Here is an 86578-nt window from a genome sequence, read left to right as displayed (position 1 = left end):
GCCGGAAACTGGGCACGCCCCCGGACCCGGCCGCCGCACGTCCCGAGCAGCAGCGGCCCGAGATGGAGCGCTGCGAAACCCGGCTCAGCCCTCGCCGACGCCCAGCTTCTGAAGGATCAGTTCCTTGACGCGGGCCGCGTCGGCCTGGCCGCGGGTGGCCTTCATGACGGCGCCGACCAGGGCGCCGGCCGCGGCGACCTTGCCGCCGCGGATCTTGTCCGCGACGGCCGGGTTGCCGGCGATGGCCTCGTCGACGGCGGCGGTCAGCGCGCCCTCGTCGGAGACGACCTTCAGACCGCGCTTGTCGACCACCTCGTCCGGGGTGCCCTCGCCGGCGAGGACTCCCTCGATCACCTGGCGGGCCAGCTTGTCGTTCAAGTCTCCCTTCGCGACCAGCTCGGTCACCCGGGCGACCTGCTGCGGAGTGATCGCCAGCTCGTCCAGGGCCTTGCCGGACTCGTTGGCGCTGCGCGCCAGCTCGCCCATCCACCACTTGCGGGCGGAAGCGGCGTCGGCACCGGCGTCGATGGTGGCGACGATCGGGTCCAGGGCGCCGGCGTTGAGGATGGCCTGCATGTCGGTGGCCGAGATGCCCCAGTCCGCCAGGAGGCGGGTGCGGCGGGCCAGCGGCAGCTCGGGCAGCGCCGCGCGGATCTCCTCGACCCACTCGCGCGCGGGGGCCACCGGCACCAGGTCGGGCTCGGGGAAGTACCGGTAGTCCTCGGCCTCCTCCTTGACCCGGCCCGAGGTCGTGGAGCCCGTGTCCTCGTGGAAGTGGCGGGTCTCCTGGACGATGGTGCCGCCACCGGACAGAACGGCCGCGTGCCGCTGGATCTCGAAGCGGACCGCGCGCTCCACGGACCGCAGCGAGTTGACGTTCTTGGTCTCCGAGCGGGTGCCGAACTTGTCGGAGCCCTTCGGCATCAGCGACAGGTTCACGTCGCAGCGCATCTGGCCCATCTCCATGCGGGCCTGGGAGACGCCGAGGGAACGGATGACCTCGCGCAGCTCACGCACGTACGCCTTGGCCACCTCGGGAGCGCGGTCGCCCGCGCCGACGATCGGCTTGGTGACGATCTCGATGAGCGGGATGCCCGCGCGGTTGTAGTCGAGGAGGGAGTGCTGCGCGCCGTGGATACGGCCGGTGGCGCCGCCGACGTGCGTCGACTTGCCGGTGTCCTCCTCCATGTGGGCGCGCTCGATCTCCACGCGGAAGACCTCGCCGTCCTCCAGCTGCACGTCGAGGTAGCCGTTGAAGGCGATCGGCTCGTCGTACTGGGAGGTCTGGAAGTTCTTCGGCATGTCCGGATAGAAGTAGTTCTTCCGGGCGAAGCGGCACCACTCGGCGATCTCGCAGTTCAACGCGAGACCGATCTTGATCGCGGACTCGACGCCGGTTCTGTTCATGACCGGGAGCGCGCCGGGCAGGCCGAGGCAGGTGGGGCAGGTCTGGCTGTTCGGATCGGCGCCGAGCGCGGTCGAACAGCCGCAGAACATCTTGGTCTTGGTGCCGAGTTCGACATGGACCTCGAGGCCCATGACGGGGTCGTACGACGCCAGCGCGTCCTCGTACGACACCAGGTCGGTCATGGTGGTCACGGTGAAACTTCCCTCTCAGCCCAGCAGGACGTCATCGTCGCCCAGCCGCTTCAGCTCGCGGTAGAGGATGGCGAGGCCGGTGACGACGCCGGCGGCGGTCACCACGGCGTCGATCAGCCTCAGCGTGTCGCTCTCGACGCGGGCCTTCTTGATCTGCTTGGCGACACCGATCGCGCCGAACGCGGTGGTGGCCATGGACAGGTACGTACCGGACTTGGACTTCTTGAAGCCCTTGGCCTTCGACAACTTGCTCACAGCGACGGTGCCTCCTCCAGGAGCGGGTGCCCCCACTTTTCCACGAAGGCGGCCTCGACAGCGGCTCCCACCTTGTACAGGCGGTCGTCCTTCATCACCGGGGCGATGATCTGCAGGCCCACCGGGAGGTTGTCCTCCGGGGCGAGACCGCACGGCAGGGACATGGCCGCGTTGCCCGCCAGGTTGGTCGGGATGGTGCACAGGTCCGCGAGATACATCGCCATCGGGTCGTCGGCACGCTCGCCGATCGCGAAGGCGGTGGTCGGGGTGGTCGGTGAGACGATCACGTCGACCTGCTCGAACGCCTTGTCGAAGTCCCGCTTGATGAGGGTGCGGACCTTCTGGGCGCTGCCGTAGTACGCGTCGTAGTAGCCGGAGCTGAGCGCGTAGGTGCCGAGCATGATGCGGCGCTTGACCTCGGGGCCGAAGCCCGCCTCACGGGTGAGGGAGGTGACCTCCTCCGCCGAGTGGCTGCCGTCGTCGCCGGTGCGCAGGCCGTAGCGCAGGCCGTCGAACCGGGCCAGGTTGGAGGAGCACTCGGAGGGCGCGATCAGGTAGTACGCCGACAGCGCCAGGTCGAAGGACGGGCAGTCCAGCTCGACGATCTCGGCGCCCAGTTCCTTGAGCAGCTCGACGGACTCGTCGAACCGCTGGACGACGCCGGCCTGGTAGCCCTCGCCGCGGAACTGCTTGACCACGCCGACGCGCATGCCCGCCACGCTGCCGTTGCGGGCGGCCTCGACGACCGGCGGGACCGGTTCGTCGATGGAGGTGGAGTCCATCGGGTCGTGTCCGGCGATCACCTCGTGCAGCAGCGCCGCGTCCAGGACCGTACGGGCACAGGGGCCGCCCTGGTCCAGGGAGGAGGAGAACGCCACCATGCCGTAGCGGGAGACCGCGCCGTAGGTCGGCTTCACGCCGACCGTGCCGGTCACGGCCGCCGGCTGGCGGATGGAACCGCCGGTGTCGGTGCCGATGGCGAGCGGGGCCTGGTAGGAGGCGAGGGCCGCGCTCGACCCGCCGCCGGAGCCACCGGGAATCTTGGTGAGGTCCCAGGGGTTGCCGGTGGGACCGAAGGCGCTGTTCTCCGTCGACGACCCCATGGCGAACTCGTCCATGTTGGTCTTGCCGAGGATCACCACGTCGGCGGCCTTCAGCCGCTTGGTGAGGGTCGCGTCGTACGGCGGGATCCAGCCCTCGAGGATCTTGGAGCCGACGGTGGTGGGCACGCCCTCGGTGGTGAAGATGTCCTTGAGCGCGAGCGGCACGCCGGCCAGCGGGCCGAGCTTCTCCCCGCGCGCCCGCTTCTCGTCGACGGCGCGGGCCTGGGCGAGGGCGCCCTCGCGGTCCACGTGCAGGAAGGCGTGCACCTTCTCGTCGACGGCCTCGATCCGGGCCAGGTGGGCCTCGGTGACCTCGACGGCCGTGAGCTCACCGGAGGCGATCTTCTCGGCGGTCTCGGCGGCGGTGAGCCGGATGATGCTGTTGATGTCCGTCATGGCTGTCACTCCTCACCCAGGATCTGCGGCACCTTGAAACGCTGCTGCTCCTGGGCCGGGGCGCCGGACAGCGCCTGCTCGGGGGTGAGCGACGGACGGACCTCGTCCGCGCGCATGACGTTGGTCAGCGGCAGCGGATGGGAGGTCGGCGGTACGTCTTGGTCGGCGACCTCACTGACGCGGGCCACCGCGCCGATGATGTCGTCCAGCTGTCCCGCGAAGTGGTCGAGCTCTTCGGGCTTCAGCTCCAGACGCGCCAGCCGGGCGAGGTGGGCGACCTCCTCGCGCGTGATGCCAGGCATGCAGCGTTCCTCTGGGGTGAGTGTGTGTGGTTTGGGCCGGGGCCTGTCGTCACGTCCCCGTCGTCCGCCCGAAGGCAGGCGGGAATGTGACGACAGGTCCCAATCCTATGGGGCGGGGGCCCTCGGCCGTGAAACGGTTTGCCGCGGGGGGTGGCGGAGGTGGCTCAGCCGCGCCGTGCGTCCCAGGCCGCGCTCTTCAGGAAGTGGTTGTCGTAGAGGTCCTGCACTTCGAGGATGCTTTCCGGGGTCACCTCGCCGAGCCGGATGCGCTGCAGGTGACGGAAGTACTCGAAGCGCTCGACGCCCGGGGTGATGACGATCAGCAGGTCGGCGGTGCTGCCGGGGGCGGCGGCGAAGGCGTGCGGGCGGTCCGGCGGGACGATGATCAGGTCACCGCGCCCGGCGGTGACGACGTCGTCCCCGGAGAGGACCTCGGCCTCGCCGTCGAGGAAGTAGAACATCTCGGCCGAGTTGTGGTGGACATGCGGCCGGGCCCCGTCGGCGCCCTCCCCGAGCGTGACGCGCACGGTGGACAGCGCGCCACCACTGGCGCTGCTGTCGGCCAGCAGCGCGACGGCGACCGGGTCGTCTCCGACCACCTCGGCCTCCCCGTCGCGCACCAGCACGGTCTCGTCGAACTTCGGCACGAACAGCGACATGGCGTGTCCCCCTTGTGGTGGGGCCGGACCGGGAAGAGCAGTCCGGCACTGATCAGTACAACGACCGCGGTGGCGAAGTCGATCCCCGAAGCCGCGGCTCTCGTCCCTCGGCGCGGCTCAGGAAGGGCGGCAGCGTGTCGCCGCCCGGGCCGGCCGGGACGCCGTGGCCGACCGCGGCGGGGCAGGACGGGGCGTGCTGGGCCGCGGCGTGACGGGGCCCGGCCGTGGCGGGGCAGGGCCGGCCCCGGAGCCGGTGGCCGAGGAACAGGGCCCGCACGGTCGAGGGCCCGGCCGGCGCGCGGGCCGGACAGCCGTCCTCAGCAGGCGCCGGCCGGCGGGCGGGTCACTCGTCGGAGGCTGCCGCGGGCAGGGCGGCGCGCGGGCGCTGCCAGCCGCGCGAACCGCGCGCCCGCAGCCACGCCGTGGTCTCCCCGGCCGGCATCGCCGCCGCGACCAGCCAGCCCTGCACGGCGTCGCAACCCAGGTCGCGCAACCGCTCCCAGGTCTCGTCGTCCTCGACTCCCTCCGCCACGACGAGCAGCCCCAGCGAGTGCGCCAGATCCACCGTGCACCGCACGATCTCCGCGTCCTCGGCGTCCACCGCCAGCCGGGCCACGAACGAACGGTCGATCTTCAGCTCGCTCACCGGCAGCCTGCGCAGGTGCACCAGCGAGGAGTAGCCGGTGCCGAAGTCGTCCAGCGACATCTTCACGCCGTGCGCGGTCAGGCCGGCCAGCGTGTCGGCGGCCCGCTGGGGGTCCTCAAGCAGCACGTGCTCGGTGATCTCCAGTTGCAGCGCCCCCGCCGGGACACCGTGCCGGGCCAGCCGGGCGGCGACCGAGCCGGCGAAGCCGGGGGTGTGCACGTCACGGGGGGAGACATTGACCGCGACCGGCACGAAGAGGCCCTCGGAGCGCCACTTCGCGACCTGCCCGAGCGCGGTCTCCAGCACGTACTCGGTCAGATGGGGCATCAGCCCCGAGGACTCGGCGATCGCTATGAACTCGTCCGGAGGGACCTTGCCGCGCTCCGGGTGCACCCAGCGCACCAGCGCCTCCAGGCCGGCGACATGGCCGTCGAAGCGGACCTTGGGCTGGTAGTGCAGCTGGACCTCGTGGGCGTCCAGGGCCCGGCGCAGATCGCCGAGCAGCCCGAGCCGGTCGGGCGTGTTGGAGTCCCGCTTGGACTCGTAGACCTCCACGCCCGTACGGTCCCGCTTGGCCTGGTACATCGCCACATCCGCGCGGCGCAGCATGCCCTCGGCGTCCAGCGCGTGGTCCGGGAAGACGGCGACACCGGCGCTGGCCTCCAGGACGAGGGTGAGCCCGTCCAGGTCGAGCGGTGAGCTGAGGGTGGTGACCAGTGCGCGTGCGACGCGGGTCGCGGACGTCGTGGAGTCGGCCACGGGCAGTAATACGGCGAACTCGTCCCCGCCGAGCCGCGCGGCCTCCGCCCCGCGCGGCAGCGCCTGCCGCAGCCGATCGGCTATCTGCAGCAGCAGCCGGTCACCGGCGAGATGACCGAGCGTGTCATTGACCGAGCGGAAACGGTCGAGGTCGATCAGCATCAGGGCGGCCCGGGCGCCGATGCGTTCGGCGTCGTCGAGAGCGGTCCAGATGCGCTCCAGAAGCCACTGCCGGTTGGGCAGCCCGGTCAGCCGGTCGCGCAACTGCTCCTCGGCCCGGGCGCGGGCTATCCACAGGGTGGAGTCCAGGGCGATGAGCGGGATGGAGAACAGCGGCAGCAGCACGGGTTCGGCGACGGCGACGACGCAGACCAGCGGGGCGATGCCGAGCAGGGCGACGGCGACCAGGCCCTGTCTGACCAGGGCAGTACGGGTGATGGTGGGCAACCCCTCGGGCGGGGCGTGCAGGTACCACAGCAGGACGCGGGTGACCGCGAGGTAGACGGCGGCGGCCAGCACCACCTCGGGCACGGTGTACGGGGTCCAGGCGCTCGCGTCCCAGGGCCGCTCGACGGTCGGGACTCGGCCGCAGCCGCCCAGCACGAGCGCGGCCGTGGCGATGCCGAGGATGTCCACCGCGCCGTTCAGCACGCCGGACCGGAAACGGTGGCTCCTGGCCACGCCGACCAGCACGACGACGGCCAGGCTCACCAGGCCGGCGGGCACCCAGCCGTAGAGCAGCAGCACGGCCAGGGTGAGGGCGGTGCCGGAGCCGGTCCCGCCCCACCAGCGGGAGCGGCCGAGCATCACCAGATGGCCGACGATGATTCCGGTGAGCACGGCCAGCGACCAGCCGGCCGTGCCGGACGGGAAAAGCGCGTGGCCGTCGGCGAACGCGCCGTAGAAGCCGGCGCCGAGGACCAGTGCGCCCAGCGCGACGACCACGGCGGGCAGGGCCGGCCGGAGCCGGTGCCATACGGAGGCCGCGCCCCGCACGGAAGGCGGTTGCCCTCCCGGCTGCGCGGACAGGCGGATCGTCGCCGCCGAGCCGTGCCCGGCCGCGCGTGCGGCGGGGACCGCGCGCCCCTGATACGTGCGGGCGCCCGAACGCTCCCCCGTCCGCCCCAGGCTCACGCGCCATGCGCCGGTCATCCGGCGCAGCCGTGAGTGCGGGGCGGCGCTCTCGGTCGGTTCCATTCCCGTCCCTCTCACAGCCGGCGGTGCCCGCGCCGCGCGGTCCGATGCCCGGCGCTCCCGGGCCGCACCGCGCTGGAAAACCCTTCCACGTACTCGTCGAGGAGCACGGGGGTGCCCCGGCCGCAGCTGGGCACGGCGGGCGCACCCCTCAACAGTAGGCCGCAGAAGGCTTCCACGGGCAGCGGTCGTCGACGGTTGCCCGAATGCGCCCCGGCCACCCGTATGCATCTGGTATGCGCGAAACGCGTGCCCTTCAACCGCTACTCACCGGTCGGGAGGGCGACTTCGGCCGCCGCGTCCGGTCCCTGCTCCAACAGGACGCGGAAACCGTCCTCGTTCAGAACCGGCACCTTCAACTGCATCGCTTTGTCGTACTTCGACCCGGGGTTGTCGCCCACGACCACGAAGGACGTCTTCTTCGACACCGAACCGGTCACCTTGGCGCCCCGGCTCTGCAACGCCTCCTTCGCGCCGTCCCGGGTGAACTGCTCCAGGGTTCCGGTGACCACGACCGTCAGGCCCTCGAGCGGGCGCGGGCCCTCCTCCTCGCCGGTGCCCTGCTCCTCCAGCGGAACTCCGGCGGCCTTCCACTTGCGCACGATCTCGCGGTGCCAGTCCTCGGCGAACCACTCCTTGAGGGCGGCGGCGATGATCGGGCCGACGCCGTCGGTGCGCGCCAGCTCCTCCTCGCTCGCCTGCTCGATGCGGTCGATGGAGCGGAACTCGCGCGCCAGCGCCTGCGCCGCCACCGGTCCGACATGGCGGATGGAGAGGCCGTTCAGGAACCGGGCCAGCGGGCGCTCCTTGGCCGCCTCGATGTTCCGCAACAGGGCCAGGGTGTTCTTCTTCGGCTCGCCCTTCTGGTTGCCGAAGACCGTGACGACCTTCTCCTCGCCCGTCTTCGGGTCCCGCTTGGGCAGACCGCTGTCCGGGTCGAGGACGTAGGCCTTGATGGGCAGCAGCTTCTCCACCGTGAGGTCGAACAGGTCGCCCTCGTCGACCAGCGGCGGCTCGGCCGGCTCCAGCGGGCGGGTGAGCGCGGCGGCGGCCACCTCGCCGAAGTGCTCGATGTCCAGGCACTCCCGGCCCGCGAGGTAGGAGAGCCGCTCCCGCAACTGGGCCGGGCAGGCACGGGCGTTGGGGCAGCGGAGGTCGACGTCGCCCTCCTTCATGGGCCGCAGCGGCGTGCCGCACTCGGGGCACTCGGACGGCATCACGAACTCCCGTTCGCTGCCGTCCCGCAGGTCGACGACCGGGCCGAGGATCTCCGGGATGACGTCACCGGCCTTGCGCAGCACCACGGTATCGCCGATGAGCACACCCTTGGCCTTGACGACCTCCTGGTTGTGCAGGGTGGCGAACTCCACCTCGGATCCTGCCACGGTGACCGGTTCCACCTGCGCGTACGGAGTGACGCGGCCGGTGCGCCCGACGCCGACCTTGATGTCGATCAGCTTGGTGTTGACCTCTTCCGGCGCGTACTTGTACGCGATCGCCCAGCGGGGCGCGCGCGCCGTCGAACCGAGCCGGCCCTGGAGGCGGATCTCGTCGACCTTGACGACCACGCCGTCGATCTCGTGCTCCACCGAGTGCCGGTTCTCGCCGTAGTACGCGATGAACTCGCGGATTCCCGCGAGGTCGTCGACCACCCTGTTGTGCGGGGAGGTGGGCAGGCCCCAGGTCTTCAGCAGGTCGTAGGCCTGGGAGAGCCGGGTGAGCCCCTGGTAGCCCTCCAGGGCGCCGATGCCGTGGACGACCATGTGCAGGGGGCGGGTGGCGGTGACGCGCGGGTCCTTCTGGCGCAGCGAACCGGCGGCCGCGTTGCGCGGGTTGGCGAAGGGCTTGTCACCGGCCTCGACCAGACGGCGGTTGAGCTCCTCGAACTTCTCCATCGGGAAGAAGACCTCGCCGCGGATCTCCACGAGGTCCGGGACGTCGTCGCCCTTCAGCCGGTCGGGGATCTCCGCGATCGTCCGGACGTTGGGAGTGATGTCCTCACCGATGCGGCCGTCGCCGCGGGTGGCCGCGCGCGTGAGGCGGCCGTGCTCGTAGGTGAGGTTGACGGCGAGGCCGTCGACCTTCAGCTCGCACAGGAAGTGGTAGTCCTGGGCGCCCAGTTCCCTGGCGATACGGTCCGTCCAGGCGGCGAGATCGTCGTCGTTGAAGGTGTTGTCGAGCGAGAGCATCCGCTGGCGGTGCTCCACCGCCGTGAACTCCGTCGCGTACGAACCGGCGACCTTCTGGGTCGGCGAGTCGGGCGTGCGCAGCTCCGGGTGGCGTGCCTCCAGCTCCTCCAGGGAGCGCAGCAACTGGTCGAACTCGGCGTCGCTGATGACGGGGGCGTCCTTGACGTAGTACCGGAAGCGGTGCTCCTCGACCTGTTCCGCGAGCCGGGCGTGCTGCTCCCGTGCCTCGGCGGGCACCGCTGTCTCCGCTTGCTGCTTGTCGCCGGCCACCGTGTTGTCCTCCCGTTACTCAGGGTTGTCCGCGAGGGATCTCGCCGCCCGGACGCAGTGGGCGAGCGCCCGGCGCGCGTACGCGGGGGAAGCGCCCGCGAGTCCGCACGCCGGGGTGACCGTGACCGCGTCCGGGACGAGCCCCGGTCGCAGCCCCAGCCTGCGCCACAGCGTTCTGACACCCATGACGCTACCGGCAGGGTCTGACAACGGGCCCTCCGTGGTCGGCACCACACCGGCGAAGAGCCGGGTGCCGGCCTCCACGGCCTCCCCGATCGCCTCGTCGTCACGCTCGGTGAGCAGCGAGAAGTCGAAGGAGACCGCCGCGGCGCCCGCCCGCCGCAGCAGCGCGAAGGGGACGTCGGGGGCGCAGGAGTGGACCACCGCGGGTCCTTCCGGGTGCGCGCCGAGCACGTCGCGCAGCGTGGCCTCGACGATCTGCCGGTCCACGGCCCGGTGGGTCCGGTAGCCGCTGGCGGTGCGCACCCGGCCGCGCAGCACGGCGGTCAGGGACGGCTCGTCGAGCTGGAGCACCAGCCTCGCACCCGGCACCCGCCGCCCGACCTCGGCCAGGTGCAGCCTGAGCCCCTCGGCGAGCGAAGCGGCGAGGTCCCGGCAGGCGCCGGGGTCGGAGAGGCATGCCTCTCCGTTCCTCAGTTCGAGGCCGGCGGCGAGTGTCCAGGGACCGACGGCCTGCACCTTCAGCGGCCCCTCGTACCCCTGGGTGAACTCCTCCAGGGCGTCGAGGTCCTCCCCCAGCCAGGACCGGGCCCGCTTGGTGTCCCGTCCGGGCCGGTCGCCGATCCGCCACCCGCTGGGCTCCACGCGCGCGTACAGCTCGACGAGCATCCCGGCCGTCCGGCCGATCATGTCGGCGCCGGGCCCCCGGGCGGGCAGCTCGGGCAGGAAGGGGAAGTCCTCGAAGGTGCCGGTGACCATCTTGGCGGCCTCACGGGCGTCCCCACCGGGCAGCGACCCGACCCCGGTGGCGGCACCGAACCTGAACTGGCTGTTCTCGCTCACCGGAGCAGCCTACGGAACACTTCGGCCGAGGAGTGTGCCGCGGTCGCAGGACCGGGCGTTCCGGCCCCCGGACCGGCACCCCGGTCCCCGGAACCGGCGCCCGGCCGCGGGTCAGCCTCCCGGCCGCACCGTCAGGTCGTTGACCTCCGCGTCCCTCGGCAGGTCGAGGGCCATCAGGACGGCCGTGGCGATGGACTCCGGGTCGATCCACCGGGACGGGTCGTACTCCTTGCCCTCCTGGCGGTGCACCTTGGCCTGCATGGGGCTGGCGGTGCGGCCCGGGTAGACGGAGGTGACCCGGACGCCGTTCGCGTGCTCCTCCTGCCGCAGGGCGTCGGCCAGCGCCTTCAGGCCGTGCTTGGACGCGGCGTACGCCGCCCAGTCGGCGTTGGCGCTCAGGCCCGCGCCCGAGTTCACGAACACCACGTGACCACGCGCGGCACGCAGCTGGGGCAGGAAGTGACGGGTCAGCTCCGCCGGGGCGATCAGGTTGACGTCGAGCTGGTGACGCCAGGACTTGGGGGTCAGCTCGCCGACCGGGCCGAGGTCGACGACGCCCGCGATATGCAGCAGGGAGTCGACCCGGTCGGGAAGCGACTGGTGCGAGAAGGCCCAGCTCAGCCTGTCCGGTTCGGCCAGGTCGCCGACCAGGGTCCGCGCCCCGGGGAGCTCGGCCGCCAGCTCCTTGGCCCGGCCCGCGTCGCGCGCGTGCAGCACGAGGTCGTCCCCGCGCGCGTGCAGACGGCGCGCCACGGCCGCGCCGATGCCGGAGCCGGCCCCGGTGATCACATGAGTAGCCATGCCGCCATGCTCGCACCCCCGGCTCAGCGGCCGGCCACCGACTCCTCCAGGTAGGCGAGCGCGCCCGCGGGCTCGTCGGCGAAGAACACCAGCTCGCTCAGCGGCCGCGGCAGGAAACCCTCGTCCTCCATGCGGCGGAACTGCTCGCGCAGGCCGTCGTAGAAGCCGGCCGTGTTCAGCAGCACCACGGGCTTGTCGGTGCGGCCGTGCTTCTTCAGCTCCAGGATCTCGGTGGCCTCGTCGAGCGTCCCGGTGCCGCCCACCATGATCACTACCGCGTCGGCCTTCTCCAGGAGCAGCTTCTTGCGCTCGGCGAGGTCGCCCGCGATGACCATCTCGTCGGCGCCGGGGCGCGCCTTGTTCGCAAGGAAGTCCACCGACACGCCGATGAGCCGGCCGCCCGCCTCCTGCACGCCGTCCGCGACCACCTTCATCAGTCCGCTGTCGGACCCGCCCCACACCAGGCTGTGGCCGCCCTTGCCGAGCAGCCGGGCGAAGTCCCGCGCGGGACGGGTGTAGCGGTCGTCGAGGTCGGCGGCGGAGAGGAAGACGCAGATGTTCATGCGTCAACCGTACGCGGCCCTGAAATGTGCTCAGCGCACGGGAAAGCGGGCGCGGTGCACGGGAAGAGGTGCGCCCCGCACGGGAAGAAGCCGGGGGCCGGGGGCGCTGTACCGATATGACCCAAGGACACACGATCACCATCGAGCAGGGCACCCAGCGCGTACGCGTCGTGCACGACGGCCAGGTCCTCGCGGAGAGCGACCGGCCGCTGCTGCTGCGCGAGACCGGCTGTGCCGTGCGCTACTACATCCCCGCCGAGGACGTGCGCCTCGACCTGCTGACCCCGTCCGAGACGCACACCTACTGCCCCTTCAAGGGCACGGCGTCGTACTGGTCGGCGCCGGGCGCCGAGGACCTGGTGTGGTCCTACCCCGAGCCGAAACCGGACGTCGCCGAGATCAAGGACCACCTCTGCTTCTACGACGTCGAGGTGTTTTGACCCGACAAGCGTGCCCCCGCCGTGGCAGTCTTCACAGCCATGGACAAGAAGACCATCTCGCGTGACGGCACCTCGATCGCCTACCAGCGCACCGGTCGGGGGCCGGTGGTCGTCCTCGTCAGCGGGGCGATGTCCACCGGCGCCACGGTCGCACCGCTGGCGGCGGCGCTCGCGGACCGTTTCAGCACCGTCGTGTACGACCGCCGGGGCCGCGGCGAGAGCGGGGACACGGCGCCCTACGCGGTGGAGCGCGAGGTGGAGGACCTCGCGGCCGTGCTGGACGCGGTGGGCGGCGAGGCGGCGCTGTACGGCATCTCCTCGGGCGGCGCGCTGGTGCTGCGGGCGGCGGCGAGCGGACTGCCGGTCAGCAGGGTGGCCGTGTACGAGCCGCCGTTCGAGGTGCGCGAGGACGACGGACGGGAGCACGCCGAGTACTCCGGCGCCCTGGCCGCCGCGCTCGCCGAGGGCCGGCGCGGTGACGCGGTGGAGCTGTTCCTTCGTGTCACCGGGCTGGCCGAGCAGATGATCGTGAGCGCCCGTCAGTCCCCCATGTGGCCGGGTCTGGAGGCCATCGCGCCGACCCTGGCCTACGACGACGCCGTGATGGGCGACGGAACAGTGCCGCGCGAGATGCTGGCCTCGATCACCGTGCCGGTCCTGGCCGCCGCGGGCGACGCCAGTCCGGACCGGATGCGCGAGGCGGCCCGGCAGGTGGCGCTGGCCGCGTCCCAGGGGACGTACCGCCTGCTCAAGGGGCAGACCCACGCGGTGGAACCGGAGGTTCTGGCGCCGGTGCTCGCGGAGTTCTACGGCGCGTAGGCACCGGTACGGCCCTCACGCGGCTCCGCGGCCACCGGCGCCGTCGGCTCTCACGCCACTCCGGCCGTCGCCCGCACCGTGGAGGCGATGGTCGCCGAGCCCACCACACGCGTGCCGTCGTAGAGGACGATCGCCTGGCCGGGGGCGACGCCGCGGACCGGCTCGGTGAAGGTCACGCGCAGCTCGCCGTCGACCGGCTCCGCCGTCACCTCGGTCTCGCCGCCGTGGGCGCGCAGCTGGGCGGTGTAGGTGCCGGGGCCCGTGGGGGCGGTGCCGCACCAGCGGGGCTTGATCGCCGTCAGTGCGCTCACGTCCAGCGCCGAGGCCGGGCCGACCGTCACGGTGTTGGTGACCGGGGAGATGTCCAGGACGTAGCGGGGCTTGCCGTCGGGGGCCGGGGTGCCGATGCGCAGGCCCTTGCGCTGGCCGATGGTGAAGCCGTACGCGCCCCCGTGGGTGCCCACCTTGGCGCCGGACTCGTCGACGATGTCGCCCTCGGCCCTGCCGAGCCGCCGGGCGAGGAAGCCCTGGGTGTCGCCGTCGGCGATGAAGCAGATGTCGTGCGAGTCGGGCTTCTTGGCGACCGCGAGCCCCCGGCGCTCGGCCTCGGCGCGGATCTCCTCCTTGGTGGTGACCGTGTCGCCGAGCGGGAACATCGCGTGCGCCAGCTGCTTGTCGTCCAGCACGCCGAGGACGTACGACTGGTCCTTGGCCATGTCGGAGGCGCGGTGCAGCTCGCGGGAGCCGTCCTCGCGCACGATCACCTTGGCGTAATGGCCGGTGCACACCGCGTCGAAGCCCAGGGCCAGCGCCTTGTCCAGGAGCGCGGCGAACTTGATCTTCTCGTTGCAGCGCAGGCACGGGTTGGGGGTGCGGCCGGCCTCGTACTCGGCGACGAAGTCCTCCACGACGTCCTCGCGGAAGCGGTCGGCGAGGTCCCAGACGTAGAACGGGATGCCGATGACGTCGGCGGCGCGGCGGGCGTCGCGCGAGTCCTCGATGGTGCAACAGCCCCGCGCGCCCGTGCGGAAGGACTGCGGGTTCGCGGAGAGCGCGAGGTGGACGCCGGTGACGTCGTGGCCGGCTTCGGCGGCACGGGCGGCGGCGACGGCGGAGTCGACCCCGCCCGACATGGCGGCGAGGACGCGGAGGGGGCGGGAGCGCTGCGGGGTCTCAGTCATAGCCCTTTCAGGGTACGGGTGTGCGGGAACCGGGGCCGCCGGATATCCGTTGGAGAGCGCGTGGGGGCGAGGAACGGTGACAAGGACAAGCAGCCGGGACGTCGGGCGCTGCTCCTCGGCGGGGCCGTGGCGGTGGTCGCGGGCGGGGCCGCGGTGGAGCGCAAGGGGCTGGCCCACCTGTGGTGGGGGCTGCCGGGCACCCAGCGTCCGCGGGTGGCGGGCGCGGTGGACTTCGGGGGCGCGCGGTGGCTGGCGGCCTCCCCGTCGAACTACCGGCGGGCGGACCGCCCGGACGACTACACGATCGACCGCGTCGTGGTCCATGTCACCCAGGGCGGCTACACGAGCGCGGTGAGGGCGTTCCAGGACCCGGGGCACCGGGCCGCCGCGCACTACATCGTCCGCGCGAGCGGGCAGGTCACCCAGATGATCCGCGAGCTGGACGTGGCGTTCCACGCCGGCAACCGCGCCTACAACGAGCGCAGCGTGGGCATCGAGCACGAGGGATTCGTCGAGCGGGCGTCGTCCTTCACCGACGCGATGTACGCCGCCTCGGCCCGGCTGACGGCGCGGATCTGCGGACGGTACGGCATACCCGTCGACCGCGAGCACATCGTCGGCCATGCCGAGGTGCCGGGCGCCGACCACACCGATCCCGGGCCGCACTGGGACTGGGACCGGTACATACGGCTGGTGCGCCGGGCCAGGGCGTGATCCGGGCTCCGGGCCCTACGTCAGACCTGCCGCCCGGGCCCGCTCCACCGCCGGGCCGATGGCCTTGGCGACCGCCTCGACGTCGGCCTCGGTGGACGTGTGGCCGAGGGAGAAGCGGAGGGTGCCGCGGGCCAGGTCCGGGTCGGCGCCGGCGGCCAGCAGCACATGGCTGGGCTGGGCGACGCCCGCCGTGCAGGCCGAGCCGGTCGAGCACTCGATGCCCTGGGCGTCCAGCAGGAGCAGCAGGGAGTCGCCCTCGCAGCCCGGGAAGGTGAAGTGGGCGTTGGCCGGAAGACGCCCCTCGGGGGCCGGATCGCCGCCGAGGATCGCGTCCGGGACGGCCGTGCGGACGACGGTGATCAGTTGGTCCCGCAGGGCGCCGACCTCGCGGGCGAACCACTCGCGCTGCTCGGCGGCGAGCCGGCCGGCCACCGCGAAGGAGGCGATCGCGGGCACGTCGAGGGTGCCGGAGCGGACATGGCGCTCCTGGCCGCCGCCGTGCAGGACGGGTACGGGGTTGTGCTCGCGGCCGAGGATCAGCGCGCCGATCCCGTACGGCCCCCCGATCTTGTGGCCGGAGACCGTCATCGCGGCCAGCCCGGAGTCGGCGAAGTCGACGGGGACCTGACCGAAGGCCTGCACGGCGTCGGAGTGCAGGGGCACGCCGAACTCGGCGGCCGTCTCGGCCAGTTCGCGCACCGGGAGCAGCGTCCCGATCTCGTTGTTCGCCCACATGACGGTGGCGAGGGCCACGTCGTCGGGGTTGCGGGCGATCGCCTCGCGCAAGGCTTCGGGGTGGACGCGGCCGTAGAAGTCGACCGGCAGGTACTCGACGGTGGCGCCCTCGTGTTCGCCGAGCCAGTGGACGGCGTCGAGGACGGCGTGGTGCTCGACGGGACTGGCGAGGACGCGGGTGCGGGCCGGGTCGGCGGCGCGGCGTGACCAGTACAGGCCCTTGACGGCGAGGTTGTCGGCCTCCGTGCCGCCGGAGGTGAAGACCACCTCGCTGGGACGGGCGCCGAGGGATTCGGCGAGGGTTTCGCGGGCCTCCTCGACCGTGCGGCGGGCCCGGCGGCCGGATGCGTGGAGGGAGGAGGCGTTGCCGGTGACGCCCAGCGCGGCGGTCAGTGCCTCTGCCGCCTCCGGGAGCATGGGGGTGGTCGCGGCGTGGTCGAGGTAAGCCATGGTGTGCCTGATTCTACGGGCGCTCGCGGGTGGCCCGGGATCAGGTGCGCGGCGGCCCGCGAATGCGTGCCGCGGCTCCACCCGGACCGGGTCGGCGGGGCGCCGTCACTCGGCGGGTGCGCCGGCCCTCCCCCTTGCCCGAACGGCTTGGGAGGGCCCCCGTCGCCTCGTGGGACGACTGCCCGCGGCGCCCCTGCGAGGTCAGAAGCTCCAGGACACCGTGTGGTCCAACTGCATGAGGGTGACGAGGACGATCAGGTCGGCGATGCCCAGGGAGAGTCCGAGGAGGGCCCGGCCGCGGCGGGCGGTGCCGCGCCAGAGGGCCACTGCCGCGAGGGTGATGGCGATGGGACCGAGGAAGAGGTTGAGGACGAGAAGGCCCAGCAGGCCGAGGATGAAGGACGCGACGGCCATGCCGTCGGCGTCGCGCAGGGCGGTGCGGCGCGTGGCCGGTGCGGTGAGTTGCATGGCGATGGCTCCCGAGGGAAGTGGTGGGCGCGTGGTCAGTGGGACGTGCCGCGGCGGCGGGCGTGGCGCTCGCGGAGCGCGAAGATGCCGAGCCAGACGGCGATCACGACGGCGGCGGCCACGGTGAAGCCGAGCGGCGCGTGGGCCACGGTGCCCAGGGCCACGCCGAGCAGCAGCAGTGCGGCGACGAGGAACAGCATGGGATCGGATCCCCCTCCGGCGTTCTCTCGTGAGCGCTTACGAGTAACAGTTGTTCACTGACTACGAAGTCTAGCGCGCTGCACCGCTTTGAAATTCCGGAGAACAGTTGTTAACTGCATGGCATGAGTCACACTCTCGGTGTTCGCCAGGCCCAGAAGCAGAAGACCCGGAGGGCCCTCCTGGACGCGGCGCTCGGCCTGCTGGAGGAGCAGAGCCTGAGCAGCCTGGGCCTGCGCGAGGTCACGCGCGCCGTCGGTGTGGCCCCGACCGCCTTCTACCGGCACTTCCGCTCCACGGCGGACCTCGGCGTGGCCCTGGTGGAGGAGGCTCTGGGCAGCCTGCACCCGATGATCCGGACGACGGTGTCCCCGGCGGACGACAGCGAGGAACGCATCGTGCGGGCCGTCGAACTGATCTCCGGTCACGTGAGGGCGTATCCCACCCATGTCCGGTTCATCGCCCGGGAGCGGCACGGCGGCGTGCAGCCGGTACGGGAGGCGATCCGGGAGCAACTGGCGTGCTTCGCCCGCGAGGTGAAGGACGAGCTGGCCAAGGACCCGCAGTCCGCGGGCTGGAGCGAGGACGACCTGCTCATGCTCGCCCACCTCTACGTCGACCAGATGCTGATCACCGCCTCGCTCTTCCTGGAGGCCCTGGACGCCACGCCGGAGGAGCGCGAGCGCGTCACCCGGCTCGCCACCCGGCAGCTGCGGCTGATCAGCGTGGGCCGCCGGCACTGGCTGGACTGACCGTTCCCGTCTCGTACAGCTCCGCGACGGCGGCGACCGCCGCCCGCAGCTCCTCACGTGCCTCGGGCGGCGAGAGCACCTCCACCCGGTCCGAGAAACCGAGCAATTGGCGCACCGCGCGCGGGACGCCGTACGACATCCGGGCGGTGACCCATTCGCTCGCGCCGTCGTCGTCGGGCGGGGCGGCCAGCGCCGAGCCGTGCAGGCGCAGGAACATGTCCAGGTGCGCGCGGCGCACCCGAACGGTGACGTCGATCCCGCCGGGACGCTCCTCCACCTGGCGGCGCAGCACCTCCCAGGCGTCGGCGAGTTCCACGCCCGGCCGGCGCCGTACGGGATCGTCCAGGAGCCGGGCGGAGCGCACCCGGTCGGCCCTGAACAGCTGTGGCCTGCCCCGCCGGTCGGCGACCAGGTACCAGACACCCGCCTTGGAGACCAGGCCGTAGGGATCGACGGTGTAGGTGCGCGGCTCACGCTCGCCGCTGTGCCGGTAGCGCAGCCTCAGACGCCGGTCGGCGAACACCGCGTCCTTCAGGACGTCCAGGTCGACGGTCTGCCGCGGGCCGCTCTTCCAGCGGGTGGCGTCCACCAGGATCCGGCGGCTGGTCACCTCGGCGGCGGGCCGGTGCGGGGCCGGCAGCGCCGCCATCACCTTGCGCAGGGCCGAGCCGAGCGCCGCGTCCAGCCCGAGCGCGGCGTGCGCGCCCTGCGCGGCGAGGATGAACAGCGCGCGGGACTCGTCGGCGGTCAGGCCCGTGACGTCGGTGCGGAATCCGGCGAGCAGTTCGATGCCGCCGTGCCGGCCGCGCTCCGCGTAGACCGGGACGCCGGAGGCCGACAGGGCCTCGATGTCGCGGTAGATGGTGCGCACCGAGACGTCCAGCCGGTCGGCGAGCTCGTGCGCGGGCACCCGGCCCCGGGTCTGGAGGAGCAGCAGGATCGACAGCAGGCGGTCGGCTTTCACGCCCCCACCCTCTCGTCGTGGCGGGCGCCGATCAAATGCTGACGGAAACTGTCAGGTTATCCGGGCACCCTGGGCCGCGCACCGACCGACGGACGCACCGAGGAGACCCATGAACGCCATCGACCCCCGGCCGAACGGCACCGACCCCCGCCCGCTGTACACCCGCGCCACCGAACAGGCCGCCGCCGTCGTCAAGACCGTCCGGCCCGAGCAGCTCACCGCCCCCACGCCCTGCGCCGAGTTCGACGTACGGCGCCTGCTCAGCCACATCGTGGGCGGCACCGTGCGCATCGCGGTGGTCGGTGAGGGCGGGGACGGGCTCTCGATGAGCTCGTTCGCCGAGGGCGTCCTGGACGACGGCTGGCCGGCGGCCTACGACGAGGCACGCGCCCGTGCCCTGAAGGCGTGGGCGAGCGACGAGCGCATGAGCACGACGGTGCGGGTGCCCTGGGGCGAGGTGCCCGGCCACGCGGCACTCTCCGGTTACGTCATGGAGATCGTGACGCACACCTGGGATCTCGCCGAGGCCCTCGGCCACCCGCTCGCACTCGACCCGGAACTGGCCGAGTTCGCGCTCGCCACCGCCCGCCGGGCGCTGCCCGACGAGCGGCCTCGGGGTGGCCAGACGCCGTTCGGCACCCGCCGCGAGGCCGAGGACGGAGCCGGTGTCTACGAGCAGTTGGCAGCCTGGCTGGGGCGCACACCGCTCGACCGGGCCTGACGCACGCGGCTCCGCCGCTCCCGGCGGGGCCGCTCAGCCGAGCCCGGCGGGGCCGCTCAGCCGAGCCCGGCGGGGCCGCTCAGCCGAGCCCGGCGGGGCCGCTCAGGCGAGCCTGACGCGCGTCGTTCAGCCGAGCCTGACGCGGGCCAGCTGCCGGGACTGCGCCACCAGCCGGTCGGCGCTGTCCCAGACCTCGGCGTCCTCCTCCAGGAAGCCGCCGGTGAGATTGCGCGTGGTGATGGAGACGCGCAGCGGGCCCGGCGCCGGGCGGCAGCGGACGTGCACGGTCAGCTCGACCGTCGGGACCCAGCCCGTCAGGCCGATCTCGAACGCTGTCGGCGGCAGCGCGTCCACGGCGAGCAGCAGGGAGAGCGGGTCGGCGTCCCGGCCGTCGGCGAGCCCGAACCAGGCGCGCATCTCGCCCTTGCCGGACGGCGAGCCGAGCGCCCAGCCGAGGGTGGCCGGGTCCAGCTTGAGCATCAGGCGGTCGGTGATGGCCGAGCTGCCGGGGACGGGGGCCGGCCCGTCCTGCGGGCCGAAGCACTGTTCCATCGGCGGGATGGCGGGCGGCTTCGCCGTGGTGCGCACGTCGTCGGGGAGGGCGCCCAGGTCGCCGTAGGAGGCCAGGACGCGGATGCGCTCCACCTCGCGGCCGTCCGCGTCGTACTGGAGAAGGGAGGCCTGGCCGGTGGAGAGGGTGCGGCCGGTGCGGACCACGTCCGTGCGCACGACGGCGGGTCCGGGCCGGGAAGCCGTCAGATAGTGCGCCGTGATGCTGAACGGGTCCTGGTGCGGCAGGGCGTCCGCGAGGGCGCGACCGAGGACGGCCAGCAGATAGCCGCCGTTGACGGCGTTGATGATGGTCCAGCCGGCCGAGAGGTCGATGTCGTAGACGCCCGGGGCGCGGCGGGTCACCGCGGTGTCCCGGTCGAACTCACTGTCGTCGATCGTGGCCCGCGCGGCCGGGGCGGAAGCTGCTTCTGGCATGGATGAACGGTACAACAGGAAATTACTAAGCGGTAGCTTTTGACCTGCGCGGAGACGGCCCTCGGGGACCCGGCGAACTCCGCTACTCCTCCCGGACGGTCGAGCGCCGGTTCCAGGCCCGCGGAGCTCGCCAGTGGTACCGCATGGCGAGCAGGCGGAGCACGAAGGCGGTGACGACGGCCAGCCCGGTGGTGAGCGGGGTCAGCGCGTCGTAGTGGATGCACAGCACCACCATGGTGGCGCCGACGATCGCCGGGACCGCGTACAGGTCGCGGTCCCAGCGCAGCAGCGAGGGCACCTCGTTGGCGAGCACGTCCCGCAGCACACCGCCGCCCACGGCGGTGGCCATGCCCAGGGTCGCCGAAGAGGTGAGGCTCAGCCCGTAGTCGTACGCCTTGGTGGTCCCCGAGACGCAGAACAGGCCGAGGCCGGCCGCGTCGAAGACCAGGACCGCCGACTGGATGCGCTCCACGTGCGGGTGCAGGTAGAACACCACGACCGTGGCGAACAGCGGGGTGAGGAAGTACCCGAGGTCGGTGAAGGCGGCCGGGGGTACGGCCCCGATCACGACGTCGCGGAACAGACCTCCACCCAGCGCGGTGACCTCGGCGAGCACGGCGATGCCGAAGACGTCGAAGTTCTTGCGGACGGCCAGCAGTGCGCCGGAGATGGCGAAGACGAAGATGCCGACCAGGTCGAGTGTGTGCTGGACGGAGGGGCTGAACAGTGGTTGAAGCACCCCGACATTCTTACCCAGGGAGCGGGGTGGGCCTTGTAATGCAAGGACAGCCAGGCTCACAGGATGGCATTGCCGGTCGTGTGGAGCCCTTTCCCAGGTAGCCGCGGTGGTGACGGCCGCCGGACGTGCCGAACGGGAGAGTGCGACGAGTCGCCCCCTCGCGCGTGCGTCGGTCAGTGGATCGCACGGCCGGGGCGGACTCTGCACTCACCCGTTCGGTCATGTGCATGGCCTTGTCAGGCCATCGTGGGTCAGGCGTCGGACGACTCCTGGCGGTCGCTCTCGCCGGCACTGTCGCCGCTCGGGGCGCCAGAGGCATCCGCCTCGGCCTCGGGCGCATCCGTCTCGGCGTCGGCCTCGGAGGCCGCCGTCTCGGCGTCGGCCTCCGAACCGGCCTCCTCGTCCGCCTCCGCTTCCGAGCCGGTCCCGGACTCCGGCTCCGGGTCCGGCTCCGGAGCCGTCTCCGCTTCCACGTCCGTGTCCGTGTCCGTGTCCGCCGAAGCCTCGGCCGGCTCCTTCGTGCCGTCGGAGGGCGGCGTGTCGGATTCGGAGTGCGCGGCGGTGATCTCGTCGGCCACCGCCGCCACCGCCGCCGAGGTCGCCGCCGACTTGGCCAGCGCCTCCTCGGAGATCAGTTCCGAGGCCGCCTTCGCCGCCGAGAGCAGCACGGTGTCCTGGGGGGCCTGGTCGGCGAAGTTCTCCGGGTGGTGGCAGGCGACCCGTTGCCCGGGCTTGAGCTCCAGGAGCTGCGGCTCGGTCGTCCTGCAGATCTCCGTCGCCTTCCAGCAGCGGGTGTGGAACCGGCAGCCGCTCGGCGGGGCGATCGGCGACGGCACGTCACCGCGCAGCAGGATGCGCTCGCTCTTCACGCCCCGGCGCTTCGGGTCCGGAACCGGCACCGCCGACATCAGCGCCTTGGTGTACGGGTGCATCGGCGCCTCGTACAGCGAGGTGCGGTCGGCGAGCTCGACGATCTTGCCGAGGTACATCACCGCGATCCGGTCCGAGACGTGCCGGACGACCGACAGGTCGTGCGCGATGATCACGTACGTCAGGCCGAGCTCCTGCTGGAGGTCGTCCATGAGGTTCACGACCTGCGCCTGGATCGACACGTCCAGCGCGGAGACCGGCTCGTCGGCCACCACCAGCTTCGGCTTCAGCGCGAGCGCGCGGGCGATGCCGATGCGCTGGCGCTGACCGCCGGAGAACTCGTGCGGGTAGCGGTTGTAGTGCTCGGGGCTGAGACCGACCAGCTCCAGCAGCCGCTGGACCTCCTTCTTCACGCCGCCCTCGGGCTCCACGCCCTGCAGCCGGAAGGGCGCGGAGACGATCGAGCCGATGGTGTGGCGGGGGTTCAGGGAGCCGTACGGATCCTGGAAGATCATCTGGATGTCGCGGCGCAGCGGGCGCATCTGCCCGGTCTTCAGCCGGGTGATGTCCCGCCCGTCGAAGGTGATCCGGCCGCCGGTCGGGTCCTGGAGCCGGGTGACGACCCGGCCCATGGTCGACTTGCCGCAGCCCGACTCCCCGACGACGCCCAGGGTCTCGCCCCTGCGCACCTCGAAGTCGATGCCGTCGACCGCCTTCACCGCGCCGACCTGGCGCTGGAGAAGGCCCTTCTTGATCGGGAAGTGCTTGGTCAGGCCCTCGACCTTGAGCAGCACGTCCGTCTCCGCCGAGCCCTCGGAAGCCGAAGCCTGCTGAGGGATCACGGCCTCGTCCGTCTTCTTGGTCTCACTCACAGCTTCGGCACAATCTCTTCGGTCCAGATCCGCTCACGGTCCTCGACCGGGAGGTGGCAGGCGGTCCAGTGCCCGGTGCTCACCTGCTCCAGCTCGGGGCGGACCGTGCGAGTGACGTTCCCCTTGGGGATGTCCGCGTACGGGCAGCGCGGGTGGAAGGCACAGCCCGAGGGGACGTTGATGAGGCTCGGCGGCTGGCCCTTGACCGGGATGAGCCGTTCGGAGGTCTCGCGGTCGATGCGGGGCATCGAGCCGAGCAGGCCCCAGGTGTAGGGGTGCTGGGGCTGATCGAAGACCTCGTCGGCCGGGCCGCGCTCCACGCACCGGCCGCCGTACATCACCAGGACGTCGTCGGCGATCTCGGCGACCACGCCGAGATCGTGGGTGATCATGATGACCGCGGAGCCGAACTCCTTCTGCAGGTCGCGGATCAGGTCGAGGATCTGTGCCTGGACCGTGACGTCGAGGGCGGTCGTCGGCTCGTCCGCGATGAGCAGCTCGGGGTTGTTCACCAGCGCCATGGCGATCATGGCGCGCTGGCGCATGCCGCCGGAGAACTCGTGCGGGTAGCCGTCGACGCGCTTGGCCGGCTCCGGGATGCCCACGCGGTCGAGCATCTCGATGGCCCGCTTGCGGGCGACCTTCTTGCTGACGTCGTGGTGCACCCGGTACGCCTCGACGATCTGGTCGCCGACCTTGTAGTACGGGTGCATCGCGGACAGCGGGTCCTGGAAGATCATCGCCATCTCGCGGCCGCGCAGCCTGCGCACGTCGTCCGGGGCGGCGGAGACCAGTTCCCTGCCGTCCAGCCAGATCTCACCGGACATCCGCACGTTCTTGCCGCGCGCTCCCAGGCGGTGCAGGCCCATGATGGCCAGCGAGGTCACCGACTTGCCTGACCCGGACTCGCCGACGATGGCGAGGGTCTTGCCCTTCTCCAGCGAGAAGCTGAGCCCGTCGACGGACTTGACCAGGCCGTCGTCGGTGGGAAAGTGCACCTTCAGGTCGCGGACCTCGAGGAAGGCTTCGGGCGCCTTCGCCGTGGAGGTCGGTTCTCCGACGGCGGCACCGGTCTTGGACAGTTCGGTCACGAGAGCCTCACCCGCGGGTCGGCGGCCGCGTAGAGCAGGTCCACCAGGAGATTTGCGATCACGACGAAGAAGGCGGTGAGCAGGGTCACGCCCAGGATGGGGGGCAGGTCGTTGTCATCGATGGCCTGCACGGCGTACTGACCGACGCCGGGCAGCGAGAACACGGTCTCCGTGATCACCGCGCCACCGAGCAGGAGACCGATGTCCAGGCCGAAGACCGTGATGATCGGCGTGAGCGCGGCCCGCAGTCCGTGCCGCACCACGACCTTGCGCTCCCGCAGGCCCTTGGCGCGGGCCGTGCGGATGTAGTCCTCGTTCATCGTCTCCAGCATGCCGGAGCGGGTGAGCCGCGCGTAGATGGCGGAGTACAGCAGCGCCAGCGAACACCACGCGGGGAAGAGGGTGTTGGCCCACTGTTCGGGATTCTGGGTGAACGGGATGTATTCGCGGCCGAAGATCGGCCACTTGAAGACGAAGAGCAGGATGGCCAGGTTGCCGGTGAAGAACATGGGCAGCGAGACACCGGCGAGCGCGATGCCCATGAAGGTGCGGTCGAAGAACGAGCGCGGCTTCAGCGCGGAGATCACACCGACGGTCACGCCCGAGACGAGCCACAGGACCGCGGCACCGGAGGCCAGCGAGAGGGTCACCGGCATGCGGGAGGTCAGCTGCGGCCAGACGGCCTGGTGGGTCTTGAAGGAGTAGCCGAAGCACGGCGCGTCGCAGTGCGCCGTGGTGGGGCCCAGGTTGTAGGTGGCGCCGGCCACGATCCCCTTGATGAAGTGCCAGTACTGGAGGTAAAGGGGCTGATCCAGACCGAGGTTGTGCTTGACCGCGAGGATGTCGGCCTTCGACGGGCTCTTGCCGAGGTACTGCGTCGCCAGCTGGTCGGCCGTCTGGCCGGCCAGCCGTGGCAGCAGGAAGAAGATGGCGAAGGTGACCGCGGAGACGACCAGCAGCAGGATCACTGCCGCCAACGTCCTGCGGAGGATGTACGAGATCACGGGGGCCGGCGCCGGTGCCCGCGGGCCGCGAAGCCCGCGGGCACCAATGCCTTCACCTGCCTTCCAGGGCTGCTACTTGGTGCCGATGTTCAGGTAGTCGTACTGACCGCTCCAGGCAGCGGAGGACACCAGGTTGGTGGCCTTGGGCCGGGCCAGCAGGACCTTGAAGTAGGCCAGCGGGACGATCACGGCGTCGTCCATGGCCTGCTTGTCGATCTGCGCGTACATCGTGTTGCGCGCGGCCATGTCCGGAGTCGCGATCGCCTTGCCCAGCAGGTCGTTGACGGCCTTGTTGTCGTACTGCGACAGGTTGGTGTTACCCGACTGGCTGATCGCGTGGCCGTTCATGATCTGCTGCAGGAAGCCGTAGCCGGACGGCCAGTCGGCGCCCCACTGCATCATCATCAGGCCGACGTTGTTCTTGTTGATGAACTTCGGCACACCGGCGTAGTCGGTGAAGTACTTGCCCGACGGGTACTGCTTGAGGCTGGCGTTGATGCCGGCCTTCTTCAGGGAGGCGATGATCGCCGTGGCGGCGTCGATCTCCTGCGGACGGTCCGAACGGGCCGTGATGGTCGTGTTGATCGACGACTTGCCGCAGGCCTTCAGCTGCTCCTTGGCCTTGGCGACGTCACCCTTGTTGCCCGGGGTCGCGTACGCGTCCGCCTTCTCGTAGCCGGGAATGTCCGGCGGGAGGACGGTGGAGGCGATGTCGCCGCGGATCGGGCCGCCCTCGGCGGTCTGCACCGAGACCTTGTCGACCGCGTACTCCACGGCCTTGCGGCAGGCGACGTTGTCGAACGGCTTCACCTTGGTGTTGATCGCCATGTAGACGAGCCGGCCACCGTAGGTGTTGTCCGTGTTGGCCTTCTTGGCGGCGTCGTTGAGCACCTGGGCCTGGGTCGAGGCCTGGACGCCCGTACCGGCCAGCTCGATCGCGGTGCCGGCCAGGACGTCCTTGTCGATCGTCTCCGGGTTGACCTTCAGCTTGACGACGATCTTCTCCGGGAGCTGCTTGCGCAGCGGGTCCGTCTTCGGGTCCCAGTTCTCGTTGCGCACGAGGACGGCCTGCTTGCCCTCCTCGTAGCTCTGGAACTTGTACGAGCCCGAGGAGACGATCTGCTTGACGTAGTCGACGCCCTTGTCCTTGGACTGGGGCACCGGCGCCGTCTGCGGGGCCGCGACCAGGTAGTCGAACTCCTGGAAGGCCTGCTTCAGGTGGAAGACGATGGTCGTGTCGTCCGGCGTCTCGATGGAGGACAGGCCCTCGGCGCTCTTGTCCTTGTAGGGGCCCTTGTACTTGTCGCCGCCCGCCAGGAACTGCTGGAAGTAGTTGGGGCCGAGCGAGAGCACGTCACGCGCGAAGTTGGACCGCTCGACGGCGTACTTGACGTCCTTCGAGGTGATCGGCGTGCCGTCCTCGTACTTCAGGCCCGCACGCAGCTTGTACGTCCAGGTCTTGCCGCCGTCGCTGGAGACGCCCTTGCTCGCCGCGAGGTCCGGGACGAGGGTGTTGCCCTGCTGGCCGGGGCCGGGCTTGAACGTCATCAGGGGGCGGGCCCACAGCCGGCTGAGGTTGTACATGTACGCGTAGTACGTGTTGCCGGGGTCGAAGGAGTCCGGGACGTCGGACAGTTCGTAGGTGAGCGTCCCGCCCTTCTTCGAGGAGGCGTTCACGACGCCCTTGGTCGCGGCGTTGGCCCCGGCCGATTTGCCTCCGTTGTCGCCATTCGAGTTGTCATCGGCCTTGCTGCAGCCTGCGAGCAACAGGCTGGCACTTCCGATGGCCGCGATCGCGGCCAGCGCTGACCTTCGCATGATGGGCGGGTTCCCCTCCATTGTCGGAAACTTGTTGGGCTCTCGGAAGCAGGCGTCAGCGGCTGCGCGGGTCGAGAGCATCGCGGAGACCGTCACCGAGCAGGTTGAACGCCAGGACGGTCACGAAGATGGCCAGGCCAGGCACGATCATGTACGCGGGATCGACCTGGTAGAAGGTCACCGCTTCTCGGAGCATGCCGCCCCAGGAGGCCTGCGGGGGCTGGATGCCGACGCCGAGGAAGCTCAGGGATGCCTCGAAGAGGATGTTGGTCGGGATCAGCAGCGTCGCGTAGACGATGATCGGGCCGACCAGGTTCGGCAGCAACTCGCGGAACAGGATGTACGGGCCCTTGGCGCCCATCCCCCGAGAGGCGTCCACGAACTCGCGCTCGCGCAGGGCGAGCGTCTGGCCCCGGACGATCCGGCCGAGATAGGGCCAGTTGAAGAAGCCGATGACGAAGATGAGCACGCTCAGGTGCAGCGGCAGACCGTTGAGTCCGAACGCACCGCCCTGGAGGGTGGCGGAGATGCAGATGGCGAAGAGCAGCAGCGGGAAGGCGAGGAACGTGTCCATCAGGCGGCTGATGATCGTGTCGACCCGGCCGCCGTAGTAGCCCGCGACGACGCCCATGATCGCGCCGATCACGTTGGACAGGAGGGTGGCGCCGAAGGCGATGGCCAGCGACACCCAGGATCCCTCCAGGATGCGGGTGGCGATGTCACGGCCGAACTTCGGGTCCACACCCAGCGGGTGATCGAGGCTCATTCCGCCCCAACCACCCTTGGGCAGCGAGGTGTTCGGGTCGATCAGGTCCTGGTGGAAGGCGTTGGGATCGAGGCCGAACAGGGCCTGCAGGGGGCGCGAGATGATGGCCAGGACGATCAGCAGGATCACGATGACGCCGCCGGCGACGGCGACCTTGTCCCTCTTGAACCGGGTCCAGGCGATCTGCCCCAGAGAACGACCCTCGATCTGCCCCTTCCCGGCACCCTGAAGAACAGCCTCCGGCTGCACCTCGGTTGCCGCCCCGGTGGTCTCGATCGGTGCGGTCACGGTGAGCGACCCCTCTCGCCGGTGGTGACCGGCTGCGCCTGCCGCGGATTGCGGCTTTGTCGACTTGCCATCGATCACGAGGTCGCCGACCTCGCGTCTGAGTCGCGAGTCTTCAGCGTCGTCGCGATCACCCGCCAGGTCTGACGGAGAAAGTATGCGCAAACGTGATGCAGTCCAGGGGATTCCGTTATCCGAACACGGGGTAACGCCCCCCGGACACGGAGCAGTTGGGACACAACGGAGATTCCATGCGGATCGGCGGCAATCGCCGCCAATCTACGCGCGGAGAAGTGCTTTCATCGTGAACCTTCTGCGGAGATGACGGAAAACGGTTGCGGCGAGGCGCGTCGGTCAGTATCCGCCCCCGGCCGGCGGGTAGCCGTAGCCCCCGCCCGCCGGGTTCTGGACCGGGGCGGCGTGGGCCTCGCGGTCGTAGAACGGGCGGGTGGTGGCCCGCAGCCACATCGCCACCGGGTCGAACTCGTCGGACATCGCCACGGTCGACACCGGCAGCCCGTCGGGGACCGCGACGACGGACTGCCGCATCATCGCCCGCACCGAGTCGACGGCGGACGGGGAGGTGTCGTACACGTCCAGGCCGATCGCGAGGTACGGCGCCCCGAGCGCGGGCTGCACCCAGGCGCGGCGCAGCGAGCGGACCGCCGGGGTGCGGTGGGCGTTCTGCGTCAGCAGCGCGTAGAAGTGCGGGATCTCGATGGCCGGTTCGGACAGCCTCAGCGGTCCGGCGGGCTGGCGGTCCAGGCCGGTGGCGATGCGGCGCAGATCCAGCCAGGGGATGCCGACGCCGCCGCCCGGGGCGTGCGGGTTCAGCCACAGGCCGTAGTGGTCGGGGTAGAGGACACGGGCGGCGTCGAGCGCGTCCACCACCTCGTACGACCGGTTCCAGCCGCTGGCGGACAGCTCCTGGGCGGAGGTGACACAGGGGGCGTAGCCGTGGCCGTCGACCTCCATGTGGCCGTACTGGGCGTCGGGGGAACCGGCCTGGCCGTGCCAGAGCAGCATCCAGACCTGGCCGGAGGTCGGGGTCGCGAGGGCGCGCAGCAGCGCCTCGTAGGCGTCGTGGCGTCCGGGCGTCACCTGGCGCAGTGTCTGCTCCACGTGCCCGGCCGCGGCCGTGCCGCTCGCGCTCACTTTTTACCGCCCCTTCGTACAAGCAACGTTTCGACCGAGCCGTGGCTCCAGCTTAGAGCCCGTCCGCGGGCTCGGTGCGTGGTGTCGTCGCGCGGGTGCGGGGAAGACCGTGGCCCGTCGCTCCCCCGCGGGGGGAGCCGGATCGCGCCACGGTCCCGCGCCGCTGACAGGTCTTCAGTGGCCGTACTGGTAGAACGGCCGGACCTTTTCCTTCAGCCAGCCCGCCACCGGGTCGTCCGTCACGTCCAGCAGGACCAGGTTGACGGGCCACCGGACGGGGACCTTGGCGAGGGCGCGGCCCAGGGCCTCCAGGGGGCGGGCGCGCAGGTCGTCGTCCCACTGGGAGAGCTCGACGCCTATGAACATCACCGGGTCGGCCGTCTCTATCGCGGCCAGGCAGCGGCGGGCCGCGAGGACCACGCCCGTGCCGGCGAACTCGTCGGAGGCGGCGGCCAGGAAGTCCACCGGGTCGTCCTGCCAGTCGGGTTCGAACAGCCGGACGCGGCCACCTCCCGGACCGTCCAGTTCGGTGCGCCCGGCGCGGCAGAGTTCGGCCACGGCCGGCGGGGGCAGCGGGATGCCGACCACGCCCTCCGGGTTCAGCGCGATGCCGACCTGCGGGGGCAGTCCGCGCGCGAACTCGACGGCGGGTGCGATGGCGTACGGCATGTGGGCGCCGGCGACCTGGCGGAACTGCTCCTCGGAGCTGAACACCGGAACGTAGGCCTGGCCGTCGATCTCCAGGGTGGGCAGATCGAGCGGACCGCTGTGCGGGCCACCGCCGCCGGGCAGGGGGACCCACAGGAAGCTGCGGCCCAGCACCTCGACGATCCGGCCGCCGGCCGAGGGGATGCCGATGGAGGCGGAGAGCACTTCCTCCAGCTCGTTGCCGGGCCAGCCGCCGTGCGGCTGGGGATGCGCCTGTGCCGGATAGTCGGCCGGGTAGCCCCCGGAGAAGTCCGCCGGAATGTCCATTCGCCTACCACCTGCTGGAAACCGCTGTTGTGACCGAAAGGCTATCGGGTGCCGGTGCGGGGCGGACCGGTGAAGCCGATCCGGCGCAGCGCGGCCGCCGCCTCGCGGTCCAGCAGGACCGCCGAGCCGCAGCCTCGCGGCAGCTCGCCCCGCTCCACCGCGCGCAGCAGGCGCGCCGTGGCCCTGCGGTGGCGCAGGAAGGCGTAGCGGGAGACACCGCGGCCGCGCCGGCGCATGCCGTCCGCCGCGGCCTCGGGGGTGACGTCCAGCAGGATCAGGTGGAGCGTGCCGCCGCGGCGGCGGGCGGCGCGGGCCAGCCAGCCGCGGACCCAGCTCTGCGTGCCGCAGTCGTGGACCACGACTCCCTCGCCGGAGCGCAGCGCGCGGCGCAGCGCGGCGTAGTGGGCGAGGCGGACCAGCGGACGGTAGAGCGCGTAGGGCAGGCGGGATGCGAGGCGGGCGTCCCAGCGGTCGCGGGTGTCCTGGGAGTCGATCCCCGGGCCGCGCACCGCCCGCCGCATCAGGGTCGACTTGCCGCTGCCGGGCAGGCCGGTGACCACGGCCAGGTCGTTCGGGCCGAAGAAGAGCGCGTGCGGGCCGCGGCCGGCGCGCTCGCGCAGGTCGCGCACCACGGGGACGGGCCGCCGGCCGCCGTGTTCGCGGGCCCGCGCGAGCGGCCCCCGGGCTCCGGGGCGGCCGGGCAGGTCGAGGGCGCGACTCGTGGCGTACGCCGGCGTGGTCCTGTTCAGCGTCATCGTCCTCCCCTTCGAGCGTAAAGAGAAGGTAATGCCCGGCGTCCCGCGATTTCATGCGCGTTCTGCCACGGGTCGGTCACAGACGCGGCCTGACGTGATCCGGCCCGGCGTGCAATGATGTCCGCGCCAACTGCATACAGGCCGTTTGAATCCGCGCGGGAGAGTTCCCAGCAGCCGTCTCGCTGGGGCGCCGAAGGAGCAAGTCCCTCCCTTGAATCTCTCAGGCACCGTTACCGCGCGGGCGAGGCACATCTGAAAAGCGGGCCGCTGCCGCAGCGGCTCCACCCAAGGTGCAAGCCATGACCGTCCGTCCTACGGCGGTCATGGCGAACCTCTCAGGTTCCGATGACAGATGGGGAGGACACCGATCCGTCCTCGCCCTTCCCCGCGCCGGGCCACGCTCGCGCGGGGGGATCCCCACAGCCTGGGAGACACGCCCGATGAGCAGTTCCGCACCCCGTCCGCTCCGTCATACCGCGCTCGACGCGGTGCACCGCGCGCTCGGTGCGACGATGACCGACTTCGCCGGCTGGGACATGCCGCTGCGCTACGGCTCCGAGCGCGACGAGCACATCGCCGTGCGTACCCGGGCCGGGCTCTTCGACCTCTCCCACATGGGTGAGATCACCGTCACCGGCCCGCAGGCGGCCGCCCTGCTGAACCACGCGCTGGTCGGCAACATCGCCTCCGTCGGCGTGGGCCGGGCCAGGTACACCATGATCTGCCGGGAGGACGGCGGCATCCTGGACGACCTGATCGTCTACCGGCTGGCCGAGGCCGAGTACATGGTCGTCGCCAACGCCTCCAACGCCCAGGTCGTGCTGGACGCGCTCAGCGAGCGGGCGGCCGGTTTCGACGCCGAGGTCCGCGACGACCGGGACAACTACGCGCTGATCGCCGTGCAGGGCCCGGAGTCCCCCGCGATCCTCGCCTCCCTCACCGACGCCGACCTGGACGGCCTGAAGTACTACGCCGGCCTGCCCGGCACGGTCGCCGGGGTGCCGGCGCTGATCGCGCGCACCGGCTACACCGGCGAGGACGGCTTCGAGCTGTTCGTGGCGCCGGCCGACGCCGAGAAGCTGTGGCAGGCGCTGACCGACGCCGGAGCGGACGCCGGGCTGGTGCCGTGCGGGCTGTCCTGCCGCGACACGCTGCGCCTGGAGGCGGGCATGCCGCTGTACGGGAACGAGCTGACGACCGAACTGACCCCGTTCGACGCCGGACTCGGCCGGGTGGTCAAGTTCGACAAGGAGGGTGACTTCGTGGGCCGCGAGGCACTGCTGGCCGCCGCCGAGCGCGCCGCCTCCCAGCCGCCCCGGGTGCTCGTCGGCCTGGTCGCCGAGGGCCGTCGCGTCCCGCGCGCCGGGTACCCCGTCGTCGCGGGCGGCGAGGTGATCGGCCAGGTCACCTCCGGTGCCCCCTCCCCCACCCTGGGCAAGCCGATCGCCATGGCGTACGTCGACGCCGCGCACGCCGCGCCGGGCACGCCGGGCGCCGGCGTGGACATCCGGGGCAGGCACGAGCCGTACGAGGTCGTGGCGCTGCCCTTCTACAAGCGGCAGAAGTAGGACCGGCCCGGCAGGGTGGGTCCCGGACGCCGTGTGCCGGTGTGTCGCGCCCGTACGTGCGACGGCCGGCACATCAACCTGCTCACCAGAGCTTTCAGCAGTCCCTCAGTCACCAGCAGTCCCCCGCGTACAGGAGAATTCAGGCCATGAGCAACCCCCAGCAGCTGCGCTACAGCAAGGAGCACGAGTGGCTGTCGCCCGCCGAGGACGGCGTCGCGACGGTCGGCATCACGGAGTTCGCGGCCAACGCGCTCGGCGATGTCGTCTACGCCGACCTGCCGGAGGTCGGCACCACGGTGACCGCGGGCGAGACCTGCGGGGAGCTGGAGTCGACCAAGTCGGTCTCCGACCTGTACTCCCCGGTCAGCGGTGAGGTCACCGAGGTCAACGAGGACGTGGTGAACGACCCGTCGCTGGTGAACTCCGCGCCCTTCGAGGGCGGCTGGCTGTTCAAGGTGCGTGTCGCGGAGGAGCCGGCCGACCTGCTCTCCGCCGACGAGTACGCCGCCGAGACCGCCGGCTGAGGAGCGGACACACGCACATGACTGTTCTGAACACCCCCCTGCACGAGCTCGACCCGGAGGTGGCCGCCGCCGTCGACGCCGAGCTGCACCGCCAGCAGTCCACGCTGGAGATGATCGCCTCGGAGAACTTCGCCCCGGTCGCCGTCATGGAGGCCCAGGGCTCGGTCCTCACCAACAAGTACGCCGAGGGCTACCCGGGCCGCCGCTACTACGGCGGCTGCGAGCACGTCGACGTGGTCGAGCAGATCGCCATCGACCGCATCAGGGCCCTGTTCGGCGCCGAGCACGCCAATGTGCAACCGCACTCCGGCGCCCAGGCGAACGCGGCCGCGATGTTCGCGCTGCTCCAGCCCGGTGACACGATCATGGGTCTGAACCTCGCGCACGGCGGGCACCTGACCCACGGCATGAAGATCAACTTCTCCGGCAAGCTCTACGACGTCGTCGCCTACCACGTGGGCGAGGACGGCCTGGTCGACATGGCCGAGGTGGAACGGCTGGCGAAGGAGTCCCGGCCGAAGCTGATCGTGGCCGGCTGGTCGGCCTACCCGCGGCAGCTGGACTTCGCCGCCTTCCGCCGGATCGCGGACGAGGTCGGCGCGTATCTGATGGTCGACATGGCGCACTTCGCCGGTCTGGTCGCGGCGGGCCTGCACCCCAACCCGGTGCCGCACGCCCATGTCGTCACCACCACGACCCACAAGACGCTGGGCGGCCCGCGCGGCGGTGTGATCCTGTCCACCGCCGAGCTGGCCAAGAAGATCAACTCCGCCGTCTTCCCCGGTCAGCAGGGCGGTCCGCTGGAGCACGTGATCGCCGCCAAGGCGGTGGCCTTCAAGGTCGCGGCGAGCGACGACTTCAAGGAGCGCCAGCGTCGTACCCTGGAGGGCGCCCGCATCCTGGCCGAGCGCCTGGTGCGGGACGACGCCCGGGCGGCCGGTGTGGACGTGCTGACCGGCGGCACCGACGTGCACCTGGTCCTGGTGGACCTGCGCGACTCGGAGCTGGACGGCCGGCAGGCCGAGGACCGCCTCCACGAGGTCGGGATCACGGTCAACCGCAACGCGGTGCCGAACGACCCCCGCCCGCCCATGGTCACCTCGGGTCTCAGGATCGGCACTCCGGCCCTGGCGACCCGCGGCTTCACGGCCGAGGACTTCGCCGAGGTCGCCGACGTGATCGCCGAGGCGCTGAAGCCGTCCTACGACGCCGATGCGCTGGGGGCCCGGGTGAAGGCCCTGGCCGACAAGCACCCGCTGTACCCGGGTCTGAACAAGTGACTCGCCGGTGGGGCACCCGTGAGGGTGCCCCACCACCCCCCGTCTGAGCGTTTCTGCTGTCTTGAGGAGTGACCGTGGCCATCTCGGTCTTCGACCTGTTCTCGATCGGCATCGGCCCGTCCAGCTCCCACACGGTCGGCCCGATGCGCGCGGCGCGGATGTTCGCGCGCCGGCTGCGCAACGAAGGCGTGCTGGCCTCCGTCGGTTCCGTGCGCTGCGCGCTGTACGGCTCGCTCGGCGCCACCGGGCACGGCCACGGCACCCCCAAGGCGGTCCTGCTCGGCCTGGAGGGCGCCTCGCCGCGTACGGTGGACGTGGAGGGGGCCGACGAACGGGTGGCGGAGATCAAGGCGGCCGGCCGCCTCAGGCTCCTCGGCGAGCACGAGATCGCCTTCTCCTTCGACGACGACCTGATCCTGCACCGGCGCAAGGCCCTGCCGTACCACGCCAACGGCATGACGATCCAGGCGTACGACAGCGCCGGGGCGGAGCTGCTGTCGAAGACGTACTACTCGGTGGGCGGCGGCTTCGTCGTGGACGAGGACGCGGTCGGCGCGGACCGCATCAAGCTGGACGACACCGTGCTGAAGTACCCCTTCCGCACCGGCGACGAGCTGCTGCGCCTCACCCGGGAGACGGGCCTGTCGATCTCCTCCCTCATGCTGGAGAACGAGCGGGCCTGGCGCACCGAGGAGGAGATCCGTGCGGGCCTGCTGGAGATCTGGCGGGTGATGCGCGAGTGCGTGCGGCGCGGCATGACCCGGGAGGGCATCCTGCCCGGCGGTCTGAAGGTGCGGCGCAGGGCCGCAGTCTCGGCCCGCCAGCTGCGCGCCGAGGGCGACCCGCTGGCGCACGCCATGGAGTGGATCACCTTGTACGCGATGGCGGTCAACGAGGAGAACGCGGCCGGTGGCCGGGTGGTGACGGCCCCCACCAACGGCGCGGCCGGCATCATCCCCGCCGTCCTGCACTACTACATCGACTTCATCCCGGGCGCCGACGAGGAGGGCGTGGTCCGTTTCCTGCTCGCCGCCGGCGCGATCGGCATGCTGTTCAAGGAGAACGCCTCCATCTCCGGCGCGGAGGTCGGCTGCCAGGGCGAGGTCGGCTCGGCCTGCTCCATGGCCGCCGGCGCGCTGGCGGAGGTGATGGGCGGCACGCCCGAGCAGGTGGAGAACGCCGCCGAGATCGGCATGGAGCACAACCTCGGCCTGACCTGCGACCCGGTCGGCGGCCTGGTCCAGATCCCCTGCATCGAGCGCAACGGCATGGCCGCCGTGAAGGCCGTCACCGCCGCCCGCATGGCCCTGCGCGGCGACGGCTCCCACAAGGTGTCCCTCGACAAGGTCATCAAGACCATGAAGGACACCGGCGCCGACATGTCGGTCAAGTACAAGGAGACCGCCCGCGGCGGACTCGCGGTGAACATCATCGAGTGCTGAGCGACGAGGCTTCGGCCCGCACGTCCGTCTCGTACGGCGGTGCCGGGCCGTCCCCCGTCCCGTTCACCGCCCCGCCGACCAGGGCCGGGTCCGACGGCGTCCCCGGCCGGGCGGCTTGCAGCCGGACAGCATGTCCGTGATGACGGCGTCCCAGTCCACGGCGTCCGTCTCCGCCTCGGCCGGCACGATCCGGTAGGTGGCCTCCAGCCACACCTCGACCTCCGACGCCGGCAGGTCGAACGCCATCCTCTCGCCCTTCCACGCGAGCCGGAACCTGATGGTGTCCCCCGCGCCGGAAGCCGGGGGGCACACCTGGACCTCCCCCACGCCGCTCTTCCGGTAGAAGCCTCGGCGGAGCAGTTCGCGACCGACGTACCAGGTCACCGTCCGCCGACGCCGCAGGCGCCAGGTGCCGACCCGCCTGCGGCGCAGGTCGAAGGAGACGGACACGAGCATGGGCAGGCTCGGGTCGAAGCGGAACTCCGCCCGCAACGGCCGTCGGGAAACCTCACGCAGCACCGGCCGGACGGCCACGGAGAGCGGGGGCAACGCGGGGTGCGAGGATACGCCGGCCACCACAGGGATCCCTCTCTGCTACCGGAACACTAGCTCTGAAGCCGTTCGGCGGCTTCGGGCACCCGGTCACCGGCCACCGGCTCGCCGGCGCGCGGGTTCCCGCGCGAGACGAACGCCTCCCGGGGCCGCTGCACCGAGGCCAGCGAGACGATGTCCCGTCCGTACAGAGCGGCGGTGAGCCAGACGGCGAGCACCCGGACCTTGCGTTCCCAGGTCGGAATCGCGAGCACGTGGTAGCCGCGGTGCATGAGCCAGGCGGGGAAGCCCTTGACGACCAGGCGCCGGTACTGGAAGACACCGTGGCCCAGGCCCAGGGTCGCCACGGCTCCCAGGCTGTGGTGCACATAGTTCCTGGCGGGTCGCCCCCGCAGCGTCGCCAGGATGTTCTTCGCCAGGCGCTTGCCCTGCCGCACCGCGTGCTGGGCATTGGGCACCGTATGGACCCCGGGGCGGTCCGCCGCGAGATCGGGTACGGCCGCGTCGTCGCCGGCGGCCCACACGTCCGCCACCGGGGCGGTCTCCGTACCGGCACGCAGGTCCGCCCGCACGACCAGCAGCCCGCGTTCGTCGACGGGCAGGTCGGTGTGGTTGTGCACGACGGGATTCGCCGCATTGCCCGCGGTCCACACGAGCAGGCCCGAGTCGAACTCCTCGCCGTCCGACAGCACCACGTGGCCCTGTTCCGCGGAGAGGAGCTGGGTGTTCAGGTGCACGTGCGCCCCGCGCCGCTCCAGTTCCCGGACCACCCATCTGCCGGGCCCGTCGCTGACCTCGGGCAGAATCCGGCCGCGTGCCTCGATCAGATGGAACCGCAGCTCTTCCGCACCGAGTTCGGGGTAGTGCCTGAGCGACGCGGTGGCGAAGGAGAGCAGTTCGCCGAAGCCCTCCACACCGGAGAAGCCGCCACCCACGAACGTGACGGTGAGGAGCTTGCGGCGCTCGGGGCCGTGCGGGAGCGCCGCCGCACAGTCGAACGAGGTGAGCAGCCGGTCTCGGATGGCGACGGCCTCCTCCACGTGCTTCAGGCCGAACGCCTCTTCGCTGAGTCCCGGTACAGGGAAGGTACGCGTCACCGCGCCCGCGGTGACCACCAGGATGTCGTAGTGGAGCTCGCGGTCCGGCCCGCTCTCCGGCCGTACGGTGACCGTGCGGTCCGCGTTGCGGATGTTCGTCACCGTGCCGGTGATCAGTCGGGTGCGGTGCAGGTGCCTGCGGTGCGAGACCGCCGCGTGCCGCGCCTCGATCGAGCCCGCCAGGACCTCCGGCAGGAACGGCTGATACGTCATGTAGGGCCTGGGATCGACGACGGTGACCCGAGCCTCGCCGGGCCGCAGCTTCTTCTCCAGACCCCACGCGGTGTAGAAGCCCGCGTAGCCGCCGCCCACTATCAGGATCTCTCGCACAATGCCCTCTGTTCTCTCGGCCTCACCTCTCAAGACAGAGCAGCTTCGTCCGTTGTGACACCCGGGGTTCGCGGTCCCGGCCACGGAGGACCGTCCGGGGCAGCTGGCACACCTGTGGGGGCCGGCCGGTCCTAGGTGTCGCGGCCGGCGGCGCCGGCCGCGCCCCGGTTGCGCACAGCGCTTCCTCAACGTCCGCGTCGCGGACAGGGCCGCCGTCCAAGCCGACGCGGTCGCCAAGGGGGCTCGCTTCCTCACCGAACCCGTCGACCGCAGGTGCGGAACTGCGCTGTTACGTCTGCGATCCGGACGGCTACCTCATCGAGGTGGGCCGGTCCACCGGCCTGCTGCACGGTCTCCACGCCGATGGACCCGTTCCCTCTTCCTGACCGCCCGCCGCCGGCTGCCCGGTCCGTGTCCGGGCGAGCCCGTCGGGGCCGGTCGGGGCCGGGGACGCGGCGCGGCCCGTCGCCGATGGTCGTGCCCTGTCACATCCGCCCCCGGGGCCCGGTCACATCGTGGAAGAACCGTGATTCGGCGTTCCCACGGCTCCCCCCGGCGGGGCCGCCCCCTGGGGACCGTGGATGTCCTCATCGCAGGAGGTGTCAGATGGACTGGCGTGACCTGGCGCTCTGCCGACGCGAAGACCCTGATCTCTTCTTCCCGCTGGGCAACGTCACCAGTGGACCGGCGCTGATACAGATCGACGAGGCGAAGGAGGTCTGCCGTCGTTGCCCCGTGACCGAGCGGTGCCTGGCGTGGGCCATGAACAGCGAGCCGGTGGAGGGCATCTGGGGCGGCACGACCGAAGCGGAACGCCGGGCCATGCGGCTCCGTACGATCCGCGGGTCCCGAGCCTCCGAGCCGCGCCAGACGCGGCCGCGTGAACGCCGCGACAGGCGGAGCCGCCGTGACGCCGCCCGCTGACGGCGTACCGCCGGGAGACGCTGTGCGGGAGGTGCGGGTGGCGCGATGACCGGAGCACGCTGATCCGTCACCACCGACCTGCCATGCGGCCGGCGTCCTGCCCATGCTCTGCGGTGTTCTTCGGACCGCCACGTCACATCGGTGCGAATTCGGCGGTCATGAGAACAGATGGCCGGTGAAAGTCAGGCGAGACAGTCACGACAGGGCGGCGGGGGCGGAGAGAGACTGGCGTACTGGGCCGATGTCCCCCCGGGCACCCGGGGTTCGGCCGGGGCCGCCTACCGCAGGTCTTTCCCGGACCACTGGTCCTTCACGGTCGCCGCGGTGCGGACGGGTCGGCGAGCCGCAGTCGAGCGGGCGGCGGATGCGGCAGAGTCCGACCGGCCCGGCCGCAGAGCCCGTCGAGGACCAGTTCCAGGTAACGCCGCCATGCCTGCGGCTCGGAGTCCAGCAGGGGGACCGCTGTCTGATGGATTCCGCCGAGCAGCAGCACGATGTCCGTCCCCGTGACGTCCTCGCGGACGGCACCCTGCTGCTGCGCCCGGGCCGTGAGATCCTCCACGATGACGGAGAGGCGGTCGATCGCGTCCCGCACCGACGCGTGCTGCAGCGAGGGCCGGCCGATCACCTCGCAGAACGCGCGGTCCCTGGCCAGCAGTTCGACTCCGGTGGTCATGAACTCGCGCAGCGCCGCACCGGCGTCCTCGGCTTCCAGCAGGCCGGTGGCCGTGGCGATGAGCTGGTCGAGCAGTTGCTGCATGATCGCCGCGAGCAGGTCGTCCTTCGTGGCGAAGTGCCGGAACACGGTGCCTTTGGCGACTCCGGCGCGCTGCGCGATCTCGTTCATCGACACGTCCACCCCGCACTCGGCGAACGCCTCTGTCGCCGCCGCGAGCAGGAGGCGCCGATTACGGATCATGTCGGCTCGCGAGCCGGGAACGACTGTGTTCTTCGCCATGCCACCTCTCTCCGCGTGAAGCCTAACACCGAACATGACCAATCAGTCATGTTCGGTGTCGGCCTTCGGCGCCGTGATCGGCCGGCCGCGTTCGACGGCGGGCGCTTCCTCGGCCGAGACGAGAGGCCCGGGTCAGCTCTGGACCCCGCCCAACGGGAGCAACTGATGGCGGCTGCCGGGCGCTGTCCCGTTCACCGTCTCCTGACGAAGGACATGCGGATCGTCACGGTGCCCACTCTGCTCGCCGAGCCGGACACGGCCGGCGACGCGTCGCTTCTGCGATGACGCGGGTGTGCGGCTGACGGACCCCTGGCGTCCTCCGTCAGCCGCACACCCGCGTATCTCGTTCGGATCGTGCCGGGCTCGCCGTGCCCGACACCGCTCGCCGACCCGGACCGCCGGCCGGTGGGCCGGCAGCCCGGGTGTGGCCCTGGATATCGTGCCGGGGCTCAGGCCGGGCGCGGGGCGCGGCGATCCTTGCGCCGGGCCAACTCGGCCTCGTCCACCAACGTGGTCATCGGCTTGCCCGGCTCGCACAGCATGGTGACCGTGAACCGGAGCGGGACGTCGTCACGGTTGTTGCCGTCCTGGTGGTGGATGACGTCGCCACCCGGCTCCCAGAACGCCTCACCGGCACGGACGACCCGCTCGGGCTCCCCTTCCAGCTCCATCCGCATCTCGCCCTCGACCACGACGCCGAAGGCGGGTCCGGGGTGCCGGTGCGGCGGCGCGCCCCGGTCTCCGGGCGGGTACTCGATCATCATCGTCATCACGTGGAAGCCCTCGGGTACGAACGAGGGCCGCACTTCCTGAAGCAGGGTCAGGGACCCGATGCCGACATGTCCAAGTCCCCGCTCCCTACTTCCGCGTCGACCGGCCGAGCCAGTCGCCGTAGGTGATGGTGCCGAGCCGCGCTCCCTCACCCGGCACCAGCGACCGCTCGCCGAGCACACTGCCGGAGTAGGGCGCCGCCGGATCGGTGACGACCTCGCGGGAGTCGCCCCAGGCGCCCAGCGCCTTGCGGAAGAACTCGTCCATCCGGTACTGCGTCGGTCCCGCGATCTCGATCCGGCCGTTCAGCGGTGAACCCACTGCCGTCCTGCCGACCGCCTGGGCCACGTCGTCGCCCGCGATGGGCTGGAACAGCACCGGCGGGATGCGCACTGTGCCGTCGACGGTGGCCGCGTCGGCGATGCCGGGGGCGAACTCGAAGAACTGCGTCGAGTGCACCAGCGAGAAGGGGATGCCCGACTTCTGGATCAGCTTCTCCTGGGCGACCTTCGCCGCGAAGTACCCGTTCTCGGGCATCCGTTCGGTACCCACGATCGACACCGCGACATGGTGGCCCACGCCCGCCGTCCCCTCCGCCGCCAGCAGGTTGCCGGTGGAGGTCCGGAAGAACGTCATGGCGGTCTCGCGATCGAACGACGGCGAGTTCGACACGTCGATCACCACCTGGGCATCCTTCAGCACCTCGGGCAGGCCTTCGCCGGTCAGCGTGTCGACACCGGTGCCCGGCGAGGCGGCGACGGCCTGATGGCCGTGCTCACCCAGTTTCTTCACCAGCTTCGACCCGATGAGCCCGGTGCCGCCTATGACCACGACCTTCATCCGTCACTCCCTTGTCCGTCCTTCTTCCGGAGCGCTCGTCCGCGCCGTCAGCACATAGGACAGGGCTGTCCGCCGACTTGTGACAGTTGCGGCGCATTTCGGTCGGTCCCCGCACCGCACGGGCAGGGCCACACCGGTCACGTCACGGGCACCGGAGCACCCTTCCCGGCCGCCGGTGTGTCCCCGGCTCACATGACCTGGTCGGTCGGTCGCACCAGGATCTCGTTGACCGCGACGTGCTCGGGCTGGCTGACCGCGTAGACGACCGCGGCGGCGATGTCCTCGGGTTGGAGCGTGCGCATCGTCTCGGCCAGGGCCTTGAACGCCGCTTCGCCGGCCGGGTTGTGGGTGGCGAGTTCGGTCGCGACCATGCCGGGCTCGACGACGACGACGCGTACGCCCTGTGCGGTGACCTCCTGCCGCAGCGTCTCCGAGAAGGCGTTGATGCCGAACTTCGTGGCCGCGTACACGGCGCTCGTGGGCGCGGTCATCCGCCCCGCGGTCGAAGAGACCTGCACCACCGCGCCCTTGGCCCGCAGCAGATGGGGCAGCGCCGAGTGGACCATGTACATCGAGCCGAGCAGATTCGTCTCGATCATGCGCGTCCACTGGGTGGTGTCCGCGCCGAGGATCGGGCCGTTGAGCATGAGGCCCGCGTTGTTGACCAGGATGTCGAGCGAGCCGAAACGCTCGGCGGTCGCCGCGACCGCCTCGCTCACCGACTGGCCGTCGGTGACGTCCAGTTCGAGCGGCAGGATCTCGCCGGCCGCCTCCTCCGCCAGTGCCTTCAGCCGGTCGGTCCGCCGAGCCCCGGCCGCGACCAGGGCCCCCGCCTCGGACAGGGCGAGCGCGGTGGCCCGGCCGATTCCCGAGGACGCTCCGGTGACCAGGACGACCTTGCCTTCCAGGGTGTTGCTCACGATGTCCCTCCCGGGGAACGCGTTGTCGAAAGCGCGGGCCGCCGGACCAGGTGAGGCGGTCGACGACCGGCGGGAAATAAGATGACCGCTGGGTCACCTTGACCCTAGCACGTAACATGACTGATGGGTCATCTTGTGTGCCGCCGCTGAATCGGCTCCTCCGGCCGAAGGCGACGAGCAGGAGCCGCCCCTGTCCCCGGGACCGGCTGCGGTAGGCGCGCCGGCTCCTTGTCACGTATCGCCGGTCCCGCCGGTCGACCGTGCGTATCCGCGATGCGCACAGGGAGGTCACCGTGGAATCCCCGGTGGCTGCCTGGCGCGAGGCCACGGCGTTCTCCGACGCGGGGCGCGCCGCACTCAGAAGGAGGGGGCGGCTGCCGGTCAGTGCGGCATGACCAGCGTGATCACCGTTCCCAGGGCCATCGAGCCGTCCCAGAAGTGTCCGTAAGGCCGCGCCGGCGGGAGAGCGTCCGGGACCTCTGGCCCGGTGGTCAGCGTTGGCAGGTCGCGCGTCAGCGAGCGCAACGCGCGGGTGAGCAGGCACAGCGCCAGTGCCGCGGTGACCGGTGAGCCGGTGGACGGCTCCTTCAGGGCCATCGCGTGATGCATGTCGTGCGGGACACGGAGCATCCAGACCATCGCGGCCATGTCGAGTGCGTGGGGCAGCCGCCGCGCCGCCGCGACGAGGTGGGACTCCCCCGCACGGCACACGGGCGTGAGCACGAACCACGCGGCGGCAGCGGTGAAGAACACGCTCCGGGCCGTCCGCGGCAACGACGGCCCCCAGGGCATCGCCGCCATGGCCGCGGCCATGGCGGCGTGCAGGACGTGGTCGACGCGACCGTGCCGGGCCGGGGTCGCCGGCACCAGTGCGCGCCGTGCCTCGTAGAGTGCCGCCCCCACGAACAGCGTGGTCAGCAGGGCGTGCACGGTGTCAGGGGCACTCATCGGTCGTGTCCCGGTTCGCGGCGACAGCGCACCGCGGGCGTCAGTCGGTGGGGCGCGGGGCGCGCAGGTGTGCGCGCTGCTTCAGCTCCTCCTCGGGGACGAGTTCGAGCATGGGCTGTCCCGGCGCGCACATCATGGTCACGACGAACCGGGTCCGCGCGTCGGAGAGGGCGTTGCCGTCCTGGTAGTGGATCACGTCTCCGCCCGGCTCCCAGAACGTGCCGCCGGCCTCCACCACCCGCTCGGGTTCGCCCTCCAGCTCGAAGCGGACCGCGCCCTCGACGACGTACCCGAAGGCGGGACCGGAATGCCGGTGCGGCGGGGTCCCCGGGTCGCCCGGCTCCCAGTCCACCTGGATCGTCATCGCCGAGGCGCCGTCCGGGATCGTCAACGGCGCCGCGTCCTGCAGCATCCGCGCCGCGGTCATCCAGCTCTCCGACGCCGCCCGGTCGCCGGTCGCGTGGTCGTGTCCTGCCTGGTTCTCCGACACGTGCGTGCCCCTTCCGTGGATCGTCAGGTCATGTGCGGGCGGCGCACCGTCCACGGGTGCCCGACGGCCGCGCCATGACTGCTCGCCACGGTTGACCGGGCGCCGTGCGGATCTGTGACGCGTACGGCGCTCAGCGGACCCGTGCGCCGCAGCGGTGTCACAGCAGCGGCCCCTGCCCTGTCGTACGTGCTGTGAGCGGCCTGTGCCGCCGTCACCGAGGCATCAGCGGGGTCACCGGCCCCCGAGGGGAAGAGACCCGAATGAGAGTCGTCGTCGCAGGGGCCACCGGCCTGATCGGTTCCAGGACCGTCGCCAGGCTCCGGGACCACGGTGTGGACGTCGTGCCCGTCTCGCGCCGCGAGGGTGTCGATGTCGTCACGGGGCAGGGGCCGGAGCGGGCCCTGCGGGAGGCCGACGTGATCGTGGACGTCACCGACGCGCCCTCCCGTGCCGCGTCGACGAGCGTGCCGTTCTTCGACGCGTCGACCGGCAACCTGCTGGCGGCGGCCGCCGCGGGCGCCGAGCACTACATCGCACTGTCCATCGTGGGAGCCGACCGGGTGAAGGGCGGCTACTTCCGGGCCAAGGCGGTCCAGGAGGAACGGGCCCGGCGCTCGCCGATCCCGCATTCCCTCGTGCGGGCCACGCCGTTCTTCGAGACGGTCGAGGCGCTGTCCCGCTCGTCGGCGCACGAGGACGGCGTGCAGGTGCCGCCCGTGCTGACCCGCCCGGTGTCGACGGACGACGTGGCGGCCCGACTCGCGCACACCGCCGTCGGGTTGCCGCTGTTCGGCATCCGCGAGGTAGCCGGCCGCGAGGAGTACCGGCTCGACGGTGTCGCCGCCCGGTTGCAGGCCGCCCGGGGCGACCGGCGGGGTGTGGTCGCCGACGCACACGCCCCGTTCTTCGGCGCCCCGGTCGGGGAGCGGTCGCTGCTACCCGGCACGGAGGCCCACCTGGGGCACGAGACGTTCGCGCAGTGGCTCGCACGGCGCTGATCCTCGCACCCCGGCCCGGCTCCCGCCCGGCGCCCCCGCGCATCACCCGCCGTCCGGTGCCGGAGCGCGTCTCCCGTGCCGGAGCCGGCCCCTTTCCACCCCACGCCGTAACAGGAAGAGTGACATGAACGACCCGGACCGGCCCACCGATTCCCCCTGGACGAGTGAACTCGACCAGCTGCCCGACCGTGACGCCGAGGAGACCGCCGAATGGCGGGCCTCCCTCGAAGCCGTCGTCCGCACCGCCGGACCGGACCGGGCCGCGTATCTCCTGCGGCGTGTCCACGAGTACGCGACGAGAGCCGGCCTGTCCGTGCCCGCCCTGCTGACCTCCGACAGCATCAACACCGTCCCGGCGTCCGCCCAGCCCGACTTCCCCGGCGATCTCGCGATGGAGGCCCGGATCACCGCCGTGAACCGGTGGAACGCGGCCGCGATGGTGACCCGGGGATCCCGCCTGGGCCTGGGTGGTCACATCTCCACCTACGCCTCGGCGGCCTGGCTCTACGAGGTGGGGTTCCAGCACTTCTTCCGGGGCAAGGGCATCGACGGCTCCGGCGACCAGCTGTACGTGCAGGGACATGCCTCACCCGGCATCTACGCCCGGGTGTTCCTCGAGGGGCGACTGGACGAGCGGCAGCTGGACGGCTTCCGGCGCGAGGCCGGTGGCCACGGACTGCCGTCCTATCCGCACCCCAGACGGCTGCCGTGGCTGTGGGAGTTCCCCACGGTGTCCATGGGGCTCGGCCCGCTCGCCGCCATCTACCAGGCCAGGTTCAACCGCTATCTCCACGACCGCGGCATCAAGGACACGTCGGCGTGCCGGGTGTGGGCGTTCCTCGGCGACGGGGAGATGGACGAACCCGAGTCGACCGCCGCGCTGTCGCTCGCCGCCCGTGAGGGTCTCGACAACCTCACCTTCGTCGTCAACTGCAATCTGCAGCGCCTGGACGGCCCCGTACGCTCCAACTCGCAGATCGTCCCGGAGCTGGAGGGCCGCTTCCGCGGGGCGGGCTGGAACGTGGTGAAGTCCCTGTGGGGCGAGGCCTGGGACCCCGTTCTGCGCCTGGACACCGACGGCTCTCTCGTCCGGCGCCTCGGTGAGGTGCCCGACGCCCAGATGCAGACGTACGCCGCCCGGGACGCCGCCTACATACGCGAGAACTTCTTCACCGGAGAGACCCTGTCCGGCATCGCGGCGCGGCTGAGCGACGCCCAGCTCGTCGAGCTGTTCAGCGTCTCGCGCGGAGGCCACGAGCCGCTCAAGGTGTACGCCGCCTATCGCGCCGCGACCGAGCACCGCGGGCAGCCGAGCGTCGTCCTGGCCCAGACGATCAAGGGTCACACCCTGGGCCGCGGCTTCGAGTCGCGCAATGCCAACCACCAGATGAAGAAGCTCACCATGGACCAGTTCCGCCGGATGCGCGACGTGCTGGAGCTGCCGATCCCGGACAGTGCGCTCAGCGGCGACCTGGTCCCCTACTGGCACCCCGGCGAGAAGTCACCGGAGGTGCAGTACCTGCGCGACCGGCGCGCCGCCCTCGGCGGCCCCGCCCCCGCCCGCACCGTCGTCCCCAGACCGTTGAAGCAGCCGCCGGCCCGCCCCTTCGAAGCCTTGCACAAGGGCTTCGGCAAGCAGGAGGTCGCCACCACCATGGCGCTGGTGCGGCTGGTCAAGGACCTGATGCGGGACAAGGAGACCGGGCAGCGCTGGGTGCCGATCGTCCCTGACGAGGCCCGCACCTTCGGCCTGGAGTCACTCTTCCCGACAGCCGGCATCTACGCCCCGCAAGGGCAGACCTACGAGCCGGTGGACGCGGACCAGCTGCTCTACTACCGGGAGGCCAAGAACGGCCAGTTGATCGACGAGGGCATCACCGAGGCCGGTTCCATGGCCGAGTTCACCGCCGCGGCGACCTCGTACGCCACCCACGGCGAACCCATGATCCCCTTCTACATCTTCTACGCGATGTTCGGATTCCAGCGCACCGGAGACCAGTTCTGGGCGCTCGCCGACCAGATGGGACGCGGATTCGTCATCGGGGCGACGGCCGGGCGCACGACGATGACCGGCGAAGGACTCCAGCACGCCGACGGGCACTCCCACCTGCTGGCCTCCACCAACCCGGCGGCGGTGAGCTACGACCCGGCCTTCGCGTACGAGATCGCGGTGATCGTCAGAGAAGGGCTGCGCCGGATGTACGGCGAGCGGCCCGAGGACGTCTTCTACTACCTGACGGTCTACAACGAGCCCAAACGCCAGCCCGCCATGCCGTCGGACGGCACGGTGGAGGAGGGCATCCTGCGGGGCCTGTACCGGTTCCGGCCGGGCGAGGGATCCGGGCCGCGGATCCAGCTGCTCGCCTCGGGCACGGCGATCCACTGGGCCCTCGAGGCGCAGGATCTCCTCGCCGCTCACTGGGGCGTGCGCGCCGACGTGTGGTCGGTGACCTCATGGACGGAACTGCGCCGCGACGGCCTGGACACCGACCGCGCCCGGTTGCGCGGTGAGGAACGCGTCCCCTACGTCACCCGTGCGCTGGCCGGGGCGCAGGGGCCGGTCCTGGCCGTCAGCGACTGGATGCGGCAGGTCCCCGACCAGATCAGCCAGTGGGTCGAGCAGGACTACTCGTCGCTGGGAACGGACGGATTCGGCCTGTCGGACACCCGGGACGCGGTGCGCCGCTACTTCCGTGTGGACGCCGAGTCCATCGCCGTCGCGGCACTGGACCGGCTCGGCAGGGCCGGGGACATCGACCCCGCGACCGTCACCAAGGCCCGTGACCGCTACGGCTGGAAGGGCTGATCGCGTCCGTGGCCACGGTCACACCCGCGGACATCGCACGAGTACACGGGGCGCGACGGCTGGGCCCCGCGCAGAGACAAGGAGCAACCACCACCATGGCCGTTTCCGTTCCCCTGCCCGCTCTGGGCGAGAGCGTCACCGAAGGCACCGTCACACACTGGCTCAAGAACGTGGGCGACACCGTCGAGGCGGACGAACCCCTGCTGGAGATCGCCACCGACAAGGTCGACACCGAGATTCCTTCTCCTGCCGCAGGCGTCCTCCTCAGGATCACGGTGGCCGAGGACGAGACCGTGGAGGTCGGAGCCGAACTCGCCGTCATCGGCGCCCCGGAGGAAGCTCCGGGGCCGGGAGGCGAGAGCACCCCGGCGCCTGACCAGGCTCCCCCGCCCAGCCGCCGCCCGTCGGTTCCCGCCGCCGGGGCCGAGCCGGCACCGCCCGCCGCCGGGGCCGAGCCGGCACCGCCCGCCCCCGAGCCCGTGGCGGCACCGCCCGCGCCGGTGGCCCCGGCGCCCGTCGCACCTCCCCCGGCCCCCGAACCCCCCATGGCACCGGCGCCGGCCACGGTCGCTCCACAGACCGCCGCGCAGTCCGCGTCGTTGCGTGGACGGACGGTCGCTCTGCCGCGCATCCGCAAGGTCATCGGCGACAACATGATGAAGGCACTGCACGAGCAGGCCCAGCTCACCACCTTCGTCGAGGCCGACGTGACCCGGCTGATGCGGCTGCGCACCCGGGCCAAGGACGACTTCGCGGCGCGCACCGGCGTCAGCCTGTCCCCCATGCCGTTCTTCGTCAAAGCCGCCGCTCAGGCACTCAAGGCCCATCCCGTCGTCAACGCGCGGCTCGACAGGGACGCGGGGACCATCACCTACTTCGACACCGAGAACATCGGTATCGCGGTGGACACCGACAAGGGTCTGATGACCCCGGTCATCAAGGACGCGGGCGACCTGAACATCGCGGGCATCGCACGCGCGACCGCGGAACTCGCCGGCAGGGCCCGCACCGGCGGGCTGACCCCGGACGACGTGTCGGGCGCCACCTTCACGCTCTCCAACACCGGTTCCCGCGGCATCCTGTTCGACACGGTCATCGTGCCGCCCGACCAGACGGCCATACTGGGTGTCGGCGCCGTGGTGAGGCGCCTGACCGTGGTGGAGACGGACGGCGCGGCCGCGATCGGCATCCGCGACATGGTGTTCCTGTCGCTGTCGTACGACCACCGTCTGATGGACGGCGCCGATGCCGCCCGCTATCTGGGCACCGTCAAGGCGCTTCTGGAGTCCGAGGCCCTCGGCGCGGAGCTCGTGCCGTCCACGGAGTCCTGAGAGGCTCCGAACCCCCGGTCGCCGCACGGCGTCCGGGGGTTCGCGATCATCGAAGCCGGATGCGGCTCCTCGGTCGGACTCGCGGGGAACACCGTTTCGTGCCGGCGCAACTGCACGGGTGACATCACCGTGTCGCTGAAGTGATGAAGTGATGAGTTGCGGCAGTTTGTCGGTAGGGACCCTCCCCTTCACCGATGGCAAGAAAGGGCTGCCGTGAAACGGTTCGGCGTCTATGCAACGCTGCCTTTTGTCGCCGCCGTGGCGCTGACGGGCGCAACAGCGGGCCAGGCCTCCGCGGGAGACAACAGCGACCCGGATTCCCCCCCGGGGCCGGCCATTGTTGTCAACAACTACTACAACACCATCAACAACAAGGGTGACGGCAACGTCTTCAATCGAGGGGACGGAAACACCAACAGCGTTCAGGTCGGGAACAAACTGAGCGGCACAGGGAACACCCTGGGCGGCACACAGGGTGGTACCAACAATACCCAGGGCGGCACACAGGGCGGCGGCACCAACAACACCCAGGGCGGCACCACCAGCGGCACAGGCAACACCCAGGGCGGCACGGTGGGTGGCAAGCACAACAACCAGGGCGGCACACAGAGCGGTACCAACAACACCCAGGGCGGTGCGCAGAACGGCACCAACAACACCCAGGGCGGCACACAGGCCGGTACCGACAACACTCAGGGCGGCACACAGGCCGGTTCTGACAACACCCAGGGCGGCACCAACGACCCCCAGGGCGGCACCGACGACACCCAGGCCGCCGCACAGGGAACCACCGAGGATCGGGCCGCGCGTATCGGCATGGGACCGGCTCTTTCCCCAGCCGCGGTGACGTTCCCGGCGGTCGATGCCGCGATGCTCAACCTCCCGCGGCAGGATCGTTCGGCGCTCACCCCCTTCCTGTACCTGCCCATCAAGTACGCGACGGACCTCTGGCGGATGTGACGCGCAGGGCGCGGGGGTCCGGCCGTGGGGGCCGGGCCGCCGCGATCGGGCGGCCGTGCGGGATCGGGACCATGGGCCCGCACCCGTCGTGAGCCTGCCGCGGTCGGCGTTCCGGATCCCCCATTTGGGTCATCCGGGGGTGCCGCGTCCCATGGAAGCACCGAAGGTGGGATCCGGCGGCACGAGCGCCGCCGACCGCTTGTCCCACAGCGTCACGTGGCCGGCGGGCCTGGCCCCACCTGAGCTGGAGCCTCTCATGAGCCGATCCGTGATACCCATGGCCGTCATCTGCGACTGGCCACTGCTCCAGCTCGGCGTCGACCAGGCGATCAGAACTCACCCGGACCTGAGGATCAGGCACCTCGCCGGCACCGTCGAGGACCTGGCGTGCGATTCCGACGAGGTGAAGATCGTCCTTCTGATCAACCTGCAGAACAATGACCAGGAGACGTCCCACCAGGTGGCCCGGTTGCACCGGCAGGGCCACGCCGTCATCGTCCTGTCGACCTCCAAGGGTCAGTCGGACGCCGTTCTGTGCATCAAGGCCGGCGCGCGCGGATATCTGAGCCGGAAAACCGACGACGCGGAACTGGTGACGGCCATTCGCGCCGTAGCGTCCGGCAAGGATTATTTCGGCGCCAGCCTGGCGGGCAGAAGCATACCCGCGCCCCCTCCTCACCTGACCGGCCGCGAGAGGCAGATCCTGCATCTCGTGGCCGGCGGTGCCACGGACCGGGAAATCGCCAGGCAGCTGAACATCACCGAGAACACGGTCCATACGCATCTGGAACGACTGCGCAGGAAAAGCGGCTCACGCCGTCGGGCCGACCTCACCCGGCTGGCCCTGGAGTACGGGATATTCGTCAGCGACTCCACGGAGTGATCAGCCGCCGGACGGGCCTGCGTCCGGGCGAATGTCGTCCAGGCCGTTCACAACGGTCACGGGGGGCGGGTTCGCGGGCGTGGGCACCTGGATGAGGATGGGCACGTAGACGATCTCGCCGTGCCGGTACTCCGCCTTCGCCGAGACCCGGTAGCACACGGGTTGCCCCGGGTTCTGGGCCGTCGCGTAGCACCGAAGCACCGACTGCCCCTGCGCAGGGGCACCCGTGTCGCTCGCCTGCGCGCCCCCTGCGCCGGCCGCGACGCACACGGACACGAGGACCGCGAGGCCGGCGCCCCGCAGCCCTGCGCGTGAGCGAGTGCGGCACCTCGCGGAGGTTGCGCCCGCGAGGTGCCGCGTCGCCTTGTGGAGGCGCTTCATCGCTCAGCCCTGGGTTCCACCCTGGGTGTTACCGCCGCCGCCACCACCCTGCGTCCCGCCCTGGGTGTTACCGCCGCCACCACCCTGCGTGCCGCCCTGGGTGTTACCGCCGCCACCACCCTGCGTGCCGCCCTGGGTGTTGCCGCCGCCGCCACCCTGCGTGCCGCCCTGGGTGTTGCCGCCGCCGCCACCACCCTGCGTGCCGCCCTGGGTGTTGCCGCCGCCGCCGCCACCCTGGGTCCCGCCCTGGGTGTTACCGCCGCCACCACCCTGGGTCCCGCCCTGGGTGTTGCCGCCGCCGCCGCCACCCTGCGTGCCGCCCTGGGTGTTACCGCCGCCGCCACCACCCTGCGTGCCGCCCTGGGTGTTACCGCCGCCGCCACCACCCTGGGTCCCGCCCTGGGTGTTACCGCCGCCGCCACCACCCTGCGTGCCGCCCTGGGTGTTGCCGCCACCACCACCCTGGGTCCCGCCCTGGGTGTTGCCGCCGCCGCCACCCTGCGTGCCGCCCTGGGTGTTACCGCCGCCGCCGCCACCCTGCGTGCCGCCCTGGGTGTTGCCGCCGCCACCACCCTGCGTGCCGCCCTGGGTGTTACCGCCGCCGCCACCACCCTGCGTGCCGCCCTGGGTGTTACCGCCGCCACCACCCTGCGTGCCGCCCTGGGTGTTACCGCCGCCACCACCCTGCGTGCCGCCCTGGGTGTTACCGCCACCGCCACCCTGCGTGCCGCCCTGGGTGTTACCGCCGCCACCACCCTGCGTGCCGCCCTGGGTGTTACCGCCGCCACCGCCACCCTGCGTGCCGCCCTGGGTGTTACCGCCGCCACCACCCTGCGTCCCGCCCTGGGTGTTACCGCGACCGCTACCCTGGGTCCCGCCCTGGGTGTTACCGCGACCGCTACCCTGGGTACCGCCCTGGGTGTTTCCGGGCCTATTGCAATTCTTCTGGTGCTTCGGGCACGGCCTCGGCGCTTCCGGAAGCAGGCTCTCCGCCTGCGATGTACCCTTGCCGACGTGCTCCTGCGCAGGTGCCGCTGAGGCGGAAGTCCCGACGCCGAAGACTCCTCCGCCCACCATGGCTGCCGAGGCTATTGCTGTCGCTATCTGCCGCTTCCGACTGATCCGCATGGGCCGTGCTCCTCTTTCTTCCGTGTAAGACGTGGATCCCGTATCCGGCGATATCGCACAGAGCATCCGGGAACCACGTCGCCTTGGAGACCTGCGTCTCAACCGCTGACCTGGCCCGTCCCGCCTGAGTCAGCCCGCGGGACACGTCCGAGAAGTTCACTCCATGCACCGGACGGTCACCCCGTTGGTGAGGTCCGCCGATTGAGGGCCACACCGTCGCCCCTCGAAGACATGGATGACTCAGAGGTGGCGCAATTCCCATGCTGTTCTCGCACTTGAGCCCAGTCAACTCAAGCAGCGCACGTCAAGCGGTTATGACCTCGGCGCTGTCATCAGAATTGACCACACATGGCCGGGCGGAAGTCGGAAATCGTGGAATTCGGCGCCGCTGTATCCGGTAAGGAAGCAGGCACCGCTGCTGAATTGAAGCATAAAGTAGTGGCACGCCTGTCACCGGAATCGGTGACAGGCGACAGACGGACAGCGGCCGGCCGCTGACGAAGACGGGTGTCACGGACACCGGGACGCGGGCAGGTCACTGGTGGGGGCGCCGGCGACTGATAACCGACCATGGGCTGATGTTCGAAGGATTCGGAAGGATCCGCCGCCGGGGAGACGGGGCAGAAGACTACCGACAACTCCTCCCCCCACGGCACCTTGAGGGAGTCCCATGCTGCACGGCATCGACGTGAGCGCCTACCAGTCCGCCACGTACGACACGCACGGCCTCTCGTTCGTCTTCATCAAGGCGACGGAGGGTCGTTCGTACGTCAACTCACGGCTGAACGCCCAGACCAAACACGGTCGCGACGCCGGTCTGGTGGTCGGCTTCTACCACTTCCTGTGGCCCGGCAACATCACGGCCCAGGCCGAGTACTTCGTGTCCCACGCCCCCGAGAAGTCCGGCGACATCCTCGCCGTCGACTGGGAGACCACGGGCGAGGGCACCCACGCCTCCAACTCGGAGAAGGACCACTTCATCCGCAAGGTGAAGGAACTGCGCCCGCACAACCGGGTCGTGCTGTACGCGAACCGCAACTTCTGGCTGAACATCGACACCACGTCCTATGCGGGCGACGGCCTGTGGATCGCCGACTACGTCAGCGCCGGTCACCCCCGCATCAAGGCCAAGTGGCGCTTCCACCAGTACACCAGCGACCCGCACGACAAGAACGTGGCGAACTTCTCCACCGCGGCCGCCCTGCGGGAGTGGGCCAGGCCGTGACGGCCGGCCCACTCCCTGGGCCGGTGCCGGACTACCGGCCCCGGAAGTCGGCCGGGCGTTCCGGGCTCGCCTCCGCCAGGGCCTTGGTCACGGCGTCGGCGCCGGCCCGCAGGCCGTAGACCGGGGTGCCGGGCTGCTGGCGCCAGGAGTCGTCGATGCCGCCGGCGTCCACGGTGTCGAAGCCGATCTCGTCGATCAGCGCGCGGACCCTCGCCTTGGCCGCCTCGTCGTCGCCCGCCACCGGGAGGGCCATGCGGTCGGGGTCACCGGCCGGCCGGGGGCGCTCGAGGAGGTCCTGCGCGTACGTGCCGTTGAACGCCTTGATCACGGGGTGGCCGAGGTGCCGTTCGGTCCAGCGGCTCTCGGTGAGGCCTTCATCCTCGATGGCGGCGATCCTGCCGTCCCGCTCCCGCGGGTAGTAGTTGCCGGTGTCGATGACCGCCACGCCCTCGGCGGCCTCGTCGAACAGGCCGGACGGCAGGTCGGGGACGGCCTTCAGGGGGACGGTGACCACGACGACCTCGGCGCCGCGTGCGGCCTCCTCCACGCGCACCGGGGTCGCGCCGGTCTCCTCGGCCAGCGCGGTCAGGGTGTGCGGACCGCGGGAGTTGGCCACGGAGACGTCGTGTCCGGCGGCCGTGAACCGCCGGGTGAGATTGCCGCCGATGTTGCCCGCGCCGATGATGCCGATCTTCATCTCTGCTCGCCTCGCTCTTCCGGAATCCCGGAGCTCGGTTGGTGTCCTTGCACAGGCCTTGCAGGCCAGGTGCAACCTCCGGACGGCGGGGGCTATTCCGGGCGTACGGCGAACGGTGTACGAGCGCCCGGGCGAGGAACGGGCGGGGACCGGCGCATGACGAAGGGCGCCCGCCGCCGAGCGGTGGGCGCCCCTGACGTCCGCGCCGGACGCGTCACTTGCTCAGGTAGGTCCAGAACTCGTCGAACGACAGCACCTTGTCGCCGTTCAGGTCGCGGGTCCTGATGATCGCCTCCGCCACCGTGTCGGTGACGTTCCAGTCGCCCCCCTGGGCCAGGGCGGACTTGAACTCGGCGGCGGTGATGAAACCGTCACCGTCCGCATCGATCCGCTGGAACTGCTTGCGTGCTTCCTCGATGTCGGCCACCGATCCGCCCCTCTTGTCGTACCTGAGTGTCGTGCTGTCGCAGGTCAGACTAGCCGCCCGTGCGGACCTGGAGCGCAGCGGCCACCCAGGAGAACTCGTCGGCGTAGGAGTGCACGGGCGTCCCCTTCAGGATCCCCAGCAGTTCCCGGTAACGGGCGAGCCTGACGTTGTGGGTCGCCCTGACGCGTTCCAGGACCGCCTCCGGGTCGGCGTCCCCGAACAGGTCGTGCAGCACCTGGTCGGCCTCCGGGGCCTCGGGGGCGATCCCGCGCTCGCGCGCCTCCCCGACCAGCTCGACCAGCCTCCGGGCGAACCACCGGGACGCCCCGGCGGGTGTGTCGGCGCCGCGGTCGGAGTGATTGAGCTCCGCCGCCCTGCGCATCTGCGCCCGGAACTCCGGGTCCTGCACCAGCTCGGCCAGCTCCACCCAGGCGTCGACCTGCTCCGGCGTCGGGTCCTCCGGCAGGTTCACCGCGGTGTTCCGCATCCTGTCGTGGATGTCCGGGTCCACGGTGTCGAGCCCGTGGAACATCTCCTCCACGAACTCCTCCATGATCCGCCTGCGCTCGGCCGCCGACAGCCGTGCCAGTTTGTTCATCAGGGTCGTCTCCTCCACACTCGATCCGCGACGCGCCACGCTCGACAGCACCGCGCGGGTCACCTTCAGCGACCGGATCTGCGCGTCCAGCGCCGCCACGTGCGCGGCGGCGACCTCCGCGACCGTCCGCTCCCCGGCCAGCACCCGGCGCACGTCGTCCAGGCCGAGGCCCAGCTCGCGCAGGGTACGGATCAGCTCCAGCCGGGCCACGGAGGCGGCGTCGTAGAGCCGGTAGCCGCCCGCCGAGCGGGCCACCGGGGGCAGGGCGCCCTCGTCCGACCAGTAGCGGATGGTGCGCACGGCCAGTCCGGTGGCCCGGGCCAGCTCGCCGATGGTGAGAAGTCCGGTGCTGTCTTCGCTCACGTCTGCGAGTCTGGGCCTTCCAGTGGGTGGAGACTCAAGCGGAGGAGTCGCGGCTCGGTGCCGTGGCGTGCTCCCCGGCTGCCGTCAGCGGAAGACGCCCGTGTGACCGAGCGAGTAGCGGCCCGGCTGCGGGTAGACCGCGAGGCCGTGCGGGCCGCTGCCGACCTTGATGCGGGCGAGCTGCCGGCCGGTGCGGGTGTCGATGGCGTACACCTCGGAGTTGTAGCGGCCCGACAGCCACAGGACGGTGCCGTCGGCCGACACGCCACCCATGTCGGGGCTGCCGCCCTGCGGCAGGCGCCACTTCCCGGTGAGCTTGCCCTGGGTGAAGTCGTAGACGGAGATGGTGCCCTCGCCCCGGTTGGAGATGTACATCTCGCGTGAGTCGCGGCTGATGTAGAGGCCGTGGGCGCCTTTGCCGGTGGGCAGGAACACCGGCTTGCCGAACGTCTTTCCGTCCAGGATCCACAGGCCGTCGGCCACCATGTCGGCGACGTAGAACTTCTTGCCGTCGGGCGAGACCTTCACGTCCTGGGGCATGGCTCCGGGGTGGTCCAGTTTCTGCCTGCCGACGATCTTCATCTGCGCGGTGTCGACCTTGAGCAGTTCGCCGCTGAACTCGCAGGAGACGATGAAGTAGCGGCCGTCCAGGGAGAAGTCGGCGTGGTTGACCCCGGCGCAGGCGACCGGGACGCTCTTCACCAGGCCCATGGTGTGCGCGTCCCGGAAGACGAGCCGACGGTCCTTGGAGGCCATGACGACGGCGTACTTGCCGTCGGGCGTGAAGTAGAGGTTGTACGGGTCGTGCACGTCGACCGGCTTGCCCGTCTTGCCGGTCTTCGGGTCGATGGGGGTGAGGGAGTTGCCGAGGTCGTTGTTGACCCAGAGCGTCTTCAGGTCCCAGGACGGCACGACGTGCTGCGGCTGACGGCCCACCGGGATGGTGTCGACGACCTTGTACGTCGCGGGGTCGATGACCGTGACGGTGTCGGAGTTGGTGTTGGGGACGTAGACCCGGGAAGGGAAGTTTTTGACCACCGGGGAGAGCTTGTTCGGGCGGTCGGCGGCGTAGACGTCCTTCGGGTCCAGGACGGGCGGCATGCCGGGCAGGCCGTCGGCGGCCTGCCGCTGCTTCGGCTGGGGGTGCGCGGGCGCCTTGCTGCCGAGGGCCTCGTCCGCGTGGTGCCCCGAGTCGCCGCCGCCGCAGGCGGGCAGCAGTGCCAGCGCGGCGCAGGCGGCCCCGGCGAGGAGGGCCCGGGTGGTGCGGGTCGGTGAAGGGCGGTGCATCAGCTCAGCAGCTCCGTGGTGGTGACCGCGTGCAGGCCGCGGCGGTCGAGTTCGTCGAGTACGCCGGGGAGGGCGGCGACCGTGTCGGGGTGTCCGAAGTGCAGGCTCACCACGGATCCGTTGCGTACCTCGGCCATGACCTTGCGGGTGACGGCTGCGGCACCGGGCCGGGTGTAGTCGAGGGAGTCGACGTCGTAGGAGAGGACGTGCGGATATCCGGCGGCGCGGGCCAGCCGCTGGACCAGTGGGGAGGCGGTGGGGGCGCGCGAGGGGCGGAACCAGGTGCCGATGGAGCCGGTGAGCCGTTCGAGGCGGTCCGCGCAACCGGTGATCTCCGTGCGGGCGTCGGTCTCGGGCAGGGCGTTGACGGCGAGGTGACGCTGGGTGTGGTTGCCGAGTTCGTGGCCGCCGTCCAGGATCCGGCGGGCCATCTCGGGATGCTCGTCGAGCCAGGTGCCGACGGCGAGCACGGTGAGGCGGGCGCCGTGATTCTCGGCGGTGGCGAGCAGGGCGCGGGCCGAGGCGAGGTCTCCCTGGCCGTGGAAGGTAAGAGCGACGCGGGGCTTGTCGCGTGGGCCATGGGTGATCTGCGCGGGCTGCCGGGGGAAGGCACGCGGCACGGGGGCGGCGGTTTCGGCGGCGCGCGAGGCGGAGGGTCCGGTGGGCGGGGCGTCCGGGGCGGCGTCGGACGTGGCGGAACGCGGTGCGGCACCGGTGGAGGAGCACCCGGTGGCGAGTGCTCCTCCGGCGACGAGTCCGGCACCGGCCCGGAGCACGCCGCGGCGGTCGGTGGTGGTCACCCGCACCATTCAAGAGGCGCATGGTAAGAAAACGGGCGATTCATGCGTGTCACCCGAGTGGTGACGACCGGTCAGCCACCACCCTCGAAGGTCCGGCGACGCGGCCCTCGACGGGTCCGGCACATGACCCTCGACGGGTCGGGCCGGCAACCCTCGCCGGTCAGGTCAAGCTGCCCACCGTCAGTCGGCCGGACGGTCCACGGTCGGTCCGGGCCCAGCGGTTAGGCCAGGCCGTACGCAACCGGACATGCCGCACGGATCCGGTCGGCCGCCGCCCGGCGCGAGTCGGCCAGGCCCCGACGGGATGCGGGCAGGCGCCCGGCCGGGCCGGGGTCAGCGCTCCGCGACGCGCATCTCGAACCAGGTCGTCTTGCCCCGGGGCAGCAGGTCCACGCCCCAGCGGTCGGCCAGTTTGTCCACCAGGAACAGGCCCCGGCCGCTGATGTCCAGTTCCTGTACGGGCATCAGGCACGGCAGCCCGCGCGAGGGGTCGCGGACCTCGATGCGGAGCCAGCCCCGGCGGCGGCGCATGCGCAAGCCGAAGGAGCGGGCGCCGGTGTGCCGTACGGCATTGCCCACGAGTTCGGAGACGAGCAGGACCGCGTCCTCCGTCAGCTTGGGGGTCAGGCCCCACTGGCGCAGGACGACGATCTGGACGAGCCGGCGAGCGGTGGCCGCGGACTCGGGACGGGACGGCAACGGAACCTCGGCTTCCGTCGGATTGCCGTACAGTTCCAGCGCGTTCAGCGCCCGGTCGTCCTCGACCGCGGGCGACCAGCGTGCCGCGGCCGAACGTCCCGGTCCCCGCGGCTGTTCGATGCCCTCCAGCCCCGCCATGCCCCCATCATGGCCGTCCGTGGCGGTCTCCGTAGCCGTTCCGGCGGAATACGCCCCCCGAGCGCCCCCATTGTTCTCCATGCGCCCGGCATATGCCGACGACACATCGGCCCCTTGAACAGCCCTGCTGACCTGCGCGGAAAGCCCGCCCGACGGCAATCGCCGGGCTCCCTCGACGGATCGGCCTCAAGACCGCCTCAAGGCTCCCACAACCGTCCCATCGAGGGACCCGGGATCAGACGTGACGTCAACAGCAAGCGGTGAACGGGCGATCCTCAGAGGAACTTGGCCTTCCCCGGGCCCTCCTCCACGAAGCTGCGCATGCCGCGCTCGCGGTCCTCCGTGGCGAACAGTCCCGCGAACCAGTTCCGCTCCACGGCGAGACCGGTGTCGATGTCGGTCTCCAGACCGGTGTCGATCGACTCCTTGGCGGCGCGCAGCGCGATCGCCGGACCCTGGGCGAGCTTGGCGGCCCAGGCGTGGGCCGCGTCGTACACCTCGGCGGCCGGGACCACACGGTCCACCAGGCCGAGCGTGAGCGCCTCGTCGGCCTTGACCTGACGGCCCGTGAAGATGAGGTCCTTCGCCTTGGACGGGCCGATCAGCCGGGACAGCCGCTGGGTGCCGCCCGCGCCGGGGATGAGGCCGAGCAGGATCTCCGGCTGGCCCAGCTTGGCGTTGTCGGCGGCGATGCGGTAGTCCGCGCAGAGCGCGAGTTCGCAACCGCCGCCGAGCGCGTAGCCGGTGACGGCGGCGACCACCGGCTTGGGGATGCGGGCCACGGCGGTGAAGGAGTCCTGGAGGGCACGGGCGCGCAGGACCATCGCCGCGTGGTCCATCACCTGCATCTCCTTGATGTCCGCGCCGGCCGCGAACACCTTCTCGCCGCCGTAGATCACCACGGCGCGCACGTCCTCGCGGCCGGTGGCCTCCTCGGCGAGCTCCTTGAGCCGGTCCTGCGTGGCGACGTCGAGCGCGTTCATGGGCGGGCGGTCCAGGCGCAGCGTGCCGACGCCGGCGGCGACTTCCAGAGTTACGGTCATGGGAAGCAGGTTAACGCTGACTAACGACGCGGGGCCCGGTGCCGTCCGTCACAGCACCGGGCCCGTCCCTCAGAAGGGAGGAGTCACTTCTTCCAGTCGGCCCACGACATGTTCCAGCCGTTGAGCCCGTTGTCCGGGGCGACGGTGCGGTCGTGGGAGTTCTTGACCTCCACCACGTCACCGATCATGGAGTGGTTGAAGAACCACGCGGCCGGCACGCCGCTGTCGTAACCGCCGCGCACGTCGCGCAGGCCGACGCAGCCGTGGCTGGAGTTGTAGTTGCCGAAGGCGCCGCCGCCCCAGTAGTTGCCATGGATGAAGGTGCCGGAGGTGGTCAGGCGGATGGCGTGCGGGACGTCCTTGATGTCGTACTCGCCGCCGTAGCCGACCGTCTCGCCGTTCATGCGGGTCACGGTGAGCTTCTCGCTCATGACCATCTTGCCGTTCCAGGTGTCGTAGCCGGGCTTGCCGGTGGTCACCGGAATGGTCTTGATGACCTTGCCGTCGCGCATGACCTTCATCGTGTGCTTCTTGGCGTCGACCACGGAGACCTGGCTGCGGCCGATGGTGAAGGTGACGGTCTTGCTCTGCTTGCCGTAGACGCCGGGGCGGCCCTCGACGCCGTCCAGGTTCAGCTTGACGGTGACCTTGGTGCCGGCCTGCCAGTAGTGCTCGGGGCGGAAGTCGAGGCGGTCGTTGCCGAACCAGTGGCCCTCGACGGCGACGGCCGGCTCGGTCGTGATCTGGATGGCCTTCTCGACGTCCTCCGGGTGCGTGATGCCCCGGGTGAAGTTGACGGAGAACGGCATTCCGACGCCGACCGTGGAACCGTCCTCGGGGGTGAAGTTGCCCACGAAGGTGTTCTTCGGCGTGAGAGTGGTGAAGCTGGAGTCCTCGGCGGCCTGGCGGCCGGCGGGGTCCTTGGCGACCGCGTGGACCGTGTAACGGGTCGAGGCTGCCAGATGGGTGGACGGGGTCCAGGAGGCGCCGCCGTCGGTCATCCGCCCGGGTATCGCGGTGCCCTTCTCGTCCTTGACGACGACCTGGGTGAGCGTGCCCTTGCTCGCGGCGACCTTGAGGGCGCCGCTGGTGTCGACGGACTTCGCGCCGTCCTTGGGGGCGATGGTGACGACCGCCTCCGACTGCTTGGTCTGCGCCGTGCCCGCGGACTCCTTGCTCCGGCTCTTGTCCGACCCGGAGCCCGGATCGTTGCCCCCGCAGGCGGTGACGGCGAGGACCAGCGCCCCGGACACCAGCGCCAGCAGCGCCCTGCGCCCGCCCGCCCCGCGCCGTGCCCTGCGTCCCCGCGCGTCAACCGACGCCCCCGATATCGGCCGCACGTTCAAGTTGGTCTCCCCTCCCCGGGTCGGTCGAACCCGCACCCCGGTGCACCCCAGCGCGTCCTGCGCGCCGCACACTCGCGATCGTAACCACAAGGTCAGAGGCAAGATGTCAGGCAATTGTCACTGTTCCGTCCCAACTTCAACAGCCGGCGGCAACGTTCCGCCCCGAGCCTCAACCCCTGCTCCGGGACTGCCCACTTGACAGCCTGTCCGCGTCCCACGGCCCCCGGTGCGAGCCTCTCCGCGCGGTGGCCGCCGACGGGCCCGTCGGCGGGGCGGTCCGGTGCGGCCCCCGTGCGCCGTACGCGCCGTCGTACGTGCCGCACGGGCTGCCCGGCGCCCGGCCCGCTCCGGGGGAAACGTGAGTGCGAGCCACGCTCTGGGCAGAACAGTGGGGAGGACCGAGCGACGGGGAGCCGCACCCGGGAGACGGACACGGGAGGAGAGCACTGGGGCGGGCCGGAGGCGAACGAGCCGCGACAGCCGAAAAGGGGCCGACCAGGTGTCCAGCGCAGCCGAACAGGAGGCGGTGGCGGGCGGGCGCGCCACCGGGAACGGGCGGGCCGTGAGGGACGGACGCGCCACGCAGGACGAGAGCGTCTCCGAGGAGGAGGGCGTCTCCCGGGACGGGAACGTCTCCACCGAGGGACGTACCGAGGAGGGGCACGCCACCGGGAACGGGCGGGCCCTCGACGAGCGGCGCCCGTCCGCCGTCGTGGACGGCGCGCGCCGTGCCGCGACGCCGCCCGCCGTGCCCGTGTGGCCGGGAACGTCGACACCGCTGGGCGCCCGCTTCCGCGTCGGCCCGGACGGGGTGGCCGGCACCGGCTTCGCGCTGTGGGCGGGCGGCGCGGAGGCCGTCGACCTCTGCCTGTTCGACGAGGCGGGCAAGGAGACCCGGGCCCGCCTCACCGAGCTGACGCACGAGATCTGGCACGGCTTCGTCCCCGGGGTCATGCCGGGCCAGCGCTACGGCTACCGGGTGCACGGCCGTTGGGACCCGTGGACCGGCGCCCGCTGGAACCCGGCGAAGCTGCTGCTCGACCCGTACGCGCGTGCGGTGGACGGCGAGTACGCCGCCTTCGGGCTGGCGCCGGAGCTGTACGGGCACGTCCGGGACTGGCCGGAGCAGCATGTCGCGGACACCGTGCGCGACGACCGCGACTCCGCGTCCTTCGTGCCCAAGGGCGTGGTCGTCCATGACGACGACGACTGGTCCGACGACCGCCGGCCCAAGACGCCGTGGGCGGACTCGGTCATCTACGAGCTGCACGTGCGCGGCTTCACCCAGCGGCATCCGGGCGTCCCGGAGGAACTGCGGGGCACGTACGCGGGTCTGGCGCACCCGGCGGCGGTCGAGCACCTGGTGAGGCTGGGCGTGACGGCGGTGGAGCTGCTGCCGGTGCACCAGTTCGCGCACGAGGACCATCTGCTGCGCCGCGGTCTGCGCAACTACTGGGGCTACAACTCCATCGGCTACTTCGCCCCGCACGCCGGGTACGCGGCCTCCGGCACCAGGGGGCAGCAGGTCGGCGAGTTCAAGCGGATGGTGCGCGCGCTGCACGCGGCCGGCATCGAGGTCATCCTCGACGTCGTCTACAACCACACCGCCGAGGCGAGCGAGTACGGCCCGACCCTGTCCCTGAAGGGCATCGACAACCAGCGCTACTACCGGCTGACGCCCGACGCCCGCCGCTACGCCGACTACACCGGCTGCGGCAACACCCTCGACGTCGTCCAGCCGCACGTGCTGCGCCTGATCACCGACTCGCTGCGCTACTGGGTCACCGAGATGGGCGTGGACGGCTTCCGTTTCGACCTGGCCGCCGCGCTGGCCCGCTCCATGCACGACGTGGACATGCTCTCGCCGTTCCTCGCCGTGATCGCGCAGGACCCGGTGCTGCGCCGGGTCAAGCTGATCGCCGAGCCGTGGGACGTCGGCTCGGGCGGCTACCAGGTGGGCGCCTTCCCGCCGCTGTGGACGGAGTGGAACGACCGCTACCGCAACGCCGTACGGGACTTCTGGCGGCACGCCCTTCCGGACGTCCGGGAGATGGGCTACCGGCTGTCCGGATCGAGCGATCTGTACGCCTGGGGCGGCCGCCGCCCGTTCGCCTCCGTCAACTTCGTGACCGCGCACGACGGTTTCACCCTGCGGGACCTGGTGAGCTACGACCGCAAGCACAACGAGGCCAACGGCGAGGGCAACCGGGACGGCACGGACGACAACCGCTCCTGGAACTGCGGGGCGGAGGGCGAGACCGAGGACGAGGGGGTACGGGCGCTGCGGCGCAGACAGCTGCGCAACCTGCTGACCACGCTGCTGCTGTCCACGGGCGTGCCGATGCTGGTGGCGGGCGACGAGATGGGCCGCACCCAGCGCGGCAACAACAACGCCTACTGCCAGGACAACGAGATCGGCTGGCTGGACTGGGCGCTGCTCGAGGATCCGGGCTGGCGGGCCCTGTTCGAGCTCACCTCCCGGCTGATCGCCCTGCGCCACCGCCACCCGGTCCTGCGCCGCCGGGCCTTCTTCTCGGGGCGGGCCCACTCGGCGGACGGCCTGCGCGACCTGGCCTGGTTCACCCCGTACGGCACGGAGATGACGGAGGGCGACTGGTACGCCCCCGCGGCCACAGTGGCGATGTACCTGTCCGGCCGGGACATCCCGGGCCGGGACGAACGCGGCGCCCCTGTCCTCGACGACAGCTTCCTGGCCGTCCTGCACGCCGGGGACCGTGCCGTGCCCTTCACGCTGCCCGGCCCGCCGTGGGCCGAGCGCTACGAGGTGATCGTGGACACCTCACGGGAGGACCAGGCGGACGCACCGGGCGTGACGCACCGGTCGGGGACGCGGATCACGGTGCCGGCCCGCTCGGTGCTGCTGCTCAGGGTCGCGCATGTCCCTCCCGCCCCAAGGGAGGGGAAGGACTTCCGTCACACGCCCTAACCGAGGATCCCCCGGTCGTACGCCACCGCGACCGCTGCCGCCCGGTCGTTGACGCCGAGTTTGGCGTACAGGTGGGTGAGATGGGTCTTGACGGTGGCCTCGCTGATGAACAGTTCGCGGGCGATCTCCCGGTTGGAGGTGCCCTTGGCGACCAGTGCCAGGACCTCGCGCTCGCGGGCGGAGAGCGGCTCGTTGCCGGGGGCGGGGGCGCGGACCGCGGAGACCAGGCGGGAGGCCACGGCCGGGGAGAGGACGGTGCGGCCCTCGGCGGCGGCCCGGACGGCGGTGAACAGTTCCTCGCGCGGGGCGTCCTTGAGGAGGTAGCCGGTCGCGCCCGCCTCGATCGCGGGCAGGGTGTCGGAGTCGGTGTCGTACGTGGTCAGCACCAGCACCTTGGCGCGGGCGCCGCGGCGGGCCAGTTCCCGGATGGCGTCCACGCCCGAGCCGCCCGGCATGCGCAGGTCCATGAGGACGACGTCCGGGTCCAGGGCGCCGGCACGCTCGACCGCCTCCACGCCGTTGGCGGCCTCGCCCAGCACCCGGAAGCCGGGGGCGGAGTCGAACATGCCGCGCAGGCCGTCCCGGACGACCGGATGGTCGTCGACGATCAGCAGGGAGATCGAGGTGTCAGCGGTCATCGCGCACCAACGGTACGCGAGCCGACACAGCCGTGCCGTGTCCCGGCTCGGACTCGACGGTGAGGGAGCCCGCGATGCGCTCGGCGCGGGCCCGCATGCCGTCCAGGCCGAAGCCGCCGGCGCGGGTGCGGGCGGGCACGGCCAGCGGTTCGAAGCCGCGGCCGTCGTCGCGGATGTCGAGGGACACCTCGTCGCCCATGAAGGACAGGGTGACGCCGACCCGTGAGGCGTGGGCGTGCCGGGCGGCGTTCGACAGTGCCTCCTGGGCGATGCGCAGCAGGGTGGCCGCGACCTCCTCGTGCAGTTGCTCGGCGGTGCCGGTGAGGGTGAACTCGGCCCGGGCGCCGGTGCGGTCTCCCCACTCGGTGACCGTCCGCTTCAGCGCCTCGGGCAGTCCGGTGTCCTCCAGGGCGACGGGGGCGAGATTGTGCACGGAGCGGCGGGCCTCGCCGAGGCTGTGCCGGGCCAGTTCCATGGCGCGGCCCACGTGCTCGCGCGCGGCGGCCTCGTCCGGGGTGCCCGCCACCACCTGGAGCTGGGCGATGATACCGGTCAGCCCCTGGGCGAGGGTGTCGTGGATCTCGGCGGCCAGACGCCGGCGCTCGTCGGCGACCCCCGCCTCGCGGGCCTGGACGAGGAGTTGGGCGTGCAGGGCCGCGTTCTCGTCCAGGGCCTGCTGCAACGCCACGTTGGTGCGCTCCAGCTCGGCGATCGTCTCGGACTGGGTCTGGGCGCGGACCTGCTCCTGCTGGGTGTACCGGGTGAACACGGTGACCATGCCCATGTTGACGGCCAGGACGAGGAGGAAGCCGAGCCACAGGAACCATCCGCGCGGCGGCCAGCCGCCGATCTCGCTGCCGGACATCGTGACGGCGGTCAGGAAGAGACCGGGCATCAGCATCCGGCGCGGCAGATCCCGGGCCGCGGTGTAGTAACCGCACACGGCGTAGAAGGCGAAGAACGGATTGGCCCAGGTCAGCACGAAGGCGATGGCCCAGCGCAGCAGGTAGAGGAAGACACCGGTGCGGCTCGGGTCCGGCCGCTTCCGCTTCACCCTTCCCCAGCTCAGGTGCAGCACGGCGGCCGCGGCGACCAGCACGGCCGAGACGGTCAACCCGGTCCGGTCCATGCCGACCGCCCGGGCCGAGACCGCCGCCGCGACGACCCCCACGGCCAGCAGCGCCGAGGGCCCCCACGTGTCGAAGGAGGCCCGGGGCTGCTGGTGCGCGGCGGTCGTCATCCCACCAGTGTCCGGCACGGCTCGTTCACTCCCAGCGGAACCAGCGGGCCGCCCCCGCCGTCAGCAGCACCGTCCAGCCGGCGAGCACGCCGAGGTACTGCCAGCCGGGCCAGTCGCCGGCGGCCGCCTCACCCAGAGCGCGGGCCGCCGCGCCGAACGGCGTGAGCTGGACCACACGGGCCAGTGTGTGCGGCATCTCCTGCACGGGCAGCCACACGCCCGCGCAGAACATCATCGGGAAGAACACCGCCGAGCCGATGGCGCCCGCGATCTTCGTGGTGCGGGACAGCGCCGAGACGACCGAGCCCAGGGCGAGGGCCGCGGCGGCCGCGAGCAGCAGCGCCAGCAGATATCCGGCCTGCTGCTCGGGCAGCCGCACGTCGAACGCGAGCCGGCCGACGGCGAGCGCGAGCAGCGCCGAGGCCAGGGCCACCGTTCCCTGGACGACCATCTGCGCGGACAGCAGGGCGGTGGGCCGCACGGGGGTGAGCCGCATCCGGCGCAGGATGCCCCGCTCCCGGTGGCCGGTCAGGGCCTGGGGCAGTGACTGCACCCCGGACATGATCAGGGCGATCAGGACGGCGATGGGCGTGTAGGCGTCGACGGGGCGCAGCCCGCCGAGCGCTTCGTCGGCGTGCCGGAACGACGGGATCGAGCCGAGGATCACCAGCAGCAGCGTCGGGAAGAGGAAGATCCAGAAGATGGCGCCGGGTTCCCGGCGGAACAGACGGAACTCGGTGCGCAGGACGGCGGTGTTCATGCCGCGGCCTCCTTGGTCAGGTCGAGGAACGCGTCGTCCAGAGTGGCGTCGCTGACCCGCAGCTGGTGGGCCGTGACGCGGTGGCGGGCGAGCAGGGTGATGACCGCGTTCACGGTCTCGTCGGTGCCGGAGAGCGTGATCCGGCCGTCCTTGTGCGCGATCGAGGCGAGGGCCGGGAGGGAGGCGAGGTCGTGGTCGTCCAGCGGGGCGGACGGGGTGAAGCTGATGACGGTGGCGCCCGCCGACCGGCGGATGAGCCCGGCCGGGGTGTCCAGCGCCGCGACCCGCCCCTTGTCGATCACGGCGATCCGGTCGCACAGCCGCTGCGCCTCCTCCATGAAGTGGGTGACGAGCAGCACGGTCACCCCGCCCGCCCGGACGTCCTCGATCAGCTGCCAGGTGTCACGGCGGGCTCGCGGGTCCAGGCCGGTGGTCAGCTCGTCGAGCACCACGACCCGCGGGTTGCCGATGAGGGCGAGCGCGATGAACAGGCGCTGCTGCTGCCCGCCGGACAGCTTGGCGAACCGGGTGCCGAGCTTGGCGGTGAGGCCGAGGCGCTCGGCGAGGGGCCGCCAGTCGGCGGGGTTCGGGTAGAAGGAGGCGTACAGTTCCAGCGCCTCGCGCACGGTCAGTTTGGGCTGGAGCTCGCTCTGCTGGAGCTGGGCGCCGAGGATCCCGGCGACCTCGTCGTGGTCGGCGACGGGGTCCCGGCCGGCGACCCGGACCCGGCCCGCGTCGGGGACGCGCAGCCCTTCGACACACTCCACGGTGGTGGTCTTGCCGGCGCCGTTCGGGCCGAGGATGCCGAAGATCTCACCCTCGTCGACGGCGAAGGAGACGCCGTCGACGACGTTCCGGCCGCCGTAGGACTTGCGCAGTTCGCTGACTTCGATGACGGACATGGTCTCAGGGTCCCGGCGGGCGGGCCCCGGGCGCATCGGCCGACGCGCTCGAAGGGGCATCAGCCGATCGGTTGATGCCGCGCTACGACCGGACGGCGGTCACAGCGGTTCGAGCGGTCGAACGCGCAGGTCGTAGGACCGTCGGCCGAGTGAGGTCCGCCGAAAACTCGGTGGGCGATGTCAGCGGCGATCCGTACGCTCGCTCATGATGCCCACCACACCCGCCCCCGCCCCCGCCGGCCGTCCCGACCGGTCGGCCGTCCGTTCGCTGCTGCGTCTGTGGCCGTACGTCCGGCCGGTACGGGCGCGGTTGTCGCTCGCCGCGTTCGTCGCGATCGTCGCCTCCTGCGTGGGACTCGTGATCCCGCTCGTCCTGAAGTGGCTGGTGGACGGGCCGGTCGCGGGCCGTGACCCGGGGGGCGTGTGGCTCGGCGCGCTGTACCTGCTGTTGCTCGGTGTGGCCGAGGCGCTGCTGTTCGGCCTGCGGCGGTGGCTGGTGGCCCGTCCGCTCTCACATGTCGAGGCGGAGATGCGGGCGGACCTCTACCGGCATCTGCAGCGGCTGCCGGTCGCCTTCCACGACCGCTGGCCCTCGGGACAGTTGCTCTCCCGGAGCACGACCGACCTGATGCTGCTGCGCCAGTTCCTCGCCTTTCCGCTGACGTTCCTGCTGGTCAACGGCGTGACGATCCTGGTGGGCGTGGTCATCATGCTGCTCCAGGACTGGACGCTGGGGCTGGTGATGCTGGCGCCCGCCCTGCCGCTGATCGCCCTGAGCGCGGTCTTCGAGAAGCGGTACGCGCACGTGGCCCGGCTGGCGCAGGACCAGGTGGGGGACCTGACGACGGTGGTCGAGGAGAGTGTGCTCGGCATCCGCATCATCAAGGGGTTCGGCCGGCACCGCAGTCAGGCCCGGGCGTTCCGCGAGCTCTCGCACACCCTGCGCGGCACCGAACTGCGCAAGGCCCGCCTGCTGGCGACCATCTGGGCGGTCATCATGACCCTCCCCGAGGTGGCCATCGGGGGCACGCTGGTGGTGGGCGCGGTGCAGGTCTCCGACGGGTCGCTGTCCGCGGGCACGCTGGTCGCCTTTCTCTCCACGGCACTCGCGCTGCGGTGGCCGGTGGAGTCGATCGGCTTCCTCCTGGCGATGAGCCAGGAGGCGGCCACGGCCACGGAGCGGTACTTCGAGGTGATGGACGCGGAGCCGGAGTCGGACCGGGCCGCGCCCACCGGTGCCGTCCAGGGGGCAGCACCGAGGCGTCGAGCGCCGCGGGAGGCACGACCGCCCGCGGCTCACGGCGGGCTCCGGTTCGAGGGCGTACGTTTCCGCTACCCCGACGCCCCGGTGGACTCCCCGCCCCTCCTCGACCGGATCGACCTGTACGTCCGCCCCGGCGAGTCCATGGCCCTGGTCGGCGCGACGGGCAGCGGGAAGACGACGCTCACCGCGCTCGTCCCCCGCCTGCACGAGGTCACCGAGGGCCGGATCACCCTCGACGGCCGGGACATCACCACCATGACGCGCGAGGAGCTGCGCGCGCTGGTCGCCGTGGCCTTCGAGGAGCCCACCCTGTTCTCCGCGAGCGTGGCCGACAACGTTCTCATGGGCTCCGACGGCACGGCGGGCGCCGCCGAGCTGGAGCGCGCCCTGTCCGTCGCGCAGGCCGGCTTCGTGCGCGCCCTTCCGCGGGGCGCCGCCACCCAGGTCGGCGAGCAGGGTCTCAGCCTCTCCGGCGGTCAGCGGCAGCGTCTCGCGCTGGCCCGCGCGGTCGTCGGCCGCCCGCGCTTCCTCGTCCTGGACGACCCGCTCTCCGCCCTGGACGTGCACACGGAGGCGGCCGTCGAGGCGGCCCTGCGCCAGGTGCTGGCCGACACCACCGCCCTGATCGTGGCGCACCGCCCGTCCACGGTGCTGCTGGCCGACCGCGTCGCCCTGCTGTCGAACGGACGGATCGCCGCCGTGGGCACCCATCACGAACTGCTGCGCGCCGACGCCGAGTACGCCCGGCTGATGTCGGGCGCTTCGGGAGACGAGGAGGACGACGACCGATGACGGCCCCCACAGCCTCCGTCCCCACCACCGAGGACGAGGCCGACCCGCCGCTGCCCCGGGACGAGGGCGACCCCTTCGACCGGGACGTCCTGCCCACTCCCCCGGGCGCCACCGCCGCCCTGCTGCGCTCGCTGCTGGCGCCCATGAGGGCCCGCGTGGCGGGCACCACGCTCCTGCTGCTGCTCCAGCAGGCGGCGGTACAGGCGGGTCCGTTGCTGGTGGCGTACGCCATCGACACCGCCGTGCCGGCCCTGCGCGAGCACGACCGCGGGCCGCTGGTGGCGGTGGCCGCCGGCTATCTGCTGTGCGCGCTGGCCTCCGGCGCCCTGCAGTGGGCGTTCATCGTGGCCGCGGCCCGGATCAACCAGGACGTGCTGCTGGAGCTGCGCGGCCGGATCTTCCGCCACGCCCAGGCGCTGAGCGTCGACTTCCACGAGCGGTACACCTCGGGCCGGCTCATCTCCCGTTCCACCACGGACGTGGAGTCGCTGCGCGAGCTGCTCAGCGAGGGCCTCCAGGAGCTGGTCACGGTCATCCTCTCCTTCGTCTCCATCTCGGCGATGCTGCTGTGGCTGGACGTGGGCCTCGGCGCGGTCGCGGTGGCCAGTTTCGTACCGCTGTACCTGCTGGTGCGGGTCTACCGGCGGCGCGCGGGACAGGTGTACCGGAAGCGGTCCACGGCGATCGCGGCGGTGATCGTGAAGTTCGTGGAGACGATGAACGGCATCCGGCCGGTGCGCGCCTTCCGCCGCGAGGCGGCCAACGACGCCGACTTCCGCGTCCTCAACGGCCGCCACGAACGCACCAACGGCGACGCGCTGCTGGAGATGGCCCGCTATGTCGTCGGCTCCCGGCTGGTGGCCAACACGGCGGTCGCGGCGATCGTGCTCTGGGGCGCATGGCGGGTGACGGACGGCTCGCTGGAGCTGGGGGTACTGGCCGCTGCGGTGCTGTACCTGCGCCGGCTGTACGACCCGATCGACCGGCTCGGCATGTTCCTCAACTCCTACCAGTCGGCGGCGGCCTCGCTGGAGAAGATCGCGGGTCTGCTGGCCCAGATGCCGTCGGTGCCGGAACCGTCGGCGCCGCGCCGGCTCCCGCCGCTCGCGTCCGCCCTCCCCGGCCGGACGGTGGTCTTCGACGGCGTCCGCTTCGGCTACCGCACCGGCGGCGAGGTGCTGCCCCGCTTCGACCTGACCGTCCCGGCCGGCCAGACCGTGGCGGTGGTCGGCTCGACCGGCGCGGGCAAGTCCACCCTGGCCAAGCTGCTGGCGCGATTCTACGACCCGACGGACGGCCGGGTGCTGCTGGACGGGGTGGACCTGCGCGAGCTCGCCGTGCCCGAACTGCGGCGCGGGGTGGTCATGGTGACGCAGGAGGCCTTCTTGTTCTCCGGCACGGTCGCCGAGAACATCGCCATCGGCCGCCCGGAGGCGACCCGCGAAGAGATCGAGCACGCCGCGAAGGCGATCGGCGCCCACGACTTCATCAGCGCCCTGCCGGACGGCTACGACACGGACGTACGCAAGCGGGGCGGCCGCATCTCGGCCGGGCAGCGGCAACTGGTCGCCTTCGCCCGGGCGTTGCTCGCCGACCCGTCGGTGCTGATCCTGGACGAGGCGACCAGTTCCCTGGACATCCCCGGCGAGCGGGCGGTGCAGCGCGCGATGGACACGGTCCTGCGCGGACGTACGGCCGTGGTGATCGCGCACCGCCTGTCCACCGTGGAGATCGCCGACCGGGTGCTGGTGATGGAGCACGGCCGCGTCGTGGAGGACGGTCTCCCGTCCGACCTGATCAGGGGCACCGGGCGCTTCGCGCGTCTGCACCGGGCCTGGCGCGACAGTCTGGCCTGAGCGGAGGAGACCGGTCCGCCCCGGAACGACGGGACGAGCGCGGCCTTGACGAAGGGGACGGGGGCACGGTGATCGACGCGTACGCAGACCCGGGGATGCCCGACAGCCGCGGCGGCTGGCGGTATCTGTGGTGGCTGGTCAGGTGCCAGCCGAGGCGGGCGGCGGCCGGGGCCGTGCTGGCCAGCGTCTGGATGGTGCTGCTGGCGGCGACGCCGTATCTGATGTCGCGGGCGATCGACGACGGTCTCGTGCCGGGGAACACGGCGGCGCTGGCGGGCTGGACGGCCGCACTCGTCGCCGTCGGCGCGTTCAACGCCTGGCTGAGCATCATGCGGCACCGCACCATGACCCGGGTGCGGATGGACGCCAACTTCCGCACGGTCAAGGTGGTCGTCGGCCACGTGGTCCGGCTGGGGGCGGCACTGCCGCGCCGGGTCGGGGCCGGGGAGGTCGTCACCATCGGCGTCGGCGACGTGCGGACCATCAGCCAGTGCCTGACGGTCGTCGGCCCCGGTGTCGGTGCGGTCGTCGTCTACGCGGTGGTGGCCGCGCTGCTGCTGTCGGTCTCGGCGCCGCTGGCCGCCGTCGTCCTGTCAGGGGTGCCGCTGACCGTGCTGCTCGTGGGGCCGCTGACGCGGCGGCTGCAGGGCGCCGAGGGCGAGTACCGGGAGCGGCAGGGCCTGCTGACCGCGCGGATCGGCGACATGGCCGGCGGTCTGCGCGTCCTCAACGGGCTGGGCGGCAAGGACCTGTTGGCGGACGCCTTCCGCCGGGACTCGCAGCGGCTGCGGGCGCAGGGCTACCGGGTGGGCGCGGTGACCAGCTGGCTCCAGGCGCTCGGGACGGGGCTGCCGGCGCTGTTCCTGGCCGTGGTGACCTGGCCGGCGGCCCGGCTGGCCGCCGAGGGGCGGATCACCGTCGGCGAGCTGGTGTCGGTGTACGGCTATGTCGCGGTCCTGGTGACGCCGGTGGCGTTCTTCGTGGAGGCGGGCTACCAGCTCAGCCGCGGTGTGGTGGCCGCACGTCGGGTGGTGGGGCTGCTGCGGGTGGAGCCGGCGAAGGACACCGGCACGCGGGAGGCGCCCGCGGAACCCTCGGTGCTGCACGACCCCGAGTCGGGTGTGCGGGTGCTGCCGGGGCGGCTGACCGCGCTGGCCGGCGCCCGACCCGCCGACGCGGCGGCGGTGGTGGACCGCCTCGGCCGCTACGAGCCGTCGGAGGCCACCTGGGGCGGGGTGCGGCTGGACGCGATCGGACTGTCCGCCGTACGGGAGAGGATCCTGGTCGCCGACAACGAGGCCGATCTGTTCGCCGGCCTGCTGCGGGAACTGCTGGGCGGGCGCCGGGAACGCGACGCGGCCGAGGTGGCACGCGCGCTGCACGCGGCGGTCGCCGAAGACATCGTGCGGGGGCTGCCGGACGGGCTCGACTCGGCCGTGGCCGCGCAGGGCCGCAGCCTCTCCGGCGGACAGCGGCAGCGGATCCGGCTGGCGCGGGCGCTGCTCGCCGACCCGGAGGTGCTGCTGGCCGTCGAACCGACCTCGGCACTGGACGCACACACCGAGGCGGCGGTGGCGGACCGGCTGCGGCAGGCGCGGGACGGCCGTACGACCGTCGTCACGACCACCTCACCGCTGGTGCTGGACCACGCCGAGACCGTGCACTATCTGGTCGACGGGAAGGTTGCCGCGACGGGCGGTCACCACGAGCTGCTCGCCGCCGAGCCCGGCTACCGGGCGCTGGTGGCGCGGGACGCGGAGGAGACCGAGAAGACCGAGGAGTTCGAGGAGACGGAGCACACCGAGGACACCGCCGCCGACGCCGCCGAGGAGGCCGTGCGATGACCGACCGGACTGCCGACCGGCTGCCGATCGCCGCGCCCGCGGACGTGCGGAGGGCCACGCTGCGTCTGGTCCGGGCCGACGGCCGGGCGTTCACCACGGTCGTCGTCCTGAACGTGCTGGCCGCCGTCGCAGGTCTCGCCGGGCCGTGGCTGCTGGGCCGGATCGTCGACCACGTCCGGGCCGGGGACGGGGTCGGTCCCGTGGACCGACTGGCTCCGGCCGTCCTGGTGTGTGCGCTGGCGCAGTTGCTGTCGGCCCGCTGGGCACGGTATGCGGGACACCGGTTCGGCGAACGCACCCTGGCGCGGGTGCGCGAGGAGTTCGTGGACCGGGCACTGGCGCTGCCCGCTTCGGTGGTGGAGCGGGCCGGCACCGGCGACCTGACCACGCGCGGCACCGCGGACGTCGACGTGGTCGGCACCACCCTGCGGGACGTGGGTCCGGAACTGCTCGTCTGCGCCGTGCAGGCGCTGTTCGTGCTGGCTGCCGTGTTCGTCCTCGACCCGTTGCTCGGCGCTGTGGGTGTACTGGCCCTGACACCCGTCTGGGTGGCCCTGCGCTGGTACCTGCGCCGGGCCAGGGACGGCTACCTCGCCGAGGGCGCGGCCACCTCCCAGGTGGCCGAGATCGTTGCGGCGACCGCGTCCGGGGCTCGTACGGTGGAGGCGTTCGGGCTGTCCGAGCGGCGGATCGCGGCGAGCCGGGACGCGCTGGAGACGTCCCGGCGCACCCGGTTCCACACGCTGTTCCTGCGGAGCGTGTTCTTCCCCGCGGTCGAGGTGTCGTACGTCCTCCCCGTGGCCGGGGTGCTGCTGGTCGGGGGCGTACTGCACGCGCGGGGCGCGGTGAGCCTGGGTGCGGTGGTGGCCGCCGCCCTGTATCTGCGGCAGTTCACCGAGCCGCTGGACCAGATCCTGATGCACGTGGAGCAACTGCAGAGCAGCGGCGCCTCGTTCGCCCGGGTGGAGGGCCTGGCCCGGGCCCCGCACGCGGCGCCGGCCGGCTCCCCCGCCCCGGCGGACGACCGCATCGACGTCACCGGGGTCCACTACGCCTACGACCACGGCGGCGAGGTGCTGCGCGGGGTCGATCTGACGGTGCGGCCCGGGGAGCGGTTGGCCGTGGTGGGGCCGTCCGGGGCCGGGAAGAGCACGCTGAGCCGGCTGCTCGCGGGCGTCGACGCGCCGGGCGTGGGCTCGGTGACGGTGGGCGGGGTGCCGGTGGCGGGCCTGGAGCCGGAGCGGCTGCGCCGCCAGGTCGTGCTCGTCACCCAGGAGCACCACGTGTTCCTGGGTACGGTCCGCGACAATCTTCGCATCGCCGAACCGGCGGCGCCGGACGAGCGGTTGTGGGCGGCGCTGGCCGCCGTGGGCGCGGATGCCTGGGTCGCGGAGCTGCCGGACGGACTGGACACCGAGCTGGAGCCGGACGGCGTCCGTACGGACGGCTCGCGGGCCCAGCAACTGGCCCTGGCCCGGGTGGTCCTGGCCGATCCGCACACGCTGGTCCTGGACGAGGCCACGGCCCTGCTCGACCCGGCGACCGCCCGGCACACCGAGCGCGCCCTGGCGGCCGTGCTGAAGGGCCGTACCGTCATCGCCGTCGCGCACCGTCTGCACACCGCCCATGACGCCGACCGGGTGGCGGTCATGGAGGACGGCCGGCTGACCGAACTGGGCACCCACGAGGAGCTGGTGGCGGCCGACGGGGCGTACGCGGCGCTCTGGCGCACCTGGCACGGGGACGGTGCGCCGTAAGCTCGCAGGGTGATCGAGACCATCGCGTTCGACGTCGGCGAGACGCTCGTCAGGGACGACCGCTACTGGGTGGACTGGGCGGACTGGCTGAAGGTCCCCCGTCACACCCTGTCCGCGCTCGTCGGCGCAGTCGTCGCGCGGGGCGACGACAACACGGAGGCGCTGCGGCTGGTGCGTCCGGGTCTCGACGTCGATGCCGAGTTCCGTGCCCGCGAGACGGCGGGCCGGGGGGAGTACCTCGGCGAGGACGATCTCTACGACGACGTGCGCCCGGTCCTCTCGGCGCTGCGGGCGCGGGGGTTGCGTGTGGTCGTCGCCGGCAACCAGACGGCCCGGGTGGGTGAACTGCTGCGCGCCCTGGACCTGCCGGCGGACGTCGTGGCCACCTCCGGGGAGTGGGGCGTCGCCAAGCCGCGGCCGGAGTTCTTCCGGCGCGTGGTGGAGGCGGGGCGGGCGGAGGCGGGCGCGACTCTCTACGTGGGAGACCACCCGGTGAACGACGTGTTCCCGGCGAAGGCGGCCGGGCTGCGCGTGGCGCATCTGCGGCGGGGGCCGTGGGGGCATCTGTGGGCGGACGACCCGGAGGTGGTGGTGGCGGCGGACTGGCGCATCGACCGCCTCACCGATCTCCCGGCGCTCCTCGACGCCTGAGTCACCCCGCCTGACCTGGGCCGGAACGCCGAAGCGACTCCGTACCAGGTTCGCATACCGAACAGGAACATCCGGACAACGAACGATTTCCGGCCAAGTTTGTGACGCGCCCCTGACAAGAACGCCGTTCTCCTGCCACTCTTCCCCTCGGCCGTTCACAGCCACCCCACAGCATCCCCCCACGGTTCCACGGCCGTGATCCGGCCGGCGCTCCACGCGCCTGACGCACTGCGCACCTCGCACCTGCACCGCGCACGTCCGCACACCTGGTTCCGCGTTCCACGCAGTTCTGCCCGGACGTCTCACCCCGCGTCCGGTTCTCCCCTGGCCGCGTGACCCGCGGCCACGCAGAAGGAGTCAGTGTTGAGTAGCAGCAGCTCTCGCAGACGCACCTCCCACATCACCCACCGGCGGGCCGCGGGCATCGCCCTGGCCGGTGTCGCCGCGCTGATCGCCACGGCCGTCCAGTCGGGCGCGGCGAGCGCCAGCCCGGCCCAGGCGCCGCGCTCCGGGAAGATCGACCCGGCCCATGTCGCGGTCAAGCTCACGCCCTCGCAGCGTGCCGAGCTGATCCGCGACGCCGACGGCGCCAAGGCGCGCACGGCCAAGGACCTCGGGCTCGGCGCCCAGGAGAAGCTGGTCGTCAAGGACGTCGTCAAGGACGCCGACGGCACCCTGCACACCCGCTACGAGCGCACCTACGCCGGCCTGCCGGTCCTCGGCGGCGACCTGATCGTGGACACCGCCGCGTCGGGGCGGACCGAGCACGTGCGCAAGGCGACCGGCGCGGCCGTCGAGGTGGCCTCGCTCACGCCCAAGGTGTCGAAGGCGACCGCCGAGAAGCAGGCCGTGCGGAGCGCCGGGGCGCTGGGCGGCACCGAGGCGTCGGCCGACCCGTCCGCCCGTACGGTGATCTGGGCGGCGAGCGGCAAGCCGGTGCTGGCCTACGAGACGGTCGTCGGGGGCCTCCAGGACGACGGGACCCCGAACCGGCTGCACGTGATCACCGACGCGAGCACGGGCAAGGAGCTGTTCCGCTACCAGGGCATCGAGACCGGCGTCGGCAACACCCAGTACAGCGGCCAGGTCCCGCTGACCACGACGCTGTCGGGTTCGGCCTACACGCTGAACGACGGTGCGCGCGGCGGCCACAAGACGTACAACCTCAACCACCGCACCTCCGGCACCGGGACGCTGTTCAGCCAGTCCAGCGACACCTGGGGCAACGGCACCACCTCCGACGCCGCCACCGCCGGCGCCGACGCGCACTACGGTGCGGCGGTCACCTGGGACTTCTACAAGAACACCTTCGGCCGCAACGGCATCCGCAACGACGGCAAGGCCGCGTACTCGCGCGTCCACTACGGGAACTCGTACGTGAACGCGTTCTGGGACGACAGCTGCTTCTGCATGACCTACGGCGACGGCTCGGGCAACGCCGACCCGCTGACGTCGCTGGACGTGGCCGGCCACGAGATGAGCCACGGCGTCACCTCCAACACCGCGGGCCTCAACTACAGCGGTGAGTCCGGCGGTCTGAACGAGGCCACCTCCGACATCTTCGGCACCGGCGTGGAGTTCTCCGCCGACAACAGCACGGACGTCGGCGACTACCTCATCGGCGAGAAGATCGACATCAACGGCGACGGCACCCCGCTGCGCTACATGGACAAGCCCAGCAAGGACGGCGCCTCCGCCGACTACTGGTACTCGGGTGTCGGCAACAAGGACGTGCACTACTCGTCCGGCATCGCCAACCACTTCTTCTACCTGCTGAGCGAGGGCAGCGGCGCCAAGGTCGTCAACGGCGTCAGCTACAACTCGCCCACGTCGGACGGGCTGCCGGTCACCGGCATCGGCCGGGCCAAGGCGCTCCAGATCTGGTACCGGGCGCTGACCACCAAGTTCACCTCCACCACCAACTACGCGAGCGCCCGCACCGGCACCCTGGCGGCGGCCGGTGAGCTGTACGGCACCTCCAGCGCCGAGTACAAGGCGGTGCAGGACGCCTGGGCGGCCGTCTCGGTCGGTTCGCGCTCCGGTGGCGGCGGGGGCGGGGGCACCTCGTTCGAGAGCAGCTCCGACGTGCAGATCCCGGACTACCCCGGATCGGCGGTCACCTCGTCCATCACGGTCTCCGGGCGCAGCGGCAACGCCCCGTCCAACCTCCAGGTCTCCGTGGACATCGTGCACACCTGGAGCGGTGACCTCCAGATCGACCTGGTCGCTCCGGACGGCTCCACGTACCGGCTGAAGAACAGCGCCTACGACCCGACCCCCGACGTGCACGCGACCTACACGGTCAACGCGTCCTCCGAAACGGCCAACGGGACCTGGAAGCTGCGCGTCCGGGACCTGGGTCGGCTGGACACGGGCTACATCGACGGCTGGAAGCTGACCTTTCCCTAGGCGCTTCTGGTAAGCGACAGAACCCCGAGGACAGGGCGCCGTTCCGGTGGTGGATCACCCGGGACGGCGCCCGTTCACGCTGCCGCACCCTCACGCGTACGTCGAATTTCGGCCAACATCACTTCGGGATCATGACATGTACGCGGCATGGATGCCACTCTTCCTGCACCCGCCGCACGAGCACAGCAACCTGCCCCCCTTTCCGGCCCGGCGACCCCACGCCTGCCGGACTCCCCCACGAAGGAGCTTGTGTGACTCCCCGCTACGCGCGTCACAAGCGCACCACTCTGGCCGTCGCCACCGCCGTCGCCGCCGGAGCCCTTCTCAGCACCGGTCTGACCACCAGTGCTTCCGCACAGACTCCCGCCGACGCCACGGGCCACGCCGCACTCGCCGCCGCCCCGACCGCGCTCTCCGGCGCGGCGCGCGTCTCCCTCCTCCGGCAGGCCCAGTCCGGCGCGGCCGACACCGCCAGGGTGATAGGCCTCGGCGCCGAGGAGAAGCTCGTCGCCAAGGACGTCGTCAAGGACGTCGACGGCACGGTGCACACCCGCTACGAGCGCACCTACGCCGGCCTGCCGGTCCTCGGCGGCGACCTGGTCGTCCACACCGCCGGGTCGGGGAAGACCGAAGGCGTCACCAAGGCCACCAAGGCGGCCATCAAGGTGGCCTCGCTCACGCCGAAGGTCGCCCCCGCCGAGGCGGAGAAGCAGGCGCTGGCCCTCGCCCAGGACGCCGGTTCGGCGAAGACCGCCGCCGAGCAGTCCCCCCGCATGGTCGTCTGGGCGGCGACCGGCACGCCGGTTCTCGCCTACGAGACCGTCGTCGGCGGCCTCCAGGACGACGGCACCCCGAACGAGCTGCACGTCATCACCGATGCCGCCACCGGCAAGAAGCTCTACGAGTTCCAGGGCATCGAGACCGGCACCGGCAAGACGCTGTACTCGGGCACGGTGACGCTGGGCACCTACCTGTCGGGGTCGACGTACCAGCTGTACGACACCTCGCGCGGCGGCCACAAGACGTACAACCTGGCCCGCGGCACCTCGGGCACCGGCACGCTGTTCACCGACGCGGACGACGTGTGGGGCACCGGCACCGCCTCCAGCTCCACCTCCGACCAGACGGCCGCCGCCGACGCCGCCTACGGCGCGCAGGAGACCTGGGACTTCTACAAGAACACCTTCGGCCGCAACGGCATCCGCAACGACGGCAAGGCCGCGTACTCGCGCGTCCACTACGGCAGCAACTACGTCAACGCGTTCTGGGACGACAGCTGCTTCTGCATGACCTACGGCGACGGCTCGGGCAACAACCACCCGCTGACCGCGCTGGACGTGGCCGGCCACGAGATGAGCCACGGCGTCACCTCCAACACGGCCGGGCTGAGGTACTCCGGTGAGTCCGGCGGTCTGAACGAGGCCACCTCCGACATCTTCGGCACCGGCGTCGAGTTCTTCGCCGACAACTCCGCCGACCGGGGCGACTACCTCATCGGCGAGAAGATCGACATCAACGGCGACGGCACCCCGCTGCGCTACATGGACAAGCCCAGCAAGGACGGCGGCTCCGCCGACTACTGGTCCTCCCGCGTGCGCCGCCTGGACGTGCACTACTCGTCCGGCGTCGCCAACCACTTCTTCTACCTGCTGAGCGAGGGCAGCGGCGCCAAGTCCATCAACGGCGTCAGCTACAACTCGCCGACGTACAACGGCTCCACGGTCACCGGCATCGGCCGGGCCAAGGCGCTGCAGATCTGGTACAAGGCGCTGACCACGTACATGACGTCGACGACCGACTACAGGGCCGCCCGCACGGCGACCCTGAACGCGGCGTCGGCCCTGTACGGCTCGACCAGCACCGAGTACAAGACGGTCGCCGCGGCCTGGTCCGCGGTCAACGTCGACTGAACGGAGGGCAGCTGACGAGGGGGCGGCGCCCGGGAGGAACGGCTCCCGGACGCCGCCCCGGTCACGCTGGGGAGAGCACTTAGGCTTGGGTCCCATGTCTTCGGAGGACTTCACCTACGAGGAGGTCGGCGCGACCCGCGAGCAGGGACACTGCCCGCCCGGCTTCCACCCCCTGCACGTGCGCACCCGCATAGGAGAGGGCGAGGAGGTGTTCCGGCGCGCCGCCGAGGCCGTGCTGACCTGGGAGCTGCACCGCGCGGTCGGCGTGGGCGTCGACGCCTCCGCCGACCGCGCGGCACCCGGCGCCGACATCACGGTCACCCTGGCCGGCATGATCAAGGCCCCCTGCCGCATCGTGTGGACGCTGGACGAACCGCGCCGCGCCGGCTGGGCCTACGGCACCCTGCCGGGCCACCCGGAGACCGGCGAGGAGTCCTTCGTCGTCGACCGCACCGGAGACGGCACCGTCTGGCTGACGGTGAGCGCTTTCAGCCGCCCCGCCAAGTGGTACGCCCGCGCCGGCGGCCCGGCCGTCCGCGGCTTCCAGCACGCCTACGCACGTCGGTGCGGCACGGTGCTGCGCCGGCTGTGCGCGGAGTTCCAGCCCGAGTAACGCTGGGTCCCCTGTGTCCGCTAGGACACATGAGACTTGCTAGATTGCGCTTCCTCTGACGAGAACTGCATAGGGGTGGGGTTTGAAACGTCATCGACTGAGCCGCAGAAGACGGTTCCTGATATACGGCGTGGCGTCCGGTGTCGTCGCGACGGCGGCTGCCGGAACCATCGCCATCGCCGCGCAGGGTTCCGCGGACACGCCTCACGTGACGGCCGGAGCGCGGCTGCAGCACGAGTTCGACCAGGCGGCCCGCGAGTTCGACGTTCCCAAGAGCGTCCTCATGGCCGTCTCCTACCAGTCCTCCCTCTGGGACTCGCACGACGGTGAGCCGAGCACCACGGGCTCGTACAACGTCATGGGGCTGACCCGGGTCACCTCCGACGACGTGAAGAAGCCCACGGACAAGGAGCGGCTGGCCCACCTCGACATGAGTGGCGACCCGGCCGTCTCCAAGCACTTCGACGCCGCCCGCGCCCTCAAGTCCGCCCCGCCGGCCGTCGACACCGACGATCCGCGGCTGCACACGCTGGACAAGGGCGCGGAGCTCATCGACAAGTCCGTCGAGGACGTGCAGAGCGACACCGAGCAGAGCATCCGCGCCGGTGCCGCGCTGCTGGCCGAGTACCAGCGTGACTCCGGCCGCTCGCTGTCGGCCGACCCCGGCCAGTGGTACCCGGCCGTGGCACGCTACAGCCAGTCGCCCGACACCAAGGGCGCGGCCCTGTTCGCCAAGCGCGTCTTCGACACCATCCACCACGGGCAGAGCACCGTCACGGCGGAGGGCCAGCAGGTGACCCTGCCCGCCGACCCCTCCGTGACCCCCGCGGTCCCGGCGAAGGTGCCGCTGGCGAAGCAGGCGACGTACACGACCGCCCAGGCGCCGGAGTGCCCCTCGGGCCTCAACTGCGACTTCAAGCCCGCCGCGTTCAAGCAGAACAGCAGCACGCCGGACGACTTCGGCAACTACAACGTGTCCAACCGCCCGGCCAACGGCGAGGACATCCGCTACATCGTCATCCACGACACCGAGGGCAGTTACGACGGCTCGCTGAGCGTCTTCCAGAACCCGGCCAGCTACGCCAGCACGCACTACCTGATCCGTGCGTCCGACGGCCTGGTCACGCAGATGGTGGCCACCAAGGACGAGGCCTGGCACGCGGCCAACAAGACGGTCAACATGCACTCGATCGGGATCGAGCACGAGGGCTACGCCGTCAAGGACGGCAGCTGGTACACGCCGTCCCAGTACGAGTCGTCGGCGGCCCTGGTGAAGTACCTGGCGGCCCGGTTCGACATCCCGCTGGACCGCGAGCACATCATCGGCCACGACGAGGTGCCGGGCGTCCTGGACGCGAACGTCGCCACGCAGCACTGGGACCCGGGCCCGTTCTGGGACTGGAACCGCTACATGTCCCTGCTGGGCGCGCCCACCGGCAGCGACGGCGCGGGCGGTCCGCTCAAGGCCGGCCAGGTGGTCCGCGTGGTGCCGCCGTTCACGACGGCCAACCAGCCCACGCTGACGTACGGCGGGAAGACGGTCGCCAAGCAGCCGGCCAACTTCGGCTACCTGTACACGGCCCCGTCGACCGGTTCCGCCATGATCACGGATCCGTACATGCCGACGGTCAAGTCCACCGACGCGCCCAACTGGGGCAACAAGGTCGTGGCCGGCGGCGAGTACGTCGTCGCCGAGTTCCAGACCAACTGGACGGCCATCTGGTACGGCGGCAAGAAGGCCTGGTTCCACAACCCCAGCGGCCAGTTCACCGCCCCGGTCGCCACGTCCGGCGCCGCGGTGCTGAAGGCCAAGTCGGGCGCCGGCTCCATCCCCGTGTACGGACGCGCCTACCCGGAGGACGCCGCCTACGCCGGCACCGGTGTGGACGTGCAGAAGGACAACGGCGCGTCGCTGTCGAAGTACAGCCTCCCCTCGGGCCAGGCGTATGTGCAGGCCGGTCCCGCACAGCGCGGCGACTACTGGTACGCGGGCACCTACGCGGGCACCGCGGACCACGACAGGACGCTGGTCACGGGCACGCAGACCTTCTACCCGATCCGCTACAACCACCGCATCGCCTGGGTGAAGTCGAGCGACGTGGTCACGGCCACCGGCACCGCGCCGGACCCGGGCACCAGCCGCTACGACGTGGTCGCCCGCGACGGCTCCGGTGTGCTCTGGCAGTACCAGGGCACGGGCAGCGGCACCACGCCGTTCTACACCCGCTACCGGGTCGGCGGCGGCTGGAACGCGTACAACACCGTCACCCCGATGACGGCGCTGCGCGCGGACGGAACCGGCGACATGGTGGCGCGCGACGGAAGCGGAAGCGGAAGTCTCTGGTACTACCAGGGCAACAGCAACCTGAACAAGCCGTTCCGGTCCCGTGTGCTGGTGGGCTACGGCTGGAACACCTACAACGGCCTGTGGGGCGCCCGGGACCTGACCGGTGACGGGAAGCCCGACCTGGTGGCCCGCGACAAGTCGGGCGTGCTGTGGCTGTACGCGGGCACGGGCACCAACACGGCGAAGGGGCAGTTCCTCGGCCGCACGCGGATCGGCGGCGGCTGGAACACCTACAACCTGATGACCTCCACCGGGGACATCACGGGTGACGGCAAGGCCGACCTCGTGGCCCGCGACAAGTCGGGCGTGCTGTGGCTGTACCAGGGCACCGGTCAGGCGTCCGCGCCGTTCGCCGCGCGCACCAGGATCGGCGGCGGCTGGTCCGTCTACAACACGTTGGCGGGCGTCAGCGACCTCGATCACGACGGGCGCGGTGACCTCCTCGCCCGGGACTCCGACGGCAACCTGTGGTTCTACAAGGGCACGGGCCAGGCGTCGGCGCCGTTCGCCGGTCGCGTCAAGAACGGCTGGGGCTGGCAGATCTACAACTTCGTGATCTGACACCCGTACCACGGGACCACCTCGGGCCCCCGGCTCCTGTCGCCCCCACGGGCGGCGGAGCCGGGGGCCCGGACCGTTCCACGACGGCCTCGGCCGAGCCGTGACGCCCCGTTCGCCGCCGCCTCGCCTTCCAGCGGGGGCCCTTAGCGCAGCAGCACGCCCGCCCCCTCCCCGGCCTCCTCGGAGGGCACGGTCACCAGACCGAGTTCCGCGACGGAGGCGAGGAGGCGGTGGGTGGGCAGGATGCGCACCGTGTAGCCGTAGGGACCGGTGCGATCCAGGGAGAGAGGGCCCTCGTAGACCCATCGGCCGTCGGCGTCGGGGGCGCCGTTCGGCTTCAGCGGGACCGTGGAGGCGTCCGTGATGCGGTCCTCCTCGTCGACCCGGCCGGAGACCGCCTGGACCTCGACGTCGTCCGGGCCGAGGCTGCCCAGACCGACCCGCACCCGAAGGCCCAGGGTGGAGCCCAGCTCGGCGGAGGCCGTGGACGAGGGCGCCTCCACGCCTTCGGCGACCGGGATGACGGTCTCCACGTGGTCGACCGTCACCTCGGGCCAGGCCGCCCGCACCCGTGCCTTCCAGGCCGCCAGCTCCCGCGCCGCGTCCGGGCCCAGGGCTCGGTGGGCGTGGGCGGCGGGCGTGTACAGGCGGTCGACGTACTCGCGGACCATGCGCCCCGCCAGCACCTTCGGGCCCAGCAGGGTCAGGGTGCGGCGGACCATCTCGATCCAGCGGTCGGGCAGCCCGCCCCGGCCCCGCTCGTAGAAGCGCGGCGCCACCCGCTGCTCCAGCAGGTCGTACAGCGCGGCGGCCTCCAGGTCGTCGCGACGCTCGGCGTCGTAGCCGACGCCGTCGGCGGTCGGGATGGCCCAGCCGAAGTCGGGCTGGCACCACTCGTCCCACCAGCCGTCCAGCACGGAGAGGTTGAGGCAGCCGTTCAGGGCCGCCTTCATCCCGGAGGTGCCGCAGGCCTCCAGCGGGCGCAGCGGATTGTTCAGCCACACGTCGCAGCCGTGGTACAGCTTCTGCGCCATCGCCATGCCGTAGTCGGGCAGGAAGACGATGCGGTGCCGCACCCGCGGGTCGTCGGAGAAGCGGACCAGTTCCTGGATGAGGCGCTTGCCGCCGTCGTCCGCGGGATGCGCCTTGCCCGCGACCACGATCTGGATCGGCCGTTCGGGGTGCAGCAGCAGGTCCATCAGCCGGTCGCGGTCGCGCAGCATCAGCGTCAGACGCTTGTAGGCGGGCACCCGGCGCGCGAAGCCGATCGTCAGCACGTCCGGGTCCAGCACGCCGTCGATCCAGCCCAGCTCCGCCGTCCCCGCGCCGCGCTGCCGCCAGGCCGCCCACAGCCGCTTGCGCACCTCCACGACCAGCTGCTCCCGCAGCTCGCGGCGGAGCTCCCAGATGTCCTCGTCGGGGATGTCGGCGACCGCGTCCCAGCGGTCGGAGCCGCCCACCGACAGCGCGTCCTCGGTGCGCTGGGCGCCGATCTGCCGGGCGCCCAGCCGGAACACCTCGGGCGCCACCCAGGTCGGGGCGTGCACGCCGTTGGTCACCGAGGTGATCGGCACCTCGTCGGGGTCGAATCCCGGCCACAGCCCGGAGAACATCTCCCGGCTGACCCTGCCGTGCAGCAGCGACACCCCGTTGGCGCGCTGGGCGAGCCTGAGCCCCATCACGGCCATGTTGAACAGGTTGGGCTCGCCGCCCGGATAGGTCTCCATGCCCAGCCGGAGGATGCGCTCGACGTCGATGCCGGACAGCTCGGCCTCCGGTCCGAAGTGGCGGGCGACCAGCTCGCGGTCGAAGCGGTCGATGCCGGCCGGGACAGGCGTGTGGGTGGTGAAGACCGTGCCCGCCCGCACCGCCTCCAGGGCCGCGTCGAAGTCCAGCCCGCCGTCGCACAGCTCGGCGATCCGCTCCAGGCCGAGGAAGCCGGCGTGGCCCTCGTTGGTGTGGAACACCTCCGGCTCGGGGTGCCCGGTGAGCCGGCAGTACGTCCGGACCGCGCGCACCCCTCCTATACCGAGCAGCATCTCCTGGAGCAGCCGGTGCTCGCTGCCGCCGCCGTAGAGCCGGTCGGTCACCCCGCGCTCGCCGAGGTCGTTCTCCTCCACGTCGGAGTCCAGCAGCAGCAGCGGGATCCGGCCTACCTGGGCCACCCAGATCCGGGCGTGCAGGGACCGGCCGCGAGGCAGGACGAGCGAGACCCGGGCGGGGCTGCCGGCGTCCTCCCTCAGCCGGGTGACGGGCAGCTCGTTGGGGTCGAGGACCGGATAGTGCTCCTGCTGCCAGCCGTCCCGGGACAGCGTCTGCCGGAAGTAGCCGTGCCGGTAGAGCAGGCCCACCCCGATCAGCGGGACGCCGAGATCGCTGGCCGCCTTGAGATGGTCGCCGGCGAGGATGCCCAGGCCGCCGGAGTACTGCGGCAGGGCGGCCGTGATGCCGAACTCCGGCGAGAAGTAGGCGACGGCGGCCGGCAGGCCGTCGGAGCGACCCTGGTACCAGCGGTCACCGGCCACGTAGTCGCGCAGGTCGTCGGCGGCGGCGGTCAGCCGGCGCAGGAAACGGCGGTCGCCGGCCAGCTCGGCCAGCCGGGCCGGGCGCACGCTGCCGAGGAGCCGCACCGGGTCGCCGCCCGAGGAGGCCCAGCGCTCGGGGTCGACGGACTGGAAGAGGTCACGCGTCTCGGCGTGCCAGGACCAGCGCAGATTGCGGGCCAGCTCGCTGAGGGGCTGCAGGGGCTCGGGAAGAACGGGACGGACGGTGAACCGACGGATCGCCTTCACATTCCACCTCGGCGCGTTCGCTGATGGACGCACGGCACGGTGCGCTTCGCTGGAAGGACGCACGGCACTGTGCGCCCCGTCACACAAAACGGTACCCGTGCCGGTGCGGGTGCCGCTGGGGCCGCGCCTGGCGGACGGGCCAAGACGAGGCCAACTTTGCGTGTGGACATACGCGTGAGTAGTTAACAAAGTGCCGGATTGCTCACCCGAATAGGGTGGGAAGGCTCCTCCGGTACAACCGACAGCACACACGCAGGACCCACCTCCCCACGGATATCCGCCCTACACCCTCGTGACGCGGACAGGAGCGGTCATGCCCGCCAAGCACCACTCGGCACCACCCCCGACCACCAGTACGAACGGCGCACACGCCAGGAGCGCCGACACCGTGGCCCCGACCCCGGACCGGGCCCGGCACCCGGGCGCGCCGCCGGAGCCGGACCCCGTCGGCCGGGGCACCGCCGTCGGCCGGATCCCGGTGCTCGACGTCCGGCCGGTCGTCCAGCACGGTCGCAGGCCCGCCAAGGCGGTGACCGGTGAGTCGTTCCAGGTCACGGCCACCGTGTTCCGTGAGGGCCATGACGCCGTGGCCGCGAACGTCGTGCTGCGCGATCCACGGGGCCGTCCGGGTCTCTGGACTCCGATGCGCGAACTGGCGCCGGGCACCGACCGGTGGGGCGCCACCGTGACCGCCGGCGAGCCGGGCCGCTGGACGTACACGGTCGAGGCCTGGTCCGATCCGGTCGCCACCTGGCGCCACACCGCCCGGATCAAGATCCCGGCGGGGCAGGACACCGAGCTGGTCCTGGAGGAGGGCGCCCGGCTGTACGAGCGGGCGGCGGCCGGGGTGCCGGAGGAGAGCGGCGAACGGGAGACCGTCCTGGCCGCCGTGGCGGCCCTGCGGGACGACAGCCGGCCGGCCGCGTCCCGGCTTTCGGCGGCGTTGACGCCGGAGGTGGACGCGGTGCTGGCCCGGCATCCGCTGCGGGAGCTGGTCACCGCCTCCGACGCGATGCCGCTGCT

Annotated in this window: 75 protein-coding genes, 1 pseudogene and 2 riboswitches; of the genes and pseudogenes, 29 read left to right on the top strand and 47 right to left on the bottom strand. The window is 71.6% G+C overall.

Annotated elements, in window-relative coordinates; all coding sequences use genetic code 11:
- Positions 1–84: 84 nt before the first annotated feature.
- The 10 genes from gatB to ACWDUZ_RS30395 all read right to left on the bottom strand — a co-directional run bounded on the left by gatB (position 85) and on the right by ACWDUZ_RS30395 (position 11759).
- On the bottom strand, positions 85–1599 hold the full coding sequence (gene gatB, locus ACWDUZ_RS30440; protein WP_451635020.1) for an Asp-tRNA(Asn)/Glu-tRNA(Gln) amidotransferase subunit GatB: 1515 nt from the start codon (positions 1597–1599) through the stop codon (positions 85–87).
- A gap of 15 nt (positions 1600–1614) precedes the next feature.
- Entirely contained in the window at positions 1615–1854 is a 240-nt protein-coding gene (locus ACWDUZ_RS30435) for a hypothetical protein (RefSeq protein WP_451635019.1), read from the bottom strand.
- Complete coding sequence (gene gatA / locus ACWDUZ_RS30430) at positions 1851–3353, bottom strand: Asp-tRNA(Asn)/Glu-tRNA(Gln) amidotransferase subunit GatA (protein ID WP_451635018.1); 1503 nt, start codon at positions 3351–3353, stop codon at positions 1851–1853. The genes ACWDUZ_RS30435 and gatA overlap by 4 nt, the downstream gene beginning before the upstream one ends.
- Before the next feature lie 5 nt (positions 3354–3358).
- Positions 3359–3655, bottom strand: a complete 297-nt coding sequence (gene gatC, locus ACWDUZ_RS30425; RefSeq protein ID WP_006130840.1) for an Asp-tRNA(Asn)/Glu-tRNA(Gln) amidotransferase subunit GatC — start codon at positions 3653–3655, stop codon at positions 3359–3361.
- 164 nt (positions 3656–3819) lie between these two features.
- On the bottom strand, positions 3820–4314 hold the full coding sequence (locus tag ACWDUZ_RS30420; RefSeq protein ID WP_451635017.1) for a cupin domain-containing protein: 495 nt from the start codon (positions 4312–4314) through the stop codon (positions 3820–3822).
- A gap of 343 nt (positions 4315–4657) precedes the next feature.
- Positions 4658–6916 (bottom strand): putative bifunctional diguanylate cyclase/phosphodiesterase, encoded by a 2259-nt coding sequence (locus ACWDUZ_RS30415; protein WP_451635016.1) that lies wholly within the window; start codon positions 6914–6916, stop codon positions 4658–4660.
- A gap of 260 nt (positions 6917–7176) precedes the next feature.
- Positions 7177–9372 (bottom strand): NAD-dependent DNA ligase LigA, encoded by a 2196-nt coding sequence (ligA, locus tag ACWDUZ_RS30410; protein WP_451635015.1) that lies wholly within the window; start codon positions 9370–9372, stop codon positions 7177–7179.
- 15 nt (positions 9373–9387) lie between these two features.
- Positions 9388–10395 carry a methionine synthase gene (locus ACWDUZ_RS30405; protein WP_451635014.1) on the bottom strand — a complete coding sequence of 336 codons (1008 nt, stop codon included), beginning with the start codon at positions 10393–10395 and terminating at the stop codon, positions 9388–9390.
- A 111-nt stretch (positions 10396–10506) separates the two neighbouring features.
- A complete protein-coding gene (locus ACWDUZ_RS30400) occupies positions 10507–11196 on the bottom strand; it encodes an SDR family oxidoreductase (protein ID WP_451635013.1) in 690 nt (229 codons plus the stop codon).
- Between the two features lie 23 nt (positions 11197–11219).
- Positions 11220–11759 carry an LOG family protein gene (locus ACWDUZ_RS30395; RefSeq protein ID WP_030179362.1) on the bottom strand — a complete coding sequence of 180 codons (540 nt, stop codon included), beginning with the start codon at positions 11757–11759 and terminating at the stop codon, positions 11220–11222.
- Positions 11760–11875: 116 nt separating this feature from the next.
- Between ACWDUZ_RS30395 and ACWDUZ_RS30390 the strand changes: the two genes are divergently transcribed.
- Together ACWDUZ_RS30390 and ACWDUZ_RS30385 are read left to right on the top strand one after the other, a co-directional pair.
- The gene (locus ACWDUZ_RS30390) at positions 11876–12199 is read left to right on the top strand and encodes a DUF427 domain-containing protein (protein WP_451635012.1); all 324 of its coding nucleotides are present in this window, start codon (positions 11876–11878) and stop codon (positions 12197–12199) included.
- Positions 12200–12238: 39 nt separating this feature from the next.
- A complete protein-coding gene (locus ACWDUZ_RS30385) occupies positions 12239–13018 on the top strand; it encodes an alpha/beta fold hydrolase (RefSeq protein ID WP_451635011.1) in 780 nt (259 codons plus the stop codon).
- 50 nt (positions 13019–13068) lie between these two features.
- On the opposite strand, the gene mnmA is transcribed toward ACWDUZ_RS30385, so the two are convergent.
- Positions 13069–14199 carry a tRNA 2-thiouridine(34) synthase MnmA gene (mnmA, locus tag ACWDUZ_RS30380; RefSeq protein WP_451635010.1) on the bottom strand — a complete coding sequence of 377 codons (1131 nt, stop codon included), beginning with the start codon at positions 14197–14199 and terminating at the stop codon, positions 13069–13071.
- 60 nt (positions 14200–14259) lie between these two features.
- Between mnmA and ACWDUZ_RS30375 the strand changes: the two genes are divergently transcribed.
- On the top strand, positions 14260–14913 hold the full coding sequence (locus ACWDUZ_RS30375; protein ID WP_451635009.1) for an N-acetylmuramoyl-L-alanine amidase: 654 nt from the start codon (positions 14260–14262) through the stop codon (positions 14911–14913).
- A 15-nt stretch (positions 14914–14928) separates the two neighbouring features.
- Here ACWDUZ_RS30375 and ACWDUZ_RS30370 read toward each other — a convergent pair whose 3' ends face one another.
- The 3 genes from ACWDUZ_RS30370 to ACWDUZ_RS30360 form a co-directional block, all read right to left on the bottom strand.
- On the bottom strand, positions 14929–16098 hold the full coding sequence (locus tag ACWDUZ_RS30370) for a cysteine desulfurase family protein (protein WP_451635008.1): 1170 nt from the start codon (positions 16096–16098) through the stop codon (positions 14929–14931).
- A 201-nt stretch (positions 16099–16299) separates the two neighbouring features.
- Complete coding sequence (locus tag ACWDUZ_RS30365) at positions 16300–16566, bottom strand: DUF4190 domain-containing protein (protein WP_451635007.1); 267 nt, start codon at positions 16564–16566, stop codon at positions 16300–16302.
- A 35-nt stretch (positions 16567–16601) separates the two neighbouring features.
- Entirely contained in the window at positions 16602–16766 is a 165-nt protein-coding gene (locus ACWDUZ_RS30360) for a hypothetical protein (RefSeq protein WP_451635006.1), read from the bottom strand.
- A gap of 123 nt (positions 16767–16889) precedes the next feature.
- Between ACWDUZ_RS30360 and ACWDUZ_RS30355 the strand changes: the two genes are divergently transcribed.
- On the top strand, positions 16890–17516 hold the full coding sequence (locus tag ACWDUZ_RS30355; protein ID WP_451635005.1) for a TetR family transcriptional regulator: 627 nt from the start codon (positions 16890–16892) through the stop codon (positions 17514–17516).
- On the opposite strand, the gene ACWDUZ_RS30350 is transcribed toward ACWDUZ_RS30355, so the two are convergent.
- Positions 17485–18480 carry a helix-turn-helix transcriptional regulator gene (locus ACWDUZ_RS30350; RefSeq protein ID WP_451635004.1) on the bottom strand — a complete coding sequence of 332 codons (996 nt, stop codon included), beginning with the start codon at positions 18478–18480 and terminating at the stop codon, positions 17485–17487. The two genes, ACWDUZ_RS30355 and ACWDUZ_RS30350, sit on opposite strands and share 32 nt — an antisense overlap.
- A gap of 109 nt (positions 18481–18589) precedes the next feature.
- Here ACWDUZ_RS30350 and ACWDUZ_RS30345 point away from each other — a divergent pair, with 109 nt between their 5' ends.
- A complete protein-coding gene (locus ACWDUZ_RS30345) occupies positions 18590–19201 on the top strand; it encodes a TIGR03086 family metal-binding protein (protein WP_451635003.1) in 612 nt (203 codons plus the stop codon).
- 126 nt (positions 19202–19327) lie between these two features.
- On the opposite strand, the gene ACWDUZ_RS30340 is transcribed toward ACWDUZ_RS30345, so the two are convergent.
- From ACWDUZ_RS30340 to ACWDUZ_RS30295, 10 genes are all read right to left on the bottom strand, one after another.
- A complete protein-coding gene (locus tag ACWDUZ_RS30340) occupies positions 19328–20188 on the bottom strand; it encodes a thioesterase family protein (RefSeq protein WP_451635002.1) in 861 nt (286 codons plus the stop codon).
- 82 nt (positions 20189–20270) lie between these two features.
- Positions 20271–20927, bottom strand: coding sequence for a trimeric intracellular cation channel family protein (locus ACWDUZ_RS30335; protein ID WP_451635001.1), 657 nt, complete (start codon positions 20925–20927; stop codon positions 20271–20273).
- Between the two features lie 251 nt (positions 20928–21178).
- The gene (locus ACWDUZ_RS30330; protein ID WP_451635000.1) at positions 21179–22669 is read right to left on the bottom strand and encodes a dipeptide ABC transporter ATP-binding protein; all 1491 of its coding nucleotides are present in this window, start codon (positions 22667–22669) and stop codon (positions 21179–21181) included.
- The gene (locus ACWDUZ_RS30325) at positions 22666–23760 is read right to left on the bottom strand and encodes an ABC transporter ATP-binding protein (RefSeq protein ID WP_451634999.1); all 1095 of its coding nucleotides are present in this window, start codon (positions 23758–23760) and stop codon (positions 22666–22668) included. The genes ACWDUZ_RS30330 and ACWDUZ_RS30325 overlap by 4 nt, the downstream gene beginning before the upstream one ends.
- Positions 23757–24764, bottom strand: coding sequence for an ABC transporter permease (locus ACWDUZ_RS30320; protein ID WP_451634998.1), 1008 nt, complete (start codon positions 24762–24764; stop codon positions 23757–23759). Before ACWDUZ_RS30320 ends, ACWDUZ_RS30325 begins: the two co-directional genes overlap by 4 nt.
- A gap of 72 nt (positions 24765–24836) precedes the next feature.
- Positions 24837–26582 (bottom strand): ABC transporter substrate-binding protein, encoded by a 1746-nt coding sequence (locus tag ACWDUZ_RS30315; RefSeq protein ID WP_451634997.1) that lies wholly within the window; start codon positions 26580–26582, stop codon positions 24837–24839.
- A 55-nt stretch (positions 26583–26637) separates the two neighbouring features.
- Positions 26638–27636, bottom strand: coding sequence for an ABC transporter permease (locus ACWDUZ_RS30310; protein WP_451634996.1), 999 nt, complete (start codon positions 27634–27636; stop codon positions 26638–26640).
- 351 nt (positions 27637–27987) lie between these two features.
- On the bottom strand, positions 27988–28788 hold the full coding sequence (locus ACWDUZ_RS30305; RefSeq protein ID WP_451634995.1) for an enhanced serine sensitivity protein SseB C-terminal domain-containing protein: 801 nt from the start codon (positions 28786–28788) through the stop codon (positions 27988–27990).
- Between the two features lie 174 nt (positions 28789–28962).
- Positions 28963–29763, bottom strand: coding sequence for an enhanced serine sensitivity protein SseB (locus ACWDUZ_RS30300; protein WP_451634994.1), 801 nt, complete (start codon positions 29761–29763; stop codon positions 28963–28965).
- A 41-nt stretch (positions 29764–29804) separates the two neighbouring features.
- Positions 29805–30518, bottom strand: coding sequence for an AAA family ATPase (locus ACWDUZ_RS30295; protein ID WP_451634993.1), 714 nt, complete (start codon positions 30516–30518; stop codon positions 29805–29807).
- Positions 30519–30664: 146 nt separating this feature from the next.
- Positions 30665–30764, top strand: a riboswitch (glycine riboswitch).
- Positions 30765–30880, top strand: a riboswitch (glycine riboswitch).
- A gap of 78 nt (positions 30881–30958) precedes the next feature.
- Here ACWDUZ_RS30295 and gcvT point away from each other — a divergent pair.
- The 4 genes from gcvT (at position 30959) to ACWDUZ_RS30275 (ending at position 35332) form a co-directional block, all read left to right on the top strand.
- Positions 30959–32086 carry a glycine cleavage system aminomethyltransferase GcvT gene (gene gcvT, locus ACWDUZ_RS30290; protein WP_451634992.1) on the top strand — a complete coding sequence of 376 codons (1128 nt, stop codon included), beginning with the start codon at positions 30959–30961 and terminating at the stop codon, positions 32084–32086.
- A gap of 146 nt (positions 32087–32232) precedes the next feature.
- Positions 32233–32610 (top strand): glycine cleavage system protein GcvH, encoded by a 378-nt coding sequence (gene gcvH, locus ACWDUZ_RS30285; RefSeq protein ID WP_451634991.1) that lies wholly within the window; start codon positions 32233–32235, stop codon positions 32608–32610.
- Positions 32611–32627: 17 nt separating this feature from the next.
- Positions 32628–33890, top strand: coding sequence for a serine hydroxymethyltransferase (gene glyA / locus ACWDUZ_RS30280; protein ID WP_451634990.1), 1263 nt, complete (start codon positions 32628–32630; stop codon positions 33888–33890).
- A gap of 74 nt (positions 33891–33964) precedes the next feature.
- Positions 33965–35332: an L-serine ammonia-lyase gene (locus ACWDUZ_RS30275; protein WP_451634989.1), complete on the top strand. Its 1368-nt coding sequence runs from the start codon at positions 33965–33967 to the stop codon at positions 35330–35332.
- A gap of 63 nt (positions 35333–35395) precedes the next feature.
- Here ACWDUZ_RS30275 and ACWDUZ_RS30270 read toward each other — a convergent pair whose 3' ends face one another.
- Together ACWDUZ_RS30270 and ACWDUZ_RS30265 are read right to left on the bottom strand one after the other, a co-directional pair.
- Positions 35396–35908, bottom strand: a complete 513-nt coding sequence (locus ACWDUZ_RS30270; protein WP_451634988.1) for an SsgA family sporulation/cell division regulator — start codon at positions 35906–35908, stop codon at positions 35396–35398.
- 29 nt (positions 35909–35937) lie between these two features.
- Positions 35938–37311 carry an NAD(P)/FAD-dependent oxidoreductase gene (locus ACWDUZ_RS30265; protein ID WP_451634987.1) on the bottom strand — a complete coding sequence of 458 codons (1374 nt, stop codon included), beginning with the start codon at positions 37309–37311 and terminating at the stop codon, positions 35938–35940.
- A gap of 163 nt (positions 37312–37474) precedes the next feature.
- On the opposite strand from ACWDUZ_RS30265, the pseudogene ACWDUZ_RS30260 reads away from it, so the two are divergent.
- A pseudogene (locus tag ACWDUZ_RS30260) lies at positions 37475–37697 on the top strand (VOC family protein); the annotation flags it as partial.
- Between the two features lie 220 nt (positions 37698–37917).
- Entirely contained in the window at positions 37918–38235 is a 318-nt protein-coding gene (locus tag ACWDUZ_RS30255; protein ID WP_451634986.1) for a WhiB family transcriptional regulator, read from the top strand.
- A 310-nt stretch (positions 38236–38545) separates the two neighbouring features.
- Here the strand turns inward: ACWDUZ_RS30255 and ACWDUZ_RS30250 are convergent, their stop codons facing one another.
- The 6 genes from ACWDUZ_RS30250 to ACWDUZ_RS30225 form a co-directional block, all read right to left on the bottom strand.
- Positions 38546–39193, bottom strand: a complete 648-nt coding sequence (locus tag ACWDUZ_RS30250) for a TetR/AcrR family transcriptional regulator (protein ID WP_451634985.1) — start codon at positions 39191–39193, stop codon at positions 38546–38548.
- Positions 39194–39642: 449 nt separating this feature from the next.
- Positions 39643–40026, bottom strand: coding sequence for a cupin domain-containing protein (locus ACWDUZ_RS30245; protein WP_451635022.1), 384 nt, complete (start codon positions 40024–40026; stop codon positions 39643–39645).
- A gap of 25 nt (positions 40027–40051) precedes the next feature.
- Positions 40052–40804 (bottom strand): SDR family oxidoreductase, encoded by a 753-nt coding sequence (locus ACWDUZ_RS30240; protein ID WP_451634984.1) that lies wholly within the window; start codon positions 40802–40804, stop codon positions 40052–40054.
- A gap of 188 nt (positions 40805–40992) precedes the next feature.
- Positions 40993–41724, bottom strand: a complete 732-nt coding sequence (locus ACWDUZ_RS30235; protein WP_451634983.1) for an SDR family NAD(P)-dependent oxidoreductase — start codon at positions 41722–41724, stop codon at positions 40993–40995.
- A gap of 381 nt (positions 41725–42105) precedes the next feature.
- Entirely contained in the window at positions 42106–42672 is a 567-nt protein-coding gene (locus tag ACWDUZ_RS30230; protein ID WP_451634982.1) for a DUF5134 domain-containing protein, read from the bottom strand.
- 40 nt (positions 42673–42712) lie between these two features.
- On the bottom strand, positions 42713–43162 hold the full coding sequence (locus ACWDUZ_RS30225; protein WP_451634981.1) for a cupin domain-containing protein: 450 nt from the start codon (positions 43160–43162) through the stop codon (positions 42713–42715).
- Between the two features lie 260 nt (positions 43163–43422).
- Between ACWDUZ_RS30225 and ACWDUZ_RS30220 the strand changes: the two genes are divergently transcribed.
- The 5 genes from ACWDUZ_RS30220 to ACWDUZ_RS30200 all read left to right on the top strand — a co-directional run bounded on the left by ACWDUZ_RS30220 (position 43423) and on the right by ACWDUZ_RS30200 (position 50140).
- Positions 43423–44160: an SDR family oxidoreductase gene (locus ACWDUZ_RS30220; RefSeq protein WP_451634980.1), complete on the top strand. Its 738-nt coding sequence runs from the start codon at positions 43423–43425 to the stop codon at positions 44158–44160.
- Between the two features lie 124 nt (positions 44161–44284).
- Positions 44285–46966: a pyruvate dehydrogenase (acetyl-transferring), homodimeric type gene (gene aceE, locus ACWDUZ_RS30215; RefSeq protein ID WP_451634979.1), complete on the top strand. Its 2682-nt coding sequence runs from the start codon at positions 44285–44287 to the stop codon at positions 46964–46966.
- A gap of 95 nt (positions 46967–47061) precedes the next feature.
- Positions 47062–48297, top strand: a complete 1236-nt coding sequence (locus tag ACWDUZ_RS30210) for a 2-oxo acid dehydrogenase subunit E2 (protein WP_451634978.1) — start codon at positions 47062–47064, stop codon at positions 48295–48297.
- A gap of 213 nt (positions 48298–48510) precedes the next feature.
- The gene (locus ACWDUZ_RS30205) at positions 48511–49257 is read left to right on the top strand and encodes a hypothetical protein (RefSeq protein ID WP_451634977.1); all 747 of its coding nucleotides are present in this window, start codon (positions 48511–48513) and stop codon (positions 49255–49257) included.
- Between the two features lie 256 nt (positions 49258–49513).
- Positions 49514–50140, top strand: coding sequence for a LuxR C-terminal-related transcriptional regulator (locus tag ACWDUZ_RS30200; RefSeq protein WP_451634976.1), 627 nt, complete (start codon positions 49514–49516; stop codon positions 50138–50140).
- Here the strand turns inward: ACWDUZ_RS30200 and ACWDUZ_RS30195 are convergent, their stop codons facing one another.
- A complete protein-coding gene (locus ACWDUZ_RS30195; protein WP_451634975.1) occupies positions 50141–50341 on the bottom strand; it encodes a hypothetical protein in 201 nt (66 codons plus the stop codon).
- Positions 50342–50506: 165 nt separating this feature from the next.
- Here ACWDUZ_RS30195 and ACWDUZ_RS30190 point away from each other — a divergent pair, with 165 nt between their 5' ends.
- Both ACWDUZ_RS30190 and ACWDUZ_RS30185 read left to right on the top strand, forming a co-directional pair.
- Positions 50507–51559: a hypothetical protein gene (locus ACWDUZ_RS30190; protein ID WP_451634974.1), complete on the top strand. Its 1053-nt coding sequence runs from the start codon at positions 50507–50509 to the stop codon at positions 51557–51559.
- A 760-nt stretch (positions 51560–52319) separates the two neighbouring features.
- Complete coding sequence (locus ACWDUZ_RS30185) at positions 52320–52874, top strand: GH25 family lysozyme (protein ID WP_451634973.1); 555 nt, start codon at positions 52320–52322, stop codon at positions 52872–52874.
- Between the two features lie 31 nt (positions 52875–52905).
- Here ACWDUZ_RS30185 and ACWDUZ_RS30180 read toward each other — a convergent pair whose 3' ends face one another.
- From ACWDUZ_RS30180 to ACWDUZ_RS30145, 8 genes are all read right to left on the bottom strand, one after another.
- On the bottom strand, positions 52906–53646 hold the full coding sequence (locus ACWDUZ_RS30180; protein WP_451634972.1) for an NADPH-dependent F420 reductase: 741 nt from the start codon (positions 53644–53646) through the stop codon (positions 52906–52908).
- 139 nt (positions 53647–53785) lie between these two features.
- On the bottom strand, positions 53786–53998 hold the full coding sequence (locus tag ACWDUZ_RS30175) for an EF-hand domain-containing protein (RefSeq protein WP_132856784.1): 213 nt from the start codon (positions 53996–53998) through the stop codon (positions 53786–53788).
- Between the two features lie 49 nt (positions 53999–54047).
- A complete protein-coding gene (locus ACWDUZ_RS30170) occupies positions 54048–54959 on the bottom strand; it encodes a helix-turn-helix domain-containing protein (protein WP_451634971.1) in 912 nt (303 codons plus the stop codon).
- An 84-nt stretch (positions 54960–55043) separates the two neighbouring features.
- Positions 55044–56246, bottom strand: a complete 1203-nt coding sequence (locus tag ACWDUZ_RS30165; RefSeq protein ID WP_451634970.1) for a YVTN family beta-propeller repeat protein — start codon at positions 56244–56246, stop codon at positions 55044–55046.
- A complete protein-coding gene (locus ACWDUZ_RS30160; RefSeq protein ID WP_451634969.1) occupies positions 56246–57055 on the bottom strand; it encodes a polysaccharide deacetylase family protein in 810 nt (269 codons plus the stop codon). Before ACWDUZ_RS30160 ends, ACWDUZ_RS30165 begins: the two co-directional genes overlap by 1 nt.
- A 324-nt stretch (positions 57056–57379) precedes the next feature.
- Complete coding sequence (locus ACWDUZ_RS30155) at positions 57380–57883, bottom strand: ATP-binding protein (RefSeq protein WP_451634968.1); 504 nt, start codon at positions 57881–57883, stop codon at positions 57380–57382.
- A gap of 275 nt (positions 57884–58158) precedes the next feature.
- Complete coding sequence (locus ACWDUZ_RS30150) at positions 58159–58926, bottom strand: enoyl-CoA hydratase/isomerase family protein (RefSeq protein WP_451634967.1); 768 nt, start codon at positions 58924–58926, stop codon at positions 58159–58161.
- Between the two features lie 83 nt (positions 58927–59009).
- Positions 59010–60272, bottom strand: coding sequence for a L,D-transpeptidase (locus ACWDUZ_RS30145; RefSeq protein WP_451634966.1), 1263 nt, complete (start codon positions 60270–60272; stop codon positions 59010–59012).
- 712 nt (positions 60273–60984) lie between these two features.
- Here ACWDUZ_RS30145 and glgX point away from each other — a divergent pair.
- Positions 60985–63219, top strand: coding sequence for a glycogen debranching protein GlgX (gene glgX / locus ACWDUZ_RS30140; protein WP_451635021.1), 2235 nt, complete (start codon positions 60985–60987; stop codon positions 63217–63219).
- Here glgX and ACWDUZ_RS30135 read toward each other — a convergent pair.
- From ACWDUZ_RS30135 to ACWDUZ_RS30120, 4 genes are read right to left on the bottom strand one after another with little or no spacing between them, the layout of a single operon-like run.
- Positions 63216–63857, bottom strand: coding sequence for a response regulator (locus tag ACWDUZ_RS30135; protein WP_451634965.1), 642 nt, complete (start codon positions 63855–63857; stop codon positions 63216–63218). The two genes, glgX and ACWDUZ_RS30135, sit on opposite strands and share 4 nt — an antisense overlap.
- A complete protein-coding gene (locus ACWDUZ_RS30130; RefSeq protein ID WP_451634964.1) occupies positions 63847–65097 on the bottom strand; it encodes a sensor histidine kinase in 1251 nt (416 codons plus the stop codon). Before ACWDUZ_RS30130 ends, ACWDUZ_RS30135 begins: the two co-directional genes overlap by 11 nt.
- A gap of 25 nt (positions 65098–65122) precedes the next feature.
- On the bottom strand, positions 65123–65857 hold the full coding sequence (locus ACWDUZ_RS30125; RefSeq protein WP_451634963.1) for an ABC transporter permease: 735 nt from the start codon (positions 65855–65857) through the stop codon (positions 65123–65125).
- Positions 65854–66759, bottom strand: a complete 906-nt coding sequence (locus ACWDUZ_RS30120) for an ABC transporter ATP-binding protein (protein WP_451634962.1) — start codon at positions 66757–66759, stop codon at positions 65854–65856. The genes ACWDUZ_RS30125 and ACWDUZ_RS30120 overlap by 4 nt, the downstream gene beginning before the upstream one ends.
- A 208-nt stretch (positions 66760–66967) precedes the next feature.
- Between ACWDUZ_RS30120 and ACWDUZ_RS30115 the strand changes: the two genes are divergently transcribed.
- The 9 genes from ACWDUZ_RS30115 (at position 66968) to ACWDUZ_RS30075 (ending at position 82763) form a co-directional block, all read left to right on the top strand.
- Positions 66968–68815 carry an ABC transporter ATP-binding protein gene (locus ACWDUZ_RS30115; protein ID WP_451634961.1) on the top strand — a complete coding sequence of 616 codons (1848 nt, stop codon included), beginning with the start codon at positions 66968–66970 and terminating at the stop codon, positions 68813–68815.
- Positions 68812–70671: an ABC transporter ATP-binding protein gene (locus ACWDUZ_RS30110; protein WP_451634960.1), complete on the top strand. Its 1860-nt coding sequence runs from the start codon at positions 68812–68814 to the stop codon at positions 70669–70671. Before ACWDUZ_RS30115 ends, ACWDUZ_RS30110 begins: the two co-directional genes overlap by 4 nt.
- A 68-nt stretch (positions 70672–70739) precedes the next feature.
- On the top strand, positions 70740–72515 hold the full coding sequence (locus tag ACWDUZ_RS30105) for an ABC transporter transmembrane domain-containing protein (RefSeq protein WP_451634959.1): 1776 nt from the start codon (positions 70740–70742) through the stop codon (positions 72513–72515).
- Positions 72512–74272: an ABC transporter ATP-binding protein gene (locus ACWDUZ_RS30100; protein WP_451634958.1), complete on the top strand. Its 1761-nt coding sequence runs from the start codon at positions 72512–72514 to the stop codon at positions 74270–74272. Before ACWDUZ_RS30105 ends, ACWDUZ_RS30100 begins: the two co-directional genes overlap by 4 nt.
- A gap of 9 nt (positions 74273–74281) precedes the next feature.
- Entirely contained in the window at positions 74282–74923 is a 642-nt protein-coding gene (locus ACWDUZ_RS30095) for an HAD family hydrolase (RefSeq protein ID WP_451634957.1), read from the top strand.
- A 363-nt stretch (positions 74924–75286) separates the two neighbouring features.
- Positions 75287–77332 carry a M4 family metallopeptidase gene (locus ACWDUZ_RS30090; RefSeq protein WP_451634956.1) on the top strand — a complete coding sequence of 682 codons (2046 nt, stop codon included), beginning with the start codon at positions 75287–75289 and terminating at the stop codon, positions 77330–77332.
- Positions 77333–77583: 251 nt separating this feature from the next.
- Positions 77584–79242 carry a M4 family metallopeptidase gene (locus ACWDUZ_RS30085; protein WP_451634955.1) on the top strand — a complete coding sequence of 553 codons (1659 nt, stop codon included), beginning with the start codon at positions 77584–77586 and terminating at the stop codon, positions 79240–79242.
- A gap of 94 nt (positions 79243–79336) precedes the next feature.
- Positions 79337–79855, top strand: coding sequence for a DUF1990 family protein (locus ACWDUZ_RS30080; RefSeq protein WP_451634954.1), 519 nt, complete (start codon positions 79337–79339; stop codon positions 79853–79855).
- 130 nt (positions 79856–79985) lie between these two features.
- On the top strand, positions 79986–82763 hold the full coding sequence (locus tag ACWDUZ_RS30075; protein ID WP_451634953.1) for an N-acetylmuramoyl-L-alanine amidase: 2778 nt from the start codon (positions 79986–79988) through the stop codon (positions 82761–82763).
- 143 nt (positions 82764–82906) lie between these two features.
- On the opposite strand, the gene ACWDUZ_RS30070 is transcribed toward ACWDUZ_RS30075, so the two are convergent.
- A complete protein-coding gene (locus ACWDUZ_RS30070; protein WP_451634952.1) occupies positions 82907–85555 on the bottom strand; it encodes a glycosyltransferase family 1 protein in 2649 nt (882 codons plus the stop codon).
- Between the two features lie 313 nt (positions 85556–85868).
- Between ACWDUZ_RS30070 and ACWDUZ_RS30065 the strand changes: the two genes are divergently transcribed.
- The coding region (locus ACWDUZ_RS30065) for a maltotransferase domain-containing protein (RefSeq protein ID WP_451634951.1) at positions 85869–86578 on the top strand (710 nt) is incomplete at its 3' end.

The organism is Streptomyces sp. NPDC003393, assembly GCF_053589015.1.
The sequence above is the reverse complement of the archived record's forward strand: the minus strand, read 5'-3'. Positions and strand labels throughout refer to the sequence as shown.

What these genes read in the sequence shown, in the direction of transcription:
- gatA (WP_451635018.1), bottom strand. Translation starts at nt 3,353, where the DNA reads ATGACGGACATCAACAGCATCATCCGGCTCACCGCCGCCGAGACCGCC.
- gatC (WP_006130840.1), bottom strand. Translation starts at nt 3,655, where the DNA reads ATGCCTGGCATCACGCGCGAGGAGGTCGCCCACCTCGCCCGGCTGGCG.
- ACWDUZ_RS30420 (WP_451635017.1), bottom strand. Translation starts at nt 4,314, where the DNA reads ATGTCGCTGTTCGTGCCGAAGTTCGACGAGACCGTGCTGGTGCGCGAC.
- ACWDUZ_RS30415 (WP_451635016.1), bottom strand. Translation starts at nt 6,916, where the DNA reads ATGGAACCGACCGAGAGCGCCGCCCCGCACTCACGGCTGCGCCGGATG.
- ACWDUZ_RS30400 (WP_451635013.1), bottom strand. Translation starts at nt 11,196, where the DNA reads ATGGCTACTCATGTGATCACCGGGGCCGGCTCCGGCATCGGCGCGGCC.
- ACWDUZ_RS30395 (WP_030179362.1), bottom strand. Translation starts at nt 11,759, where the DNA reads ATGAACATCTGCGTCTTCCTCTCCGCCGCCGACCTCGACGACCGCTAC.
- ACWDUZ_RS30390 (WP_451635012.1), top strand. Translation starts at nt 11,876, where the DNA reads ATGACCCAAGGACACACGATCACCATCGAGCAGGGCACCCAGCGCGTA.
- ACWDUZ_RS30385 (WP_451635011.1), top strand. Translation starts at nt 12,239, where the DNA reads ATGGACAAGAAGACCATCTCGCGTGACGGCACCTCGATCGCCTACCAG.
- mnmA (WP_451635010.1), bottom strand. Translation starts at nt 14,199, where the DNA reads ATGACTGAGACCCCGCAGCGCTCCCGCCCCCTCCGCGTCCTCGCCGCC.
- ACWDUZ_RS30370 (WP_451635008.1), bottom strand. Translation starts at nt 16,098, where the DNA reads ATGGCTTACCTCGACCACGCCGCGACCACCCCCATGCTCCCGGAGGCG.
- ACWDUZ_RS30365 (WP_451635007.1), bottom strand. Translation starts at nt 16,566, where the DNA reads ATGCAACTCACCGCACCGGCCACGCGCCGCACCGCCCTGCGCGACGCC.
- ACWDUZ_RS30360 (WP_451635006.1), bottom strand. Translation starts at nt 16,766, where the DNA reads ATGCTGTTCCTCGTCGCCGCACTGCTGCTGCTCGGCGTGGCCCTGGGC.
- ACWDUZ_RS30355 (WP_451635005.1), top strand. Translation starts at nt 16,890, where the DNA reads ATGAGTCACACTCTCGGTGTTCGCCAGGCCCAGAAGCAGAAGACCCGG.
- ACWDUZ_RS30345 (WP_451635003.1), top strand. Translation starts at nt 18,590, where the DNA reads ATGAACGCCATCGACCCCCGGCCGAACGGCACCGACCCCCGCCCGCTG.
- ACWDUZ_RS30340 (WP_451635002.1), bottom strand. Translation starts at nt 20,188, where the DNA reads ATGCCAGAAGCAGCTTCCGCCCCGGCCGCGCGGGCCACGATCGACGAC.
- ACWDUZ_RS30315 (WP_451634997.1), bottom strand. Translation starts at nt 26,582, where the DNA reads ATGCGAAGGTCAGCGCTGGCCGCGATCGCGGCCATCGGAAGTGCCAGC.
- ACWDUZ_RS30300 (WP_451634994.1), bottom strand. Translation starts at nt 29,763, where the DNA reads ATGGACATTCCGGCGGACTTCTCCGGGGGCTACCCGGCCGACTATCCG.
- ACWDUZ_RS30295 (WP_451634993.1), bottom strand. Translation starts at nt 30,518, where the DNA reads ATGACGCTGAACAGGACCACGCCGGCGTACGCCACGAGTCGCGCCCTC.
- gcvT (WP_451634992.1), top strand. Translation starts at nt 30,959, where the DNA reads ATGAGCAGTTCCGCACCCCGTCCGCTCCGTCATACCGCGCTCGACGCG.
- gcvH (WP_451634991.1), top strand. Translation starts at nt 32,233, where the DNA reads ATGAGCAACCCCCAGCAGCTGCGCTACAGCAAGGAGCACGAGTGGCTG.
- glyA (WP_451634990.1), top strand. Translation starts at nt 32,628, where the DNA reads ATGACTGTTCTGAACACCCCCCTGCACGAGCTCGACCCGGAGGTGGCC.
- ACWDUZ_RS30255 (WP_451634986.1), top strand. Translation starts at nt 37,918, where the DNA reads ATGGACTGGCGTGACCTGGCGCTCTGCCGACGCGAAGACCCTGATCTC.
- ACWDUZ_RS30250 (WP_451634985.1), bottom strand. Translation starts at nt 39,193, where the DNA reads ATGGCGAAGAACACAGTCGTTCCCGGCTCGCGAGCCGACATGATCCGT.
- ACWDUZ_RS30240 (WP_451634984.1), bottom strand. Translation starts at nt 40,804, where the DNA reads ATGAAGGTCGTGGTCATAGGCGGCACCGGGCTCATCGGGTCGAAGCTG.
- ACWDUZ_RS30230 (WP_451634982.1), bottom strand. Translation starts at nt 42,672, where the DNA reads ATGAGTGCCCCTGACACCGTGCACGCCCTGCTGACCACGCTGTTCGTG.
- ACWDUZ_RS30220 (WP_451634980.1), top strand. Translation starts at nt 43,423, where the DNA reads ATGAGAGTCGTCGTCGCAGGGGCCACCGGCCTGATCGGTTCCAGGACC.
- aceE (WP_451634979.1), top strand. Translation starts at nt 44,285, where the DNA reads ATGAACGACCCGGACCGGCCCACCGATTCCCCCTGGACGAGTGAACTC.
- ACWDUZ_RS30210 (WP_451634978.1), top strand. Translation starts at nt 47,062, where the DNA reads ATGGCCGTTTCCGTTCCCCTGCCCGCTCTGGGCGAGAGCGTCACCGAA.
- ACWDUZ_RS30200 (WP_451634976.1), top strand. Translation starts at nt 49,514, where the DNA reads ATGAGCCGATCCGTGATACCCATGGCCGTCATCTGCGACTGGCCACTG.
- ACWDUZ_RS30185 (WP_451634973.1), top strand. Translation starts at nt 52,320, where the DNA reads ATGCTGCACGGCATCGACGTGAGCGCCTACCAGTCCGCCACGTACGAC.
- ACWDUZ_RS30165 (WP_451634970.1), bottom strand. Translation starts at nt 56,246, where the DNA reads ATGCACCGCCCTTCACCGACCCGCACCACCCGGGCCCTCCTCGCCGGG.
- ACWDUZ_RS30160 (WP_451634969.1), bottom strand. Translation starts at nt 57,055, where the DNA reads ATGGTGCGGGTGACCACCACCGACCGCCGCGGCGTGCTCCGGGCCGGT.
- ACWDUZ_RS30155 (WP_451634968.1), bottom strand. Translation starts at nt 57,883, where the DNA reads ATGGCGGGGCTGGAGGGCATCGAACAGCCGCGGGGACCGGGACGTTCG.
- ACWDUZ_RS30150 (WP_451634967.1), bottom strand. Translation starts at nt 58,926, where the DNA reads ATGACCGTAACTCTGGAAGTCGCCGCCGGCGTCGGCACGCTGCGCCTG.
- ACWDUZ_RS30135 (WP_451634965.1), bottom strand. Translation starts at nt 63,857, where the DNA reads ATGACCGCTGACACCTCGATCTCCCTGCTGATCGTCGACGACCATCCG.
- ACWDUZ_RS30130 (WP_451634964.1), bottom strand. Translation starts at nt 65,097, where the DNA reads ATGACGACCGCCGCGCACCAGCAGCCCCGGGCCTCCTTCGACACGTGG.
- ACWDUZ_RS30125 (WP_451634963.1), bottom strand. Translation starts at nt 65,857, where the DNA reads ATGAACACCGCCGTCCTGCGCACCGAGTTCCGTCTGTTCCGCCGGGAA.
- ACWDUZ_RS30120 (WP_451634962.1), bottom strand. Translation starts at nt 66,759, where the DNA reads ATGTCCGTCATCGAAGTCAGCGAACTGCGCAAGTCCTACGGCGGCCGG.
- ACWDUZ_RS30115 (WP_451634961.1), top strand. Translation starts at nt 66,968, where the DNA reads ATGCCCACCACACCCGCCCCCGCCCCCGCCGGCCGTCCCGACCGGTCG.
- ACWDUZ_RS30110 (WP_451634960.1), top strand. Translation starts at nt 68,812, where the DNA reads ATGACGGCCCCCACAGCCTCCGTCCCCACCACCGAGGACGAGGCCGAC.
- ACWDUZ_RS30100 (WP_451634958.1), top strand. Translation starts at nt 72,512, where the DNA reads ATGACCGACCGGACTGCCGACCGGCTGCCGATCGCCGCGCCCGCGGAC.
- ACWDUZ_RS30080 (WP_451634954.1), top strand. Translation starts at nt 79,337, where the DNA reads ATGTCTTCGGAGGACTTCACCTACGAGGAGGTCGGCGCGACCCGCGAG.